General features: G+C 72.3%; 105 protein-coding genes and 6 pseudogenes (2 of these 111 only partly in view). 45 read left to right on the forward strand and 66 right to left on the reverse strand.

Translation table 11 applies throughout. The features are described 5' to 3' along the window. Together BN1555_RS11795 and BN1555_RS11800 are read right to left on the reverse strand one after the other, a co-directional pair. Positions 1–128: the 5' end (the start) of a DUF1330 domain-containing protein gene (locus BN1555_RS11795; protein WP_093799350.1), read on the reverse strand. The gene continues 214 nt to the left of window position 1, outside the view; 128 of the gene's 342 nt are visible here — the first part of the coding sequence; the start codon lies at positions 126–128; the stop codon falls past the left edge of the window. A gap of 120 nt (positions 129–248) precedes the next feature. After that, positions 249–1,310: an NAD(P)-dependent alcohol dehydrogenase gene (locus BN1555_RS11800; RefSeq protein ID WP_093803344.1), complete on the reverse strand. Its 1,062-nt coding sequence runs from the start codon at positions 1,308–1,310 to the stop codon at positions 249–251. A 119-nt stretch (positions 1,311–1,429) separates the two neighbouring features. Between BN1555_RS11800 and BN1555_RS11805 the strand changes: the two genes are divergently transcribed. Further along, on the forward strand, positions 1,430–2,278 hold the full coding sequence (locus tag BN1555_RS11805) for a helix-turn-helix transcriptional regulator (protein ID WP_093799351.1): 849 nt from the start codon (positions 1,430–1,432) through the stop codon (positions 2,276–2,278). Further along, the gene (locus tag BN1555_RS11810; RefSeq protein ID WP_093799352.1) at positions 2,275–2,739 is read left to right on the forward strand and encodes a GNAT family N-acetyltransferase; all 465 of its coding nucleotides are present in this window, start codon (positions 2,275–2,277) and stop codon (positions 2,737–2,739) included. Before BN1555_RS11805 ends, BN1555_RS11810 begins: the two co-directional genes overlap by 4 nt. 30 nt (positions 2,740–2,769) lie before the next feature. Here the strand turns inward: BN1555_RS11810 and BN1555_RS11815 are convergent, their stop codons facing one another. From BN1555_RS11815 to BN1555_RS11830, 4 genes are all read right to left on the reverse strand, one after another. Next, a complete protein-coding gene (locus BN1555_RS11815) occupies positions 2,770–3,453 on the reverse strand; it encodes an ABC transporter ATP-binding protein (protein ID WP_093799353.1) in 684 nt (227 codons plus the stop codon). Between the two features lie 59 nt (positions 3,454–3,512). Beyond that, on the reverse strand, positions 3,513–4,964 hold the full coding sequence (locus BN1555_RS11820; RefSeq protein ID WP_093799354.1) for an ABC transporter permease: 1,452 nt from the start codon (positions 4,962–4,964) through the stop codon (positions 3,513–3,515). A gap of 162 nt (positions 4,965–5,126) precedes the next feature. Beyond that, positions 5,127–6,398, reverse strand: a complete 1,272-nt coding sequence (locus tag BN1555_RS11825) for a L,D-transpeptidase (protein WP_093803345.1) — start codon at positions 6,396–6,398, stop codon at positions 5,127–5,129. A gap of 191 nt (positions 6,399–6,589) precedes the next feature. Beyond that, positions 6,590–6,925 carry a hypothetical protein gene (locus tag BN1555_RS11830; protein WP_093799355.1) on the reverse strand — a complete coding sequence of 112 codons (336 nt, stop codon included), beginning with the start codon at positions 6,923–6,925 and terminating at the stop codon, positions 6,590–6,592. A 109-nt stretch (positions 6,926–7,034) separates the two neighbouring features. Between BN1555_RS11830 and BN1555_RS11835 the strand changes: the two genes are divergently transcribed. Next, on the forward strand, positions 7,035–7,331 hold the full coding sequence (locus BN1555_RS11835; protein WP_093803347.1) for a hypothetical protein: 297 nt from the start codon (positions 7,035–7,037) through the stop codon (positions 7,329–7,331). Positions 7,332–7,366: 35 nt separating this feature from the next. Here BN1555_RS11835 and hutH read toward each other — a convergent pair whose 3' ends face one another. The 5 genes and pseudogenes from hutH to BN1555_RS11860 form a co-directional block, all read right to left on the reverse strand. Next, on the reverse strand, positions 7,367–8,914 hold the full coding sequence (hutH, locus tag BN1555_RS11840) for a histidine ammonia-lyase (RefSeq protein ID WP_093799356.1): 1,548 nt from the start codon (positions 8,912–8,914) through the stop codon (positions 7,367–7,369). 213 nt (positions 8,915–9,127) lie between these two features. Then, positions 9,128–10,275, reverse strand: a pseudogene (locus BN1555_RS41305) (diguanylate cyclase). 62 nt (positions 10,276–10,337) lie between these two features. Beyond that, positions 10,338–11,138 (reverse strand): enoyl-CoA hydratase/isomerase family protein, encoded by an 801-nt coding sequence (locus BN1555_RS11850; RefSeq protein ID WP_093799357.1) that lies wholly within the window; start codon positions 11,136–11,138, stop codon positions 10,338–10,340. A gap of 41 nt (positions 11,139–11,179) precedes the next feature. Further along, entirely contained in the window at positions 11,180–12,286 is a 1,107-nt protein-coding gene (locus BN1555_RS11855) for an adenylate/guanylate cyclase domain-containing protein (RefSeq protein ID WP_255306402.1), read from the reverse strand. A gap of 306 nt (positions 12,287–12,592) precedes the next feature. Continuing rightward, positions 12,593–13,474, reverse strand: coding sequence for a biotin--[acetyl-CoA-carboxylase] ligase (locus BN1555_RS11860; protein ID WP_093799358.1), 882 nt, complete (start codon positions 13,472–13,474; stop codon positions 12,593–12,595). A gap of 105 nt (positions 13,475–13,579) precedes the next feature. Between BN1555_RS11860 and BN1555_RS11865 the strand changes: the two are divergent. Together BN1555_RS11865 and BN1555_RS11870 are read left to right on the forward strand one after the other, a co-directional pair. Next, a pseudogene (locus tag BN1555_RS11865) lies at positions 13,580–15,159 on the forward strand (acyl-CoA carboxylase subunit beta). A gap of 24 nt (positions 15,160–15,183) precedes the next feature. Continuing rightward, on the forward strand, positions 15,184–15,390 hold the full coding sequence (locus BN1555_RS11870; protein WP_093799359.1) for an acyl-CoA carboxylase epsilon subunit: 207 nt from the start codon (positions 15,184–15,186) through the stop codon (positions 15,388–15,390). Here the strand turns inward: BN1555_RS11870 and BN1555_RS11875 are convergent. Beyond that, a complete protein-coding gene (locus BN1555_RS11875; RefSeq protein WP_093799360.1) occupies positions 15,387–16,736 on the reverse strand; it encodes a GDSL-type esterase/lipase family protein in 1,350 nt (449 codons plus the stop codon). The genes BN1555_RS11870 and BN1555_RS11875 overlap by 4 nt on opposite strands. A gap of 72 nt (positions 16,737–16,808) precedes the next feature. Here BN1555_RS11875 and BN1555_RS11880 point away from each other — a divergent pair, with 72 nt between their 5' ends. The 3 genes from BN1555_RS11880 to BN1555_RS11890 all read left to right on the forward strand — a co-directional run bounded on the left by BN1555_RS11880 (position 16,809) and on the right by BN1555_RS11890 (position 18,311). Further along, positions 16,809–17,441, forward strand: a complete 633-nt coding sequence (locus BN1555_RS11880; protein WP_093799361.1) for a TetR/AcrR family transcriptional regulator — start codon at positions 16,809–16,811, stop codon at positions 17,439–17,441. A gap of 71 nt (positions 17,442–17,512) precedes the next feature. Continuing rightward, positions 17,513–17,641 (forward strand): morphogenic membrane protein MmpB, encoded by a 129-nt coding sequence (mmpB, locus tag BN1555_RS40285; protein ID WP_093799362.1) that lies wholly within the window; start codon positions 17,513–17,515, stop codon positions 17,639–17,641. A 64-nt stretch (positions 17,642–17,705) separates the two neighbouring features. Then, positions 17,706–18,311, forward strand: coding sequence for a Maf family protein (locus tag BN1555_RS11890; RefSeq protein WP_093803349.1), 606 nt, complete (start codon positions 17,706–17,708; stop codon positions 18,309–18,311). On the opposite strand, the pseudogene BN1555_RS11895 reads toward BN1555_RS11890, so the two are convergent. Next, positions 18,292–18,807, reverse strand: a pseudogene (locus BN1555_RS11895) (aminotransferase class I/II-fold pyridoxal phosphate-dependent enzyme); the annotation flags it as partial. The gene BN1555_RS11890 and the pseudogene BN1555_RS11895 overlap by 20 nt on opposite strands. Here BN1555_RS11895 and BN1555_RS11900 point away from each other — a divergent pair. After that, positions 18,784–19,170: pseudogene (locus BN1555_RS11900) on the forward strand (LysE family translocator); the annotation flags it as partial. The pseudogenes BN1555_RS11895 and BN1555_RS11900 overlap by 24 nt on opposite strands. Before the next feature lie 46 nt (positions 19,171–19,216). Here BN1555_RS11900 and BN1555_RS11905 read toward each other — a convergent pair. After that, on the reverse strand, positions 19,217–19,684 hold the full coding sequence (locus BN1555_RS11905; protein WP_093799363.1) for a hypothetical protein: 468 nt from the start codon (positions 19,682–19,684) through the stop codon (positions 19,217–19,219). Between the two features lie 363 nt (positions 19,685–20,047). Between BN1555_RS11905 and BN1555_RS11910 the strand changes: the two genes are divergently transcribed. After that, complete coding sequence (locus tag BN1555_RS11910) at positions 20,048–21,802, forward strand: acetyl/propionyl/methylcrotonyl-CoA carboxylase subunit alpha (protein WP_093799364.1); 1,755 nt, start codon at positions 20,048–20,050, stop codon at positions 21,800–21,802. Between the two features lie 146 nt (positions 21,803–21,948). Then, the gene (locus BN1555_RS11915; protein WP_255306403.1) at positions 21,949–22,563 is read left to right on the forward strand and encodes a TetR/AcrR family transcriptional regulator; all 615 of its coding nucleotides are present in this window, start codon (positions 21,949–21,951) and stop codon (positions 22,561–22,563) included. 25 nt (positions 22,564–22,588) lie between these two features. Here the strand turns inward: BN1555_RS11915 and BN1555_RS11920 are convergent, their stop codons facing one another. Together BN1555_RS11920 and BN1555_RS11925 are read right to left on the reverse strand one after the other, a co-directional pair. Further along, positions 22,589–23,566, reverse strand: coding sequence for a DeoR/GlpR family DNA-binding transcription regulator (locus BN1555_RS11920; protein ID WP_093799366.1), 978 nt, complete (start codon positions 23,564–23,566; stop codon positions 22,589–22,591). A gap of 134 nt (positions 23,567–23,700) precedes the next feature. Next, entirely contained in the window at positions 23,701–25,140 is a 1,440-nt protein-coding gene (locus BN1555_RS11925) for an NAD(P)H-quinone dehydrogenase (RefSeq protein ID WP_093799367.1), read from the reverse strand. A gap of 193 nt (positions 25,141–25,333) precedes the next feature. Here BN1555_RS11925 and BN1555_RS11930 point away from each other — a divergent pair, with 193 nt between their 5' ends. From BN1555_RS11930 to BN1555_RS11940, 3 genes are all read left to right on the forward strand, one after another. Then, positions 25,334–25,771 carry a gamma-glutamylcyclotransferase family protein gene (locus tag BN1555_RS11930; RefSeq protein WP_093799368.1) on the forward strand — a complete coding sequence of 146 codons (438 nt, stop codon included), beginning with the start codon at positions 25,334–25,336 and terminating at the stop codon, positions 25,769–25,771. Positions 25,772–25,874: 103 nt separating this feature from the next. Next, positions 25,875–26,705, forward strand: a complete 831-nt coding sequence (locus BN1555_RS11935) for a purine-nucleoside phosphorylase (protein ID WP_093799369.1) — start codon at positions 25,875–25,877, stop codon at positions 26,703–26,705. Between the two features lie 163 nt (positions 26,706–26,868). Then, on the forward strand, positions 26,869–28,521 hold the full coding sequence (locus BN1555_RS11940) for a phospho-sugar mutase (RefSeq protein ID WP_093803351.1): 1,653 nt from the start codon (positions 26,869–26,871) through the stop codon (positions 28,519–28,521). Positions 28,522–28,917: 396 nt separating this feature from the next. Here BN1555_RS11940 and BN1555_RS11945 read toward each other — a convergent pair whose 3' ends face one another. Then, positions 28,918–29,598: a PH domain-containing protein gene (locus tag BN1555_RS11945; protein ID WP_093799370.1), complete on the reverse strand. Its 681-nt coding sequence runs from the start codon at positions 29,596–29,598 to the stop codon at positions 28,918–28,920. Positions 29,599–29,687: 89 nt separating this feature from the next. Here BN1555_RS11945 and deoC point away from each other — a divergent pair, with 89 nt between their 5' ends. The 3 genes from deoC to BN1555_RS11960 are packed head-to-tail and all read left to right on the forward strand — an operon-like array spanning position 29,688 to position 32,987. Continuing rightward, positions 29,688–30,644 carry a deoxyribose-phosphate aldolase gene (gene deoC, locus BN1555_RS11950; RefSeq protein WP_093803353.1) on the forward strand — a complete coding sequence of 319 codons (957 nt, stop codon included), beginning with the start codon at positions 29,688–29,690 and terminating at the stop codon, positions 30,642–30,644. A gap of 5 nt (positions 30,645–30,649) precedes the next feature. Then, complete coding sequence (locus BN1555_RS11955) at positions 30,650–32,086, forward strand: aldehyde dehydrogenase family protein (RefSeq protein ID WP_093799371.1); 1,437 nt, start codon at positions 30,650–30,652, stop codon at positions 32,084–32,086. Further along, on the forward strand, positions 32,079–32,987 hold the full coding sequence (locus tag BN1555_RS11960; protein ID WP_093799372.1) for an aldehyde dehydrogenase family protein: 909 nt from the start codon (positions 32,079–32,081) through the stop codon (positions 32,985–32,987). The genes BN1555_RS11955 and BN1555_RS11960 overlap by 8 nt, the downstream gene beginning before the upstream one ends. A 108-nt stretch (positions 32,988–33,095) precedes the next feature. On the opposite strand, the gene BN1555_RS11965 is transcribed toward BN1555_RS11960, so the two are convergent. Continuing rightward, entirely contained in the window at positions 33,096–33,485 is a 390-nt protein-coding gene (locus BN1555_RS11965; protein ID WP_093799373.1) for a hypothetical protein, read from the reverse strand. A gap of 119 nt (positions 33,486–33,604) precedes the next feature. Here BN1555_RS11965 and BN1555_RS11970 point away from each other — a divergent pair, with 119 nt between their 5' ends. After that, the gene (locus BN1555_RS11970; RefSeq protein WP_255306006.1) at positions 33,605–34,237 is read left to right on the forward strand and encodes a uridine kinase family protein; all 633 of its coding nucleotides are present in this window, start codon (positions 33,605–33,607) and stop codon (positions 34,235–34,237) included. On the opposite strand, the gene BN1555_RS11975 is transcribed toward BN1555_RS11970, so the two are convergent. Next, a complete protein-coding gene (locus BN1555_RS11975) occupies positions 34,234–35,187 on the reverse strand; it encodes an IS481 family transposase (RefSeq protein WP_093799375.1) in 954 nt (317 codons plus the stop codon). The two genes, BN1555_RS11970 and BN1555_RS11975, sit on opposite strands and share 4 nt — an antisense overlap. A gap of 293 nt (positions 35,188–35,480) precedes the next feature. Next, the gene (locus BN1555_RS11980; RefSeq protein ID WP_093799376.1) at positions 35,481–36,230 is read right to left on the reverse strand and encodes a SigE family RNA polymerase sigma factor; all 750 of its coding nucleotides are present in this window, start codon (positions 36,228–36,230) and stop codon (positions 35,481–35,483) included. Between the two features lie 160 nt (positions 36,231–36,390). Here BN1555_RS11980 and afsQ1 point away from each other — a divergent pair, with 160 nt between their 5' ends. The 5 genes from afsQ1 (at position 36,391) to BN1555_RS12005 (ending at position 40,207) form a co-directional block, all read left to right on the forward strand. Continuing rightward, on the forward strand, positions 36,391–37,068 hold the full coding sequence (afsQ1, locus tag BN1555_RS11985) for a two-component system response regulator AfsQ1 (protein WP_176710271.1): 678 nt from the start codon (positions 36,391–36,393) through the stop codon (positions 37,066–37,068). Continuing rightward, the gene (locus BN1555_RS11990; RefSeq protein ID WP_093799378.1) at positions 37,065–38,600 is read left to right on the forward strand and encodes a sensor histidine kinase; all 1,536 of its coding nucleotides are present in this window, start codon (positions 37,065–37,067) and stop codon (positions 38,598–38,600) included. The genes afsQ1 and BN1555_RS11990 overlap by 4 nt, the downstream gene beginning before the upstream one ends. Beyond that, complete coding sequence (locus tag BN1555_RS11995) at positions 38,585–39,202, forward strand: hypothetical protein (protein WP_093799379.1); 618 nt, start codon at positions 38,585–38,587, stop codon at positions 39,200–39,202. The genes BN1555_RS11990 and BN1555_RS11995 overlap by 16 nt, the downstream gene beginning before the upstream one ends. Before the next feature lie 163 nt (positions 39,203–39,365). After that, a complete protein-coding gene (locus BN1555_RS12000; protein ID WP_093799380.1) occupies positions 39,366–39,914 on the forward strand; it encodes a VanZ family protein in 549 nt (182 codons plus the stop codon). Between the two features lie 92 nt (positions 39,915–40,006). After that, entirely contained in the window at positions 40,007–40,207 is a 201-nt protein-coding gene (locus BN1555_RS12005) for a PspC domain-containing protein (protein WP_093799381.1), read from the forward strand. A 100-nt stretch (positions 40,208–40,307) separates the two neighbouring features. On the opposite strand, the gene BN1555_RS12010 is transcribed toward BN1555_RS12005, so the two are convergent. Beyond that, a complete protein-coding gene (locus BN1555_RS12010; protein WP_093799382.1) occupies positions 40,308–40,640 on the reverse strand; it encodes a hypothetical protein in 333 nt (110 codons plus the stop codon). 129 nt (positions 40,641–40,769) lie between these two features. Next, positions 40,770–41,924 carry an adenosine deaminase gene (locus BN1555_RS12015; RefSeq protein ID WP_093799383.1) on the reverse strand — a complete coding sequence of 385 codons (1,155 nt, stop codon included), beginning with the start codon at positions 41,922–41,924 and terminating at the stop codon, positions 40,770–40,772. Positions 41,925–42,026: 102 nt separating this feature from the next. On the opposite strand from BN1555_RS12015, the gene BN1555_RS12020 reads away from it, so the two are divergent. Beyond that, a complete protein-coding gene (locus tag BN1555_RS12020; protein WP_093799384.1) occupies positions 42,027–42,809 on the forward strand; it encodes an alpha/beta hydrolase in 783 nt (260 codons plus the stop codon). A gap of 19 nt (positions 42,810–42,828) precedes the next feature. On the opposite strand, the gene BN1555_RS12025 is transcribed toward BN1555_RS12020, so the two are convergent. After that, positions 42,829–43,104 (reverse strand): hypothetical protein, encoded by a 276-nt coding sequence (locus tag BN1555_RS12025; protein ID WP_093799385.1) that lies wholly within the window; start codon positions 43,102–43,104, stop codon positions 42,829–42,831. Positions 43,105–43,183: 79 nt separating this feature from the next. Here BN1555_RS12025 and BN1555_RS12030 point away from each other — a divergent pair, with 79 nt between their 5' ends. Continuing rightward, a complete protein-coding gene (locus tag BN1555_RS12030) occupies positions 43,184–44,284 on the forward strand; it encodes a calcium:cation antiporter (protein WP_093799386.1) in 1,101 nt (366 codons plus the stop codon). 33 nt (positions 44,285–44,317) lie between these two features. Here BN1555_RS12030 and BN1555_RS12035 read toward each other — a convergent pair whose 3' ends face one another. Next, positions 44,318–45,271 (reverse strand): LysR family transcriptional regulator, encoded by a 954-nt coding sequence (locus tag BN1555_RS12035; protein WP_093799387.1) that lies wholly within the window; start codon positions 45,269–45,271, stop codon positions 44,318–44,320. Between the two features lie 62 nt (positions 45,272–45,333). Between BN1555_RS12035 and BN1555_RS12040 the strand changes: the two genes are divergently transcribed. The 3 genes from BN1555_RS12040 to BN1555_RS40290 all read left to right on the forward strand — a co-directional run bounded on the left by BN1555_RS12040 (position 45,334) and on the right by BN1555_RS40290 (position 47,840). Next, positions 45,334–46,614 carry an MFS transporter gene (locus BN1555_RS12040; protein WP_093799388.1) on the forward strand — a complete coding sequence of 427 codons (1,281 nt, stop codon included), beginning with the start codon at positions 45,334–45,336 and terminating at the stop codon, positions 46,612–46,614. Positions 46,615–46,718: 104 nt separating this feature from the next. Further along, positions 46,719–47,705, forward strand: coding sequence for a sigma-70 family RNA polymerase sigma factor (locus BN1555_RS12045; RefSeq protein WP_093799389.1), 987 nt, complete (start codon positions 46,719–46,721; stop codon positions 47,703–47,705). 9 nt (positions 47,706–47,714) lie between these two features. After that, positions 47,715–47,840 (forward strand): hypothetical protein, encoded by a 126-nt coding sequence (locus tag BN1555_RS40290; protein ID WP_255306007.1) that lies wholly within the window; start codon positions 47,715–47,717, stop codon positions 47,838–47,840. Positions 47,841–47,976: 136 nt separating this feature from the next. On the opposite strand, the gene BN1555_RS12050 is transcribed toward BN1555_RS40290, so the two are convergent. Both BN1555_RS12050 and BN1555_RS12055 read right to left on the reverse strand, forming a co-directional pair. Then, positions 47,977–48,840, reverse strand: a complete 864-nt coding sequence (locus BN1555_RS12050; RefSeq protein ID WP_093799390.1) for a tyrosinase family protein — start codon at positions 48,838–48,840, stop codon at positions 47,977–47,979. Positions 48,841–48,859: 19 nt separating this feature from the next. Next, positions 48,860–49,396, reverse strand: coding sequence for a tyrosinase family oxidase copper chaperone (locus BN1555_RS12055; RefSeq protein ID WP_093799391.1), 537 nt, complete (start codon positions 49,394–49,396; stop codon positions 48,860–48,862). Positions 49,397–49,608: 212 nt separating this feature from the next. On the opposite strand from BN1555_RS12055, the gene BN1555_RS12060 reads away from it, so the two are divergent. Further along, positions 49,609–50,892 carry a cytochrome P450 gene (locus tag BN1555_RS12060; RefSeq protein ID WP_093799392.1) on the forward strand — a complete coding sequence of 428 codons (1,284 nt, stop codon included), beginning with the start codon at positions 49,609–49,611 and terminating at the stop codon, positions 50,890–50,892. Between the two features lie 274 nt (positions 50,893–51,166). Beyond that, positions 51,167–52,381, forward strand: coding sequence for a glycoside hydrolase family 26 protein (locus tag BN1555_RS12065; protein ID WP_093799393.1), 1,215 nt, complete (start codon positions 51,167–51,169; stop codon positions 52,379–52,381). Here the strand turns inward: BN1555_RS12065 and BN1555_RS12070 are convergent. From BN1555_RS12070 to BN1555_RS12165, 20 genes and pseudogenes are all read right to left on the reverse strand, one after another. Further along, positions 52,335–53,525, reverse strand: coding sequence for a GNAT family N-acetyltransferase (locus BN1555_RS12070; protein ID WP_093799394.1), 1,191 nt, complete (start codon positions 53,523–53,525; stop codon positions 52,335–52,337). The two genes, BN1555_RS12065 and BN1555_RS12070, sit on opposite strands and share 47 nt — an antisense overlap. Beyond that, on the reverse strand, positions 53,525–54,229 hold the full coding sequence (locus tag BN1555_RS12075) for a YveK family protein (RefSeq protein WP_093799395.1): 705 nt from the start codon (positions 54,227–54,229) through the stop codon (positions 53,525–53,527). Before BN1555_RS12075 ends, BN1555_RS12070 begins: the two co-directional genes overlap by 1 nt. Further along, positions 54,226–55,548 carry a glycosyltransferase gene (locus BN1555_RS40295; RefSeq protein ID WP_255306008.1) on the reverse strand — a complete coding sequence of 441 codons (1,323 nt, stop codon included), beginning with the start codon at positions 55,546–55,548 and terminating at the stop codon, positions 54,226–54,228. The genes BN1555_RS12075 and BN1555_RS40295 overlap by 4 nt, the downstream gene beginning before the upstream one ends. Beyond that, complete coding sequence (locus tag BN1555_RS12085; protein ID WP_093799396.1) at positions 55,545–56,327, reverse strand: polysaccharide deacetylase family protein; 783 nt, start codon at positions 56,325–56,327, stop codon at positions 55,545–55,547. The genes BN1555_RS40295 and BN1555_RS12085 overlap by 4 nt, the downstream gene beginning before the upstream one ends. Then, positions 56,317–57,900 (reverse strand): annotated as a pseudogene (gene murJ / locus BN1555_RS12090) (murein biosynthesis integral membrane protein MurJ); the annotation flags it as partial. The pseudogene murJ and the gene BN1555_RS12085, both read right to left, overlap by 11 nt. 265 nt (positions 57,901–58,165) lie before the next feature. Further along, positions 58,166–59,512, reverse strand: coding sequence for an O-antigen ligase family protein (locus BN1555_RS12095; protein ID WP_093799398.1), 1,347 nt, complete (start codon positions 59,510–59,512; stop codon positions 58,166–58,168). A gap of 2 nt (positions 59,513–59,514) precedes the next feature. Beyond that, positions 59,515–60,984 (reverse strand): exopolysaccharide biosynthesis polyprenyl glycosylphosphotransferase, encoded by a 1,470-nt coding sequence (locus BN1555_RS12100; RefSeq protein WP_093799399.1) that lies wholly within the window; start codon positions 60,982–60,984, stop codon positions 59,515–59,517. Further along, on the reverse strand, positions 60,981–62,042 hold the full coding sequence (locus BN1555_RS12105; protein ID WP_255306404.1) for a glycosyltransferase: 1,062 nt from the start codon (positions 62,040–62,042) through the stop codon (positions 60,981–60,983). Before BN1555_RS12105 ends, BN1555_RS12100 begins: the two co-directional genes overlap by 4 nt. Before the next feature lie 360 nt (positions 62,043–62,402). Further along, complete coding sequence (locus tag BN1555_RS12110; RefSeq protein WP_093799400.1) at positions 62,403–62,738, reverse strand: STAS domain-containing protein; 336 nt, start codon at positions 62,736–62,738, stop codon at positions 62,403–62,405. 224 nt (positions 62,739–62,962) lie between these two features. Next, the gene (locus tag BN1555_RS12115) at positions 62,963–64,240 is read right to left on the reverse strand and encodes a thymidine phosphorylase (RefSeq protein WP_093799401.1); all 1,278 of its coding nucleotides are present in this window, start codon (positions 64,238–64,240) and stop codon (positions 62,963–62,965) included. A gap of 5 nt (positions 64,241–64,245) precedes the next feature. Next, on the reverse strand, positions 64,246–64,671 hold the full coding sequence (locus tag BN1555_RS12120; RefSeq protein WP_093799402.1) for a cytidine deaminase: 426 nt from the start codon (positions 64,669–64,671) through the stop codon (positions 64,246–64,248). Continuing rightward, positions 64,668–65,930 carry an ABC transporter permease gene (locus BN1555_RS12125; protein ID WP_093799403.1) on the reverse strand — a complete coding sequence of 421 codons (1,263 nt, stop codon included), beginning with the start codon at positions 65,928–65,930 and terminating at the stop codon, positions 64,668–64,670. The genes BN1555_RS12120 and BN1555_RS12125 overlap by 4 nt, the downstream gene beginning before the upstream one ends. Beyond that, positions 65,930–67,042 (reverse strand): ABC transporter permease, encoded by a 1,113-nt coding sequence (locus BN1555_RS12130; RefSeq protein WP_093799404.1) that lies wholly within the window; start codon positions 67,040–67,042, stop codon positions 65,930–65,932. The genes BN1555_RS12125 and BN1555_RS12130 overlap by 1 nt, the downstream gene beginning before the upstream one ends. Further along, positions 67,042–68,568 (reverse strand): ABC transporter ATP-binding protein, encoded by a 1,527-nt coding sequence (locus BN1555_RS12135; protein ID WP_176710272.1) that lies wholly within the window; start codon positions 68,566–68,568, stop codon positions 67,042–67,044. Before BN1555_RS12135 ends, BN1555_RS12130 begins: the two co-directional genes overlap by 1 nt. A 226-nt stretch (positions 68,569–68,794) precedes the next feature. After that, positions 68,795–69,838, reverse strand: a complete 1,044-nt coding sequence (locus tag BN1555_RS12140; protein WP_093799405.1) for a BMP family lipoprotein — start codon at positions 69,836–69,838, stop codon at positions 68,795–68,797. Between the two features lie 137 nt (positions 69,839–69,975). Further along, positions 69,976–71,232 (reverse strand): amidohydrolase, encoded by a 1,257-nt coding sequence (locus BN1555_RS12145; RefSeq protein ID WP_093799406.1) that lies wholly within the window; start codon positions 71,230–71,232, stop codon positions 69,976–69,978. A gap of 255 nt (positions 71,233–71,487) precedes the next feature. Then, on the reverse strand, positions 71,488–72,585 hold the full coding sequence (locus BN1555_RS12150) for a hypothetical protein (RefSeq protein WP_093799407.1): 1,098 nt from the start codon (positions 72,583–72,585) through the stop codon (positions 71,488–71,490). Positions 72,586–72,606: 21 nt separating this feature from the next. After that, complete coding sequence (locus BN1555_RS12155) at positions 72,607–73,533, reverse strand: N-acetylneuraminate synthase family protein (RefSeq protein ID WP_093799408.1); 927 nt, start codon at positions 73,531–73,533, stop codon at positions 72,607–72,609. 26 nt (positions 73,534–73,559) lie between these two features. Continuing rightward, on the reverse strand, positions 73,560–74,816 hold the full coding sequence (locus tag BN1555_RS12160) for an acylneuraminate cytidylyltransferase (protein WP_093799409.1): 1,257 nt from the start codon (positions 74,814–74,816) through the stop codon (positions 73,560–73,562). Continuing rightward, positions 74,813–76,108 carry a DUF6716 putative glycosyltransferase gene (locus BN1555_RS12165; protein WP_093799410.1) on the reverse strand — a complete coding sequence of 432 codons (1,296 nt, stop codon included), beginning with the start codon at positions 76,106–76,108 and terminating at the stop codon, positions 74,813–74,815. The genes BN1555_RS12160 and BN1555_RS12165 overlap by 4 nt, the downstream gene beginning before the upstream one ends. Before the next feature lie 186 nt (positions 76,109–76,294). Between BN1555_RS12165 and BN1555_RS12170 the strand changes: the two genes are divergently transcribed. After that, positions 76,295–77,284, forward strand: coding sequence for a glycosyltransferase family 2 protein (locus tag BN1555_RS12170; protein WP_093799411.1), 990 nt, complete (start codon positions 76,295–76,297; stop codon positions 77,282–77,284). Continuing rightward, positions 77,284–78,618, forward strand: a complete 1,335-nt coding sequence (locus BN1555_RS12175; RefSeq protein WP_093799412.1) for an alpha-2,8-polysialyltransferase family protein — start codon at positions 77,284–77,286, stop codon at positions 78,616–78,618. Before BN1555_RS12170 ends, BN1555_RS12175 begins: the two co-directional genes overlap by 1 nt. Before the next feature lie 113 nt (positions 78,619–78,731). Here BN1555_RS12175 and BN1555_RS12180 read toward each other — a convergent pair whose 3' ends face one another. The 5 genes from BN1555_RS12180 to BN1555_RS12200 all read right to left on the reverse strand — a co-directional run bounded on the left by BN1555_RS12180 (position 78,732) and on the right by BN1555_RS12200 (position 86,246). Next, positions 78,732–81,053, reverse strand: a complete 2,322-nt coding sequence (locus BN1555_RS12180; RefSeq protein WP_093799413.1) for a glycosyltransferase — start codon at positions 81,051–81,053, stop codon at positions 78,732–78,734. Beyond that, entirely contained in the window at positions 81,050–82,600 is a 1,551-nt protein-coding gene (locus tag BN1555_RS12185; protein ID WP_176710026.1) for a hypothetical protein, read from the reverse strand. The genes BN1555_RS12180 and BN1555_RS12185 overlap by 4 nt, the downstream gene beginning before the upstream one ends. A 142-nt stretch (positions 82,601–82,742) precedes the next feature. After that, a complete protein-coding gene (locus tag BN1555_RS12190; RefSeq protein WP_093799414.1) occupies positions 82,743–83,801 on the reverse strand; it encodes a phosphotransferase family protein in 1,059 nt (352 codons plus the stop codon). 120 nt (positions 83,802–83,921) lie between these two features. Continuing rightward, complete coding sequence (leuE, locus tag BN1555_RS12195; RefSeq protein WP_093799415.1) at positions 83,922–84,578, reverse strand: leucine efflux protein LeuE; 657 nt, start codon at positions 84,576–84,578, stop codon at positions 83,922–83,924. A gap of 87 nt (positions 84,579–84,665) precedes the next feature. Next, positions 84,666–86,246 carry an acyl-CoA mutase large subunit family protein gene (locus tag BN1555_RS12200; RefSeq protein WP_093799416.1) on the reverse strand — a complete coding sequence of 527 codons (1,581 nt, stop codon included), beginning with the start codon at positions 86,244–86,246 and terminating at the stop codon, positions 84,666–84,668. Positions 86,247–86,456: 210 nt separating this feature from the next. Between BN1555_RS12200 and BN1555_RS12205 the strand changes: the two genes are divergently transcribed. Continuing rightward, positions 86,457–87,392, forward strand: a complete 936-nt coding sequence (locus BN1555_RS12205; protein ID WP_093799417.1) for a L,D-transpeptidase family protein — start codon at positions 86,457–86,459, stop codon at positions 87,390–87,392. 190 nt (positions 87,393–87,582) lie between these two features. Here the strand turns inward: BN1555_RS12205 and BN1555_RS38485 are convergent, their stop codons facing one another. The 4 genes from BN1555_RS38485 to BN1555_RS12225 all read right to left on the reverse strand — a co-directional run bounded on the left by BN1555_RS38485 (position 87,583) and on the right by BN1555_RS12225 (position 91,470). Next, positions 87,583–88,719, reverse strand: coding sequence for a hypothetical protein (locus BN1555_RS38485; RefSeq protein WP_093799418.1), 1,137 nt, complete (start codon positions 88,717–88,719; stop codon positions 87,583–87,585). Next, positions 88,719–89,456 (reverse strand): RNA polymerase sigma factor, encoded by a 738-nt coding sequence (locus BN1555_RS12215; protein WP_093799419.1) that lies wholly within the window; start codon positions 89,454–89,456, stop codon positions 88,719–88,721. The genes BN1555_RS38485 and BN1555_RS12215 overlap by 1 nt, the downstream gene beginning before the upstream one ends. A gap of 350 nt (positions 89,457–89,806) precedes the next feature. Then, complete coding sequence (locus tag BN1555_RS38940; protein ID WP_093799420.1) at positions 89,807–90,841, reverse strand: hypothetical protein; 1,035 nt, start codon at positions 90,839–90,841, stop codon at positions 89,807–89,809. Further along, a complete protein-coding gene (locus tag BN1555_RS12225) occupies positions 90,838–91,470 on the reverse strand; it encodes an RNA polymerase sigma factor (RefSeq protein WP_093799421.1) in 633 nt (210 codons plus the stop codon). The genes BN1555_RS38940 and BN1555_RS12225 overlap by 4 nt, the downstream gene beginning before the upstream one ends. Before the next feature lie 307 nt (positions 91,471–91,777). Between BN1555_RS12225 and BN1555_RS12230 the strand changes: the two genes are divergently transcribed. Continuing rightward, entirely contained in the window at positions 91,778–92,185 is a 408-nt protein-coding gene (locus BN1555_RS12230) for a YciI family protein (protein ID WP_093799422.1), read from the forward strand. An 8-nt stretch (positions 92,186–92,193) separates the two neighbouring features. Further along, positions 92,194–93,378: an RNA polymerase sigma factor gene (locus BN1555_RS12235; protein WP_093799423.1), complete on the forward strand. Its 1,185-nt coding sequence runs from the start codon at positions 92,194–92,196 to the stop codon at positions 93,376–93,378. Between the two features lie 311 nt (positions 93,379–93,689). On the opposite strand, the gene BN1555_RS12240 is transcribed toward BN1555_RS12235, so the two are convergent. Beyond that, a complete protein-coding gene (locus BN1555_RS12240) occupies positions 93,690–94,052 on the reverse strand; it encodes a cupin domain-containing protein (protein ID WP_093799424.1) in 363 nt (120 codons plus the stop codon). A 313-nt stretch (positions 94,053–94,365) separates the two neighbouring features. Between BN1555_RS12240 and BN1555_RS12245 the strand changes: the two genes are divergently transcribed. Next, positions 94,366–95,517, forward strand: coding sequence for an N-acetylmuramoyl-L-alanine amidase (locus BN1555_RS12245; protein WP_255306009.1), 1,152 nt, complete (start codon positions 94,366–94,368; stop codon positions 95,515–95,517). Positions 95,518–95,749: 232 nt separating this feature from the next. Here BN1555_RS12245 and BN1555_RS12250 read toward each other — a convergent pair whose 3' ends face one another. The 4 genes from BN1555_RS12250 to BN1555_RS12265 all read right to left on the reverse strand — a co-directional run bounded on the left by BN1555_RS12250 (position 95,750) and on the right by BN1555_RS12265 (position 98,996). Continuing rightward, positions 95,750–96,337, reverse strand: a complete 588-nt coding sequence (locus tag BN1555_RS12250; protein WP_093799425.1) for a hypothetical protein — start codon at positions 96,335–96,337, stop codon at positions 95,750–95,752. 98 nt (positions 96,338–96,435) lie between these two features. Continuing rightward, on the reverse strand, positions 96,436–96,942 hold the full coding sequence (locus BN1555_RS12255; RefSeq protein WP_093799426.1) for a hypothetical protein: 507 nt from the start codon (positions 96,940–96,942) through the stop codon (positions 96,436–96,438). A gap of 44 nt (positions 96,943–96,986) precedes the next feature. After that, positions 96,987–97,226, reverse strand: coding sequence for a hypothetical protein (locus tag BN1555_RS12260; protein ID WP_093799427.1), 240 nt, complete (start codon positions 97,224–97,226; stop codon positions 96,987–96,989). A gap of 168 nt (positions 97,227–97,394) precedes the next feature. Next, positions 97,395–98,996: a beta-N-acetylhexosaminidase gene (locus BN1555_RS12265; RefSeq protein ID WP_255306010.1), complete on the reverse strand. Its 1,602-nt coding sequence runs from the start codon at positions 98,994–98,996 to the stop codon at positions 97,395–97,397. Between the two features lie 206 nt (positions 98,997–99,202). Here BN1555_RS12265 and BN1555_RS12270 point away from each other — a divergent pair, with 206 nt between their 5' ends. From BN1555_RS12270 to BN1555_RS12300, 7 genes are all read left to right on the forward strand, one after another. Next, complete coding sequence (locus BN1555_RS12270; RefSeq protein ID WP_255306405.1) at positions 99,203–99,763, forward strand: 2-oxo-4-hydroxy-4-carboxy-5-ureidoimidazoline decarboxylase; 561 nt, start codon at positions 99,203–99,205, stop codon at positions 99,761–99,763. 166 nt (positions 99,764–99,929) lie between these two features. Beyond that, complete coding sequence (gene sdhC, locus BN1555_RS12275; protein ID WP_093799429.1) at positions 99,930–100,310, forward strand: succinate dehydrogenase, cytochrome b556 subunit; 381 nt, start codon at positions 99,930–99,932, stop codon at positions 100,308–100,310. A gap of 5 nt (positions 100,311–100,315) precedes the next feature. Continuing rightward, positions 100,316–100,792 carry a succinate dehydrogenase hydrophobic membrane anchor subunit gene (locus BN1555_RS12280; RefSeq protein ID WP_093799430.1) on the forward strand — a complete coding sequence of 159 codons (477 nt, stop codon included), beginning with the start codon at positions 100,316–100,318 and terminating at the stop codon, positions 100,790–100,792. Between the two features lie 22 nt (positions 100,793–100,814). Beyond that, complete coding sequence (gene sdhA / locus BN1555_RS12285; protein WP_093799431.1) at positions 100,815–102,569, forward strand: succinate dehydrogenase flavoprotein subunit; 1,755 nt, start codon at positions 100,815–100,817, stop codon at positions 102,567–102,569. Further along, complete coding sequence (locus BN1555_RS12290) at positions 102,569–103,336, forward strand: succinate dehydrogenase iron-sulfur subunit (protein ID WP_093799432.1); 768 nt, start codon at positions 102,569–102,571, stop codon at positions 103,334–103,336. Before sdhA ends, BN1555_RS12290 begins: the two co-directional genes overlap by 1 nt. A 118-nt stretch (positions 103,337–103,454) precedes the next feature. After that, the gene (locus BN1555_RS12295; RefSeq protein WP_093799433.1) at positions 103,455–103,973 is read left to right on the forward strand and encodes a hypothetical protein; all 519 of its coding nucleotides are present in this window, start codon (positions 103,455–103,457) and stop codon (positions 103,971–103,973) included. A 23-nt stretch (positions 103,974–103,996) separates the two neighbouring features. Next, positions 103,997–104,926: an SMP-30/gluconolactonase/LRE family protein gene (locus tag BN1555_RS12300; RefSeq protein ID WP_093799434.1), complete on the forward strand. Its 930-nt coding sequence runs from the start codon at positions 103,997–103,999 to the stop codon at positions 104,924–104,926. A gap of 4 nt (positions 104,927–104,930) precedes the next feature. Here BN1555_RS12300 and BN1555_RS12305 read toward each other — a convergent pair. Beyond that, positions 104,931–105,334 (reverse strand): annotated as a pseudogene (locus BN1555_RS12305) (pyridoxamine 5'-phosphate oxidase family protein). A 1-nt stretch (position 105,335) separates the two neighbouring features. Here BN1555_RS12305 and BN1555_RS12310 point away from each other — a divergent pair. After that, positions 105,336–106,040 carry a TetR/AcrR family transcriptional regulator gene (locus BN1555_RS12310; RefSeq protein WP_093803358.1) on the forward strand — a complete coding sequence of 235 codons (705 nt, stop codon included), beginning with the start codon at positions 105,336–105,338 and terminating at the stop codon, positions 106,038–106,040. A gap of 96 nt (positions 106,041–106,136) precedes the next feature. Here BN1555_RS12310 and BN1555_RS12315 read toward each other — a convergent pair whose 3' ends face one another. Both BN1555_RS12315 and BN1555_RS12320 read right to left on the reverse strand, forming a co-directional pair. Then, entirely contained in the window at positions 106,137–107,567 is a 1,431-nt protein-coding gene (locus BN1555_RS12315) for a metallophosphoesterase (protein WP_093799435.1), read from the reverse strand. Between the two features lie 2 nt (positions 107,568–107,569). Continuing rightward, a complete protein-coding gene (locus BN1555_RS12320; protein ID WP_093799436.1) occupies positions 107,570–107,821 on the reverse strand; it encodes an SCO4848 family membrane protein in 252 nt (83 codons plus the stop codon). Between the two features lie 160 nt (positions 107,822–107,981). On the opposite strand from BN1555_RS12320, the gene BN1555_RS12325 reads away from it, so the two are divergent. Next, positions 107,982–109,241 carry a D-alanyl-D-alanine carboxypeptidase family protein gene (locus BN1555_RS12325; RefSeq protein ID WP_369688968.1) on the forward strand — a complete coding sequence of 420 codons (1,260 nt, stop codon included), beginning with the start codon at positions 107,982–107,984 and terminating at the stop codon, positions 109,239–109,241. Here BN1555_RS12325 and BN1555_RS12330 read toward each other — a convergent pair. The 3 genes from BN1555_RS12330 to trpS all read right to left on the reverse strand — a co-directional run. Next, the gene (locus BN1555_RS12330; RefSeq protein WP_093799437.1) at positions 109,189–110,139 is read right to left on the reverse strand and encodes a YihY/virulence factor BrkB family protein; all 951 of its coding nucleotides are present in this window, start codon (positions 110,137–110,139) and stop codon (positions 109,189–109,191) included. The two genes, BN1555_RS12325 and BN1555_RS12330, sit on opposite strands and share 53 nt — an antisense overlap. A gap of 97 nt (positions 110,140–110,236) precedes the next feature. Beyond that, on the reverse strand, positions 110,237–110,830 hold the full coding sequence (locus BN1555_RS12335; protein ID WP_093799438.1) for a 2'-5' RNA ligase family protein: 594 nt from the start codon (positions 110,828–110,830) through the stop codon (positions 110,237–110,239). Between the two features lie 151 nt (positions 110,831–110,981). Beyond that, positions 110,982–111,947, reverse strand: partial view of a tryptophan--tRNA ligase gene (gene trpS, locus BN1555_RS12340; RefSeq protein WP_093799439.1) — the 3' portion only. It continues 48 nt past the right edge of the window; only the last 966 of its 1,014 coding nucleotides appear in the window; its start codon lies off the right edge, out of view — the gene reads right to left on this strand; the stop codon is at positions 110,982–110,984.

Below are 111,947 nucleotides of genomic sequence, written 5' to 3' on the forward strand. Positions count from 1 at the left end.
ACCTCGGTCCCGTGGACGAGGAAGCGGCCCCCGAAGGGGTCGAGGGTGGCCTGGATCCGCTCCATGTACACGAAGGTGTCCTCGTGCTGGGCGGCGGCGTGCAGGTGACCGACGGCGTAGGCGCTCATGGTGTTTCCTCCCCGGGGGATGCGACGAGCTGGTGCGTCACATCCTCGCGGGGGGCCCGGCGGCAGTCGATTACCTCCTGGGTAATGCGGGACAGCGCGACGCGCGCCCGGCGCCCGGCGTCAGATCGTCGCCGCGTCGATCACGAAGCGGTAGCGGACGTCGCTCGCGAGCACCCGCTCGTACGCCTCGTTGATCCGGTCCGCGCCGATCAGCTCGATCTCCGCGCCCAGCCCGTGCCGCGCGCAGAAGTCGAGCATCTCCTGCGTCTCGGGGATGCCGCCGATCATCGAGCCGGCCAGGATCTTGTTGCCGCCGATCAGCGAGAACATGTTGAGCGCGTTGGGCTCTTCGGGGGCGCCGACGTTCACGAACGCCCCGCCCACCTTGAGCAGGCCCAGGTAGGCGTCCATGTCGAGCGGCGCGGAGACCGTCGAGACGATCAGGTCGAAGGAGCCGGCCAGCTCCTCGAAGGTCTTCGGGTCGCTGGTCGCGTAGAAGTGGTCGGCGCCGAGCTTCAGCCCGTCCTCCTTCTTGCGGAGGGTCTGGCTCAGCACGGTCACCTCGGCGCCCAGCGCGTCGGCGATCTTGACGCCCATGTGGCCGAGGCCGCCCAGACCGAGGATCGCGACCTTCTTGCCGGGGCCCGCCTGCCAGTGGTTGAGCGGCGAGTAGAGGGTGATGCCGGCGCACAGCAGCGGGGCGGCGACGTCCAGCGAGAGGCCCTCGGGGATGCGGACGGCGTAGTTCTCGTCGACGACGAGGTGGGTGGAGTAGCCGCCGTAGGTCGGCTCGCCGTTCTTGTCGAGGGCGTTGTACGTACCGGTCGAGCCCTTGGCACAGTGCTGCTCCTGGCCCGCGCGGCAGGCCTCGCACTCCCGGCAGGAGTCGACGAGGCAGCCGACGCCCACCCGGTCGCCGACCGCGTACTTGCTGACGCCGGGGCCGACCTCGGTGACGATGCCGGCGATCTCGTGGCCGGGGACCATCGGGTAGATGCCCTTGCCCCAGCCGTCGCGTGCCTGGTGGATGTCGGAGTGGCAGATGCCCGCGTACTTGATCTCGATCAGTACGTCGTGCTCGCCGACCGGGCGGCGCGGTACGGAGGTCTTCTCCAGCGGGGCGCCGGCGGAGGGGGCGGCGTATGCGGCAACAGAGGTGGCGGGGGGAACAGAAGTGCTCATGGCGGCCAGCCTGCGGGAACCGCGGGCGTCCACCCAGCCCCCTGTTGAGCGTACGTCCGCTGTGCGTACCACTGGCGGGGACAGGATCACCGTCGTACGACAGGCAATACTTGACTGTTATGGACCAGCGCGCCGAACTGAGTGAGTTCCTCCGCTCCCGCCGTGCGCGGCTCAAGCCCGAGGACGTGGGCCTGCCCGACTTCGGCAGGCACCGCCGTGTGCCGGGCCTGCGCCGTGAGGAGCTGGCGCAGCTGGCGGGGGTCTCGGTGGCGTACTACACCCGTCTTGAGCAGGGGAACGGCCGCAACGTGTCCATGGGAGTGCTGGACGCGATCGCCCGCGCCCTGCGGCTGTCCGACGCCGAGCGCGACCACCTCACCCATCTCGCCAAGCCCTCGCAGAAGCGCAGGCGTCCGGCGCGGCCGCAGCGTCTGCGGCCCGGTGTCCAGCAGCTGATGGACACCATGGAAGGGGTGCCGGCGTACGTCATGGGGCGGCGCACCGACATCCTCGGCTGCAACCGCATGGCCCGCGTGCTGTTCGGCGACATCACCGCGCTCCCCGCCGAGGAGCGCAACCTCGCGCGTCTCCTCTTCCTGGGCGACGGCTTCCGGGACGTGTACGCCGACTGGGAGCTCAAGGCGTGCGAGGTCGTCAGCCACCTGCGGCTGGACGCGGGCTGTCATCCGGACGATCCGCTGCTGTCCGCGCTGGTCGGCGAGCTGTCGGTGAAGAGCGAGCTGTTCAGGAGCTTGTGGGCCGCGCACCACGTGAAGGACAGGGGCCACGGCACCAAGCGCCTGCACCACCCGCTGGTGGGTGAGCTGACCCTGGCGTACGAGACGCTGACGCTGCCCGACGACCCGGAGCAGCACCTGATCACCTTCCACGCGGAGCCGGGCTCGCCCTCGCGGGAATCCCTGCAGCTGCTGGCGAACTGGGGCACCGATGTGGAGTACGCCGCATGAGTGACACGACGGTGACCCTGCGCCGGGCGGCCGGGCCCGACGACGCCGCCGCCGTGGCCGAGGTGTGGCTGCGGTCGTACGACGCGGCGCTGCCCACGGTGAAGCGGGCGCACAGCGACGACGGGGTGCGGGACTTCTTCCGGTACGCCGTGGTGCCGGAGCAGGAGACGTGGGTGACGGAGAGCGGCGGCGCCGTGGTGGGGATGATGGCGCTGGAGCCCGGCCGGATCGAGCAGCTGTACCTGGCGCCGGACCACCGGGGGCGCGGGATCGGCGACCGTTTCGCAGAGCTCGCGAAGGAGCGCTCGCCCGGCGGTCTGGAGCTGTGGACCTTCCAGGTCAACGGGCCCGCCCACCGCTTCTACGAGCGGCACGGCTTCCGTGCGGCCGAGCGGACGGACGGCTCGCGCAACGAGGAGCGCGAGCCGGACGTCCGTTACGTGTGGGCGCCGCGGGCCTGAGGCGGCGCCGGCGGGTGCGGGGACGGGAGGTCAGGCCGTCGCGTTCTCCGTCACCGTGACGCGGCCCTTGCGGATCGTGGCCAGGCGCGGGGCGCGGCGGGCGAGGGTGCTGTCGTGGGTGACCATCACGAAGGTCAGTCCGTGTTCCTTCCACAGCCCTTCGAGCAGTTCCATGATCTCGTCGCGCATCGACTCGTCGAGGTTGCCGGTGGGTTCGTCCGCGAGCAGTACCTTGGGCCGCTTGACGAGCGCGCGGGCGATCGCGACGCGCTGCTGCTGGCCGCCGGACATCTCGCCGGGCAGGTGCGTGAGGCGTTCGCCCAGGCCCACGGAGCCCAGCGCCTCCGCTGCCCGCTCGCGCCGGTCCGCCGCCTTCAGGCCCAGCGGCACGAGCGCCGTCTCGACGTTCTCCTGGGCCGTGAGGGTGGGGATGAGGTTGAAGCTCTGGAAGACGAAGCCGATGCTCTCGGCGCGGACCCTGGTGAGCCGGGCCTCCGGCAGCGCGGCCAGGTCGACGCCGTCGAGCTCGACGCTGCCCGCCGTCGGCCGGTCCAGGCCGCCGAGCATCTGGAGGAGGGTGGACTTGCCGCCGCCGGTGGGGCCCTGGATGACGAGGCGGCCGCCGTCCTCGATGGTCAGGTCGACGCCGGCGAGCGCGTCGATGGTTTCCTTGCCGCGCCGGTAGCGCTTGGTGACGCCTCTGAGCTGGTACATGGGTGAGGTCTCAACTCCTGCTGTGCGAAGTACGAAGTACGAAGAAGGGGCGCGGGCGGTCAGGCGACGCGGCGCAGCGCGTCGGCCGGGCGCAGCCGGGAGGCGCGCCAGCCGCCGAAGCCGCCCGCGATCAGCCCGCCCGCGACGGCCAGGGCGACGGCGAGGGCGACGGTGGTGAGGGAGACGGGCGCGGTGAGCGCGATGTCGACGGCCTTGCCGGGGGCCTGCCGGAGCGGGCCTCCCATGCCGCCGCCGGGACCGGTCACCGTGGCGCCGCCACCGCCACCCAGCTGGGCCGTAAGCGTGGGGCTGGTCGCGGTGATCAGGTACGCGCCACCGACACCCACTGCGATGCCGAGCGCGCCGCCGAGCAGACCGTTGACCAGGGCCTCGCCGACGACCTGGCGGGTGACGCGGCCGCTCTTCCAGCCGAGCGCCTTGAGCGTGCCGAATTCCTGTACGCGCCGGCCGACCGCCGACGAGGTGAGCAGCCCGGCCACCAGGAACGCGGCGGCGAGCACGGCGGCGGAGAGCCACGTGCCGACGCCGGCGGCGAGGCCGGAGGCGGTGGAGAGGGAGCCGGAGACGGTGTCGGCGAGGTCGGCGGAGGTGGTGACGGTCGTACCCGGGATGTTCTTCCGGACCGCGGACTCGACGCCGTCGATGCGCTGCGAGTCGGTGACCCTGACGTAGACGGTGGTGACCTTGTCCTCGGCGTCGGCCAGGGTCTGGGCCTGCTTGAGGGGGACGTACACGTGGGCGGCCGCCTCGCCGCTGTCGACCGTCGCGATGCCGACGACCTTGTACTTCGTACCGGAGACGGTGACGGTCCCGCCGGTCTTGAGCTTCTTCTCCTGTGCGTAGGCGCTGTCGACGACGGCGACCTCGGCGTCGGTCTCGGCTTTGGTGAAGGTGCGTCCCGAGGTGATCTCGGAGGAGGTGAGCGGGCCCAGGGCGGGTTCGGTGACGTCGGTTCCGTAGACGGAGAAGGAGTCGACGCCGAACGCGGCGCCACCGCCCCGTACCGCGCCGCCGCCTCCGGTGCCGCCGCCGGGTCCGCCCGGCTGCGCGGGCTGCGCCTTCTCGACCTCGCCGCGCTTGAACTGGCCGCTGACCTTGAGGACTTGCAGGCTCAGGCCGCCGACCGCGTCGGCGACGCCGTCCTGCTCCGCGACCTTGCCGACGGTGGAGGACGCCAGGGTCTGGAAGCCCTGCACCATCACCCGGTCGCTGCTCTGCTCCTTGTCGTCGCCGCTGTCCCTGGCGTCGAACTCGAAGCGCGGCCTGCGGCTGGTGTCGTTCTCGCCGGGCGGCGTGGCGGCCTTGGTGACCGTCATGTCGGTCCCCAGTCCGTACAGCGATTCCAGGACCTTGTCCTGGGCGCGGCCCATGCCGGTGGAGACCGAACCGACCACGATGACCAGCGCGATGCCGAGGGCGAGGCCCGAGGCGACGACGAGCGCCGCCCTTCTGCGGCGGCGCAGTTCGCGCCGGAGGTAGGTGAAGAACATGGCGCGAAGGTACGGGCGGCTCGTGATCGCCGGATAAGGCCGGTCTGAGAGCCGTATGAGAAGCGGGAACGCGAACGGCGGCGGGCGCCGCCCCAGAGGTCGGGGGGCGCCCGCCGCCGCGCTTGCTGCGGAGAGCCGGGGAAGGGGCTCGGAGAGCTCGGATCAGACCGCGGAGCCGGCCTTCCACTGCTCCCAGTCCATGTTCCAGCCGTTGAGGCCGTTGTCGGGCTTGATGGTCTTGTCCGGGGAGTTCTTGACGATGACCACGTCGCCGACGAGGGAGTTGTCGAAGAACCACGCGCCGGGCTGGTTCGGGTCGTTCGCGCCCTTGGCGTCGTTCAGGCCCACGCAGCCGTGGCTGGTGTTGGCGCTGCCGAAGATCGAGTCGGCGCCCCAGTAGTTGCCGTGGATGAACGTGCCCGACGTGGACAGCCGCATGGCGTGCGGCACGTCCTTGATGTCGTACTCGCCCTTGCCGTCGTCGTCCGTGAAGCCGACCGTCGCACCGTTCATCCGGGTCTCCTTGAACTTCTCGGAGATCACCATCTGGCCGTTGTACGTCGGGTTCTCGGGCGCGCCCGCGGAGATCGGGATGGTCTTGACCGTCTTGCCGTCCTGCGTGACCGTCATGGTCTTCGTCTGGGCGTCGACGGTGCTGACCTGGTTGCGGCCGACGGTGAAGGTGACGGTCTTGTCCTGGACGCCGTAGATGCCCTCGGCGCCCTCGACGCCGTCGAGGGCCAGCTTCATGGTGACCGTCGAGTCCTCCTGCCAGTACTCCTGGGGGCGGAAGTCGAGCCGCTGCGGGCTGAACCAGTGGCCGACGACTTCCTGGCCGCTGCTCGACGTGACCGTGATGCCCTTCTGGACGGCGGCCTTGTCGGTGATCGGCTTGTCGAAGTTGATCGACACCGGCATGCCGACGCCGACCTTGGAGCCGTCGTCGGGCGTGAAGTTCCCGATGAAGCTGTTGGCGGGCGAGACGGTGGTGAAGGACCCGTTCTCGTGCGCCTCACGGCCTTCGGAGTCGGCCGCCGTCGCCGAGATTTTGTACGTCGTCGAGCGCTCCAGCTGCGCGTCCGGCTTCCAGCTGCTGCCGTCGGCGGTGATGGTGCCCGCCACCTTCTCGCCGGCCGACGAGGTCATGGTGACCTCGGTCAGCTTGCCGTCGCTGACGGTGACCTTGGTGCCGCGGTTGATGCTGACGTTGTCGGCCCCGCCCTTGGGCGTGATCGCTATTCGCGCCTTGGAGGTGTCCTTGGCCGCCGCCTCGTCGACCTCGGCCTGTGACTTCTTCGAGCTCTCGGCAGCCGTGGCGCCGCCCTTGTCACCGCCGTCGCTGCAGGCCGAAAGGACCAGAACGCCGCTGAGCAGTGCGGACGCGGCCACAAGACCCCTGCGCCGCTTGCTGTCCGTCATCACACGCTTCTCCATCATTGCCGATTCCCCACAAATCCCCGGGCAGGGCGCTGGGCAGCGTCTCCCTGCCAATGCCTTAGAACTCCTGGACCGGTACGTCCGTTCCACATCCGGGAAGAATGTGGGGAACACCACTCATCGACGCGGCCACACCGCCGCCGGTTGCGGCAGCGGCGCGTTCTTTTCCGCCGGGCCTCCCCGAGAAGTCACTCGGGCCCTTCTTCGTCGTCTTCGTCGTCCTCATCCAGGTCCCACTCCACGGCGTCCGGGTTGTAGTCGATCCGCTCGCTGCTCCACGACGCCTGCGCGAGCTCCACCCCGGGTACGTCGCCGATCAGGTCGAACGGGTCCACGAGGTGGGCGAGGGCCTCCGCGACGTCTTCCCGCACCGCGGACCGGGCATGCGTCCGTTCGGCGTCCTGGGCGTGCGTGTCTTCCGTGACGTGGGCGAGAGCGGCTCCGGTGAGCGTTTCGGGATCGGAAATTTCCAGCACCAATTCCACCTGGAGCCGGACAAAGCGTGACGTGTCAGTTGCGTTCATGCGTCGGAGCGTAGGCCCACGGGCCCTCACGACTTTCCTGCGACCCGCTGCTTTCATTAGCATCGGCGCACACGGCCAATTCCCGGTTGCCTCAAGGGGGATCGATTACGTGTCCGCACGCCGACCGCTGCTGACCGCCACCGCTGCGGGCACACTGCTGTGTGCCCTGTGGTTCGTCCCGTCCGCCAATGCGACGGCGGAGAAGGAGACACCAGCCCAGCCCCCCGCCCAGTCCCAGCCCCGGCCCCAGTTCCAGCAGGCCGGGATGAGCGCCTCGCGGGATCTCGCGCTCGCCGACACGGGCAGCGTGGACACGACCCCGTATCTGATCGGCGGGACGGCGTTCCTCGGCGTGGGCGCCGGGTTCGTGGCGTTCTCGATGCGCAGGGCCGCGCGCCCGGTCTGACGCACGGCCCTGTCGCCCTCCGACGTTCCGTCCGGTTACGCGAGGGGCCCGGTCACGGCCGTGACGGCCTGGAGGAGTCCGCCCGCCCGCACGAAGGCGTCGGCGGCGGCGAGGTCGGGCGCGAGGTAGCGGTCCGGCCCGGGGCCCTCGACCCCCGCTTCCCGTACGGCCTTGATGACGGCCTGCGAGGCGGGCGCGGGGGTGAGTCCCTCGCGCAGCTCGATGCCGCGCGTGGCGGCGTACAGCTCGACGGCGACGATCCGCGTCAGGTTGTCGATCGCGGTACGCAGCTTGCGCGCCGCCGACCAGCCCATGGAGACGTGGTCCTCCTGCATGGCGGAGGACGGGATCGAGTCGACCGAGGCGGGAGCCGCGAGCCGCTTCATCTCGCTGACCAAGGCGGCCTGCGTGTACTGGGCGATCATCAGGCCCGAGTCGACGCCGGCGTCGTCGGCGAGGAAGGGCGGCAGCCCGTGCGACCGGTTCTTGTCGAGAAGCCGGTCGGTGCGGCGCTCGCAGATGGAACCGAGGTCGGCGGCGGCGATGGCGAGGAAGTCGAGTACGTACGCGACGGGCGCCCCGTGGAAGTTGCCGTTGGACTCGACCCGGCCGTCGGGCAGGACGACGGGGTTGTCGACGGCGGAGGCGAGCTCCCGCTCGGCGACGGTCAGCGCGTACGCGAGGGTGTCGCGCCCGGCGCCGGCGACCTGGGGGGCGCAGCGCACGGAGTAGGCGTCCTGGACGCGCGGGGCGTCGCCTGTGACCTCGGCGTGCCGCCCGGTGAGGCCGGAGCCGGCGAGGACGCGGAGCATGTTGTCGGCGGACGCGCCCTGGCCCGGGTGGGGCCGGAGGGCGTGCAGCTCGGGCGCCAGGACCTTGTCGGTCCCGAGCAGCGCTTCGAGGCTGAGCGCGGCGGTGATGTCGGCGGAGGTGTAGAGCCGCTTCAGGTCGTCTATCGCCATGAGCAGCATGCCGAGCATGCCGTCGGTGCCGTTGAGGAGGGCCAGGCCCTCCTTCTCGCGCAGCTCGACGGGCACGATGCCGTGCGCGGCGAGCAGCTCCCCGGCGGGCCGGACGACCCCGTCGGGGCCTTCGGCGTCGCCCTCGCCCATCAGCGCGAGGGCGCAGTGGCTGAGGGGGGCGAGGTCGCCGGAGCAGCCGAGCGAACCGTACTCGTGGACGACGGGGGTGATCCCGGCGTTGAGCAGGTCCGCCATGGTCCGGGCGACCTGCGGGCGTACACCGGTGTGGCCGGAGGCGACGGTCTTGAGCCGCAGGAACATCAGCGCGCGTACGACCTCGCGCTCGACGTGCGGGCCCATGCCGGCGGCGTGCGACCGGACGATGTTGCGCTGCAGCTGGGCGCGCAGGTCCTGGCTGATGTGCCGGGTCGCGAGGGCGCCGAACCCGGTCGAGACGCCGTAGACGGGCTCGGGCTTGGCGGCGAGCGCGTCGACGATCTCGCGCGAGGCGGCGAGGGCGGCGAGGGCCTCCTCGGAGAGCTCGACCCTGGCGTTGTGCCGGGCGACGGCGATGACGTCCGCTGCGGTCGTTCCGGACGTCCCCAGCACGACTGTTTGCATATCCATATTCAGAACCCTACGGATTGAATCCCTTCCTGTCACTACCCGACCGGCGGTTGACTCCTTACCCGGCGCCGGACGTGCGGCCGCCCGCGGCGCTTCCCCCGCTCCGCCCCGGATCCCGGTCCCCAAGCGGCGGACGGGCCGGAAGCCGGCGGCCGCACCAAGCCCGTCCGATGACGGAGGACACGCCCGGAGGGCGCCCGGGGCCCGTCACCCCTCCGGCCACCGCCCCCGGAACGCCCGCCGCTCGTGCGGCGCGGCCGGAGGCGCGTCCGCGAGCCGGACCACCGCCCCGTCCCGCCCCGCGACCACCGGCTTCGCCGACCGTGCCGCCTTCGCCCGGTACTGCGCCGCGTCCGCCAGCCGGAAGAGGCGGCGCGCGCTGCGCACCGGCCCGATCGGATCGCCGGTCGAGGCGACGCCGCACGCGACCCCCTCCCCCAGGTCCATCTCCGCCGCCCGTACGCACAGGGCCTCGGCCACCCTCACCACCGCGTCCGACGACGGCCCCACCGCCAGCAGGCAGAACTCGTCACCCCCGAGCCGCGCCGCCAGCGCCCCGGGCAGCATCGCGCCGCACACGGACAGCACCGAGCCGAAGCGTTCCAGCAGGCGGTCGCCCACCGCGTGGCCGAGGGAGTCGTTGACCCGCTTCAGGCCGTTCAGGTCACAGACGACCAGGCTGACGACCGTCCCGGACTCCCGGTGCCGCTCCACCGCCTCGTCGAGCCCCATGTCGACGGCCCGCCGGTTCGCCAGCCCCGTCAGCGGGTCGGTGAACGCGAGCTTGCGGACCTCCTCCAGCAGCTCCGTCTGGGCGATCCCGGCCGCCACCACCGACGCGAGCACCGTCGCGAAGTCCGCGTCGGGGCGGCCGAAGACGGGCTCCCCGGCCGGCCGCGCCACATAGAGCTCCCCCCACGCCTGCCCCCGCAGCACGATCGGCGCGACCACGCACGACCCGCGCCCGCGCCGCCGCAGCGCCGCCACCCGCTGGTGGCAGTACCCGGGGGAGCCCCCGTCCCCCTCCGGGGGCCCCTCCGCCGTCTCGACCCACGCGTGCGGCCCGCCCCCGCCCGCCCACTCCTCGTGGAGGAACTCCGCGATCTCCGGGAACCGGTGCACGGGGTAGGTCTCCTCCTCGGGGAACTCCTCCTCCCCCACCGCCCGCGCCCCCGCGTTGACGAGCACCCGCAGCCGCCCCAGCTCGCGCTCCCACACCGAGATCGCCGCGAAGCTGCCCCCAGCGCCTCCTTCGCCCCCAGCGCGGCCGCCCGCCAGGACTCGCGCGGGGTGCGCGCCGCCGCCATGGCCTGTGCCAGCGTCACCACGGCCCGCAGCCGCGCATCCTCACCCATCTCCTCAGCTTAGGGATTTTGAGGAGATTTGTATCGATACGATCCTTACTCGCTTTTCCGCCCTACTCGCCCGGCCACCGGGGCGCGCGCTTCTCGTTGAACGCCGCCACGCCCTCCACCCGGTCACCCGAGAAGGCCACCGACCGCCACGCCGCGTCCTCGACCTCCAGGCCGGCCCGCAGGTCGAGCCCGTGCCCGAGCCGCATCGCCCGCTTCGCCGCCCGCAGTCCCACCGGCGAGTTCCCGGCGATCCGCGCCGCCAGCGCCAGCGCCTCCTCGCGGTCCTGGCCGGCGTCCACCAGCTGGTCCACCAGACCGAGCCCGGCCGCCTCCGCCGCTTCCACCCGCCGCGCCGTGAACACCAGCTCCGCCGCCCGCGCCGCCCCGACCCGCCGGGGCAGCAGCTGCGTACCGCCGCCGCCCGGGATGACGCCCACCGACACCTCGGGCAGCCCGACCACCGCCGTGCGGTCCGCCACGATCAGGTCGCAGGCCAGCGCCAGCTCGAAGCCCCCGCCCAGCGCGAAGCCGTGCACGGCGGCGATCGTCGGCATGGGCAGCTCCAGCACGCCGGTGTACGCGCCCCGGGAGACCGGGCGCTGACGTACCAGTTCGGCGTCCGTGAAGGAGTTGCGCTCCTTGAGGTCCGCCCCGACGCAGAAGGCCCGCTCGCTGCTGGACGTCACCACCGTCACCCGCACCCGCGGATCGGCGCCCAGCGCGTCGCACGCCGCCCCGATGGATCGGGCCATGTCCGTGGACACCGCGTTCATCGCCTTGGGCCGGTCGAGGACCAGCTCGGCGACGTACCCGTGCCTGCGTACGCCGACGAACTCTCCGAAGCGTTCCTGTTCCCCGCTCATGCCGCACACCCTCCCGGTTAACGATCGTTACCGGAAGGATCCTAGGTGGGGCGCCTGGTCAGAAGCCATGGTTCGACCGTGCCGAGTCCGCGCACCGGCCGCTGCCACATCGGCTGGAGCGCGAACCGGTACGAGGGCGGGGTGACGCCCTCCTGCTCCGCCTTCTCCGCCTCGGCCGACGCCTGCGCCTCGGAGACCGGCGCGTCACCGGTCCGCGACAGCTCCTCGGCGAGCGCCCCGTCGACGAGGAGCCCGTTCTTCGGCGCTATCGAGGTGAGCCGGCTGGCCAGGTTCACGGTCGTGCCGAAGACGTCGCCCATGCGCGTGGTGACCGTGCCGAAGGCGATGCCGACGCGCAGGGCCGGCATCGTCTGGTCGGCCTCCATCGTCTCGATGAGCCGCAGCGCGATCTCCGCCGCCGTGCCCGCGTCGTCCGCCGCGTAGAGGACTTCGTCGCCGAGCGTCTTGATGAGCCGGCCGCCGTGGGCCGCGACGAGGTCCGCGCAGGTCGTCTCGAACGCCTCGACCAGCTCGCCCAGCTGCTCCTCCTCCAGGCGCCGCGTCAGCCGCGTGAAGCCGACGAGGTCCGCGAAGCCGACCGCGAGCCGCCGGTCGACCATCTCCTCGTCGTCGGCGGCCTGGACGACCCGCCCGGTGGCGGCGGCCAGCTGGCGCCGCCAGACGTAGCGCAGGAACTCCTCCAGCTCGGGCAGGAGCAGCTCGACCAACGGATACGTGACCTCGGTACGGGTCATGCCGGGCTCGGGCGGCTCGGTCAGCCCCTCCAGGAAGGAATCGATCTGCCATTCCGCCAGCCGGGCGGTGGTCTGCCCGGTGGACCGGGCGACCTGCACCGCCATCGGCTCGCTGAGCAGCCCCGCCTCGACGAGACCGGCGAGCCGCCGCAGGGCCAGGACGTCCGCCTCGGTCAGGGCCTTGGCCTGCCCGATGTCGGCGAAGCCCATGGCCCGCCAGAACCGGGAGGCGAGGTCCATGGAGACGCCGGCGGTACGGGCGGCCTGGAAGGGGGTGTAGCGGCGCTCGGCGCCGAGGATCAGCTGCTCCAGGCGGATGGCGAGCGGATTGTCGGTCGGCTCCGCGGTGTGGTCGACGGCGTGGTGGGGCGTGGGGTACGGCGACGGCTCCACGGCGGCGGGCACCCCGCCGCCGGCCCCGTCCGCCCGGACGACACCGTGGACCGGGCCCGCGCCGGGGCCGGACGGGGCCGCCGCACCCGCGGAGGGCTCCTTGCCCGCGCCGGAGCCGGAGGGCGCGGGCGTGCCGGCCCCCGGGTCCGTGTCCCGGTCCCGCCGCTCGCCCGCAGGGGACCCCGTGTCGTCGACGGTCACGTACCGCCTCCTGCCCGTTCCCTGCGCACTGCCCTGTGTCCTGCCGATCGTCTGTCGCGCGATCCGTCGCGGATCGCCTCAACGATACGGCAGGTGTGCCCTACCTCACTCCTCCGTCCCGTGCGCACCCTCCGCGCCCGGCCCCGGCCTGAGGTGGACGACGTCACCGGCCCCCACCGGCTGCTGGACCCCCTCCTCCGTCGCCAGCACCAGCCGCCCGTGACCGTCGACGGCCACCGCTTCGCCGGTCACCGACCGGCCGCCGGGCAGTTCCGCCCGCACCGTGCGGCCGAGCGTCGCGCACCCCGCCACGTACGCCTCCTGGAGCCGGCAGGCCGCCGGATCGCCGTCTGCCGCCCGCCATTCGCCGTACCACTGTCCGAGCGAACGCAGCACGGAGCGCAGCAGCGGATCGCGGTCCGTGGAGACCGCTCCGGCGAGCGCGAGCGACCCCGCGCCGGGGACCGGCAGCTCCTCCTCCGCCAGGGTGACGTTGATGCCGATGCCGACGACGACACCGTCCGCCGCCCGCTCGGCGAGGATGCCGCCGGCCTTGCGTTCCTCGCCCCCGGCCGTCACCAGGAGGTCGTTGGGCCACTTGAGTGCCGTGTCGACGCCCGCGGACCGGGACAGCCCGGTCGCCACCGCGACGCCGGCGAGCAGCGGCAGCCAGCCCCACTTCTCCACGGGGATCCCGGTGGGCTTGAGCAGTACGGAGAAGAAGAGCCCGGAGCGCGCGGGCGCCGACCAGCGCCGGTCGAGGCGTCCGCGGCCCCCGGTCTGCTCCTCGGCGACGAGCACCGCCCCTTCGGGCAGCTCTTGGGCCCGCGCGGCCAGGTCGGTGTTGGTGGAGCCGGTGGAGGGCACGACGTCCAGGGACGTCCACAGGCCGCCCTCCCGCACCAGTGCGCGGCGCAGCGCGTCGGCGTTGAGCGGCGGCCGGCCGAGGTCGGACCAACGGCTGTCTGAAGCATCGGGAGGCGTCATGCAACCCAGCGTAGGTGTGGCAAACGACGCACTGCCGGGCGGCACACGCGCCGCTACGCTACGTGCCAGTAGCCGTCCGCTGACCAGGCAGGGAGCCGCATCCCGATGTCCGAGCCCGAGACAGACATCCACACCACCGCGGGCAAAATCGCGGATCTGCAGCGCCGCATCGACGAGGCGACGCATGCGGGCTCCGCGCGCGCGGTCGAAAAGCAGCACGCCAAGGGCAAGTTGACGGCCCGTGAACGGATCGACCTGCTCATGGACGAGGGGTCGTTCGTGGAGCTCGACGAGTTCGCCCGGCACCGCTCGACGAACTTCGGCATCGAGAAGAACCGTCCGTACGGCGACGGCGTGGTGACCGGCTACGGCACGGTCGACGGCCGCCCCGTCTGCGTCTATTCGCAGGACTTCACGATCTTCGGCGGATCGCTCGGCGAGGTCTACGGCGAGAAGATCGTCAAGGTCATGGACTTCGCGCTGAAGACCGGCTGCCCGGTCGTCGGCATCAACGACGGCGGCGGCGCGCGCATCCAGGAGGGCGTCGTCGCGCTCGGCCTGTTCGCCGAGATCTTCCGCCGCAACGTCCACGCGTCGGGGGTCGTGCCGCAGATCTCGCTGATCGTCGGCCCGTGCGCCGGCGGCGCGGTCTACTCGCCCGCGATCACCGACTTCACGGTGATGGTCGACCAGACCTCGCACATGTTCATCACCGGCCCCGACGTCATCAAGACGGTGACCGGTGAGGACGTCGGCTTCGAGGAGCTCGGCGGCGCGCGCACGCACAACACCACGTCGGGTGTCGCGCACCACATGGCGGGTGACGAGAAGGACGCGATCGAGTACGTCAAGTCGCTGCTCTCGTACCTGCCTTCGAACAACCTCAGCGAGCCGCCGGCCTTCCCGGAGGAGGCCGACCTGGAGACGTCCGACGAGGACCGCGAGCTGGACGCGCTCATCCCGGACAGCGCCAACCAGCCGTACGACATGCACACGGCCATCGAGCACGTCCTGGACGACGGCGAGTTCCTGGAGACGCAGGCGCTCTTCGCGCCCAACATCATCACCGGCTTCGGCCGGGTCGAGGGCCGGCCGGTGGGCATCGTCGCCAACCAGCCGATGCAGTTCGCCGGCTGCCTGGACATCAACGCGTCCGAGAAGGCCGCGCGCTTCGTCCGCACCTGCGACGCGTTCAACGTGCCGGTGCTCACCTTCGTGGACGTGCCGGGCTTCCTGCCGGGTGTGGACCAGGAGTACGGCGGCATCATCCGGCGCGGCGCCAAGCTGATCTACGCGTACGCGGAGGCGACCGTCCCACTGATCACGGTCATCACGCGCAAGGCGTTCGGCGGCGCGTACGACGTCATGGGCTCCAAGCACCTGGGCGCGGACCTGAACCTGGCGTGGCCGACCGCGCAGATCGCGGTGATGGGCGCGCAGGGCGCGGTCAACATCCTGCACCGGCGCACCATCGCCGCCGCCGAGGACCCGGAGGCGGTCCGGGCGGAGCTGATCTCCGACTACGAGGACACGCTGCTGAATCCCTACGTCGCCGCCGAGCGCGGTTACGTGGACGCGGTGATCATGCCGTCGGACACCCGCCGGCACATCGTGCGCGGGCTGCGTCAGCTGCGCACGAAGCGGGAATCCCTCCCCCGAAGAAGCACGGCAACATCCCCCTCTAGGAGCTCCAGAAAGGGCCGTTGACGATGATCAAGGTCGTACGGGGCAACCCGACCCCGGAGGAGCTGGCCGCCGCCCTGGCGGTGGTCCAGGCACGCGCCGCGGCGGCGGCCGGCCCGCCGTCCGGCGCGGCGCAGCCGCCGGCCGCCTGGTCGGACCCGGCCAGGGTGGCGCGGCGGCGGCTGCCGCAGCCGGGGCCGACGGCGTGGGGCCGGACGTACTGGCCCGGCTAGACGCAGTGACGTGAAGGTGTGAAGGCCGGATCCGCGCGCACGTGGCGGGTCCGGCCTTCGGCGTGTCCGCCGGCGGGCCTCTGGAGGACCTCGGCGACGGTCTTCGCCATCAGCCGGTAGCCCGCGTCGTTGGGGTGCAGCGCGTCGCCGTGGTCGTACGCCGGGGCGAGGCGGTCGGGGTCGGCCGGATCGGCGAGCGCCTTGTCGAAGTCGGCGTACGCGTCGAACTCTCCCGACGTGCGGATCCAGTGGTTCACCTCGTCGCTGACCTTCGCCGCGTGCGGCCCCCAGTGGTCGGAACCCTTGAGCGGGAGCAGCGTCGAGCCGACGACCCGCAGGCCCTCGGCGCGGGCGGCGCGGATCAGCTTCCGGTACCCGGCGACGAGTTCGGCGGAGGAGACGACGGGGGACGGCTTGTAGGTGGGCTGGTCCTTCGCCTCGCTGAAGCCGATGTCGTTGAGCCCTTCGAGGATGACGACGGTGGAGACGCCGGGCTGGTCGAGGGCGTCGCGGCCGAAGCGGGCGGTGGCGCGTTCGCCGTACCAGGCGGAGTCGTTGAGGACGAGGTTGCCGCCGATGCCCTGGTTGACGACCGGGCGGCCGGTGCGCTCGGCGAGGGCGTCGGAGTAGCGGCGGTCGGTGTGGGGGGTCGAGCCGAAGCCGTCGGTGATGGAGTCGCCGAAGAGGACGATGCCGTCCTTCTCGCGGGGCCGGGCTTCGCGGACCTCGACACCGGAGAGGTAGTACCAGGACTGGGTGGAGTCGGTGAAGGCGGCGCCGGAGGCGTCCGTCCGGTGGTCGCCTTCCGCGCGGTAGGTGTCGGTCCAGGCCTGGGAGTGGAAGGTGGCGGGTCCGGTGGTGCCCGCGAGGTAGAGGGTGACGGTGACGGACTCCAGCCGCTCCAGGGGCAGCCGGACGGCGTCGCTGCGCAGCTCGCCGCGGGCCGGTATCTCCACGGCCCGCTTTCCGGAGAAGGTGAGGTGGCGGACGCTGCCGGGCTGGACGGCGGCGCCCTTCGCCGTACGGGCGACGGTGGCGCCGGTGATCGTGAGCGGCGAGGTCCCGTAGGCGTTGGAGAGGCGGATACGGGCCTGCTCGCCGGCGGCGGTGACGCGGACGACCTGGCGGACGGTCTGGCGGGAGAAGCCCTCCTGGGACCAGTTGGGGGTGAAGCCGGTGCTGGGGAGCTGCGGGGACGCGCCCCAGGCGGCGGTCCAGCGGCCGGCGGACTGTGCGGGGGACGACGGCGGCGCGGGGGACGACGGCGGCGCGGCGCCGAGGAGGCCGAGAGCGAGGACGGAGGCGGCGACGGGGACGGCTGTACGGCGTACCGGGTTGGCGGGCATGACACAGCCCTTTCACTAATGGGAAGCAAGTTCCGTTAAGATGCGAGGACCGTACCAGACTCGGAGCATCTAATGGAACAGAATTCCCGTTTGGAGCCCGCCGCGCTCACACCGGGGTCCGTGCGCCCCGGCGGACGGACCGCCAAGGTCCGCGCCGCCGTGCTCGGAGCGACGCAGGAAGCGCTGGTGGAGGGGGGCTTCCACGGCCTGAACATGGACCGCGTCGCGGCGAGCGCGGGCGTCGGCAAGACCACGGTCTACCGCCGCTGGGGCTCGGCGGCGGGTCTCGTCGCCGACCTGCTGCGCGACATGGCCGAGCAGTCGGTGCCCGCCGCCGACACCGGCTCGCTGGAGGGCGACCTCCTGGCCAACGCCCGTCTCGTGCACCGGACCCTTACCGATCCGCGCATGGGCCCCGTCTTCCGGGCGGTCATCGCGGCGGCGGCGTGCGACGAGGAGTGCGCGCACGCGCTGAACGGCTTCTACGCGACACGCATCCGCGCGTGGGCGCCGTGCGTGGAGCGGGCGGCGGAGCGGGGGGAGGTCCCGGCCGGCACGGACGCGGGCGAGGTGGTCCGGGCGGTGTCCGCCCCGCTCTACTACCGCTTCGCGGTGAGCCGGGAACCGCTCGGCGAGGCGGACGCGGCGCGGGCGGCGGGGGCGGCGCTGGCCGCGGCGAGAGCCGGAACGTTCACCCGGAATTAGTCCATCGGTACCGGCCCGCCTGAGTACGGGTACTCAGGCGCCGAAGCCGTGCCGGCCGCAGGATCGAAGGCATGCTGTGGTCCGACCCGGAGAACGAGCCTCCGAAAGAGCTGCGTGAGATGCAGGCGATGCTCCGGCGCGCGGGCGTGCTGCTCGCCCTGGCGATGGTGGTGGCGATGTTCGTACTGGGTGTCCACTGACCCGGCCGGCCGGGGCCTGCCCCGCGGGAACGAGCGCCCGCGCCGGCGTCCTACGATGAACCGCATGACTGACCCGCGCCGTCGCCTCGTCCTCGCCTCCGCCTCCCCCGCCCGCCTCGGGCTGCTCCGCCAGGCGGGGCTCGCCCCCGAGGTGATCGTCAGCGGCGTCGACGAGGACGCGATCACCGCGCCCACGCCCGGCGAGCTGGCCCTCGTGCTGGCGGAGGCGAAGGCCGCGTCCGTCGCCGCCCGCCCCGAGGCCGCCGGCGCCCTCGTCATCGGCTGCGACTCCGTACTGGAACTGGACGGCCGGGCACTCGGCAAGCCCGCCGACGCCGAGGACGCCACCGCCCGCTGGAAGTCCATGCGCGGCCGCTCCGGCGTCCTGCGGACCGGGCACTGCGTGATCGACACCGCCACCGGCCGCCGCACCTCCGCCACCGCGTCCACCACGGTCCGCTTCGGCGAGCCGTCCGACGCCGAGATCGCCGCGTACGTCGCGACCGGCGAGCCCCTCCACGTCGCCGGCGCCTTCACCCTCGACGGCCGCTCGGCCCCGTTCGTCGACGGCATCGACGGCGACCCCGGCAACGTCATCGGCCTGTCGCTGCCGCTGCTGCGCCGGCTCCTCGCCGACCTGGGGACGCCGATCACCGCCCTCTGGGCATGACGTCGCCCAGTACCGCGATCCCCTCCGCGATCCCGCCCGGCGGCGTCGCGGCGTAACCCAGGACGAGACCGGGGCGGCCCGGGCACTGCCGGTGCCACGACAGCGGCTGCACCTTGACGCCACGTGCGAGCGCCGCGGCCGCGAGGTCGGTGTCGGCACCGGCGGATTCCGGATCGGCGAAGGTGACCACGAGGTGCAGGCCCGCCGCCGCACCGTGCACCACCGCCCCCGGCAGGTGCTCCCCGATCGCCGCGATCATCGCGTCCCTGCGGGTCCGGTGCCTCCTGCGCAGAAGGCGCAACTGCCGTTCCATCTCACCCGATTCCATCAGCCGCGCCAGCACCAGTTGCGGCAGTACCGGGTTGCCGAGGTCGGCGAACCGCTTCGCGTCCACCAGCGCGTCCCGGTACTTCGGCGGCGCCGGCATCCACCCCACCCGCAGCGCGGGCGCGAGCAGCTTGGACACGCTCCCGGCGTAGCAGACCTGCTCCTCTACATGGCGTGGAGCACGCTGAGGGACGAGAACGCCCTCACGGCGGAGAAGGGGGCCGGCCCCCGCCCGGCGGCGAAGGTGATCGCGTCCGGCGTTCTCATCAACATCCTCAATCCGAAACTCACGATCTTCTTCTTCGCGTTCCTGCCCCAGTTCGTGAGCGCGGGCGAGCCGAACGCGCTGGTGCGCATGGCCGAGTTGAGTGCCGTGTTCATGCTGCTCACCTTCCTCGTCTTCGCCGCCTACGGAAGGTTCGCCGCCGCGATGCGCCACCACGTCCTCTCGCGCCCCCGGATCCTGACCTGGCTGCGCAGGGTCTTCGCAGGCGCGTTCGCCACCCTCGGCGCCCGGCTCGCGTTCCTCTGAAACCCCGCGCGCGATCCCCGCGCCGCGCCGCGCCGCGGACGATCCGTCAGGCCGGTGCCGGAGTTCCGCTCTCCGGCCCGGCGGGCGGCGCGTCCGCGGCAACCGTGGTATCGCCCCGCCCCTCCCGCTCGCCGTACGCGACGAGCGACAGCACGACCAGGCCGAGCACGGCCATCATCGCCGCGAACGCGGTCCACCCGACCAGCCCGACCGCCAGCGCCCCGAGCACCCCGTGCACCACCGCGCACGCGATGAGCAGGGTCCGGCCGAGGCGGCCCGGCGCCCGGTCCGCCAGCGCGGCGCGCAGCAGGAAGACTCCGCACGCGACCAGGTAGAGGCCGAAGACTCCGCCCATCACCCATGTCGAGGTGGCCATGACGCCGGAGTCCAGACCGTCCAGGGACATCGACTGGCTGTCGACGACCCTGCCGAGGATCCAGTGGACGCACACGGTCCCGACGGCTTCGACGAACAGCACGGCCGCGGACACGGCAGCTATCGGCCTGCGCGCCATGGCGCCCCACCCTCTTCCGGCTGTTACCCCTAGTACGTGCGCGACGGCCCAAACGCTACTAACGGGTAAACCTCCGTACAAGGGGTCCGGCACCGTCGGCCCCCGGGCAAAGAATCATTCGGCCATTCGTAGGAACTCCACAAAGAAAGCCGCCACGTGGTTGACCGCTCGGACAGAGACCTGTGCCACACCGGACAACTACTGTGCGGTGAAGGAACCCGTCGTACCGTGGTGCGACAAGGGAATTCGCGAATCGCGCGAGCCTCGCATCACGCTCCGTGTGGGCAAGCTCACCATTGGGGACGGGTCGTAGGGCCGTGTCGGCAGTCCCTAAACTCAGCTTGTTTCAAGGAGGGAGCCATCGTGCGCAAGGTGCTCATCGCCAACCGTGGCGAAATCGCTGTCCGCGTTGCTCGGGCCTGCCGGGATGCCGGGATCGCGAGCGTGGCCGTCTACGCCGATCCGGACCGGGACGCGGTGCATGTCCGTGCGGCGGACGAGGCGTTCGCTCTGGGCGGTGACACCCCGGCCGCCAGTTATCTGGACATGGCCAAGGTGCTGGCGGCGGCGAAGGACTCGGGGGCGGACGCGGTCCATCCGGGGTACGGGTTCTTGTCGGAGAACGCGGAGTTCGCCCAGGCGGTGATCGATGCGGGGCTGACCTGGATCGGTCCGCCGCCGCAGGCGATCCGGGACCTGGGCGACAAGGTCGCCGCCCGGCACATCGCGCAGCGTGCCGGGGCGCCGCTGGTGGCGGGCACCGCGGACCCGGTCTCCGGCGCCGAGGAGGTGGTGGCCTTCGCGCGCGAGCACGGGCTGCCGATCGCGATCAAGGCGGCGTTCGGCGGCGGCGGGCGCGGTCTGAAGGTGGCCCGCACCCTGGAGGAGGTCCCCGAGCTCTACGACTCCGCGGTCCGCGAGGCGGTCGCGGCGTTCGGGCGCGGCGAGTGCTTCGTCGAGCGCTACCTCGACCGGCCCCGGCACGTGGAGACCCAGTGCCTGGCGGACGCGCACGGCAACGTGGTGGTGGTCTCCACCCGGGACTGCTCGCTGCAGCGCCGCCACCAGAAGCTGGTGGAGGAGGCCCCGGCGCCGTTCCTGACCCAGGAGCAGAACGCCGAGCTGTACGCCGCCTCCAAGGCGATCCTGCGGGAGGCCGGCTACGTGGGCGCGGGCACCGTGGAGTTCCTGGTCGCCGCGGACGGCACCATCTCCTTCCTGGAGGTCAACACCCGTCTGCAGGTCGAGCACCCGGTCTCCGAGGAGGTCACCGGCATCGACCTGGTGCGGGAGATGTTCCGCATCGCCGACGGCGAGGAGCTGGGCTACGACGACCCGGCGGTGCGCGGGCACTCCATCGAGTTCCGGATCAACGGCGAGGACCCGGGCCGCGGTTTCCTGCCCGCCCCGGGCACGGTGACCGCCTTCACCCCGCCCACCGGCCCCGGCGTGCGCCTGGACGCCGGCGTGGAGTCCGGCTCGGTGATCGGCCCGGCCTGGGACTCGCTGCTGGCCAAGCTGATCGTCACCGGCGCCACCCGCGAGCAGGCGCTGCAGCGCGCCGCCCGGGCGCTGGCGGAGTTCACCGTCGAGGGGATGGCCACCGCGATCCCCTTCCACCGCGCGGTGGTCACCGACCCGGCGTTCACCTCGGACCCGTTCACCGTGCACACCCGGTGGATCGAGACCGAGTTCGTCAACACCGTTGCGCCCTACACCGTGCCCGGCGCGGACGGCGAGGAGGACGAGTCCGGGCGCGAGACCATCGTGGTCGAGGTCGGCGGCAAGCGCCTGGAGGTCTCGCTGCCCTCCAGCCTGGGCATGTCCCTGGCCCGCACCGGCCTGGCGGCCGGCGCCAAGCCCAAGCGCCGGGCGGCGAAGAAGTCCGGCCCGGCCGCCTCCGGCGACACCCTGGCCTCCCCGATGCAGGGCACCATCGTCAAGATCGCGGTCGAGGAGGGCCAGCAGGTCAGCGAGGGGGACCTCGTCGTCGTCCTGGAGGCCATGAAGATGGAACAGCCCCTGAACGCCCACCGCTCGGGCACCGTCAAGGGCCTGGCCGTCGAGATCGGCGCCTCCCTGACCTCCGGCGCCGTCATCTGCGAGATCAAGGACTGACCCCGGCCACGGCCGCGGACCACCGGACAACCACCGGCCGCACCAGCACCCCAGGGCCCCGCCGAAACCGGCGGGGCCCTGCGCACACCCGGTGCGTCCGGCCCGCGATGGCATTCTGGAGACCCGAGCAGGAGAAGGGCGACGAGATGCCGACGAGCAGTCCACACAGGCCCGGGACGCCGACGTCCTCGCCGACGGCCGTACGGCCCATGCGCGCCGACGCCCGCCGCAACTACGAGCGCGTGCTGGCCGAGGCGCGTACCGCCTTCGCCGAGCACGGCACCGACGCCTCGCTGGAGGACGTCGCGCGCCGCGCCGGTGTGGGCATCGGGACGCTCTACCGGCACTTCCCCACCCGGCACGCACTGATGAGCGCGGTCTTCCAGGGCGCCGTGGACGAACTCCTCGCGCACGCGCGGGGTCTCGCCGACAGCGAGGCGCCCTGCTCGGCGCTCGTCACGTGGCTGCGCGAGATCATCACCCATGCGGGTGAGTACCGGGGACTCGCCCGCGAGCTCATGTCGGCCTCGCGGGACGAGAGTTCGGCCCTGGCGCGGTGCAGCACGCCGATGAACGCGGCGGGCGAGCGGTTGCTCGTACGGGCTCAGGAGAGCGGCTCCGTCAGGCCCGACGTGTCGATCGGGGACCTGATGCAGCTGACCAACGCCATCGCGCTGGCAGCCGAGCAGGCCCCGGACGATCCGGAGCTGGCCGACCGGCTGCTGACGCTGACGCTGACAGGTCTGCGGGCGGAGAGGTAGCGGCCGCCGGTACGGCGCGCCCGCCTCAGCGGCGGCGCAGATCGGCGACGCGCGCCCGTTCGGCCGGCCCCGCCTGCTGATCCGCCAGGGATCCGGCGGGGCGCAGTTGCGCACCGCCCCCCGGGGCGCCCGGGTGCGTACGCCGCTGGCCGGGCAGGGGCATGTCCCGGCGGGGCTGGCGCCCCGGCGGGACACCGTCCCCCCCGGCACCCGCCGCTCCTCCCGGCCCCGCGACGGTGATCTGCACTCCCTGGTCGGCCAGGGCCTGCAGTTCGGTGGCCGCACGGTCGTCGTGGGACGGCGGCTCGTCGGTGACCAGGCGGGTGATCACGTCGGTCGGCACCGTCTGGAACATGGTGTCGGTCCCGAGCTTGGTGTGGTCCGCGAGGACCACCACCTCGGCGGCGGCCTGCACCAGCGCCCGGTCGACGCTCGCGGAGAGCATGTTGGAGGTGGACAGACCGCGCTCGGCGGTCAGTCCGCTGCCGGAGAGGAAGGCGCGGGAGACCCGCAGCCCCTGGAGGGACTGCTCGGCCCCGCTGCCGACCAGCGCGTAGTTCGAACCGCGCAGCGTGCCGCCGGTCATGACGACTTCGACCCGGTTGGCGTGCGCCAACGCCTGGGCCACCAGCAGGGAGTTGGTGACGACGGTCAGCCCGGGAACCCGGGCGAGCCGTCTGGCCAGCTCCTGCGTGGTCGTCCCGGCGCCGACGACGACGGCTTCACCCTCTTCGACGAGTCCCGCGGCGAGGTCGGCGATGGCCGTCTTCTCCGCGGTCGCGAGATGGGATTTCTGCGGAAAGCCGGACTCCCGCGTGAAACCGCCCGGCAGTACCGCACCGCCGTGCCGGCGGTCGAGGAGTCCTTCCGCCTCCAGTGCCCGCACGTCCCGCCGTACGGTCACTTCGGAGGTCTGGACGACGCGGGCGAGCTCACGGAGCGATACAGCCCCGTTGGCTCGCACCATTTCGAGGATCAATTGGCGACGTTCTGCAGCGAACACGAAACTGACAGTAACCTGACCGGCCGACAGTTCTCAGCAGTTTGCGCCGAATAGCAGAAGTTGTACGTAAGCAGAGGGCCGGAGTGGTATACGCGGCGCACGCCGGTCGCGTGCGCCGCGCGCGGCTGCGCCGGCTACGCCTCGGCGGACGTCTTGCGGGTGTGCAGCTGCCGTGCCACCTCGGCGATGGAACCCGACAGGGACGGGTAGACCGTGAAGGCCTTCGCGACCTGTTCCACGGTCAGGTTGTTGTCGACGGCGAGCGAGATCGGGTGGATCAGCTCGCTGGCGCGCGGGGCGACGACGCAGCCGCCGACCACGATGCCCGTACCGGGACGGCAGAAGATCTTGACGAAGCCGTCGCGGATGCCCTGCATCTTGGCGCGCGGGTTGCGCAGCAGCGGCAGCTTCACGGCGCGCGCGTCGATCCGGCCCGCGTCCACGTCCGCCTGCGTGTAGCCGACCGTCGCGATCTCGGGGTCGGTGAAGACGTTCGCCGAGACGGTCTTGAGGTTCAGCGGGGTCACCGCGTCGCCGAGGAAGTGGTACATCGCGATCCGGCCCTGCATGGCCGCGACCGACGCCAGCGCGAACACCCCGGTGACGTCGCCCGCCGCGTACACGCCGGGCGCGGTGGTGCGCGAGACCTTGTCGGTCCAGATGTGGCCCGAGTCCTTCAGCCGGACCCCGGCCTCCTCCAAACCCATGTCCGCGGAGTTCGGGATGGCGCCGACGGCCATCAGGCAGTGGGAGCCGGTGATGACGCGCCCGTCGGAGAGGGTCACCTCCACCCGGTCGCCGACCCGCTTGGCGGACTCGGCCCGCGAACGTGCCATGACGTTCATGCCGCGGCGCCGGAAGACGTCCTCCAGGACGGCGGCGGCGTCCGGGTCCTCGCCGGGCAGCACGCGGTCGCGGGAGGAGACGAGGGTGACGCGCGAGCCGAGTGCCTGGTACGCGCCGGCGAACTCGGCGCCCGTGACACCGGAGCCGACCACGATGAGCTCCTCGGGGAGCTCGTCCAGGTCGTACACCTGCGTCCAGTTCAGGATCCGCTCGCCGTCCGGGAGCGCGTCGGGGATCTCGCGCGGGTGCCCGCCGGTCGCGATCAGCACGGCGTCGGCGGTGATGCGCTCCACCTCGCCGTCCGCGTCGGTGACGACGACGGTGCGCGAGCCGTCGGCGTCCTGCTGGCCCTCCAGGCGGCCGCGGCCGCGCAGCACGCGTGCGCCCGCACGGGTGACGGACGCGGTGATGTCGTGGGACTGCGCGAGCGCGAGGCGCTTCACGCGGCGGTTGACCTTGCCCAGGTCCACGCCGACCACGCGGGCCGCCTGCTCGACGTGCGGCGTGTCGTCGGCGACGATGATGCCCAACTCCTCGTACGAAGAGTCGAAGGTCGTCATCACCTCGGCCGTGGCGATCAGGGTCTTGGACGGTACGCAGTCGGTGAGCACCGACGCCCCGCCCAGGCCGTCACGGTCGACGACGGTCACCTCCGCGCCGAGCTGGGCGCCCACCAGGGCCGCCTCGTATCCGCCGGGTCCGCCACCGATGATCACGATCCGGGTCACGAAAAAGTCCGCCTCGCATTGTCAATCCCGGCCCGCCTGCCCGCTCGGCCGGGGATCCGGGGATCGCCCGGGGGGAATGCAGTACGTACTCCATTGTCCCGCACGCTTCAAAGTGCTTCGCCCCGGGGCCCTCCATCCGGGCGCGGCGCTCCAAGAGCCCCGCCGCGCCACCCCCTCCCGTACCCTCGACCACATGTCGCTCTACGCCGCGTACGCCGGCAACCTCGACGCGCGGCTGATGACGCGCCGCGCACCGCACTCACCGCTGCGCGGGACCGGCTGGCTCAACGGCTGGCGGCTGACCTTCGGCGGGGAGGCGATGGGCTGGGAGGGCGCGCTCGCCACCATCGTGGAGGCCCCGCGTTCCCAGGTCTTCGTCGCGCTCTACGACATCGCTCCCATGGACGAGGACTCCATGGACCGCTGGGAGGGTGTCGGACTCGACATCTACCGCCGGATGCGGGTGCGGGTGCACACCCTGGACGGCGAGGAGCCGACCTGGCTGTACGTCCTGAACGGGTACGAGGGCGGGCTGCCCTCGGCGCGCTACCTGGGCGAGATCGCCGACGCGGCGGAGTCGGCGGGCGCACCGCACGACTACGTCATGGAGCTGCGCAAACGCCCCTGCTGACGCGGGACGCCGGGGCGTTTGTCCGATCTGCCAAAGCAACGATCGAAACACCGTCGGCAGCAACATCTACGCGCGTAGGGATTCACCGGTTACCCTCGTCGGCGTGAACGCATCTGTTATCCCTGCCCCCGCCGACGGAACCGCCGACCCCCACGCGGCGGCCGACGCCGCCGCCACCCGCCTGCGCGAGCTGACCGGCGCCGAGACCCACGACGTCGCCCTCGTGATGGGGTCGGGCTGGGTGCCCGCCGCCGAGGCGCTGGGCGCGCCCGAGCACGAGTTCCCGGTCACCGAGCTGCCCGGCTTCCCGCCGCCGGCCGTCGCCGGACACGCGGGCACGGTCCGTTCGTACAAGATCGGTGACAAGCGCGCCCTGGTCTTCCTCGGCCGTACGCACTACTACGAGGGCCGCGGTGTCGCCGCCGTCGCGCACGGCGTCCGCACCGCCGTCGCCGCCGGCTGCGGGACCGTCGTCCTGACGAACGGCTGCGGCGGCCTGCGCCCGGGCATGCGCCCCGGCCAGCCGGTCCTGATCAGCGACCACATCAACCTGACGGCCACCTCGCCGATCATCGGGGCGAACTTCGTGGACCTGACGGACCTGTACTCGCCGCGCCTGCGCGCGCTGTGCAAGGAGGTGGACGCCACCCTGGAGGAGGGCGTGTACGTCCAGTTCCCCGGCCCGCACTACGAGACCCCCGCCGAGATCAACATGGTCCGCGTGATGGGCGGCGACCTGGTCGGCATGTCCACGGTCCTGGAGGCCATCGCCGCGCGTGAGGCCGGCGCGGAGGTGCTCGGCATCTCGCTGGTCACGAACCTGGCCGCGGGTCTGACGGGCGAACCGCTCAACCACGAGGAAGTCCTCCAGGCCGGCCGCGACTCGGCCACCCGGATGGGCGCGCTCCTGGCCCAGGTCCTCGAGCGGATCTGACCCCGGGGCGCCCACCGGGCCCGTCCTCGGACGCCGGAGGGGCCGGACGGTGCCCACTGGGCGGCTTCCGGCCCCTCCGGCGTCCGAGTGACGGGATCCGGGGCGGGGAACAAGCACGCCGCAGGCGAATCGGAACGCACACACACGAGAGGTGGACCACATCGTGCAGCAGGAGCAGGAGCTGATCGCGCGGGCGCAGGCCTGGCTGGCCGAGGACCCGGACAGCGAGACCCGCGAGGAGCTCGGCAAGCTCATCGACGCCGAGGACCTGGGCGAGCTGGCCGCCCGGTTCGCCGGCACGCTGCAGTTCGGCACGGCGGGACTGCGCGGAGAGCTCGGCGCGGGCCCCATGCGGATGAACCGCGCCGTCGTCATCAGGGCCGCCGCCGGCCTCGCCGCGTACCTGAAGGCGAAGGGGCAGACCGGCGGCCTCGTCGTCATCGGCTACGACGCCCGGCACAAGAGCGCCGACTTCGCCCGCGACACCGCCGCCGTGATGACCGGCGCGGGGCTGCGCGCCGCCCTGCTGCCCCGCCCGCTGCCCACCCCCGTCCTGGCCTTCGCCATAAGGCACCTGGGCGCCGTCGCCGGCGTCGAGGTCACCGCGAGCCACAACCCGCCCCGCGACAACGGCTACAAGGTCTACCTCGGCGACGGCTCGCAGATCGTGCCGCCCGCCGACGCCGAGATCGCGGCCGAGATCGCGGCCGTGCGCTCCCTCGCGGACGTACCGCGCCCCGAGGACGGCTGGTTCACGCTCGACGAGGAGGTCCTGGAGGCCTATCTCGCCCGTACGGACGAGGTCCTCACCGCCGGGTCCCCGCGCACCGCCCGCGCCGTCTACACGGCCATGCACGGCGTCGGCAAGGACGTCCTCCTGGCCGCCTTCGCCCGGGCCGGCTTCCCCGAGCCCGTGCTCGTGGCCGAGCAGGCCGAGCCGGATCCGGACTTCCCGACGGTCGCCTTCCCCAACCCGGAGGAGCCGGGGGCGATGGACCTGGCCTTCGCCACCGCCCGCCGCGCCCAGCCCGACCTGGTCATCGCGAACGACCCGGACGCGGACCGCTGCGCCGTCGCCGTGCCCGTGCCCGGCACCGACGAGTGGCGGATGCTGCGCGGCGACGAGGTCGGCGCGCTGCTCGCCGCGCACCTGGTGCACAAGGGCGCCCGCGGCACGTTCGCCGAGTCGATCGTGTCGTCGTCGCTGCTCGGCCGGATCGCCGACGCCGCGGGTCTGGCGTACGAGGAGACCCTGACCGGCTTCAAGTGGATCGCCCGCGTCGAGGGCCTGCGCTACGGCTACGAGGAGGCCCTCGGCTACTGCGTCGACCCCGAGGGCGTACGCGACAAGGACGGCATCACGGCGGCGCTCGCCGTCGCCGAGCTCGCCTCCGTGCTCAAGGAGCAGCACCGCACGCTCCTCGACCTGCTCGACGACCTCGCCGTCGAGCACGGCCTGCACGCCACCGACCAGCTGTCGGTCCGCGTCCAGGACCTCACCGTGATCGCCGACGCGATGGCCCGGCTGCGCGCCCGGCCGCCCGTCGCGCTCGCCGGCCTGGCCGTCACCACCGCCGAGGACCTGACGCACGGCACCGACAAGCTGCCGCCGACCGACGGCCTGCGCTACTACCTCGACGGTGAGGTGAAGGCCCGCGTGATCGTGCGGCCGAGCGGCACCGAGCCCAAGCTCAAGTGCTACCTGGAGGCCGTGGTCCCGGTGGCCGGCGCGAGCGAGCTGGCGGCGGCCAGGGAACGGGCCGAGGGCATCCTCGCCGCGGTCAAGCGCGACCTCGCGGCGGCCGCCGGCATCTGAGCGAGGCATCCGTCGTACGGGCGGCCGGCCCCCTGCCCGGGGCCGGCCGCCCGTACGACGTGACACGAGACCGGCTCACGAACTCCTGCGCCCCGCGCTCCCCCCGCACCACCCGCTGCTGGTCGGGGCCGTCGGACGGCTCCCCGGGGCACTCATGGCGGCGCTCGCGCCCGTGCGGTCCGGGACGTGCACGCAGCCGGACCCGCCCCGAGTCACCCCACCCCGTCGGACGGACCACGGTGCCGGGAGGGGACGTGACGGGGCGCGCCCCGCGGGGCGCCGAACACCACCACCCCGAAGCAGAACCCCGTACCCGAACGTTCGGCACCCGAGGAGACGCCCCGGCACGGCACCTACCCCGAAGCCCCCGCCCCCGAGCGCACCCGCCCGCACGCCTCACCCGGTGGCGAAGAGCACCGCCAACGCGATCGCGCCCGCCGCGCACGGCACGATGATCCCGTACGCCCAGCGGACGGCCGGCTCGCCCTGCGCGGTCGGCCGCGCTCCGCACCGCTCCGCCTGCTCGCGCAGGTCGTCGACGGTCTGGTCGGCGGGCGCCCTGCGCGTCCGCGCGTCGGTGACGTCGGCGGTCGCGGAGGTCCTGCCGTACGGGTCGTCGGTCGCCCGCCGGGCCTGCTGCCGGGCGACCCGCTTGCGCTGGCGCAGCGAGACGGGCACGGCCCACAGCTGGTACTTCCGGCCGCCCGCGAGGACCTCGCTGGAGTAGCCGGCCCGAACACCCTCGACCGCCCCCCAGGGCAGCGTGACCGTACGGAAGGGATTGCGGATCCGGAGCCGGTCGTCGTTGGCGTACACGGCGGGCCGCAGCGTGAACGCCACCACCAGCGGCACGGCGAACAGCAGCCCCGCCACGGCGGCCCACGGCGTACGGCCCTCCCCGCGCACCAGCGCGTCGCCACCGATCCAGGCGGCCAGCAGGAGGATCAGGACACCGCCGGCGAGGGCGGAGGGCGACCGGAAGACGCGGTCGGCGTACGGCGGCTCGTCGGACCGGCCGGGTCCGCCGGGGTTGCCGGGGCCTCCGGGACCGCTAGGACCGCTGGGGCTGCTTGTCATGCGGCCGATTCTGCCTCACGTCACACAGGCTCGGCCGGGGCCGGGGGTGTACAGGTCGCTACGCGCGTAGATATGCTGCAGTGGTGACCATGCCCACCACTGCACCCGCATCCGCGTTCGCCGACGTGACCACGTCCGACGCCGCGCTGCGCCGCTTCCTGCACGGGCTCCCCGGCGTGGACCCCGTCGGCCTGGAAGCGCGCGCCGCGTCCCTCGGCACCCGTTCGGTCAAGACCACCTCGAAGGCGTACGCCATCGACCTGGCCATCTCGATGATCGACCTCACCACGCTCGAAGGCGCGGACACCCCGGGCAAGGTCCGGGCGCTCTGCGCCAAGGGAGCCAATCCCGATCCGACCGACCGCACCACGCCGCGCGTCGCCGCGATCTGCGTCTACCCGGACATGGCGGCCACCGCCAAGGACGCCCTGGCCGGCACCGGCATCAAGGTCGCCTCGGTCGCCACGGCCTTCCCCGCGGGCCGCGCCGCGCTCCCCGTCAAGCTCGCGGACGTGCGCGACGCGGTCGCCGCCGGGGCGGACGAGATCGACATGGTGATCGACCGGGGGGCCTTCCTCTCCGGTCACTACCTGAAGGTCTACGAGGAGATCGTGGCCGTGAAGGCCGAGTGCGGCGACAAGGCCCGCCTCAAGGTCATCTTCGAGACCGGCGAGCTCTCGACGTACGACAACATCCGCCGCGCGTCCTGGCTCGGGATGCTGGCGGGCGCGGACTTCATCAAGACCTCCACCGGCAAGGTGGGCGTGAACGCCACCCCGCCCAACACCCTGCTGATGCTCGAGGCCGTACGCGACTTCAAGGCGCAGACCGGGATCCGGATCGGTGTGAAGCCGGCCGGCGGCATCCGCTCCACCAAGGACGCGATCAAGTTCCTGGTGCTGGTCAACGAGACCGTCGGCCAGGACTGGCTCAGCAACGAATGGTTCCGCTTCGGCGCGTCCTCGCTGCTGAACGACCTGCTGATGCAGCGGCAGAAGCTGAGCACCGGCCGTTACTCCGGTCCCGACTACGTGACGGTGGACTGATCACCATGGCATCTGTATTCGAGTACGCACCCGCTCCCGAGTCCCGCTCGGTCGTCGACATCGCGCCGTCCTACGGCCTGTTCATCGACGGCGAGTTCACCGACGCGGCCGACGGCAAGGTCTTCAAGACGATCTCGCCGTCCACCGAGGAGGTCCTCTCCGAGGTCGCCCGGGCGGGCGCCGAGGACGTCGACCGCGCCGTCAAGGCGGCCCGCAGGGCTTTCGAGAAGTGGTCCGCGCTGCCCGGCTCCGAGCGCGCCAAGTACCTCTTCCGCATCGCGCGGATCATCCAGGAGCGCTCGCGCGAGCTGGCCGTCCTGGAGACCCTCGACAACGGCAAGCCGATCAAGGAGACCCGCGACGCGGACCTCCCCCTGGTCGCCGCGCACTTCTTCTACTACGCGGGCTGGGCCGACAAGCTCGACCACGCCGGGTACGGCGCAAACCCGCGCCCGCTCGGCGTCGCGGGCCAGGTCATCCCCTGGAACTTCCCCCTCCTCATGCTCGCGTGGAAAATCGCCCCGGCGCTCGCCACGGGCAACACGGTCGTCCTCAAGCCGGCCGAGACGACCCCGCTCTCCGCGCTCTTCTTCGCGGACATCTGCCGCCAGGCCGGGCTCCCCAAGGGCGTCGTCAACATCCTTCCCGGTTACGGGGAGGCCGGCGCCGCGCTCGTCGGGCACCCGGACGTCGACAAGGTCGCCTTCACCGGTTCCACGGCCGTCGGCAAGGCGATCGCCCGCCAGGTCGCGGGTACGGACAAGAAGGTCACCCTCGAACTCGGCGGCAAGGGCGCGAACATCGTCTTCGACGACGCCCCGATCGACCAGGCCGTCGAGGGCGTCGTCACCGGCATCTTCTTCAACCAGGGCCAGGTCTGCTGCGCGGGCTCGCGCCTGCTGGTCCAGGAGTCGGTCCAGGACGAGCTGCTCGACGCCCTCAAGCGCAGGCTCTCCACGCTGCGCCTGGGCGACCCGCTGGACAAGAACACCGACATCGGCGCCATCAACTCCGCCGAGCAGCTGGCCCGTATCACCGCGCTCGCCGAGACCGGCGAGGCGGAGGGCGCCGAGCGCTGGTCCGCGCCGTGCGACCTCCCCTCCTCCGGCTACTGGTTCGCGCCGACGCTCTTCACGGGCGTCACGCAGGCGCACACCGTCGCGCGCGACGAGATCTTCGGCCCGGTGCTGTCGGTGCTGTCGTTCCGTACGCCCGACGAGGCCGTCGCCAAGGCCAACAACACCCAGTACGGCCTGTCGGCAGGCATCTGGACGGAGAAGGGGTCGCGGATCCTCGCGGTCGCCGGCAAGCTCCGCGCGGGTGTCGTCTGGGCCAACACGTTCAACAAGTTCGACCCGACCTCGCCCTTCGGCGGCTACAAGGAGTCGGGCTCCGGCCGCGAAGGCGGCCGCCACGGCCTGGAGGCGTACCTCGATGTCTGATCGACTCCCTGTCTTCAAGACCTACAAGCTGTACGTCGGGGGCAAGTTCCCCCGGAGCGAGAGCGGCCGGGTGTACGAGGTGACCACAGCGACATCAGCCGCCGGTGCGGCGGGCAAGGGCGACTGGCTGGCGAACGCCCCCCTCGCCTCCCGCAAGGACGCGCGCGACGCGGTCGTCGCGGCGCGCAAGGCGTTCGGCGGCTGGTCGGGCGCGACGGCGTACAACCGGGGTCAGGTCCTCTACCGCATCGCCGAGATGCTGGAGGGCCGCAAGGACCAGTTCGTGCGTGAAGTCGCGGACGCCGAGGGCCTGTCGAAGGCGAAGGCCGCCGTCGTCGTCGACGCGGCGATCGACCGCTGGGTCTGGTACGCGGGCTGGACCGACAAGATCGCCCAGGTCGTGGGCGGCGCGAACCCGGTCGCGGGCCCGTTCTTCAACCTCTCCACTCCCGAGCCCACGGGCGTCGTCGCCGTCGTCGCCCCCCAGGAGTCGTCCTTCCTGGGCCTCGTCTCGGTGATCGCCCCGGTGATCGCGACGGGCAGCACGGCCGTCGTCGTCGCCGCGGAGAAGACCCCGCTGCCCGCGCTCTCCCTCGGTGAGGTCCTGGCCACGTCCGACCTGCCGGGCGGTGTGGTCAACATCCTGACCGGGCGTACGCGGGAGATCGCGGCGCCGCTCGCCTCGCACCAGGACGTCAACGCGATCGACCTCACGGGCGCGGACGCGGACCTGGCGCGCGATCTGGAGATCGCCGCCGCGGACAACCTCAAGCGGGTTCTGCGTCCACAGCCTGTGGACTGGTCGGCCGACCCCGGCACGCACCGCCTGACGGCCTTCCTCGAGACCAAGACGGTGTGGCACCCGACGGGCTCCCTGGGCGCGTCCGGCTCCTCCTACTGACCCTCGCGCCCCATGCGGATGGGCCCCGTACCGCTCGATCCGGTACGGGGCCCATCCGTGCGCCCGCGCGTCCGGGCGCCCGTGTGCCCGCATGCCCATGTGGGCGGGTCAGCCCGGGAGCAGGTCCGTCGCCGGCCCCGCCGCGGGCAGGTCCTGGAGCGCGTCGCCCCGCGTGAGCGGGGCGGTGACCGCCGCGGTGCCGACCGGCTCGAAGTCGGCGACCCGGGTGCCCACCGAGTTGTCCAGCGGGTCCACCCCCGTCCCGGCCATCGGGTTCAGCGGGAGGGTCTTGACCGGGGCGGCCCCGCCGGCGGCCGCGTGCCCGAGTCCTTCGGCCAGGGCCCGGCCCGTGGCCGCCGCGCCGGAGCCCTCCGGCGGCGCCCCGGCCGCCTGCGCCGCGCCGCCGCCCGCGGCGAGGGCCGCGCCGGCGGCCGTGACCGCGAGGCCGACGCGCAGGAGCGCGCACCGCCGGGAGCCGGAAGAGGTGTGACGTGCCATGGAATTCCCGCCCGAGTGAGTGATCACGAGAGCACGCACCGTAGTCGAGATGTGATGCTGATACCAAGAAGTGTCCGGCGGGATCCCCCGCCAGGGTGCATGCCGCACACTTGTCCCCTGTGAGCTCATCCTCCATACCCACGCGCGTCGTTCTGCTTACGGGCCCCTCCGGTTCCGGAAAGTCGTCGCTCGCCGCCCGCTCGGGCCTGCCCGTGCTGCGCCTCGACGACTTCTACAAAGAGGGCGACGACCCCACGCTCCCGCAGGTCGTGGGGGGTACGGACATCGACTGGGACTCCCCGCTGTCCTGGGACGCGGACGCCGCCGTCGCGGCGATCGAGGAGCTGTGCCGTACGGGGCGTACGACCGTCCCCGTCTACGACATCGCCACCAGCGCGCGGGTGGACAGGGAAGCGCTCGACATCGAGCGCACGCCCCTGTTCGTGGCCGAGGGGATCTTCGCCGCGGACATCGTGGCGCGCTGCCAGGAACTGGGCGTACTGGCGGACGCGCTCTGCCTGCGCGGGCGTCCCACGACGACCTTCAGGCGGCGGCTGCTCCGGGACCTGCGGGAGGGCCGCAAGTCGGTGCCGTTCCTGCTGCGCAGGGGCTGGCGGCTGATGCGGGCCGAGCGGACGATCGTGGGGCGCCAGACGGCGCTCGGGGCACATCCCTGCGGCACGGAGGAGGCGCTGGGCCGGCTGGCCGCGGCGGCCGCGGGCCGCTGCCGCCGGACGCCCGCGGTGCGCTAGCTGTATTGCCCTGTGAGGTTGGGGACGCGGCTGGTGGGTGGTTGGCCTTTGAGCGCGGTGTGTCCGCGGTGGTGATTGTAGGTGTGCAGCCAGGCGGGGAAGGCGTCGCGTCGTTCCTGTTCTGAGCGGTAGGGCTTTGCGTAGGCCCACTCGTCGAGCAGGGTGCGGTTGAAGCGTTCGACCTTGCCGTTGGTCTGCGGCCGGTAGGGCCGGGTTCGCTTGTGGGCGATCCCGGCTGCCGCGAGAGCATCGCGCCAGTCGCGTGAGCGGTAGCAGGAGCCGTTGTCGGTCAGCACCCGCTCGACGGTGATCCCGGCCTGTGTGAAGAACGCCTGGGCACGGGTCCAGAAGCCGGTGGCGGTCTCTTTCTTCTCGTCGGTGAGGATCTCGCTGTAGGCGAGGCGGGAGTGGTCGTCGACGGCGGTGTGCAGGTAGCTGTAGCCGGCGTTCTTGCGGGTCTTGCGGCCTGCTTGGCGGCCCAGGACCTTGTGTCCGCCGCCGTCGGGGATGTTGCCGAGCTTCTTGATGTCGACGTGGACCAGTTCGCCGGGCTTCTCGCGTTCGTAGCGGCGTATGACGCGGCCGGTGGCCCGGTCCAGGTGCGTGAGGCGGGCCAGGCCGTAGCGGGTCAGCACACGGTGCACGGTCGAGGGCACCAGCCGCAGCAAGTGTGCGATGCGGGCCGGCCCCCAGCGGCGCAGGACACGGACCTTGATGATGCGCCGCTCGGTGCGGGTCGGGGTCCTGCGCGGGCTGGTGCGCGGGCGACTGGAGCGGTCACTCATGCCTGCTTCGCCGAACGTCCGGTAGCGGTCGGCCCAGCGCTGAGCGGTGGTCGGTGAGACCTGGAAGCGCTCGGCGGCCCGGCGCAGGGGCCAGCCGTCCTCGACCACGCAGCGGGCCAGGCGCAGTCGTCCGGTCTCGGTCAGGGGTGCATTACGGTGGGGCATGAGGGCCTTTCGTCGTTCGGTGCAGATGTCGCAATCCACACCGAACCCGGAAGGCCCTCACTCGTTCAAGTTCACTCTTCAGTGATCGCTGTCACCAACCTCCGTGGACAGAACAGCTAGCGCCACCGCTCTTCGGGCTTCGGCCGCGCCCCGCCCGCGACCGCCGCAACGACGTACAGCGGGGCCGGACAGGACCCCCCGGCCCGCCCGACCCCGCTGTGTCTCCCCCGTGAGCTTCCGCGGTCTCCCCCGAAACCGCGGCCCCCGTGCCCCCCGTGCCCCCCCTCGTGCCTTCAGGCCACCAGCTCGCCGAAGGACTCTTCCTCGTCACGGCCGAAGCTGAGGGCCTCGTCCTCGCGCAGCCGGCGCAGTGAACGCCAGATGCTGCTCTTGACCGTGCCGACACTGATGTCGAGGATGTCCGCGATCTCCGGGTCGGTGCGGCCCTCGTAGTACCGCAGGACCAGCATCGTGCGCTGGAGTTCGGGCAGCCGGGCGAGCGCCTGCCAGAGCACGGCGCGCAGCTCGGTGCCGCGCATCGCGTCCGTGTCGTTCGCCGTCTCCGGCAGTTCCTCGGTCGGGTATTCGTTGAGCTTGCGCCTGCGCCAGGCGCTGATGTGCAGGTTCGTCATCGTGCGGCGCAGGTAGCCGCCGACCGCCGCCTTGTCGCTGATCCTGTCCCAGGCGCGGTACGTCGAGAAGAGGGCGCTCTGCAGCAGGTCCTCGGCCTCGAACCGGTCGCCGGTCAGGTGGTAGGCGGTGGCGTACAGGGAGGCCCGGCGCTCCCGGACGTAGGCGGTGAATTCCGCCTCCGACCTCGGAGCCCCTCCCCCTGCGACCTCCCGGTACGCCGCTCCCCCGTGCCCCCCGTCGTTCTCCGCGGACACGTCGGGCACCGCGGCCACATGCATGGCCTGCGCGCGCTGACGCCCGGTGCCGCGAGCGCACCCCCGCCCGACGGCATCGGACTTCCCGGTGTTCCTCGTGACGTCGTGGAGACGCGTGACAACTGCGCTGGAGTTGGTGCTGTGCAGTGCGTTCATATCGCGCCCCCCGTCGGTGGAATCCGTCGCTGTCCGTGTGCCAATGAGCTTGCCCGGGCAGTTTCATCACGGTGTCCGCCGACTGTCACAGCCCTGTCACAGGGGGCGGGAGCGTCCCAACTGTCGAACTCCTCCTCCCCCATGGGCCAGAATGACCTCTGTGCCTTTCCTGTTGCTGATCGAGGACGACGACGCCATCCGCACGGCCCTCGAACTCTCCCTGTCACGCCAGGGCCACCGAGTGGCCACCGCGGCGACGGGAGAGGACGGCCTGAGGCTGCTGCGCGAGCAGCGGCCGGATCTGATCGTGCTGGACGTGATGCTGCCCGGCATCGACGGATTCGAGGTGTGCCGGCGCATCAGGCGCACGGACCAGCTGCCCATCATCCTGCTGACCGCGCGCAGCGACGACATCGACGTGGTGGTCGGCCTGGAGTCGGGCGCCGACGACTACGTCGTCAAGCCGGTGCAGGGACGGGTCCTCGACGCCCGTATCCGCGCGGTGCTGCGGCGGGGCGAGCGGGAGGCCAACGACGCCGCCGTCTTCGGCAGCGTCGTCATCGACCGGTCCGCCATGACGGTCACCAAGAACGGCGAGGACCTCCAGCTCACGCCGACCGAGCTGCGGCTGCTGCTGGAGCTGAGCCGCCGCCCCGGGCAGGCCCTGTCGCGCCAGCAGTTGCTGCGTCTGGTGTGGGAGCACGACTACCTCGGCGACTCGCGGCTGGTCGACGCGTGCGTGCAGCGGCTGCGGGCCAAGGTCGAGGACGTACCGTCGTCGCCGACGCTCATCCGCACGGTCCGGGGCGTCGGTTACCGGCTGGACTCGCCTTCGTGAGCGCTGCTTCCCGCAGGACGCTGCTGGCGGGGCTGCGTCTGACCAGTCTGCGGCTGCGGCTCGTCGTCGTCTTCGCCCTGGTGGCGCTGACGGCCGCCGTCTCCGCGTCGGGCATCGCGTACTGGCTCAACCGCGAGGCGGTGCTGACCCGTACCCAGGACGCGGCGCTCAAGGACTTCCGGCAGGAGATGCAGAGCCGCGCGGCCACGCTGCCGATGCACCCGACGCAGGCCGAACTCCAGGCCGCCGCCGCGCAGATGGCGGCCGGCGGCAGCCCCGGCTACAGCGTGCTCCTGGTGGACCAGCGGGCGGCGGGCAAGCCGATCGCCGGGACCTCCGACATCGACACCCTGACGCTCGACGACGTACCGCGGGAGCTTCAGGACGCGGTGAACCGGCGGCAGAAGGTCACGGACGCCAACGAGTTCCCGCACCACCTCTACTGGGTGCGCGTCAGCCCGAGGGGGAAGCCGCTCCTGGTGGCGGGCACGAAGGTGATCGGCGGCGGGCCCACCGGCTACATGGTCACCTCCCTGGAGCAGGAGCGCGACGACCTCAACTCGCTGGCCTGGTCCCTCGCGATCGCCACCGCGCTCGCGCTGCTGGGCTCCGCGCTGCTCGCCCAGGCGGCCGCGACGACCGTGCTCAAGCCCGTGCAGCGGCTCGGGGACGCGGCGCGGCGGCTCGGCGAGGGGAAGCTCGACACCCGGCTGAGGGTGTCGGGCACGGACGAACTGGCCGACCTGTCAAGGACGTTCAACAAGACCGCGGAGTCGCTGGAGAAGAAGGTCGCGGACATGAGCGCGCGGGAGGAGTCGAGCCGGCGCTTCGTCGCCGACATGTCGCACGAACTGCGCACCCCGCTGACCGCGATCACCGCGGTGGCCGAGGTCCTGGAGGACGAGGCGGACAACCTCGACCCGATGATCGCGCCCGCCGTGCACCTGGTGGTGAGCGAGACGCGGCGCCTGAACGACCTCGTCGAGAACCTGATGGAGGTGACCCGCTTCGACGCGGGTACGGCCCGTCTCGTCCTCGACGACGTCGATGTCGCGGACCAGGTGACCGCCTGCATCGACGCCCGCGCGTGGCTGGACGCGGTGGACCTCGACGCCGAGCGCGGCATCATGGCGCGCCTCGACCCGCGCCGCCTGGACGTCATCCTGGCGAACCTGATCGGCAACGCCCTCAAGCACGGCGGCTCCCCGGTGCGGGTGTCGGTGCGGACCGTCGGCCACGAACTGGTCATCGAGGTGCGGGACCACGGTCCCGGCATCCCCGAGGACGTACTGCCGCACGTCTTCGACCGCTTCTACAAGGCGAGCGCGTCACGGCCGCGCTCCGAGGGCAGCGGGCTCGGCCTCTCCATCGCCATGGAGAACGCGCACATCCACGGCGGGGACATCGCCGCGGCGAATTCGGCCGACGGCGGCGCGGTCTTCGTGCTGCGGCTGCCGCTCGACGTGTCGCGGTCCGCGGACGGCGAGGAGAACGCCGGTGTGAGGGAGGGCGAGGAGTGCGAAGAACAGTGAAGCGCGGGCCGTCCCGTCTCGTGGGCCTCGCCGCGCTCTGCGCCGTGCTCGCCGGGTGCGGGATCAGGACCACTTCGGTGCCGGTCGAGGCGGGCGCCGCACCGTCCCGGATGCCGTGCGAGCTGTCGGCGGAGGACTCCTCCTCCCCGGCGGCCCCCGGCATTCCGCTCCAGGTGTACCTGATCTGCGGCGCGCAGCTGGTCCCGGTGGACCGGGCGGTGCGTACCCCCGGGGAGAAACCGGTGTCCGGCCGGACGCGGGTCGCGCAGACGCTCCTCGACGAGCTCCAGGAGGAGCCTTCGGACGAGGAGAAGCAGGCGGGGTTCACCACGGACGTACGGGAGACACTGGCCGTTTCCGGGGCGCGCAAGGGCGACCCCCGGGGCGCGCTGCGGCTCAGCAGCCAGCCCGAGGACCTGCCCGCGCACGCGCTGGCGCAGATCGTCTGCACGTACGCGGACAGCGCGGCGTCCGGGTCCGACCGGTCCGTGGTGCTCGGCGGCCCCTCCGACGACCCGGTGCGCGCCTACCGGTGCACGGCGGCGCTGAAGTCCCGTCCCGAGTCGGTGCCCGTCCCCGGCGAGATCCTCCCTTCGCGCTGATCCGTCCCGGCTGCCGGCCGCACCGACCCGCCCCGTCCCCGCCGGTCCGCGCGGGCCGCCCCCGCCGGTCCGCACGGGCCCGTCCGGGTGATGTGCGGGTCCGGCTCGTCACACCGCCGCCCGGGGCGGAACCGATCGTGCCGGTGACCGCGTCTTGGAAGGCGTGCGTCATGGCTCGGACGGCAGCGCCGTCATCATCCGCTTCCGCGCGGCGGGAGGACTCCTCCTCCTCGCGCACCTGCTGCTCGTCGGGTGGCTGTCGCTGCGCCCCCTGGACGTCCCGTGGGTGACCTCACCGAACTTCCACCCGCTGGCCGGCATCGAGGCGTATCTGGCGCTCGGCCCCGCCCCGGCGGCGCGGCGCATCTGCGAGGGGCTTCTGCTGCTGGCTCCGCTGGGCGTACTGCTGCCGATGGCGGGGGGCCGGCTCTCCGTCTCGCCGGTGGCCTCGCTGGCCCGTACGGCCCTGGCGGGGGGACTGTTCTCGCTGGCGATCGAGCTGCTCCAGACCGGGGTGCCGGGCCAGGTCGTCGATGTGGACTCGGTCCTGCTGAACACGGCCGGGGTCGCGCTGGCGCACCTGACGGTCGTACCGGTGGGGCGGGCCCGGCTGCGCCGCAAGCAGGAGCGGGTGCCGGGCGGGGCCGTCCTGCGGGAGGAGGCCCCCCAGGGGCCCACCCCGACGATTCCCAGGGTCGGGATCGCCCCGTAGGGCGATGCTTCGGGCCGGTCTGCGCCAGCAGTATGGAGGTACCGGGAGGCACACCGGAAGTGACCCCCGGACCAGCTCGCGAGGAGCCCGCCATGACAGCCCTTGTCCGCCCCCGTAACGGCCGAGTGATCGGTGGAGTGTGCGCTGCGCTGGCACGGCGCTTCGGCACTTCCGCGACCACGATGCGAGTGATCTTCGTGCTCTCGTGCCTGCTGCCCGGACCGCAGTTCCTGCTGTACCTGGCGCTGTGGGTGTTCCTGCCCTCCGAGGGGACCGCGAAGACCGCCTGGTAGTCCGCCGCGGCTTCCGCGCACGCGGGTACGCGCAAGGGGCGCGCACCGGATACGGATCCGGTGCGCGCCCCTTGCGCGTGCGCTGTGCGGGTGCCCGGGATCAGACGGAGGGCAGCGTGCCGGCCGGCAGGCCGCCCAGCAGGCTCTGGACCGGGTTGGTGTCGCTGTCCACCAGGGGCTTGGACACGGGCGCTCCGGTGACGGCACCGGCGAGCGCGTTCTGGCCGGCGGCCAGAGCCTCGGGGGCTCCGGCGGGGAGCTTGTTGCCGGCCTCCTGCACGGGCAGTACCGAGGTCACCGTGGACAGCGCGGTGGCCGCGTCGGGAACGGCCGGGGCGGCCTGCTCGGCCGCGGAGGCGCTGCCGACGGCGGCAGCGGCGAAGGCGGCACCGAGGGCGGCGACGCCGAGAGTCTTGGCGGCAAACTGCTTCATGGGGAAGACGTCCTTGCGACGGGGTGGGGTGGGTGAGCGGCTCTGCAAGCTAGCCACGCCCCGACTCCGCCGCAAACACGGCGAGGCGGCCGGAAACCGTCGTTCCCGGCCGCCTCCGAAGCGGTGCGCTCAGCTTCGGACGGAGGAAGATCCGCTGGTCGCGGCGGTCTGCCGGAACAGCCATTCGGATTTCAGCTCGGCGTATCCGGGCTTGATCACGTCATTGATCATGGCGAGGCGTTCATCGAAAGGAATGAATGCTGATTTCATCGCATTGACTGTGAACCACTGCATGTCGTCGAGCGTGTATCCGAAGGCGTCGACCAGGTGCTCGAACTCGCGGCTCATGCTGGTGCCGCTCATCAGCCGGTTGTCGGTGTTCACCGTGGCCCTGAAGTGCAGCTTGCGCAGCAGCCCGATGGGGTGTGCGGCGTAGGAGTCGGCCGCGCCCGTCTGGAGGTTGGACGTCGGGCACATCTCCAGCGGGATGCGCTTGTCGCGCACGTACGCGGCGAGGCGGCCCAGCGTGACGCTGCCGTCGGCCGCGACCTCGATGTCGTCGATGATGCGTACGCCGTGACCGAGCCGGTCGGCGCCGCACCACTGGAGCGCCTGCCAGATGGAGGGGAGACCGAAGGCCTCACCGGCGTGGATCGTGAAGTGGTTGTTCTCGCGCTTGAGGTACTCGAAGGCGTCCAGGTGCCGGGTGGGGGGGAAGCCCGCCTCGGCGCCCGCGATGTCGAAGCCGACGACGCCGTTGCCGCGGTAGCGGTTGGCGAGTTCGGCGATCTCCAGGGCGCGGGCCGCGTGCCGCATGGCGGTCAGCAGGGCGCCGACGCGGATCCGGTGGCCGTTCGCCTTCGCGCGGCGCTCGCCCTCGCGGAAGCCGTCGGTGACGGCCTCGACGACCTCTTCGAGGGTCAGGCCCTTTTCGAGGTGCTGCTCGGGGGCGTACCGGACCTCGGCGTAGACGACGCCGTCCTCGGCGAGGTCCTCGGCGCACTCGGCGGCGACGCGGAAGAGCGCGTCACGCGTCTGCATGACGGCGCAGGTGTGCGCGAAGGTCTCCAGGTAGCGCTCCAGCGAACCGGAGTCGGCGGCCTCGCGGAACCAGATGCCGAGCTTGTCGGCGTCGGTCTCGGGAAGGGCTTCGTAACCCGCCTCGCGGGCGAGATCGATGATCGTGCCGGGGCGCAGGCCGCCGTCGAGGTGGTCGTGGAGCAGCACCTTCGGGGCGCGGCGGATCTGGCTCGCTGTGGGGGCGTTGAGGGTCTCGCTCGTCATCTGGGCACTCTAGCGCCTACGCGCGTAGATCGCGCCTGTCGATACGTAACAGTGACCCTGCGTACGGGTGGAGTACACCTGCGCTTCTGAGACTGTTCTGTCATGGCACAGCAAGCAAACCCGGTTTCCGGGGCCCGGTTGGGCCGGGCGCTCGGAGCGGTCGCGGCGGCCGGGGGCGGCGACCGCTCGGTGTGCGTCAACGGCGTCGTACTGCTGCTTCCGGCCGGCGAGCCGGTGTCGGCGCGCCGGCCGTCCCCGCTGGCGCACGCCGGTGTGCGGCCGCTGGCGCGGACCCTGGCCGGAGCGGGGCGGGGCGAAGGGCTCGTGGCCCATGTCGTGCGCTACCGGGGCCGCGGCTGGAACGGCGCGGACGCGCGGCTCGCGGCCGACGCGCGGTGGGCGGTGGACGAGGTCGTACGGCGCTACGGCGACGTACCGGTGTGCCTCGCGGGGATCGACATGGGCGGGCGCGCCGCGCTGCACGCCGCGGACCACGCGGCCGTCACCTCCGTGCTCGCGATCGCGCCCTGGCTGCCGGACGACGACGTCGCGGCGGCCGAGGAGCCGGTGAAGCAGCTGGCCGGGCGTCATGTGCTGATCGTGCACGGCACGAACGACGAACGTACCGATCCCGAGCTGTCGTACCGGCTGGCCGAGCGGGCCAAGAAGGCGAACCGCGACATCTGCCGCTTCGAGGTCCACTCGGACGGCCACGCGCTGCGCCAGCACCGCCCGGAAGTGCTGGCGCTGGCGGCCGACTTCGTCCTGGGCACGCTCTTCGGCCGCGGGTACGCCCGGCCGGTGGCCGACGCCTTCGCCGCGCCGCCGCCGCTGGGACTGCGGATGCCGCTCGCCTCCGGCTTCGGGCAGTCGCTGCGGCGGTAGGCGGCGGGCGGGGCGCCGCTCACGCTTCCGGCGGTGAGACCTCGGCGGTCCAGCCGTACGGAAGCTCGCCGCCGTCCAGCGTGATCGCCTCCACCGCGCGCGTGCGGGGATCGATGTCGGCCGCCACGCCGTCGCCCTCGTAATGGGGGTAACCCGACACGCTCGTCTCGCCCGTCGCCTCCACGACCGCCGTGCGCAGCGTGGATCCGTGGTCGGGGTGGCCGTCGGCGTCGGCCGTCCGGGGCTTGATCTCCACCGTGTAGCGGGCGGGGGGCCGAGTGGGAGGAGTAGGCATGGCTTCGACGCTAGCGCCGCTAGCGTCCCGCCCGCCGTACGACGCGCGCCCCGCAGGAGGCTCTGTCAGGGTCGAAGGCATGATGCGTATGGTCCGCGCCCGCGCGGCGCACTGGCCGACGACCGTGCCCGTGCTGGCCGTCGTGCTGCTGGTCTTCACCTGGGGGCGGTCCCTGCCGGGATTCGTGGTGGCGCTGCTGGCGTGTTTCCTGGCCGGTTCGGTGCTCGCGGCCGTCCACCACGCCGAGGTGGTGGCCCACCGGGTGGGTGAGCCGTTCGGCTCACTCGTCCTGGCCGTGGCCGTGACGGTCATCGAAGTCGCCCTGATCGTCACGCTCATGGCCGGCGGGGGCGACAAGAACAGCTCGCTGGCCAGGGACACCGTCTTCGCGGCCGTGATGATCACCTGCAACGGCATCGTCGGGGTGTCCCTCCTCGTCGGTTCGCTCAAACGCAAGGTGGCGGTGTTCAACGCGGAGGGGACGGGCGCGGCGTTCGCGACCGTCACGACGCTGGCGGGGCTGAGCCTGGCGCTGCCGACGTTCACCACCAGCGCTCCCGGTCCCGAGTTCAGCCCGGCCCAGCTCGTCTTCGCGGCGTTCGCGGCCGTACTGCTCTACGGGCTGTTCGTGATGACGCAGACCTGGCGGCACCGGGACTACTTCCTGCCCGTCACCACCCAGGGCCAGGTGATCGACGTAGAGGACCACGCCGATCCCCCGACGCGGCGGGTCGCGCTGATCAGTCTCGGGCTGCTGGCCGTGTCGCTGGTCGCGGTGGTCGGACTGGCGAAGGGGGTGTCCCCGACGATCGAGGCGGGGGTGGCGGCGGCCGGGCTGCCCGCCTCGGTGGTGGGTGTCGTGATCGCGCTGCTCGTGCTGGCGCCGGAGTCGATCGCCGCCGTGCGGGCCGCCCGGCGCGACCGGGTGCAGACCAGCCTGAACCTGGCGCTGGGGTCGGCCATGGCCAGCATCGGCCTGACCATTCCGGTGGTCGCCGCCGCGTCCGTCTGGATGGCGGGGCCGCTGCTGCTGGGGCTCGACGCCACCCACATGGTGCTGCTCGTGCTCACCGTGGCCGTCGGCACGCTGACCATCGTGCCGGGGCGCGCCACCCCCCTCACGGGCGGCGTGCACCTGTCGCTGCTGGCGGCCTACCTGGTGCTCGCCGTCAGCCCGTGACCCGTACTCCGCCGGGCCCTGCCCACTCCGGGCTCACTCCGGCAGCAGGTGGCCCCTGCGGGACAGCAGGAAGCGCTTGAAGGCCGCCACCGGGGGCGTGTCCGGGTGGCCGTCCAGCCATGCGACGCCGATCTCGCGTACGGCGCGCGGGGCCGTCACGGTCAGCTCCCTGACGCCGGGGCGGGCCACCGCGGGCGGCGGCAGCAGCGCGACGCCCAGGCCGGCCGCCACCAGGCCGCGCAGGGTCTCCGCCTCCTCGCCCTCGAACGCGACGCGCGGCTTGAAGCCCGCCTCGGCGCACAGGTCGTCGGTGATGCGGCGCAGCCCGTAGCCGGGTTCGAGGGTCACGAACGCCTCGTCGGCCGCCTCCGCGAGGCGCACCCGTTTGCGCATGGCCAGGCGGTGGTCGTCGGGGACGACCAGACGCAGCCGCTGCTCGTCGAGGCGGCGGGCGACCAGGTCGGGGGCGTCGGGGACGGGCGAGGTCAGGCAGAGGTCGAGGTCGCCGGCGCGCAGCCGCTCGATCATGGCTTCGCCGTAGTTCTGGACGAGCTGGAAGCGGACCCGCGGGTGGTCCGCCCGGAAGGCGCGGAGCAGGGCGGGGACGGTCTCGGAGCCCATGGTGTGCAGGAAGCCGAAGGCGACCTTGCCGGTCGCGGGGTCGGCGTCGGCCCGTACCGAGTCCGCGGCCCGCTCGACCTCGGCCAGCGCGCGCTCGACGGTGGTGAGGAAGGTGCGGCCGGCGGGGGTGAGGGAGACCGTGCGGCCCTTGCGGGCGAACAGGGCTACGCCGAGGTCCTCCTCCAGTCTGACCATGGCGCGCGAGAGGGTCGACTGGGGGACGGCCAACTCGTGGGCGGCGCGGGTCACGTGCTCGTGGCGGGCGACGGCCGCGAAGTGGGCGAGGCGCGGCGCGAGTACCTGCTGGATGTCTTCTTCGTAACTGTTGGGTGACAGGCGGGGCCGTGAGCTCTGGTTATGCAGCATGGGATTGATTATCTCGGGTTTGTGCATTGGACGCATGAACTTGCTGTGTCTACGTTCCCTGTATGCCTCCTGCAAGTACCAAGGCGTCCGCCACCCGTGTGGACGCCGACGCCGTTGTCGCCGACACCGACTCCCGTCTCGCTCCCTCCTCCCCCGGCTACCGCCGCATGAGCTTCGCGCTCTTCGCCGCCGGGATGGCGGCCTTCGCCCTCCTCTACTCCACCCAGGCGCTGCTGCCGCTGATCTCCGCCGACTTCGGCGTGAGCGCGAGCGCCGCCAGCTGGACGGTCTCGGCCGCCACGGGCGCGCTGGCCCTCTTCGTACTGCCGCTGAGCGCGCTCTCCGAGCGCTTCGGGCGCAGCCGGATGATGACGGTCTCGCTGGCGGTCGCCGTCGTGGTCGGGGTGCTGGTGCCGTTCGCACCCTCGCTGGAGTGGCTGGTGGCGCTGCGCGCCGTGCAGGGCGCCGCGCTCGCCGGTCTGCCCGCCTCCGCGATGGCCTGTCTCGCGGAGGAGGTACGGCCGAAGGCGCTGGTCGCCGCGATCGGGCTGTTCGTCGCCGGTAACTCGATCGGTGGCATGAGCGGCCGCATCGTCACCGGCTGGGCGGCCCAGCTGTGGGGGTGGCGTGCGGCGCTCGCCGCGGTCGGCCTGCTGGCCGTGGTGTGCGCGGTGGTGTTCCGGCTGATGCTGCCGAAGGCCCGCCACTTCACGCCCGGCTCGCTCAGGCCCGGGGCGCTGGCGAAGACCGTCCGCGGTCATCTGGCCGACCCGCTGCTGCTGCGGCTGTACGCGATCGGCGCCCTCTTCATGACGGTCTTCGGCGCCGTCTACACGGTGATCGGCTACCGGCTGGCCGAGGCTCCCTTCAGCCTCCCGCAGGGCGTCATCGGCTCGGTCTTCCTGGTCTACCTGGTCGGTACGGCCTCCTCCGCGGCGGCCGGGAAGCTGGTCGCCCGCATGGGCCGCCGGGGCGCGCTGTACCTGGCGGTCTCGACGACCGCGGCCGGTCTGCTGCTCTCGGTGGCCGACGCGCTGGGCGCCGTGCTGGCGGGCCTGGTGCTGATCACCGCCGGGTTCTTCGCGGGACACGCGGTGGCGTCGTCCTCGGTGAGCCGTACGGCCAAGACCGGGCGCGCGCAGGCGTCCGCGCTCTACCAGTCGGCGTACTACCTGGGCAGCAGCGCGGGCGGCACGCTCGGCGCGGTCGCCTTCCACGCCGGGGGCTGGGCGGGCACGGTGCTCCTCGGCCTGGTCGCGGTGGGCGGCGTCGTGTCGATCACGCTGTACGGGAGCCGGGTGGCCCGGGTCGAGCAGCGGCAGCTCGTGGCGGCGCGGGCCTGAAGTCCGTTCGGCCGTACCGGTTTTCGCGGCCCGTCCCTGATTGTCAGTGGCGTCCGGTAACTTCCGAAGTGCTGGTGCCATAGGCGGCGAGTGGGGTGGACCCGATGAGCGATGTCGTGACGACGCAGGACCTGGATTCCCGGCTGGAGAAGCACCGGACCGAGCTGACCGGTTACTGCTACCGGATGCTGGGATCCGCCTTCGAGGCGGACGACGCCGTGCAGGACACGATGGTCCGGGCGTGGCGGAGCTTCGACAAGTTCGAGGGGCGCTCGTCGCTGCGCTCGTGGCTCTACCGCATCGCGACGAACGTATGCCTCGACATGCTCAACGCGGGCAACCGCAGGGCCCGCCCGATGGACCTCACCGCCGCGACGCCGGTGGCCCAGGCCGCGCTCAACGCCCGGCCCGAGATCACCTGGCTGGAGCCGGTGCCGGACGGGCGGGTGCTGCCCTCGGTGGCCGACCCGGCGGAGACGGCCGTGTCGCGCGAGAGCGTGCGCCTCGCGTTCGTCGCCGCGCTCCAGCACCTGCCGCCGAAGCAGCGGGCGGTGCTGATCCTGCGCGAGGTGCTGGCCTGGAAGGCGAGCGAGGTCGCGGAGCTGCTGGAGACCTCGGTCGCCTCGGTCAACAGCGCGCTCCAGCGGGCCCGCGCGACGATCGCCGAGCGCGGCTCGCAGGAGACGGACACGGCCGCCCCGCTGGACGAGGAGCAGCGGAAACTGCTGGAGCGGTACGTCGCGGCCTTCGAGGGGTACGACATGGCCGCCCTGACCGCGCTGCTCCACGAGGACGCGACGCTGTCCATGCCGCCGTACGACCTGTGGCTCCAGGGCCACGACGACATCGTCGGCTGGATGCTGGGCGTCGGCGAGGTCTGCCGGGGCTCCAGGCTGGTGCCGGTCGTGGCCAACGGCACGCCGGCCTTCGCCCACTACCACCCGAGCCAGTCGGTCGACGGCAGCTTCGACCCGTGGGCGCTCATGGTCATCGAGATCGTGGACGGGAAGGTCAGCGGGATCACGTCCTTCCTGGACACGAAGCGGTGGTTCCCGCTCTTCGACCTTCCGGCGCGTCTCGAGAAGGAGTAGGAGCCGGAAGTGCGCACCTTCCTGGTGCTCGCCCGGGCGGTGCTGGTGGTGGCGGGGTACGGGCTGACGGTGCTGCTCGACGAGCCGGGGGAGGTCGGTGCCCCGACCGGCCGGGTCGCGCCGCAGGGCCCGTGACCGTCGGCGGTCCCGCCGCCCGCGGCTCCAGGCGGGGGCTGCCCGGAGCCGCGGGCGGACGACGGAGCGGAGTCCGCCACCCCCACCGCCACCTTCTGCGCGGTCAAGGTGGCGGACCAGGGCGGCCGGGTGCCCGCTAGGCGTAGCGGTAGACGCGTGAGTGGTCGAGGAGCTGCGCGGGCGTCGCGCTCCACGGCGGCATCGGTTCGTGGAGGCTGACGACCCGCCCGTGCTGCGGATCGGACGCGGGCAGTTTCTCGCGCGGCAGGTAGCCGGAGCCGGGGTGCGCCTTCTGCCAGCGGTCCCAGAGCAGGTCCAGGAAGGCGTGGTGCAGCCAGAAGACCGGATCGTTGGGCGAGGAGCCGCTCATCATCAGGCCGCCGACCCAGCGGTGGACCCGGTTGTGGTTGTGCGTCCTGGTGGCCGACCCTTTGACTCCCCACCCCTCCAGCTTGTTCCGGAAGCCGCCGGTCGCGGTGGAGTCCCACGGCGCCGCGTCGTAGAGCGGGTCGCGCAGCGCGTGGTCCACGTCCTGCCGGGTGGGCAGTGAGACCGGGGCGGAGGGGCGGCCCAGGTTGCGGGTGAGGAAGTTCCTCTCGCCGATCCCTGCCTTGATGGTCCAGTTCCCGTTGGCGTAGGCGAACGGCCCCGTCATCACCTGCCAGTCGCCGGACCGGCCGTCGCCCCCGAGGAAGTCCTCCGCCCACAGCGACGCGGCGGGGGTGTTGTCCTTCGTCCAGTCCCAGTACGGGATCGACACTCCCGGGTCGACGGCCCGCAGGGCGCGTTCGAACTCCAGGAGGAACCGGCGGTGCCACGGGAGGAAGGAGGGGCTCATATGGCTGGGACGCGGCCCGTCCTCGCCGTCGGAGACGTAGAACCGGCCGTGCAGGTCCACGAACTCGTCGTACCGACCTGAGCGCTTGAGCTCCAGGAAGGCGTTGACCAGGCGCTTCTTATCCGTACGGGTGAGATCTCGCTGGTTCTTTCGGGTGTACACCGCTGTTGGCCCTCCCGGGTCAGAGGCTGTGCGTGGGGGACACCGACAACTGGGCGTCGCCCAGCTCGTCGACCGCGGCACGGGCCGCGGCGAGCAGCGTCGGGAACGACTCGTAGTGGTTGACCACGCTCAGGTAGCTGCCGTCGGCGCGCCGCATGATGTGCAGCGGCCGGCCGTCGATGCGTACCTCGACGTCGTCCGGGAGGGCCATGACGGCCGTGGCGCCGCCGGTGTGTCCCGGGTGGGCGGCCCCGGCGGCCCGCCGCACGGGCGCCGGGCCGCCGGCCTTCCCCTGGATGTGCCGGCCCCGGTAGGTCTCGGTGAACCGCTCCGGTGCGGGGGCCGGGCCCTTCGCCCGGCCCTTCACCGGGCGGTCCGCCGGGCCCTCCGCCCGGGCCGGGAGGGTTCCGGCCCCCGGCCTCCTGGCGAGGACCGGGGCGAGCGCCCCCGCCGTGCCCGCGATCACACCCGCCGCGAAGGCGGTGCGCAGCAGGACACGGCGCGTCAGGGAACCCGCTCGCACGGTCGCCGCGGTCCTGCGCGTGATCAGTCCCATGCCGGGCACCTCTCGTCCTTCGTGTCGGTCCGCTCCCGCGGTGTGCGCGTGCTCCTTCGTTGATAACGACCCGGCGGCGAATCGGTTCTCGCTTGGCAGACACGCCGCTTCCGCACAAGAACGGGCTGGAAGCCCATATCAGGGCAAAGTTCACCTGTCCGCAGCAACCGGCCCGGGTCGGCACGACCGCCCGCGCTCCAGAAGGGTGTGAGATGAAAATCCCGACGCAGGAGTCCACGCAGCACATGCTGCGGGAGCAGAACGCCGACCTCGCCGATCCGTCGTTCTGGCAGCTGCCGCGCTCCGAGCGGCTGAAGGCCTTCGCGCTGCTGCGCGGGCTCGACGCCCCGGTGCGTTTCGGAGAGGGTGCGGGCAACCCCCGCAAGGGCGGCAGAGGCTTCTACGCGCTGGTGAAGCACGCGGACGTGACGGAGGCGAGCCGGCAGCCCCGCCAGTTCGCGAGCGCTCCGGGCGTCACCACTCCGGAGCCGGCCGCGTGGGCGAAGGCCGTGTTCGGGAACTCCATGGTCAACATGGACGGTCCCGAGCACGCCACGATGCGCAAGATCGTCTCCCGCGCCTTCACGCCGCGCCTGCTCGCCACGGCGGAGGAGGACATCCACGAGGTCGCCAGACGCGTGGTGGACGAGATGATCGCCGGGCAGCCGCGCGACTTTGTCCCCTCGGTCGCCTCCCGCATGCCGTTCGAGGTCATCTGCAACCTGATGGGGATCCCGGAGCGCTACCGCCCGGAGATCGCCGACCGCGTCAACCACGCGTCCGAGAACGTCGGCGTGAACCGCGGCGTTCGCGCCAGGCTGCGGGTGCCCGGACGGGGGCTGCGCGCCCTGGCGCACCTGCAGCTCGTCATGGCGAAACTCGCCCGTGAGCGCCGCCGCCACCCCACCGGCGATCTCATCTCGGCTCTGGTGTGCGCGGACATCGACGGGCAGGCGCTCTCCTCCCGCCAGCTCGGCGCCTTCTTCTCCCTGCTGCTCGTCGCCGGGGTGGAGACCACGCGCAACGCGATCGCCCACGGGCTGGCGCTCCTGACCGACCACCCGGACCAGCGCGCTCTGCTGATGTCCGACTTCGACCGGTACGCCGACGGGGCGGTGGACGAGATCGTCCGTCACTCGACGCCGATCATCCAGTTCCGCCGGACGGTCACGACCGAATGCGTCCTGGGGGGACGCGAGTTCCTCCCCGGAGAAAAGGTGGTGCTCTTCTACGCCTCGGCCAATCGCGACGAAGCGGTGTTCACGAATCCCGATGTCTTCGACATCACGCGGGACCCGAATCCCCATCTGGGATACGGGGGCGGTGGGCCTCATTACTGCCTGGGGGCGCATCTGGCGCGCCAGGAGATGAAAGCCCTTTTCCATGAACTGCTCACCAGGCCGCGCGATCTGAGGGCGGTGGGAATCCCGGATCTGGTCGACTCGAACTTCGACAACCGCGTCCGGGCCCTGCCTTTCGCTTTCGACGTGTCCTGATCCGGCCCGGTGCGGGGCCTCTCCGCCCGTAGAACCGCTCGCAGAACCGCCCGTGGCACCGTGCGGTCCGAGGTCCGGCCGGCCTCGGACCGCACGGTGTCGCGCAGGTGTCGCGTCGCCCTCGTGCCGGCGTCGCGCATTTCAGCCGAGTGGCTGCGTTTCGGGGCGGCCCTGTCACCAATGGCCCACTGACGGGCGTGCGGGCAGCTCATTAATAAGACTTTCTGCTTACTGTCGTTCATATCGGTATGAGCGACAGTTACCAGGAGGAGTCATGTCAAAGCGGCGCCGTCTCACTGGCACCTGCATCGGGACGGTTGCCATAAGTCTCGTCGTCGCCAGTGGTGTTTTCGGAGCGGAGGCGGCGGACAGAGCACCCGCCGATCCTCCTGTTCCCGCCCCCGCCACGCCGGAGAACCGCCCGACCGCCAGCGGCGCGTACCTCCACTACGGGCCCGACGGCGTGGAGCGCATGGCCGAGCTGTCGAAGTGGCTGGGCGGTGCGGAACTGAAGGTCGGGCACACCTATCTGCCGGGCGATCTCTGGTCGAACATCGAGGGCCGTCCCGAGTTCCTGCGCCCCTGGGCCGAGTGGCGGCGCGGTGCGGACGACCGGATGTTCGTGCTCAACGTGCCCATGCTGGAGCGGAACGAGGACCGCGTCCCCGACGACGAGGTCCGCGACCTGCTGCAGGAGGGCGCCGCCGGCAGTTACGACAAGCACTACCGGACCCTGGCCAACCGCCTGGTGGACCTGGGCGCGAAGGACACCGTGATCGTTCTCGGCTGGGAGATGAACGGCACCACGTACACGCACCGCTGTGGGCCCGACCCCGATGCCTGGAAGGCGTACTGGAAGCGCATCGTCAAGACGATGCGTTCCGTCCCCGGCCAGAAGTTCCGCTTCGACTTCGCCCCGAACCGCGGGGTGGACGCCATTCCGTGGACCGAGTGCTACCCCGGCGACGACGTCGTGGACATCATCGGCATGGACTCGTACGACCAGCCTCCCGGCGAGACGTTCGACGAGCAGGTGTCGGCGCCGTACGGGCTCCAGGCGCAGGTCGACTTCGCCGCCGCCCACAACAAGGCGATCTCGTACCCCGAGTGGGGGCTGTTCCGCAACGGCGACAACCCCGAGTACATGAGCCGCATGCTCGACTGGATCGCCCGGCACAAGCCGCTCTACCAGACGATCACCGACTACTGCCCGCACGGCGTCTGGCAGTGCGACGAGAACCCCCAGTCGTCGGAGGTGTTCCGCTCGAAGCTGTACGGGACGCCGGGGCAGGCCACGCCGGCCCCGGCGCCCACTCCGGCGGGTCCCCCGGAGACCAAGCCCGACAAACCCGCACCGGCCGAGGCGCCGCGGGAGCCGAACTCCGGCAACTGGTGCGCGCCGGTGAAGCTGGGCAACTGGATCAACCGGTGGGTGCCGGACTTCAGGTTCTGTGTGAAGCCTCCGCCGACGGACCGGCTGTTGTTCTAGCGACGCCGTCCGCCCGCCAGCTGTTCAGCCGGTCGCGCCAGTCACGCGCCGCGGGGAACCGCGTGCTCACGGTCTCGGCGGCCCGGTCCCGCATGGTCACCTGCGACTCGCGCACCCGCAGCAGGGGCTCCATGCCGGACCGGGCCAGCAGCAGCCGCTGGTTGGTGACCGTCTCGGGGTGCCACTGATTCTTGTACGGCTCCGACCCGCGCAGCAGGCTCAGCACGCCGCGGCCCGAGCCGGCGGCCAGGTGCGCCTCGTGGCGCAGCAGCATCGTCGCCACGTCCACCTTCCTGTCGCGCAGGCCGGGGTCGGCCCCGTACAGGTAGCCGCCGGACAGGAGACCGGACTGGAGGGTCGTGCTCACGGCCACCACCTCGCCGGCCAGCCGGAACTCCGTGACCGCGGCGTCGCCGTCCACCAGCATCCGGCGCGTGGCGCGCACCAGGTGCTCCGCGAAGCGCGGTCTGAGGTGCTCGACGTTCACCCCGCGGCCCCGCCACTGGAGTTCGTGCAGGCTCAGCAGGCGGCCGACGGCGCCGGGCACTTCGTGCTCCGCCACGGTGCGGGCCTCGATCCCCAGCGCGTCGATCTTGCGCAGCTTGGCCCGTACGCGCTGCGCCCGGCTGCTCTGCATCCGCTTGACCAGGCCGTCGATCGGCTCGGCGGGAAGTTCCATGCAGGTCGAGTCCGTGAGGCGGCTCCGGGCGCCGGTCCAGGACTCGTACAGCGTCTCGGCCGCCGCTCCGGGGCGCACCTCCCGCAGGTCGATCACGGCCTGGCGGGCGGCGCGGTCGAGTCCGCGCTCCAGTGCGGTGATCGCGCTCCTCGCCTCCTCGTCGTCCACGAGTACGTCGAAGAAGTCGGAGATCGCGCCGCCCATGGGCACGAGCAGCGGCATCGGGCGGTGCACGAGCATCAGCGGCGCCGCGCCGATCAACCGCCCGCCGCGGCGGGCCAGTACGACGCGGAGCAGGCCGTTCGCCCCGTACGAGAGCCACCACGAGTGGAGCCAGGCGTGGCTCTGGAACGGCGTGGCGGCGGCGCAGCGGCGGTGGAGCGCGTCCCACTCCTCCCGCAGCGCGGCGAACCGCCCGGGGTCGCGGCACAGGGTGACGGTGGTGCCCCGCCGGTCGCCGGCCATCAGACCAGCTCCCGCTCGGCGTTGGCGGGGGCGGCGGCGGGGGCGGGCACCGGGGCGGACGCGGCCCGGCGGGGAAGCCGCGGCCGTACGAGGAGGGCCAGCCCGCCGACGAGCCCGCCCGCGCACCCGCCGACGGCCGCGCTGATCCCGGCGGAGGGGGAGGCCGGCTCGGCCGGCGCGATGGCCTGCGAGAAGACGAGCAGCTTCACACCGGTGTTCTTGGACACGTGGTTGCTGCTGACGAAGACGGCGTCGGCGACGGCGTTGGCGATGTCCGCGGCCACGGCGGGCTTGGTGGCGGTGCCGGTGATCGCGATCATCGGCGAGTCGGGGGACGTCTCGGTCCGCACCTGGCTGCGGAGGGCCCGGGGCGAGACCCCCGCGGCCACGCGCGCGTACGCGAGGGTGGACTCGCTGGTGGTGATCCGGCCGTAGGCCTGGGCGTAGCCGAGGGCCGCGCCCGGCTCGGTGCCCTTGGCGGGAACGGCGACGACATAGCTGGTGGCGGTGTACTCCGGGGTCTTGAGGGCGCCGTAGGAGACTCCGCACACCGTGCCGAGGAGTGCGCAGACGGGCAGGGGCCACCAGACGGGCAGCGGAGGGATCCGGACGCTCAGGACGATGTCGACGATGTCGGTGATCCTGGCGCGGAGCCGGCTGATCCGTCCGGGGGCGGCGGGCTGCGGCTCGGGCGACTCGGTCATTGGCGTGCTCTCTTGGTCGAGGACGGGGAGGAGGGAGGGAGGGTGAGGGCGTGCGCGTACACGTCCATGAGGCGTGTGCTGCTGCGGGCGATGTCGTAGTGGCCGACGGCCGGGGGCGGCGGCAGCCGGCGCCTCGTGCCCTGCATCTGCCGCCGCAGGGCCGCCGTCAGCTCGCCGGCGTCGCCGCTGATGCGCCGGGCGCCGGGCGACTGGCCCGCGGGCAGGTCGTCGATGGCGGGACAGGTGCTGTGGAGTACGGGCAGCCCGGCGGCCAGCGCCTCGACGACGGCCAGGCCGAAGGCCTCCTCGCGGGACACCGAGACGAAGGTGTCCATGGCGCAGAGAAGCTCCGGGATGCCGGGGGCGGCGCCGCCGCGGGACACACGGGGGCGACGGGCGGCGGACGGCGTACCGGCGGGGCGGGACGCGGTGGTGCGGGACGCGGGGCGGGGCGCACCGGCGGAGTGGGGGGCGGCTTCGGCCGTGAGGACGCCGCCGGCGCAGGTCGCGGCGGCCGGGGCGGCGGGTCCGGGCGCGGGGCCGTCCGCGGTGAGGGCGTCGCACTCGCCGAGGAGGCGGATCCGGTCGGCGGCCCCCAGCCGGGAGGCGAGGGTGCGCAGCGCGTCCGCGTCAGGGCCGTCGCCGGCCAGCAGGAGCCAGGCGCCGGGCAGGGCGGCGACCGCGCGGACCAGCACGTCGAACCGCTTGCCGGGGACGAGCCTGCCCACGCCGCCCACCACGAACGCGTCGGCGGGGACGCCCAGCCGCGCGCGGGTGGCGAGGCGGCGCGCGCTGTCGAAGCGGAAGCGGGCCGCGTCGATCCCGTTGGGTACGACGTGGATCCGCGCGGCCGGTACGCCCCAGTCGCGCAGCCGCCCGGCGACGGTGGCGGACACGGCGACGGTGGCCGAGCCGAGGCGTTCGGTCCCCAGGTACAGCGCGCGGGCGCCCGGGGTGAGCGGGCGGCCCTCGATCTCCGCGTGCCCCAGCGAGTGTTCCGTGGCGACGGTGGCGGTGACCCCGGCCAGGCGCGCGGCGACCCGCCCGTAGACGCAGGCGCGGTACAGGTGCGTGTGGACGAGGTCGTACTTCCCCCGCCGGATCAGCCGGACCAGCGCGGGCACCGCCTTGAGGTCCCGGTTGCCCCTCATCCCCAGGTGCGTGACCCGGACGCCGTCCGCGCGCAGGCCGTCCGCCACCGCCCCCGGGTTGGTCAGCGTCACGACGTCGCAGCGCACGGGCAGGTGGCGCAGCAGCAGCCGCAGTTGCTGCTCGGCTCCTCCCACCCCGAGTCCGGTGATGATGTGCAGGGCCTTCACCGGGCGTCCCCGGGCGGCACGAAACGGTGGCGCAGGCGCTTCACCCACAGCCGGAGGTTCCGGTCGGCGTGGCTGATGTGCGTGCGGGGCAGGGCGTACGGACCGAGCAGTGGGCCGGGGTCGATCGCGAGGCCGTACGTGTAACCGGCGGCGCGGACCGCGTCGGCGGCCCGGCGGTCGACGATGCCGTACGGGTAGCAGAAGCTCTCGGGGGCGGTGCCGGTGATCTCGTGGAGCAGTTCCCGGCTGCGGCGCGTCTCCTGGTGGAGGGCGTCGTCGGACAGGCCGGCCAGGCGCTGGTGGTACAGGCCGTGCGAGCCGATCCGCATGCCCGCCGCCGCGACCGACCGGATGTCCTCCTCGGTCATCAGCCGCTTGCGCGGGCCGAGCGGGTCCCACTCGTTGGTGCCGCCGCACCGGCCGGGCAGGACGAACACGGTCGCCGTGCACGCGTGCCGGCGCAGCACCGGCAGCGCCTCGTGGAGGAAGTCGGTGTACCCGTCGTCGAAGGTCAGCCCGACCAGGTGCCGGGAGCGGCCGGCCGCGTGGGCGCGCAGCAGCGTGCCGACGTCGACGCCGGTGAGTCTTCGGCGCCGCAGCCAGCCCAGCTGGCGGTCGAGCCGGTCGCGGGCGACGGTGATGCCGTACGGGTCGCCCGTCGGATCGCCCACCGAGTGGTACATCAGGATCCACGGCTGGGAGGGGCCGGCCGAGTGGCGGACCGCGTGGGGTCGGGGTGTGGGGCGTTCGGCGCTACGGATCGCCGTGTCAGCGGCCATGACGGAACCTCTGTCGGGTGAGTGCCAGCAGGTGAACGACTTCCGGAGCTCTCACTGCGAGTCCGGTGAGGACGAATACGGCGGGGACGAGCACGCAGCCGGCGGCCACGCTCAGCAGGGGGCCGGCCGTCATCGGTGCGACCGTCCAGCCCGTCGCGGCGGCAGCGGCCGCCGCGACGCCCAGCCGGGCGAAGGAGGCGCTGACGGCCCGTACCCGGATGGGGACCACGCGCGAGCCGAGGCCGCCGAGCAGCAGCAGCGCCGTCGTGCTGATGCCGACGGCGTTGGCGGCGGCGATGCCGTGGACGCCGAAGCGGCCGGCCGCGACCGCGCCGACGGCGGTGGTGACCAGGAGGCCGGCCGCCATCGCGGCGGCCGGGTACCAGGTGGGGCGGCCCGCGGAGAAGAACGGCCTGCTCAGGGCGCCGACGAGGCAGTGGCCCAGGAGACCGGCCGCGTACACCCGCATGACGGTCGCCGTCGTCGCGGTGTCCCGCGCGTCGAACGCGCCGCGTTCGAAGAGGACTTCGACGATCTGCGGCGCGTAGCCGAGGACGAGCGCTGTTCCCAGGAGGACCACCAGCGCGGCCAGGGCCAGGTCGCGTTCGACCCTGAGGCGGGCTCCCTCGTGGTCTCCTTCGGCCATGGCGCGGGCCACGACCGGGTACGTCACCGTGCAGATCATGAGGGACAGCACCATTGGCATCTGCGCGACCTTCTGCGCGTAGTTCAGGTGCGAGATGGCGCCGCCGGGCAGGGAGGACGCGAGGAAGCGCTCGACGAGGACCTGGGACTGGCGGCCGACCGCGAAGAGGACCACGGGGGCCAGGACGGCGGTGCCGAGGAGGGGGGCGGCGGTGCGGGTACGGGCTCCGGTGCGGACGCGGGGACGGGTTCCGGTGCGGGAGCGGGACCCGGTCACCAGCCCGAGGAAGGTGGGCAGTTGGGTCAGGACCATCAGGAGGCTGCCCACCGCGACCCCGGCCGCGGCGGCCCGTACGCCCCACATCGAGTGCAGGGCGAGGGTGGTGACGATGATGCCGAGGTTGTACGCGACGTAGACGCCGGCCGGCAGCAGGAACTTGCGGTGCGCGCGCAGGGCGGCGCTGAAGTACCCGGTGATGCCGAAGGTGAGTACGGTCACGGCCGTCAGGCGGGTGCACTCCACGGCCAGTTCGGGGTCGCTGAAGCCCGGCGCGAGGATCCGCACGATCCAGGGCGCCCCCAGGATCAGCAGGCAGGCGACGCAGGCCAGCAGGGCCGACAACCGGGGAAGGGTGGCCAGGACCAGTGCCCGGACGGCGTCGTACGAAAGGGCCGGGTCCTGGGTGCGCCGGGCCGCACGGTGGGCGAGGGCGTGGCTGAAGGCGGGGACCAGGAGGAGCGCCATCGCGTCCTCGATCAGGAGCGTGGAGGCCATTTCCGGCACGGTCCAGGCGATCAGGAAGGCGTCGCTGTCCACGCTCGCGCCGAAGAGGTGGGCGATGGCCTGGTCCCGTACGAGCCCCAGGAGGGCCCCTGCCGCCGTCAGCCCGGCGGTGACCGCCGCGGCCCTCGCGAGGAAGCGCCCCAGCTTCGGGGGACGGGGGTGCCGGCCGCTGCGGGGCGCAGGGGCGCCGGGGGCGCCGGGGCCGGGGGCTTCGGGGCCGGTGCCGCGCCGGGGCGTCCCCTCGGGCGCCGGACGTTCGGGGTGGTGGGTCGTTCGGGCGTGTGGTGTTCGACGCCCTGCGGGGAGCGCCCCGCCCCGGCCCCTCCCGGCACCGGGGCGGCGGTGGGGGCGTCCAGTGCGGTGCGGGTGCGGGGTGCCTGGGGTGTCTCGCTCTGCTCGTCGGTGTCGGTCATGCGGCAGTCGCCTCGGCCGGCTGTGCCAGGGCCCACCACGCGGCCAGGCCCAGGACGATTCCGGTGAGCACCGTCGAGGGGCCGCCGATGTCGGCGTACAGGAAGTCGACGGTCTGCCAGGTCATCAGGCCCACCGCGGCCAGACCGCAGTCCGTGGCTCTTCTCTTCCCGCGGGTGAGAGTCAGTCTGCGTACTCCGGCCACCAGGATCGCCGCCCAGCTGCCCACGAACGCGGTGATGCCGATCAGGCCCTGCTCGCTGAGCACGAGGAGGTACATGTTGTGGGGGGAGAGCAGGGCCTGCTTGTGGAATTCCTGGCCCGCGCCCGCCGTGTCGCTGCCGGAGGACAGGCCGATCGACGCGTGCGCGTCCCGGTGGACGGCGAATCCCTTGAGGCCGACCCCGGTGGCGGGCCGGTCGTCCCACATGCTCGTCGCGGCGGCCCACATCGTGTAGCGGTCGGTGACCGACCGGTCGGGGGCCTCGGTCACCTCGGTGATGCTGGTGAGGCGCTGGGAGATCATCTCGGAGCCGATGCCGAAGCCGCCGACGAGGACGACCGAGACGGCGGTCAGGGCGGCCAGGGCGCGTACCGCCTGGCGCAGGCCGGTGAGGAGGATCATGACGAGGGCCGCCGCCAGTGTGGCGATCCAGGCGCCCCGGCTGAAGGAGAGCGCGAGGGGGACCACGAGCGCCGCGGCGGCGGCGACGGCGGTGGGGCGCAGCCAGGGAGGAGCGTTCTCAGGCGTGCGGAGTGCCAGGGCCAGGGCCGCCAGGAGGCCGTACGAGACCACCGTGGCCATGCCCATGACGTCGGTGGGGCCGAAGGTGCCCACGGCCCTGATGTCCTCGCCCATGTACGACGCGCCCGTGCCGGTGGCGTACTGGTGGACGCCCGTGGCGCCCTGGACGAGGGCGAGGACGGTGAGGGAGCCCGTGATGATCCGGAAGTTGCGGGGGGTGCGGACCAGGAGGACCACCGCGGTGGGGACGAGGACGAAGACCTGGAGGTAGCGGATGAACCCGGTGAGGGCGGCGGCCGGGTCGGTGGCGGTGAACGTCGCCACGGCGATGCCGGCCGTGGGGATGCCGAGGACCAGCGCGGCGGCCGGTGTCAGCGGCCGCCGGCGCAGGCGCAGTACGCGGCCGAGGGCGAAGGCCACCAGGACGCACGACGCGATGTCCGCCGGGGTGATGTCGGCGGACGTCCCGGCTCCCGCCGTCTGGACCGGGACGGCCAGGAGGAGCACGGTCGCGATCAGGGGCAGCACCGGCCACCAGCGTTGTTCCCGCCACTGGACGCGCGGGTGCGGCGTCGGTGCGGCGGTCCACAGGACGGTCATGCTCAGCTGCCTCCGAGCCGGAACAGGGAAGTGGCGGTGCGCGTGAGGATGCACACGTCCTGCCAGAGCGACCAGGTCTCGATGTAGTGGTTGTCGAAGCGGGCGCGGTCCTCGATCGAGGTGTCGCCGCGCAGTCCGTTCACCTGGGCCAGCCCGGTGATGCCGACGGGCATCCGGTGACGGGCCTGGTAGCCGGGGTAGGTGTGGCTGAATTTGGTCACGAAGTACGGGCGTTCGGGGCGCGGGCCGACCAGGCTCATGTCGCCGCGCAGGACGTTCCAGAGCTGGGGGAGCTCGTCCAGGGACGTGCGGCGGAGGATGTTGCCCGTGACGCTCATGCGGTGGTCCATGGCCACGCTCCAGCGGGTGGCTGACTCGTGCTCGTCGGCCGGGCGGAGCGTACGGAACTTGAGGAGCGTGAAGGGGCGGCCGTCGCGGCCGATGCGCTCCTGGCGGAAGATGACGCCCGGGCCGTCGGAGAGACGTACGGCGAGGGCGCACACCGCCATGACCGGCGCTGCGGCGACGAGGGCGACGGCGGCCACGAGGGCGTCCATGACGCGCTTGCCCGCGCGGGCCACGGACCGCCCCGGACCGGTGCGCAGCGGGCGTACGGCGAACCCCCAGAGGTGGTCGGGGGCCGGCGTGTGGTCGGGCGCCGCCGCGCCGGCGGCCGGGGCGTCGACGAGCCAGAGCCGGCAGCCGTGCTCGGCGAAGAGCTCGACGAGCGCGGCCGCGTCGGGGGCCGACCGGGGCGGGTCGGTGAAGACGGCGTGGCGCACGGAGTTCTGGATGACCGCCCGGCTGACGTCCTCCAGGGTGGCGAGGACGGGAAGCGTGTCCGCGGGTGCGGCATCCGTGGGCTGGTGCGCCGGGTCGAAGCGGCCGACCGGGTGCAGTCCGTACTCGGCCCGGGTGTGCAGGGCCGCCGTGACCTGCTGGGCGAGCGGGGCCCGGCCCACGATCAGTGCGGACTGCGGGCGCCGGACCGCCGTGCGGCGGCGGATCCGGTAGACCGTGGACCGGCCGGCGCAGCCGAGCAGGGTCTGGGTGACGGCGGCGCAGGTCAGGTCCGACCAACCGATGCCGTGCCGTGAGTCGTACGCCGTGAGGGCTTCCGCGGTGGCGTACCACTGGACCAGGGCGAGGAGGAGGAGCGGGGGCAGTTCGTCGAGTGCCGAGGGGGACAGGCGGGGGCGGTAGAGGCCGCGCCAGGTGTGCAGCGCCAGCATGAGCGCCGCGAGCGGGACGCACGCGAGCACCGGCCAGGGCATCAGTGCCAGGGTGAGGGCCATGGCGAGCACGTCGGCGGCGAGCATCCCCGCGAGGGGGCCCCGCAGACGCAGGCTCCGTGGGGCCAGGGGGGCGGGCCGGTGCCGTGCCGCGCTCCTCGGCGGATGGACCGAAGGAGCCGTGACCTGCACGGCTGCGGCCTGGGCGGTGTCGGGCGCGAATGCACTCTCCGTCGTCATCGCTCGGTGCGCTTCCTCATCATGGGTCGGGGCAGGCTGACAAGTTCCCGGTAGAGGCCGAAGACGGCTGCGGCGGTCTTGCGTACGTCGCGGGTCGACCGGGTGTGGGTCTGGGCCTCGCGGCCCAGGGCCTCCCGGAGCCCGGGGTCGGTCAGCAGGTTCGTGAGTGCCGCCGCGAGGGCCCGCGGGTCCTGCGGCGGTACGAGGCAGTGGGCTTCGTGGCCGGGCGGCAGGCTCTCCCTGGCGCCGCTGACGTCGGACAGCACGACGGGCCGGCCGCAGGCCATGGCTTCGAGCGGGGCGAGGGCCATGCCCTCCCAGCGGGAGGGCAGGACGACGACGTCCGCCGCGTGCAGCCACGGCCGGGTGTCCCGGCTGGCCCCGGCGAACAGCACGCCCGGCGGGGCCTGGGCCGTCAGGCGTTCGCGGTCGGGTCCGTCGCCGACCAGGACCAGCCGGGCGCCGGGCACCGCCGCGGCCACCGGTTGCCAGGCCCGCAGCAGGATGTCCTGGCCCTTCTGGTGGCACAGGCGGCCGACACAGACGACGAGGGGGGCCCCGGTGGGGAGGCCGGAGAGGAGGGGGAGGGCGGCGCGGGCCGGGACGCGGCCCGCGCCCTCGTCGGGGCGGAAGTGGCGGAGGTCGACGCCGTTGCGGATCACCGACCAGCGGGCGGCGATGCCGGCCTCCTCCCCCGCCCGGCGCTCGGTCTCGCTGACGCACAGGGTCCGGGTGCTCCAGCGGGCCGCGTACCGCTCCCAGGTGAGGGCGAGCGCCGCTTCACGGCCCTGCACGGCGTCGAAGGACCAGGCGTGGGGCTGGAAGACCGTCGGCACCCGGCCGCGCACCGCCAGCCGGCCCGCGAGCCCGGCCTTGGCGCTGTGGGCGTGCACGACGTGGGGGCGGCACGCGCGGATCAGCCGGGCGGCGGTCACGACCTCCTGGGCGAGCCGGGGGCCGGGGGCGCGTTCGGCGGGCCAGGTGTGTACGCGCGCTCCGGCCTCGGCGGCCTCCGACGCCAGCGCACCGCCCGGCGGGCAGGCGACGACGGCCCGCAGACCTGCGCCCGTCTGCGCCCTGACGAGGTCGGTGACGACACGCGCGACCCCCCTTCCACCGGCTGGACGAGGTGAAAAACTGTCAGTTGGCTCTGCTCAGTCCAACTTCTTTGCAGCACGTGCGGCTCTCTTCATACCTGGACCGTAGAACTGACCGAGAAAGCAACCGTGGATTTCGACTTTGAACTTTGTCAGAAAACCGGTGGGAAAATCACGATTGAACTCGCCCGTTCGGCCATTTGGAGCCGCGCACCGATACGGGTTTCTCCCGGAGACGACATGCCGGATCGGCTTTCGCCCAGTTTTATAAAAACAGCCCATCGGGTGATCGCGCCGAAAGGAATACCGCCCGGTGAATGCCTACGAACCCGCGGGGCCGGCCTGGACGACGTCACCGAGCCCGGTGAGGCGCAGCAGCGCCAGCAGGTCCTGCCGGGGGCCGCGCAGCAGCAGGCTGCAGCCGGCCCGGCGGGCGGTGAGCCGCAGGCGGGCCAGGGCGTCGGCGGCGGTGAGGTCCGGCTCGGCCAGTCCGGTGACGTCGCAGATCACCTCGGTGGCCCCGGAGACGCACAGCAGGTCGTCCAGCTCGTCGCACAGGCGGGACACGTCGCCGGGGGTCACCCGGCCGGCGACGACGAGGACGATCGGCATCATGGCATTCACACCAGGCAGACCGGGGCCGCGGACGGAACTCATCGGTGGCCGCCTTGCGGTGGCCCCCGCCATTCCGGAACCGGGGGCCCGCGCCACTGATCCCGGACCGGCACCGACTCCGGACCGGCGCTGACCCCGGGCCGGGCGAGGTCCGGGCCGGGCGAGGCACGCCGCGGCGCCGGGTCCCGGCGCGGTGACGCGCGAGTGGACGAAAAGAAAGAGCGGGGCCGGTGGAATCCACCGGCCCCGCTCGGTCGTGCCCGCCGCTACGCGATGCGGCCCAGCACGATCGGGTTCGGAGTGAACTCCGTGCCCTCGGGGGCCGTCAGGACCCCGCCGTTCAGGGCTTCGAGGGCGTACTCGAACTTCTCCGGGGTGTCCGTGTGCAGGGTCATCAGGCGCTGGCCCGCGGTGATCCTGTCGCCCGGCTTGGCGTGGAGTTCGATGCCCGCGCCGGCCTGGACCCGGTCCTCCTTGCGCGCGCGGCCGGCGCCCAGGCGCCAGGCCGCGACACCGACGGCGTACGCGTCGAGGGTGGTGAGGACACCGCTCTCGGAGGCGTGGACGACGTGCTGCTCGCGGGCGACCGGGAGGGCCGCGTCCGGGTCGCCGCCCTGGGCCGCGATCATGCGGCGCCAGACATCCATCGCGGAGCCGTCGGCGAGCGCCTTGGCCGGGTCCGCGTCCTTCAGGCCGGCCGCGTCGAGCATCTCGCGGGCGAGCGCGAGGGTGAGGTCGACGACGTCCTGCGGGCCGCCGCCCGCCAGCACCTCGACGGATTCGCGGACTTCGAGGGCGTTGCCCGCCGTGAGGCCGAGCGGGGTCGACATGTCGGTGAGGAGGGCCACCGTGCGTACGCCGTGGTCGGTGCCCAGGCCCACCATGGTGGCGGCGAGCTCGCGGGCGTCCTCGATGTTCTTCATGAAGGCGCCGGAGCCGACCTTCACGTCCAGGACGAGCGAGCCCGTGCCCTCGGCGATCTTCTTCGACATGATGGAGGAGGCGATCAGCGGGATGGCCTCGACCGTGCCGGTGACGTCGCGCAGCGCGTACAGCTTCTTGTCCGCCGGGGCCAGGCCGTCGCCCGCCGCGCAGATGACCGCGCCGGTGGACTCGAGGACGGAGAGCATCTCCTCGTTGGAGAGCAGGGCGCGCCAGCCGGGGACCGACTCCAGCTTGTCGAGCGTGCCGCCGGTGTGGCCGAGGCCCCGGCCCGAGAGCTGGGGCACGGCCGCGCCGCAGGCGGCGACGATGGGGGCCAGCGGCAGGGTGATCTTGTCGCCGACGCCGCCGGTGGAGTGCTTGTCGGCGGTGGGGCGGGAGAGCTGGGCGAAGTTCATGCGCTCGCCCGAGTTGATCATCGCCGCGGTCCAACGGGCGATCTCGACCCGGTTCATGCCGTTGAGCAGGATCGCCATCGCGAGGGCCGACATCTGCTCGTCGGCGACCTCGCCGCGCGTGTAGGCGTCGATGACCCAGTCGATCTGCTCGGGGCTCAGTTCGCCCTTGTCGCGCTTGGTCCGGATGACGGAAATGACGTCCATGGGGTTTATCGGGTTCCTTCCGGGGTGCCGGGCGCCAGGTGCTGGGGGCCGAAGGCGTCGGGGAGCATGTCGGCGAGGGTACGGATACCCGCCGCCGTGTCGAGCAGTAGCGCGGGGCCGCCGAATTCGTACAGCAGCTGCCGGCAGCGGCCGCAGGGCATCAGGATGTCGCCCCGGCCGTCGACGCAGGTGAAGTGCGTCAGACGGCCGCCGCCGGTGGCGTTGAGCTGCGAGACGAGGCCGCACTCGGCGCACAGGGAGAGGCCGTAGGAGGCGTTCTCCACGTTGCAGCCGGTGACGGTGCGGCCGTCGTCGACGAGGGCCGCGGCGCCGACCGGGAAGCCCGAGTAGGGGGCGTACGCGCGCGACATGGCCTCGCGCGCCGCCTCCCGCAGGGCGTCCCAGTCGACGGCCGCCGCTCCTCGCCTCATTTGCCCTGGCCCTTGCGGTACGGAGTGCCGTTGGCCTTGGGCATGCGGAGCCGCTGTGCGGAGAGCGCCAGGACCAGCAGGGTGGTGACGTACGGCGCGGCGTCCACGAACTGGCTCGGGACCTCGTCGGTGAGCGCGTACCAGGTGAAGAGGGCCGCGGCGGCGACGGCGGAGACCACCGCGGGCACGTACTTCTTCTTGTACAGCTGCCAGAAGAGGACGATCAGCAGCAGGATCGCCAGCAGGAGCAGCATCGCGTGGACGTTCTCGGCGCCGCCGCGCAGCTTGAGGCTGTCGGTGAAGCCGAAGAGGCCGGCGCCCAGCGCCATTCCGCCCGGCATCCAGTTGCCGAAGATCATCGCGGCGAGGCCGATGTAGCCGCGGCCGCCGGTCTGGCCCTCCTGGTAGATGCCGGTGGCGACGATGGCGAGGAAGGCGCCCGCGAGGCCGGCGAGGCCGCCGGAGACGACGACGGCGATGTACTTGTACTTGTAGACGTTGACGCCCAGGGACTCGGCGGCCACCGGGTTCTCGCCGCAGGAGCGCAGGCGCAGGCCGAAGGCCGTGTGCCAGAGGATCCAGACGGTGGCCGGGATCAGCAGCAGCGCGACGACGGTCAGCAGGGAGAGGTTGGTGAGCAGGCCGCCGAGGACGCCCGCGACGTCCGAGACGAAGAACCAGTGTTTGTCCTGGACGTCCCGCAGCCAGTCGGAGAGCCCCGGGACGGTGATCCTCGTGATCTCGTCGATGCGCGGGGACTGCTTGGAGGAACCGCCCGCGGCCTTGTCGAAGGTGAAGTTGGAGAGGTAGCGGGTGGCGCCCACGGCCAGGATGTTGATGGCCACACCGGAGACGATGTGGTTCACGCCGAAGGTGACCGTGATGACCGCGTGCAGCAGACCGCCGAGCGCGCCGCCGAGGATACCGAGGGCGACACCCGACCACGGGCCCCACTGGTAGCCGGCGTACGCGCCGAACCAGGTGCCCAGGATCATCATGCCTTCGAGGCCGATGTTGACGACGCCCGCGCGCTCGGCCCACAGGCCGCCGAGGCCGGCGAGACCGATCGGGACGGCGAGCTGGAGCGCGCCGGAGACCTGGCCGACGGAGGTCAGGTCGTCGGCGCCGCTGACGAGGCGCACCAGCGAGACCAGGGCGAGCCCACCCGCGATGATCAGCAGGATGACGGGGACGGACAGTTTGCGGCGGGCGCTCTTCTTGGGCGCCGCGCTCACGGCGGAGACAGTGCTGGTACTCATTACGCCGCCACCTCCTCACGGTTCTTGCGGGCGGCTGCGGCGAGCTCCTCGCCCACCTTCTGCTGCTGGCGGCGGAGCCCGTAGCGGCGGACGAGTTCGTAACTGACGACGACCGCGATCACGATCAGGCCCTGCATGATCGTGGCGATTTCCTTTTCGTAGCCATACTGGTCGAGTACGGCGGACGCCTTGTCGAGGAAGGCGATCAGGAGCGCGCTGAACAGGATGCCGACCGGGTTGTTGCGGCCGAGCAGGGCGATGGTGATGCCCGTGAAGCCGATGCCGGTCGGGAAGCTGAGGCTGTACGTGTGGGTGTCGCCCAGCAGCGTCGGCATTCCGGCCAGGCCGGCGACTCCGCCCGAGATCAGCATCGCGGTCAGGATCATCTTCTTGGCGTCGACGCCGGAGGCCGCGGCGGCGGTCTGGCTGGCGCCGGTGGCGCGCAGGTCGAAGCCGAAGCGGGTCCGGTTGAGGACGAACCAGTAGACGATGCCGAGGGCGAAGGCGACGAACGTGAAGCCGTAGATCTCGCCGCCGTCACCCATGCTCACGCTCGGGAACCAGCCGGACTCCGCGATCTCGCCCGTGGTGAGGTCGTTGGAACCCTCCGGCTGGACGCCGAAGTTGTCGGGGAGGATCAGCCAGGCGATGAGGCTGGTGGCGATCGCGTTGAGCATGATCGTGGAGACGACCTCGCTCACGCCCCGGATGGTCCGCAGGATGCCCGCGATACCGGCCCAGAAGGCACCGGTCAGCATCGCGACGATCACGATGAGGGCGATGTGCAGCGGTCCGGGCAGGTCGACGCTGGCGCCGACCAGGGCCGCCATCATCGCGGCGAGCCGGTACTGGCCGTCCACACCGATGTTGAACAGGTTCATCCGGAAGCCGACGGCCACGGCGAGCGCCGCCAGGTAGTACGTGCCGGCCTGGTTGAGGATCAGCACCTGGATGTCGGCGTACGCGGCGTTCTCGATCATCAGCGTGTACGGCTCGATCGGGTCGCGGCCCGAGGCGAGCAGCACCACCGAGGTGAGCGCGATGGCGACGACCAGCGCGAGCACTGGGCCGGCGAGGCCCAGGATCAGCCGGTCCTTGTCGAATTTCTTCATCAGGCCTCGTCCTCCGGGGCGTGCTCCAGGTGACCGGTGGCGGCGCCGGTCATGGCCGAGCCCAGTTCCTCCGGGGTGATGGTGGCCGGGTCGGCGTCCGCGACCAGGCGGCCGCGGTACATGACCCGCAGGGTGTCGGAGAGCCCGATCAGCTCGTCCAGGTCGGCGGAGACCAGCAGTACGGCCAGTCCCTCGTGGCGTGCCTCGCGGATCTGGTCCCAGATCTGCGCCTGCGCGCCGACGTCCACGCCGCGCGTGGGGTGCGCGGCGATCAGCAGCTTGGGGGCGTGGCTCATCTCGCGGCCGACGATCAGCTTCTGCTGGTTGCCGCCGGACAGCGAGGCCGCGGTGACCTCGATGCCGGGGGTGCGGACGTCGTACTCGCGCACGATCCGCTCGGTGTCGGCGCGGGCCGCCTTCAGGTCGAGCAGTCCGCGCTTGGAGTTGGGCTCCTCGGTGACGTGGCCGAGGATGCGGTTCTCCCACAGCGGCGCTTCGAGGAGCAGGCCGTGCCGGTGGCGGTCCTCGGGGATGTAACCGATGCCGCGCTCACGGCGCTTGCGGGTGGGCGCGTGCGAGATGTCGGCGTCGTCGAGCGTGATGACGCCGCTGTCCGGGTCGCGCATGCCCATGATCGCCTCGACGAGTTCCGCCTGGCCGTTGCCCTCGACGCCCGCGATGCCGAGGACCTCGCCCTTGTGGATGGTGAGGGAGATCCCGGCGAGCACCTCGCGCACGGCGCCGTCGGGGTCGACGGCGTTGAGCTGGAGGTCGGCGATGCGGAGCATCGGTACGTCGGTGACCGTCGACTCACGGGTCTCGGGCGAGGGGAGCTCGCTGCCGACCATCAGCTCGGCGAGCTGCTTGGGGGTGGTGTTCGCCGGGTCGGCGGTGCCCACGGTCGTGCCGCGCCGGATGACGGTGATGTCGTCGGCGACCGACAGGACCTCGCCCAGCTTGTGCGAGATGAAGATGACCGTCAGGCCCTCGGCCTTGAGCTCGCGGAGGTTGGCGAAGAGCGCGTCGACCTCCTGCGGCACGAGCACGGCGGTCGGCTCGTCGAGGATGAGGATGCGGGCGCCGCGATAGAGGACCTTGAGGATCTCCACGCGCTGGCGGTCGGCCACACCGAGGTTCTCGACCAGGGCGTCGGGGCGCACGTTCAGTCCGTACGCGTCCGAGATCTCCTTGATCTTGTCGCGGGCCTTGTTGCCGATGCCGTACAGCTTCTCGCCGCCGAGGACGACGTTCTCCAGGACGGTGAGGTTGTCGGCGAGCATGAAGTGCTGGTGCACCATGCCGATGCCGCGTGCGATGGCGTCGGCGGGGCTGTGGAAAGCGGCCTGCTCCCCGTCGATGGTGATGGTGCCCTCGTCCGGCTTCTGCATGCCGTAGAGGATCTTCATCAGGGTCGACTTTCCGGCACCGTTCTCACCGACGAGGGCGTGCACGGTGCCCTTGCGGACGGTGATGTCGATGTCGTGGTTGGCGACGACGCCGGGGAAACGCTTGGTGATGCCGTGCAGTTCTACGGCGGGGGGCGTGCTGGACGCGTTGATGACGCACTCTCCTTGGCGGAAAGGAGCGGGAGGCAGGATGCGGGGCGCGGCGAAACTATCGTGCCGAAAAGCTTCTACGCGCGTAGTTCTGCCGAATATCAAAAAGAGCTGGGCGGTATGCGGCCCGGGGGGCCGGAGAGGCGGCAGAAACCGCCTCCCCGGTCCCCCGGGTCTCACGTCGTGACCGGTGGCCCTACGGCGCGGTCCTGACCTCGACCTTGCCGGCGACGACGTCGGCCTTCGCCTTGTCGACGGCGGCGATGAGGTCCGTCATCTTCTGGTACGCCGGGTTGGAGTCGGACAGGCCGACACCGTCCTCCGCGAGGCCGTAACGGACCTCGCCGGACTGCGGCTTGCCGTCCTTGACCGACTTGATCAGGTTGTAGACCGAGTCGGAGACGTCCTTGGTCACCGAAGTGAGGATCTTGTCCTTGTACTTCGCCAGACCGGGCTGCTCGTACTGGTCCGAGTCGACGCCGATGGCCCACTTGCCCTTGCCGGCAGCGGCCTCGATCGTGCCGGAGCCCGCGAGACCGGCGGCGTGGTAGATCACGTCGGCGCCCTTGTCGAGCTGGCCCTCGGCGGCGGCCTTGCCGAGGTCGGGCTTGGAGAAGCCGTCGGTGTTCGGCGGCTGGGTCAGGTACTGCTTGAGCACCTCGACCTGGGGGTTGGTGTCCTTGACGCCCTGGGCGAAGCCCGCCTCGAACTTCTTGATCAGCGGGACCTCGACGCCACCGATGAAGCCGACCTTGTTGGTCTTGGTGGCCTTGGCGGCGGCGACGCCGGCGAGGTAGGAGCCCTGCTCCTCGTTGAAGACCAGGTTCGCGATGTTCTTACCGGTCACCGAGGTGTCGTCGATGATGCCGAAGGTGGTCTTCGGGAACTTCGGCGCGACCTTCTTGATGGCCGGCGCGTAGGCGAAGCCGACGCCGATCACCGGGTTGTTGCCGGAACGGGCCAGCTCGGTGAGGCGCTGGACCTTGTCGGCGTCCGACTCGCCCTCGGAGGGCTCCTGGTCGTTGCCCTTGATGTCGAGGTCCTTCTCGGCCTTCTCCAGGCCGGCGTACGCGGCGTCGTTGAAGGACTGGTCGCCGCGGCCGCCGATGTCGTACGCGATGGCGGCGCTGGGCTCCTTCGAGCCGGAAGCGGAGTCCGACGTCTTGCCACACGCGGTGGCGGAAAACGTGAGGGCTGTGGACGCAATGGCCACAGTGGCAATCCTGGTTACCCGGCGCACGGGAGGGCTCCTTCAACCTGACCGAAGCGCCTCTGCCGGCGCTGGTTTCGCGGCGATCGTAACGCGCGTAGATGCCGGATAAGCGACCGTACGACAGCTGTTATCGGATCGTCGTGAACAGAAAGCGCCGTGGCTGGTTACGAACGGTGTCCGTCGAGCAACGCGGCGGCGGTGAAGAGCTCGACGCCGGCCTCGATCGCGGCCTCGTCCACGTCGAAGTCACCGCGGTGCAGGTCGCGTCGGGCGGTGTCGCCCGGAGTGCGCACGCCCAGGCGGGCCATCGCGCCCGGGACCTGCTCCAGGTACCAGGAGAAGTCCTCGCCCCCGAGGCTCTGCTCGGTGTCCTCGATCGCGTGCAGCCCGCGCCGGGCGGCCATCGCGTCGGTGAGCAGCTCGGTGACGGCGTGCTCGTTCACGACCGGCGGGACGCCGCGGACGTAGTTGATCTCCGACTTGGCGCCGTGCAGGGTCGCGATCTCGTCGATCGCGGCGTGGATCAGGTCCGGGGCCTCGTGCCAGGCGCCGAGGTCCAGGCAGCGGACGGTGCCGGCGAGCACGGCGCGCTGCGGGATGACGTTGCAGGCGTGGCCGGACTCGATGCGGCCCCAGGTCACCGCGAGTCCCGCGCGCGCGTCGACGCGGCGGGCGACCAGCGCCGGGACGTCGGTGGCGACCCTGGCGACGGCCGTGACCAGGTCGGTGGTGAGGTGCGGGCGGGCGGTGTGGCCGCCGGGGCCGTCCAGCGAGATCTCGATCCGGTCACAGGCCGAGGTGATCGGGCCGGTGCGCAGACCGACGCGGCCCGCGTCGACCTTGGGGTCGCAGTGCACCGCGATGATCCTGCCCACGCCGTCGAGACCGCCGGCCTCGATCACGCCGAGCGCGCCGCCGGGCATCATCTCCTCGGCGGGCTGGAAGATCAGCCGTACCGGCTGCGTCAGCAGGCCCTGGCGGGCCAGGCCGGCGAGGACCAGGCCGGCGCCGAGCACCACCGTGGTGTGGACGTCGTGGCCGCAGGCGTGCGCGCGGTCGGGGACGGTGGAGCGGTACGGGACGTCCGTCTTGGTGTCCGGGATGGGCAGCGCGTCGATGTCGGCGCGCATGGCCAGGATCGGACGTACGCCGTCGCGGCCGGCGGCGTCGGCCCGGTCCGTGCCGATGTCGCAGATGAGCCCGGTGCCCGAGGGGAGCACACGTGGCGCCAGACCTGCCTGCTCCAGGCGGGCCTTGATCGCCGCGGTGGTGCGGAACTCCTGATTGCCGAGCTCGGGGTGCATGTGCAGGTCGCGACGGAAGGCGATCAGCTCAAGACGCAGGCTCTCGGGCAGCGTGCCGGGGAGCGGGACCATCCCGGGCAGTGCTGCTTCTTCGGACTCGCAGATCAGGTGGCTCATCCCTGAAAGGGTAGGCGCCTCAGGGGGGTGACTGACCAGTGATCTACAAAACTTCAGTCGCATAGGGGAAAGAAAAGCGGCCCCGCGGTGCATGGGGCCCGGCCGGGGTGGGTAAGCTGCGCCGCTCTCATCGCGCCGTCGAGCTGGCGCTTTGCCCCCGTACCGGGTCTGCCCCGCGGCCCGTCTCCCGTGCGCCGGCCCCGCTCCCTCGTGTGCGATGTCACATATGTGCCGAACTAGACATTCGGCGGACATTCAGCCCGGGGCCGGGAGGCGCTGGACGTCGCGGGCCGTGGTGGTGACGCCCGACAGGAAGCCCTGGGCGCGGGGCGAGGCCGTGTCCCGCAGCCACTGCGGGTTCACGTCGCAGACCGCGACCTGTACGCCCGTGCCCGCCAGCGCGAGCGGGAGGGTGTGCACGACGGTCGAGGGGAAGCTGAGGATCGTACGGCCGATCGGGCCGCGCCGGGCTATGAGCTCCAGCGGCAGGTCGGGGCGGACGATCTCCAGGCCCGTCTCGACGGCGAGGCGGTGCAGCTTGTCGGTGCTCTCGCGGCGGTGGGCGAAGTAGCGGGTGGCGCCGTGGGTCCGGGCCAGGGCGGAGACCGCCTCGACGTACCGGTCGGGGTCGACGACCCCCGTCTCGACCAGCGAGGTGCCGACCAGGTCGGCGCCGCGCGAGACGCGGGGCGGCCCGAAGCGGGCCCGGGTCCAGCCGAAGCCGTTGGCCGTGACGGTGATCCCCGGGGCCCGCTCCACGGGCATCGAGGTGAAGACCTCGACGCTGCGGGTGGGCGACGGGGTGAGGCGGCGGCGCGCCGCCGCCGAAACCGGCCCGAAGACGAAGTCGCGCGCCGCCCGGCGGCCGCCGCGCCGGTGCCAGCGCTCCAGGCGCTCGCCGCCGGTGAGCTGGGCGATGAACTCCATGGTGGCCGTGCCGTCGTCGACGACGACCAGGTCCCGGGCGCGCGTGATCATCAGCAGCAGTTGCACGTACCGCGAGAACGGGTCTCCGATGACGACGCGGCGCGCCCGGCGCAGGGCGGACGCCAGCCCGCCGATGGTCTGGAACGGCGCCCCCGCCCCGCCACGGGCCTCCTCCCACCGCACCCGCATGCCTTCGTGGCGGGCGAGCTCCGCCATGCGCCGCAGCTGGCCGCGGGTCATGGGGTCGGTGGGCGACAGGACGACGACCGTGAGGCCGTGCCTCTGGGGATCCGCCTGCGCGTGGGCCCACTCCAGGACGTTCAGGAGCTGGACGGGGCTCTCGACGAAGGCGAGGGTCTCGGAGGCTTCGGAGGCGCGGGACGCCTCGAGGGCCTCGGTGGCGGAGGGGCCGGGGGTGCCGTTCACGGCGACTTCGACCTCGGTCCGTCAGACCGCGACGGGCTCGCGGTCGGCGCCCTCGGCGACGACACCCGCGACCCGGCGCAGCTTCTTCATCGGACCGAGCTCGGACTCGTACACCTTCTTGACGCCGTCACCGAGGGAGGCCTCGATGGTGCGGATGTCGCGGACCAGGCGGGTCAGGCCGCCGGGCTCGACGGAGGCGGCCTGGTCGGAGCCCCACATGGCGCGGTCGAGGGTGATGTGGCGCTCGACGAACGCGGCGCCGAGGGCGACGGCGGCCAGCGTCGTCTGGAGGCCGGTCTCGTGGCCGCTGTAGCCGATCGGGACGTTGGGGTACTCGGCCTGGAGCGTGTTGATCACGCGCAGGTTGAGCTCCTCGGCCTTCGCCGGGTACGTCGACGTGGCGTGGCAGAGCAGGATGTTGTCGCTGCCCAGCACCTCCACGGCGTGGCGGATCTGGCGCGGCGTCGACATGCCGGTGGAGAGGATGACCGTGCGGCCGGTGGCACGCAGCGAGCGCAGCAGCTCGTCGTCCGTGAGGGACGCGGAGGCGACCTTGTGGGCGGGTACGTCGAACTTCTCCAGGAAGGCGACGGCCTCGGTGTCCCACGGGGAGGCGAACCAGTCGATGCCGCGCTTCTTGCAGTGCTCGTCGATGGCGCGGTACTCGTCCTCGCCGAACTCGACGCGGTGACGGTAGTCGATGTACGTCATCCGGCCCCACGGGGTGTCCCGCTCGATGTCCCACTGGTCGCGCGGGGTGCAGATCTCCGGGGTGCGCTTCTGGAACTTGACCGCGTCGCAGCCGGCGTCGGCGGCGGCGTCGATGAGCGCGAAGGCGTTCTCGATGTCGCCGTTGTGGTTGATGCCGATCTCGCCGGTGACGTAGACGGGGTGGCCCGGGCCCGCGGTCTTGGAACCGAGGGTGCGGAGGCGGGAGTTGGTGCTCATGTGGATCTTTTCCTTACGGGGGGGAGTTACGGGGTGAGGGTGGGGGTGCCGGTGGTGAGTGACGGGCCGAGGACCCAGGCGGCGATCTCGCGGATCGCGCCCTCGCCGCCCGGGACCGCCGTCACGGCGCGCGCCGCCGCGCGCACCGTGTCGTGGGCGTTGGCGACCGCCACCGGCCAGCCGACGAGGGCCAGGCAGGACAGGTCGTTGACGTCGTTGCCGGCGTAGAGCACCCGTTCGGGTGCCACGCCCTGCTCCTCGCACCACTGCTTGAGGGCGAGGTCCTTGCGGTCGATGCCGTGGAGCACGGGGATGCGCAGCTTGCGGGCCCGTGCGGCGACGACCGCGTTCTGTTCCGTGGACAGGATCAGCAGCTTGAGCCCCGCCTTGCGCAGGGCCGCGATGCCGAGCCCGTCGCCGCGGTGCACGGCGACGAGTTCGCGTCCTTCGGAGTCGATCAGCACCCGGTCGTCGGTCTGGGTGCCGTCGAAGTCGATGACGACGGCGTCGATGTCGTCGCGGGTGGGGAGGGCGCCCGGTGTCTCCTGCGGGTCGAGGAGCGGCGCGAGGGCGCGGGCGCGGGCCAGGTCGTGCGGGTCGTCGATCTCCAGGACACGGGCCGGGTCCGTGACGACGAGCGCGGTCCGCCCGAAGAAGCGGTGCCCGGCCTTGCGGAATCCGGCGGCGTCCATGGCGTACGCCGCGCCGGTCTCCAGGAAGTCCTGCGGACGGTCCTGGCGGCGGGGGCGGAAGCTCTTGTCGTGGTTGACGCCCTCCGCGGCGGACGCGGCGTCCCCGGCGGACCCGGCGGACTCGCGCCAGACGAAGCCGTGGAAGGGGGCCACCGTGTGGGCCGTGTCCGCGCCGTCCTCGACGACCGCGGCGCAGACGCCGTCGACGTCCTCGCTCGTCAGGAACGGGCTCGTGCACTGCACCAGCAGCACCACGTCCACCACCGCGCCGTGCAGCGCCTCGTGGGTGTCCAGGGCGTGCAGTACGGCCGCCTCACTGGTCGCCGTGTCCCCCGCGATGCCGGCCGGGCGCGGCACCACCTCGGCGCCCGCGCCGCGCGCCGCCGCCGCGATGGCGGGGTCGTCCGTGGAGACCACGACGTGCGTGACCCGGCCGGCGCCCCGGCACGCCCGGACGGCGCGCGCCACGAGCGGCACTCCGCCGACGGGGGCGAGGTTCTTCGCCGGTACGCCCTTGGATCCGCCGCGGGCGGGGATCACGGCGAGGACGCGGCGTCCGGGCCCTGCGTCGGTCTGCGGCTGGCTGTTCACAGTTCTCCCATGCGGCGGATGACGGGCGCCACGCGCTGCACCCCGTGGCGGTACGCCCCGCGCGCCGCCTCGCGCACGGCGTCGCGCAGGACGCGGCGTACGCCGGTGACGTCGGCGGTGGTGGTGTGCGTGCCGTCGAGGCGGTGGCGGGCGAGGATGCCGGGGAGGTAGCCCGGCGCGGTGGCGGGGGTGTAGTAGGGGGCGACCGGCGGGAGGCCGGGGCGCTCCAGGAGTGCGGTGACCCGCTTGCGCACGGCGTCGAAGGCCGTCTCGTACGAGCCGTCCGCGGCCACGCCCTGCGCCGCCAGCCACTCCTCGTCGGCCCGCGGCCGGTGGCCGGCGTCGAGCTGGTCCCAGGAGGCGAGGCAGCCGGAGCCGAGGAAGTGGTGGTTGCCCAGGACCTCGCGCACGCCCAGGTCGGTGAGGACGGCGGTCGGGATGCGGCGGTGCAGGGACTCCAGGGCGGCGGTCGAGCTGACCGTGACGAGGAGGTCGGCGCGGTCCAGGACCTCGCCCATGTGCCCGTACACGAGGCGGAAGTTGGGCGGCGTGCCGCCTTCGATGCGGGCCGCGAGCTTCTGGTAGGGCAGTTCCTCGATGTGCGTGGTGTGCTCGCCCGGCTTGCTGCGGAGCTTGAGGAGGACCTCGCGGCCGGGGTGCAGCCGGGCGTGCTGGACGAGGCGGCGCAGCAGGTAGGCGCGGTCGGCGCGGGACTGCGGGACGGAGGGCTGGGCCGCGAAGACGACGGTGCGGGTGTCCGTACCGGTGTAGCTGTCGCCGCCGAGGAAGGGCAGCGCGGCCTCCGTCACGGCCGAGGCGTCGGCGCCCACGCCCTCGTACACCGCGCGGAAACGCTCCGCGTCGTGGCGCGAGTTGGCGAGGACGATGTCGGCGCCGTGGCGCAGCAGCAGCCCGTCCGCGAGCTTCTCGTAGACGACGCCGACGTATCCCGTGCCGATGACGGGCCGGCGCCCGGTGTCCGGCCACAGCGGCGCGAGGCCGTGCAGCATCGCCTGTACGGCGCCGCCGACGAGGGCGAGCAGGACGACGTCGTACGCCTCGTGCTCGACCTCACCGATGAACTCGGCGGCGGTCACCTCCCGCACGCCCTCGACCGGCACGCCGACCTCGGCGAGCTGACGGGGGGTGGGGGTGGCCCGGCCGCGCAGCAGGAATCCGCTGACTTCCGCTTCCGGTGCGATGCGGCGAGCGGTGAGCGCTCCCCATTTCCATCGCGTGTCGGAATCGGCGATCACGGCGATCCGCAGGGCTTTGCTGGTACTTGCTGGCACATCGAAGAAACTAGGGAGGCATTCCGATTGACGGCCCAACTCAGCCGCAACAAACGGTTAACAGCACATCGACGATCGGCGTCGGCGCCCGGGAAACAGGCAGGTTAACCATTCCGCCATTCTTCGTTCACCCGCCATCCCCGTGGGGGTCGCGGCGAATGCCGCAGTGCGCCCTAGCGTTGCGGGGTGGTCAAGCTCTCTGTCGTCGTGCCGTTCTTCAACGTGCAGACATACGCCCCAGACACTCTTCGAAGCCTCCGCGCGAATGCCCGCGAGGACTTCGAATTCATCCTCGTCGACGACTGTTCGACCGACGGGACGCCGGAGATCCTCCAGCGCGCCGAGCGTGAGCTCCCGGGGGCGGTCCTGGTCAGACACGAGCGCAACGGCGGCCTGGCCACCGCCCGCAACACCGGACTCGACGCGGCGCGCGGCGAGTACCTGGCCTTCCTCGACGGCGACGACTGGCTGGCCCCCGGCCACTACGCGCGTCTGCTCGCCGCCATGGAGGAGCTGGGCTGCGACTTCGTCCGCACCGACCACGTGCAGTGCACCGGGCGCACGCGTACGGTCCACCGCGTCCCGCACGGCCGGCGCGGCGTCGTCATGTCGCCGCGCGAGGCGATCCTGCCCGCCAGCCGGTCCACCTCCGTCGACTACGCGTACGCCTGGGCCGGCATGTACCACCGCAGGCTCGCCGACCGGGGGCTGCTGCACTTCACCGACGGCCTGCGCACGGCCGAGGACCGGCCGTGGATCTGGCGGCTGCACCGGGAGGCCGGGAGCTTCGCCGTACTCGGCATGCTGGGCGTCTTCTACCGGCGGGGCGTCGCTTCGTCGCTCACGCAGATCGGCGACGTACGGCAGCTCGACTTCATCCGGGCCTTCGACCAGGTCGTCGGGGAAACGGCGGAGGACCGCGACGCGGACCGGCTGCTGCCTAAGGCGGTACGTACGTACTGCGCCATCATCTCCCACCATCTGGGAAGCATCGAAAGGTTCGAACCGGCCGTGGCACGGAAATTGCGGACGATGAGCGCGGCGGCCCTCAAGCGGATGCCGCAGGACGTCCTGAAGGACGCGCTGGACTCGATGGACACCGAGCGTTCCGTGCGGCTGCGCCGTCTCCACCGCCGTCCCGCGGGCGCGCAGGCGTCGCCGGAGGCGGCTGCCTGATGGCCACGACGCAGATCTTCTTCGCCTCCACGCTGTACGGCGCCGCGACGCTCGCCGCCGCCATCGACAGCGACTGCTTCGCTCCGGCCGGCCGGCGGCTGCTCCTCGTCAGCAACAACGCCACCACCCCCGAGACGACACCCTCCCTCGACGAGATGCCGGGCTTCGAGCGGCTGCGCGACCGCTTCGACCGGGTGCTGTCCTGGAACGAGGCCCTCGCGCCCTTCCATCCCGGCGCCTGGTCGCCGCGCACGGACGACATCCCGCTGTGGGAACGCCACTTGAGGCTGCTGTGGGGCCTCGGGGACGACACGGTGGAGCTGGTCGTCGAGTCCATCCAGGTCAACCCGGCGCTGGCGCTCACCCAGCTGTTCACGGACGCGCCGGTCGACGTGTACGCCGACGGGCTGATGAGCTACGGCCCGACCCGCAACAAGATCGACCCGCTGGTCGGCACGCGCGTACGCCGCCTGCTCCACCTGGACCTGGTGCCGGGCCTGACCCCGCTGCTGCTCGGGGAGTTCGGCGTACCGCCGGAGGTCGTACCGACGGAGTCCTTCCTGAAGGTGCTCGGCGAACTGTCCGACGGGGAAGAGGAGCTGTCGCTCCCCGCCGGTTCGGCGCTCCTCCTCGGCCAGTACCTGTCCGCGCTCTCGATCCTCACCGCGGAGGAGGAGGAAGACCTCCACGTGGCGATGTTGCGCGGGGCCGTCGACCGGGGCCACCGGCAGGTCGTCTTCAAGCCGCACCCCACGGCGCCGGCCCGCTGGTCGCGCCTGCTGGAGCGCGAGGCGCAGACGCTGGGCGTCGAACTGACCGTCCTGGACAGCCCGGTGCTGGCCGAGGTGGTGTACCAGCGGCTGCGTCCCGCGCTGGTGGTCGGGTGCTTCTCGACGGCGCTGCTGACGGCGAGCACGTTCTACTCGGTCCCGGTGGCCCGCACCGGCACGGACCTGCTCCTGGAACGCCTCTCGCCGTACCAGAACAGCAACCGCGTGCCGGTCACGATCGTCGACGCGCTGGTCCCCGGCCTGGAAGAGGACGGCGCGCACGCCGGCCCGCCGGACCTGGCGGGCCTGCTCAAGGCGGTCGGCTTCGCGATGCAGCCGCAGATCCGCGCGGACCTGCGGCCGGCGGCCGAGCGCTTCCTCGCCCAGCACCTCAGGGGCAGCACCTGGCGCTACTTCAAGCGCCGCCGGCTGACCACGCTCGCGCTGCCGGGCGCGATCCCGAAGCAGTTCGGCTTCATCCCGCGCAGCACGGCGCTGCGGCGCGTGGTGCGCAGGGCGCGGTCGCTGAAGCGGTCCGCGCTCCGGAAGGCCGCGACGGGCTGACGGGCTGACGGGCTGACGGGCTGACGGGCTGACGGCGAAGGGGGCGGACCACCGGTCGGTGGCCCGCCCCCTTTCGTTCGTACCTGTTCGTAGCCGTTCGTACGCGTTCGTTCTCAGAGAACCGGGTGGCGTCCCAGGATCACCCGCAGGTCCGCGGCGTTCGCCTCGGTCACCTTCCACAGCTCCTGCTGCCGTCCGTGCACGTCCGCCACCGACGCGGCGTGGTCGTCGAGCAGGCCCAGCGCCCGCTCGGTGAGCACCGCCCCGAGGTTCTTGTCGTGCACGGAGATGCCCCACTCGGGCCGTTCGATGTCGGACAGGAAGTACGCCATCTTCGGGTGGGAGATCAGACTGATGATCGGCGTACCGCAGCCGAACGGGATCATCCCCGCGTGGCCGCGCATCCCGATCACCAGCTTGGTGCGGGCGTACGTGTCCCTGATCGCGTCGTTGCCGAAGTCGTACATCGGGATGACCGGCAGCGAGATGCCGTGCTCGCGCCGCAGGTCGAAGGCGATCTTCTCGTCGTCGAGCGAATGCGCCACGCACTTGACCTCGGCGTGCGCGCCGAGCGCCCGCACGGCCTTCGCCATCTCGGCGAGGAAGTGGCCGTAGTCGTGCCCGAAGCGCAGGCCCGCCCGGTCGTACGCCGCGTTGACCAGCACGGTGTCCTCGCGGTGCGACGGGTCGGTCCAGCCGGCCACCAGCTGGCGGGTGACGGTCGTCGGGCAGGGCTGGAAGCGCACCTTGTCGTGCAGCCCGGCGGGGAGCAGCAACCGCACCTTCTCGATCGAGCCGTGGTTGCGGAGCCCGAAGAAGGAGGCGCGCTCGACGAGGGTGCGCAGGGCGGTGTTGAAGCGCCCGGCCCGGTAGGACTGGCCGTCGAAGGCGTTGAAGCCGACGGCGTACACCATGACGGGTACGTCGATGCGGTTCAGCAGCGCGTCGGGGACGTTCCACTGCCAGGCGCTGTTGCCGTTGGGCGCGGTGTCCGGGATGAACAGCCCGCCGCCACCGATGACCAGTCCGCGCCGGGCGTTGACGCGCTCCAGGGCGGCCTCGTCGAAGAGCCGGTGGGCGTGGACGGAGTGCCAGCGGCGGGGGCCGGGGTCGGCGTCGAAGGCCAGCCGTACGCTCTCGGGCAGCAGCTTGTCGCCCGCGTTGCCCTGACGCTCCATGTAGAAGGCGACGTGCGCGAGCTGCTCGGCGGCGACGCCCTCCTGCGGAGCCTGCGCGGTCTGGGTGCGCCGCTGCATCAGCCGGTTCGCCCGGTGGGTCGGGTCGACCCGCAGCCCGTCCAGCGCGTACCGCTGCGCCGCGTCGTCGTCGCCGTGGATCCAGGCGATCTGGGCGAGCCGCCCGAAGGCCGTGGCGGCCCGGTTCGGGGCGGCCGTGGCCAGCAGCAGCTGCGCCCGGGCCTCGTCGTAACGCGACACACTCATCAGGGCGTGGCCCAGCACCTCGTGCGGCCAGGCCGAGTCCAGCGGGATGCGTACGCGCCCGAGCAGGTCCACCGCTTCCTGGTACTCGCCCGCCGCGATGTGGGCGGCGGCGACCCTGCGGGCGCTCTCCACGTCGCCGGTGCGCTCGACGTGCGGGGTGCCGAAGTGCACGACCAGGTCGTGGTGCAGGCCCTTGCCCAGCGCCAGGTACGCGGCGTGGAACTGCGCGTCGGACAGCTCGAACTCGCGCCAGCGCTCCTCCGCCTTCCCGTACCCCGCCTCGCCGCCCTGCCAGGGCTTGTGCCGCCCGGTGAAGTGCAGGATCGCGGTGTCGTCCGGCACGGGCAGGTCGCCGGACAGCCGCCGCTTGACGAAGTTGTAGCGGGCGTCGAGCTGGACGAAGTCCCCGTCGAGCACGGCGTTGAGGATGCCCTGGTCGTGCTTGTCGAGTTCGTACGCGCCGCTGCGTCCGGTGGCGTCGATCCGCGCGCAGAACTCGTCGCTGAGGTACTCGCGCTGGATGACGAGGAGACCGCTGTTGAGCTTGTGCTGCCCGTAGAAGAACTGCGGTACGGCCGCCAGCCCCTCGCGCAGCTTGAGCAGCTCGCCCAGGTCGCCGAGGACCACCATGTCGGTGTCCAGGGTGATCACGGTGTCGTAGTCGCGGATGCGGAAGACGTCGAGGATGAAGTACGCCTTGCGGACCAGGTAGTTGTCCTGGTCGCCCTTGGCGTACGTGTCGTAGCGGGCGGCGTCGACGCGCCGCAGCTCGATGCGCGGGTGCAGGGCTCGGATGCGGGCGACGGAGGAGGGCTTCAGGTCGTCGTGGAGGACGACGAAGTCCTCGCACAGGCCGGGGTTGGACAGCGCGAGACTGCGCAGCAGTACGAGGAAACCGGGCAGGTAGTTCTCGTCGACGAAGCTGGCGAAGGCGATGCGGCGCTTGCCGGTGAGAGCGTGGGCGGGGGCGGGGGCCTGGGTGGGGGATGTCATCGCAGGGAGATCCTCATGTCACTGACGCTCTGGGCGCGTTCCATGACCCACGCCTTTTCGCTGGTGTATTCGTGCACGGAGGTGATGGGCATCCGCATCGCTTCCTGGAGGCGGTAGGCGCCGCTCTCGTAGAAGTCGAAACCGATGAGGTCGAGCGTCGGGCTGACGTCGAGGAAGTCCAGCAGCCACAGCATGTTGAAGCCGCTGGTGGGGATGGACGACCACACGTCCGTACCGACCCTGCCGATGTTGCGCAGCGGCCAGCGCAGCGACTCGTCGCCGAGGTACTTCTGGGCGCCCGGCACCAGCCGGTTGCGCAGCGAGTGCTTCCAGTCGCCGGAGACCCCGCCGAAGACGAGGCGGGTCATGACCGGCCGGTCCCAGTTGAAGCCGTGCTTGTGGATGGTGGCGTGGATGTCGGTGCGGCTGCCGGTCGCGGCCGGGTCGATCTTGTACGAGTTGAAGCGCACCACGAGGTCGTACGCGTCGATCTCCGCTCCCAGCGTGCCGCGCCCGACCCGCTGGGAGTTGGCTATGAGGCAGATGGACTTGCCCGCTATCTGGTTGCGGAACTCGCCCAGGGTGATCCAGTCGACGCCGCCGAAGGTGGGGTCGGCGACCGGTCCGCGCATCCGGTTCCTGCGCTGGCCGGCGTAGAGCGTGATCAGCTCGCTCAGCTCCGCGGCCTCGCCGCCGTTCGCCGCGATCCGCAGGTCGAGGTACTGGCTCACGGCCGCCTGGACGTCCTGGACCGGGCTGCCGTCGTTCTCCATCGCGAGCAGCGCGCCGACCAGGCGCGGTGCGGCCTCCTCCCGGCTGCCGCGCGCGTGCAGCGCGAGGCCCTCGGCCCAGGTGTCGGTGGCCGGCCCGGCGGAGTACGCCGCGGCCCCGGGGCACTGGCGCTCCAGCAGCCGCAGCAGCTCGTCCTGCCGCCGCCCGCCCTCCCGCATTCCGGCGACTTTGGGGGCCACCCCGAAGCCGTCGTCGTCCGTCAGGGCGAGGTAGCGCTCGTACGCCTCGATGGTGGCCGCCTCGTCCCCGAGGGCCTCCAGCGTGCGGGCGCGCAGCCGCCAGCCGGCCCGGGAGTTCCTGCGCAGGGTCAGGACGGTGTCGCTGACGAGCAGGGCCAGCCTCAACTCGTCGTCGTAACCGCACTCCAGCGCCTTGCTGCCGACGGCGAGCAGCGCGTCGAGCAGCTCACCGCTCAGGTCGTCGGCGTGGTCGGCCGGGGCCTTGGCGGCACGCCGGAGCAGGGCGGTGGCGCCGGTGGCGGCCGCTGCCGGCGCGGGGGCCTGCGCCATGGCCCGGGTGGCGAGCAACTGCCGCAGTTTCTCGGCGAGTTCCGTGCGTCTGCGGTCGAGACCTGCGACGAGCTTGCCGCTGTGCACGGCGCAGGCGCGCAGGCACTCGTCGAGCCCGGTCGGGGTGATCCCCTTGCTTCCCCCGATCCCGGCAGGCGGCACGTTCGACGGCGCCTGGCCGTCCGGCGCGCCGGTGGGGTTCTCGCCGTCGCGCGGTCTCGACCATCGGTTGCGGGCCTTCGTCATGATGCTCCAAGGTCATTCAGCCCCGCTGACAGATCGCGGGTCCGCGTCACCCTAGGAACCGCGACCGACCGGGGGGTGAACTCCCCTCGTCGCGCAGGGAAATAGTCGTACGCCGGGCCGGCGGCCGGATCCCCGCGGCCCGTCAGAGCGAGGGCCGCTCACGGTGCGCGGGCAGCGGGCGCAGGGCGTGCCAGCGTTCCAGCAGCCGTGCGGCGAGGGCGTCGCTCAGGCGGCCGAGGGCGTGCAGGCGGTCGTGGTCGCGGGCCAGTCCGGCGACCACGGTGAGGCGGTGCAGGAGCCGTTCCCGGGCGGAGGCGGGGCCCCGGCGGAAGTCCTCGGCGGGCACCCGGGCGAGGTGGTCGACGGATCCGCGGCGCGCGCGTTCGACGAGGGCGTCGCCGGTGATGAGCCAGCCGGCGCAGGCGTCGGCGAGGTCGCCGGGCACGTCGGCGCCGGTGAGGCCGCGCCAGGCGGCACGGTAGACGTCCTCGGCCTCCGACAGCGGAGCGCCGGTGACCGACATGGCGCACCAGCAGGTCGGGAAGCCGATGCGGAGGTAGGCCAGCTCGACGAGGCCGTTGCCGAGCGAGGCGTGCTCGAAGTCGACGAACCGGACGCCGGTGGCGGTGCGCAGGTCGTTCCCCGGGCAGGGGTCGCCGTGCAGCAGGGCGTGATGGGGGGCGGGGTCGAGCCGGCCGAGGAGACCGGCGAGTTCGCCGTCGACGCCCTGCGGGAGGGGCACTCCCAGCGTGCGCGCGAACGCCAGGAAGGAGCCGGCGTCGGCACCGGTCGGCCCCGGCCAGGCGGGCAGCGCGCCGGCGTCGGCCGGTCCGGTGACCGCGTGCAGCCGGGCGAGCGAGTCGGCGTACGCGGGCAGCCAGTCGTCGGCGGGCCCCAGGTCGTCCAGATGCTCCATGACCAGCACGCGGGCCGCCAGGTCCGCCCCGAGCAGCGCGGGCGCGACGCCCGGGGCCGCCGCCCGGGCGGCGAGCCGCAGGGCGGCCGCCTCGCGCGCGTACCGCGCGTCGGCGGCGACTCCGCCGCCGTTCCCCTCGACGGTCTGCTTGACGATCACGCGCCCGCCGCCGCGCACGTCCACCCGCCACACCCGTGAGCGCGGACTGCTGTCCAGCAGGGCGGCGCGTTCCGGCGTGCCGGCCAGGGAGCGCAAGGTGTCACTGAGCGGCACGGTGTCGGTCATGGCGGCCAGCGTAGGGACGCCGGCCGGTCGCCGCCATCGGGTGTCCGGTCCGCGCGGCGGCACGGGACGCGGGCGACGGCGTGCCGCCGGTCCGGCCGGCGCATGACGCGTGACGTCTGCTCAGACGCTGCTGACCGACAGCTTCGCCGCGAAGCCCAGGAACAGAACGCCCGCTGCCGAGGTCGCGCCCGCCGACAGACGCCTGCGGCGGCGGAAGGCGGCGGCCAGGTGGGTGCCGCCGAAGATCAGGGCGGACAGGTAGAGCACGCTCGCGAGCTGGGCCAGGGCGCCGAGCAGGACGAAGGAGAGCGCGGGGTGGGCGTACGCCGGGTCGACGAACTGCACGAAGAAGGAGATGAAGAAGAGGATCGCCTTCGGGTTGAGCAGACTGATCACGAGCGCGCGCCGGTACGGACGCTCGGCGGGCGGCGCCGCCTCGACGACGGCCGTGTCCTCGTCCGTACGCGTGTTCCGCGTGCGCCACATCGACCAGGCCGCGCGCATCATCCCGATCGCCAGCCAGGTCAGATAGCCGGCGCCCGCGTACTTCACGATGCCGAACAGCAGCGCGTTCGCCTGGAGCAGCGACGCCACACCGGCCGCGGACAGCACCATGAGCACGGCGTCGCCGCACCAGACGCCCGCGGCGGCCTTGTAGCCCGTGCGTACGCCGCGGCGCGCGGCGACGGACAGGACGTAGAGGGAGTTCGGTCCCGGCAGAAGAATGATCAGTACGAGCCCGACGAGGTAGGTCGGCAGATCGGTTACACCCAGCATGGGCGGAGTGTCGCACGCGCCTGCGGCACTCCGCCTCCGCGTTTCACATGCCAGGCACGCCGGTCACGCGTGAGGGACGCACCCGCCTCAGAACGCGTCGGTGGGAACGTACGCCCCCCACACCTCCCGCAGCGCGTTGCAGACCTCCCCCACCGTCGCCCGTGCCCGCAGCGCGTCCTTCATCGGGTACAGGACGTTGTCCGTGCCCTCCGCCGCCTTCCTCAGCTCCACCAGCGCCGCGTCCACCGCCGCCTGGTCGCGCTCCGCGCGCAGCTTCGCCAGCCGCTCCGCCTGCTGGGCCTCGATCGCGGGGTCGACGCGCAACGGCTCGTACGGCTCTTCCTCCTCCAGCTGGAAACGGTTCACGCCGACCACGACGCGCTCGCCGCTGTCCGTCTCCAGCGCGATGCGGTACGCGCTGCGCTCGATCTCGTTCTTCTGGAAGCCGCGCTCGATCGCGCTGACCGCGCCGCCCATGTCCTCGACCTTCGCCATCAGTTCGAGGGCGGCGGCCTCGACGTCGTCCGTCATCTTCTCGATGACGTACGAGCCGGCGAAGGGGTCGACGGTGGCCGTGACGTCCGTCTCGTACGCGAGGACCTGCTGCGTGCGCAGGGCCAGGCGGGCGGACTTGTCGGTGGGGAGGGCGATCGCCTCGTCGAAGGAGTTGGTGTGCAGGGACTGGGTTCCGCCGAGGACGGCGGCCAGACCCTGGACGGCGACGCGCACCAGGTTGACCTCGGGCTGCTGCGCGGTGAGCTGCACACCCGCCGTCTGCGTGTGGAAGCGCAGCATCAGCGACTTCGGGTTCTTCGCGCCGAACTCGTCGCGCATCACCTTCGCCCAGATCCGGCGCGCGGCGCGGAACTTGGCGACCTCTTCGAGGATGGTGGTGCGCGAGACGAAGAAGAAGGAGAGGCGGGGCGCGAAGTCGTCGACGTCCATGCCGGCCGCGACGGCGGTGCGGACGTACTCGATGCCGTCGGCGAGCGTGAACGCGATCTCCTGCGCGGGCGAGGCGCCGGCCTCGGCCATGTGGTAGCCGGAGATCGAGATCGTGTTCCACTTCGGGATCTCGGCCTTGCAGTACTTGAAGATGTCCGCGATCAGGCGCAGGGACGGCTTGGGCGGGAAGATGTACGTCCCGCGCGCGATGTACTCCTTGAGGACGTCGTTCTGGATCGTGCCGGTCAGCTTGTCGGCCGGTACGCCCTGCTCCTCGCCCACCAGCTGGTACATCAGCAGGAGGAGTGCCGCGGGCGCGTTGATCGTCATCGACGTCGAGACCTTGTCCAGCGGGATGCCGCCGAACAGGACGCGCATGTCGTCGACCGAGTCGATCGCGACGCCCACCTTGCCGACCTCGCCGCTCGCGATCGCCGCGTCGGAGTCGTGACCCATCTGGGTCGGCAGGTCGAAGGCGACCGACAGGCCCATCGTGCCGTTGGCGATCAGCTGCTTGTAGCGGGCGTTGGACTCGGTGGCGGTGCCGAAGCCCGCGTACTGGCGCATCGTCCAGGGCCGGCCGGTGTACATCGACGGGTACACACCGCGCGTGAAGGGGTACGAACCGGGCTCGCCCAGCTTCTCCCGGGCGTCCCAGCCTTCCAGGGCGTCCGGTCCGTACACCGGCTCAATAGGCAGTCCCGACTCCGACTCGCGCGCCATCTGCTGTGCCTTCCACTGAACGTACTGGTTGGTAATGGACCGACCCTCGCGACGGACTGTAGCGGTGGGCGTGCGGCGGGTGGAGGGCCGCAGGCTAGGACCTTGCTCACAACACCGCTCCGCTTCGCTCTTCCATGATGCGGGGGCTTTCGCAACCGGGCAGAGCGGGAAACACTCCCTGGGGACATACGAGATGCCCGGGGGGCGGGGATGGACGAGAAGCAGCGGAACAGCAGGGCCGTGCGCAGAGCGGTGGCACTGGCGGCGACCGCGGTCGTGGCCGTGACGACGGGGTGCACGGCGCAGGCGAGCGGGGCGGGGGCGGGTCCGGCGGTGACGGCCGGCGGGGTGACGAAGCCGGCGGCTCCCGCGTTCGAGGCCGCCGACGCGCCTTCGGCGGAGCCTTCGCCCGACGCGACGCCGACGAAGGCTCCGCCGAAGGAACCGGCCGCCGCGCCCGCGCCGTCCAGGACCGAGGTGCCCGAGCCCCGGCCGGAAACGGAGCCGCCGGCCCCCAGGACCCTCATGGCGAGCGGGTCCGGAGGTGACCAGGTGCGCGAACTCCAGGCCAGGCTCCGCCAGATCGCCCACTTCAACCGCACCCCCACCGGCCACTACGGCCCGGTCACCGCCGCCGCCGTCTCGTCCTTCCAGGACAAGCGCGGCCTGCCCCGCACGGGCACGACCGACACCGTCACCTGGGACAGGCTCCTCGGGATGACCAGGGAGCCGACGCGCGCCGAGCTGCGCCCGCCGGCCGCCGATCCGGTCGCGAAGCCCGACCCGCGCTGCATGAAGGGCCGGGTGCTGTGCATCAGCAAGACCAGTCGGACGCTGTCCTGGATGGTCGAGGGGCGGGTCGTCTCCGTGATGGACGTGCGGTTCGGCTCGCAGTACACGCCCACCCGCGAGGGGACGTTCGAGGTGTACTGGAAGTCCCGGCACCACGTCTCGACGCTGTACGACAGCCCCATGCCGTACGCCCTGTTCTTCAGCGGCGGTCAGGCCGTCCACTACTCGTCGGACTTCGCGGCCCGCGGCTACAGCGGCGCCTCGCACGGCTGTGTCAACGTCCGGGACGAGGCGAAGATCGCGAGCCTGTTCGCTCAGGTGCGGGACGGCGACAAGGTCGTCGTCCACTGGTAGCGGCAGGGGAGGAAGAAGTGGCGCGGGCGGGACCGGGGGAACGTGTCCCGCCCGCGCCTGTTGCGCGGAGCCGTAGGTACGGGGGGAACCCCGGCTCGTCGCGCTGCCGATGACCAGTCGGCTCACTCTTTACTGCGTCACGTGGTGGAAAAACGTCACACCTCTGCGAGCACGGCGGGAAAACCGCAGGTCAGCCCAGTTGTGGCGAGAGGGCCACGGTGATGGACGGGGCGAGCGCCGGGGGCTCCTGGGGCGCCGGCCGGGTGAAGGAGACCTGCGGCACGGAGCCGCGGATTCCGTCACGGACTCCTTGGCCGCCGTCGGCACCGTGGCCGCCGGAACCGCCGTTCCTGTCGCCGTCGGAACCGCCGCCGGCGTCGCCGCCGGAACCGCCGTCTCCGTGGCCCTCGCCCGCACCGTCGCCGTTTCCGCCGGCGCCTCCGGCTCCGGCCGTCCCGCTCACTCCGTCGGCGCCCTTCAGCAGGCGGTCGCAGAACCGCTCCACCCGGTCGGCGCCCTTGGCCGCGGTCTCCAGGCGCCGCTCGCGGTCGGGGGCGAGGTCGCCGGTGCGGTAGTCCTGGCAGTCCTCGGCCGTCTTGCGGTACCAGTCGCCGGAGCCGGAGTCCGGGCCGGTTCCGGAGCCGGAGCCGGAGCCGCCGTCTGTTCCCGGTGCGGCGTCGGCCGAGCCCGGGCCAGTGGTGGGTGCGCCGGTGTCCGGTCCGGGAGAGGGCGCGTGCGTACCGCCGCTTTCGCCGCCGCTCCTGCCGTCGCCGTCGCGCTCCGCGCCGCCGGTCCCGCTGCCGGGCGTCCCGCCCGCGCCGCCGGGGATGCCGGGAATGCCCGGCGCGGGTCCGCCGGGGACGCCCGGTCCGCCGTCGGCGGCCCCGGGGTCGGCCGGGTGCGGTGTCGCGACCGCTGATACGGAGGACGCGGGCGCCGGGTCCGCGTCATGCCCGAAGGGGCCCGGCAGTACGCCGGTGCCCGCCGCCACCGCGACGCCGCCGAGCGCGACACCGGCGAGCGCCCCGGCCAGCCCGATGCGTACGGGACGCCCCCAGCGCACGGGGGCGGGCGCCTTGCGTCCGCCGCCCACCGTGGAGAAGACCTCGGGGGATGCCGCCCTGGCCTTGCGGAACGCCGCCAACGCAGCCGCCTCGCCCGGGATTTCGCCGCCCTCGGGACCGCCGGCCCGGGCCACCGCGTCCAGGGCGGAGGAGAGGCGCTCGGCCTGGGCGCGTGCGCGGTCGCCGACAGGCCCGACGGGTTCTCCGCGCAGCAGTCGCTCCGCCGCGCCCTTGTCGAGCCACTCGTACCGCTCGTCGGCCATCACATGCCCTTCTGCGTCCGCACGCACGTATGCGTCACACCGGCGGATGTCACCCGGTCTGGTCGCGGGCGTCGCTGGGACGGTACGGCGTCGAGTTCCGGCCGTCCGTCGACCGGGCCCGCAACCGTACCGTCACCGCCTTCACGGCCCTTGCCGCTGTCGCCGCCCTCCTCGCCGCCGTCGGCGTCCGTGGCGTTCAGCAGCTCGGCCAGCCGCTTCAGCCCGCGGTGTGCGGCGGTCCGTACCGCGCCGGGGCGCTTGCCCAGGGTCTGGGCCGCGCTCTTCGCGTCGAGCCCGACGACCACGCGCAGGACGACGGCCTCGGCCTGGTCCTGGGGGAGCTGGGCGATGAGGGCGAGAGCGTCGCCGGTGGCAAGGGCTTCCATCGCCTCGCCGGCGGTGTCGCAGGCGCCGGGCTTCGTGACGAGCTCGGTCTCGTCGCCGCCGATGGCGGGGCGCCTGCCGCGCATCCGGATGTGGTCGAGGGCGCGGTTGCGCGCTATACGCGCCGCCCAGCCCCGGAACCGGTCGGCGTCCCCGCTGAACCTGTCGAGGTCGCGGGCTATCTGGAGCCACGACTCGGAGGCGACGTCCTCGGCCTCCGGGTCGCCCACCAGCGTCCGTATGTAGCCCAACAGCCGTGGGTGCACGGCGCGGTACACAGTCCGGAAAGCGTCCTCGTCCCCGTCCTGTGCCGCGAGCACCGCGGCGGTCAGCTCCGCGTCGTCCCCCAGCACTCCCTCAACCTGTCCCGAGTCGCGGCTGGTCACCGCTGCCGCGCAGCCCCGCGCGAGTCAGCACGCTACGACGTCGCGAGGGGTCGCGTCCACGACCTGCACACCGTGCGACGGGACGCTGACAGAGAGCGGTGTGACAGAAAACGCATGCATGGCGCTGAGAGAAGTACGGGCCGCCGCACGGTCCGCGGACGGCGGCCGGGGCCTCTCCTGTGGGGGGTGGCGGCCCCGGTCGTCCTTCCAGGACCGGCGGCGGCTCCACTTCGCCTTCCCGGGGCCCGGGCCCCGGGCGGCGGCGGCCGCACACCGGCGCCGCTCACCGGCCCCCGTCGGACCGTCCACCGGACCGCTCACTGCTTGCGGGGTCCGCTCTCGCCGTTGCGCTGGGCGCCGTTTCCGCTCTGACGGCCACCGCCGCCCTTGCCTTCGCTGCCGCCCTCGCCCTCGCCCTTGCCTGCGGGTTCTACGGACTTCGTGGGCTTCGCGGGCTTCGCGGGTTTTACGGGATGCCCGGGCTTCGCGGCACCGCCGGCCGGCCGCGCCGGGGGTTCGGGCGTCCTCGGCGCCCCGGCCGCCTTCGAGGGCTTCGACGACTTCGGCGGTTTCGGCGCCTTCGAGGGCCTCGGCGCCTTCGGGGAGCCCTCGCCCTCCGCTTCCTGCCCCGGCCGCTTCCCGGCCTCCAGCACGTCTTCGCAGTACGCCTCCACCGACTGCCCGGCGGCTGCGGCGTCTGCTGTCGGACGCCCGGGAGCCGCACCGCCGCGGGAGGCGGCCCCACGCCCGTCGGACGCCAGGTACACGGCGCAGTACTCCACGTCGTCCCGGGTCCGGGACGGGAGCGCGGTCACCGGGCGGGTGGCGCCGGCCGAAGGGCGGCGCTCCGCGCCTCCCGTCACCGTGTCCCCCGCGCTCCCCCGCTCCGCACCGGGCGTCGCCGGCGCGCTGCTGCGGGTCCCCGCCGTTCCGGCGCCGGTGCCGCCGTCCGTACCACTGCCCCCGCCGCCGCCGTGCCCGAACGGCGCCGGGATCGCCCCCGTGCCGGCCGCCAGCGCCATTCCGCCCAGCGTCACCGTCGCCGCGGCCGAGGCGAACGCCGCCCTGACCGGCAGCGCGCCGCGCCGCCGCCGGGACGGCCGCCAGTCGTCACGCCCTCGTGCCCGCCACCAGCGTCCCGGAAGGGCGTGCGCGCCGGAGTCACGCGCCTCCCGGTACGCGGCGAGCGCCGCCTGCGCGCTCTCCTCACCACGGCGAGGCGATGGACGGCGTACGGCGGCCAGCAACGCCTCGACCTCCGGCGTGACAGGCTCCTCGTCCGCCGCTTCCCGTTCCCCGGCCCCGGTCTCGGCAGGCCGCCGGCCCCTCGCCTGTTCCCATACCCGTCTCATGTCTCATCCTTCAGCGTGCGCGGCGCCGCAGACGTCACAGCGCCCGTCCGGCCGCCGTCCGGGGCCAGTTGCTCGGCCAGCCGCTTGAGCCCGCGGTACGCGGACGTCCGCACGGATCCGCTGCGCTTGCCCAGCACCCGGGCCGCCGCCGGCCCGTCGAGTCCGACGACCACCCGCAGCAGCACCGCCTCCGCCTGCTCGCGCGGCAGTGTGGCGATCATTTCCAGCGCCTGCCCGGTCGACAGCGCTTCGAGCGCGTCGTCGGCGGTGTCCCGGCCGGCGGGCAGTTCCAGTACGTCCTGTTCCAGCATCGACGTACGCGGCCTTCGCTTCAGCTTGCGCAAGTGGTCGAGTGCGCGGTGGCGGGCGATCGTCGCCGTCCAGCCGCGGAATCCCGCCCCGTCGCCGCGGAACCGCCCCAGGTCGCGCGCGATCTCCAGCCATGCCTCGGACGTCACGTCCTCGGCGTCCTCCCCGACGAGCCCCCGTACGTATCCGAGCAGCCCCGGGTGCACGAGGCGGTAGGCCGCAGCGAACCCGTCCTCGTCCCCCTGCTGGGCCCGCTCGACGGCAGCGCCCAACTCCGCGTCGCACTCCTGTGTGCGACGCCGCTCCCCGCCCCTGACCACACGTCCCTCTTCGTGGTACCGACTCGGCACTGGTCACCGTGCCCATGCCCCCCCTTGCTCTGCGCCCGGAGCCGCGGAAACGTCACAGTTCCTCCGTCCGGCCCGGTTCGGGGACCTCGGCCCGGCCTCGCGCCACGCCGTGGACCCGGGCACCACGAGACGGCTCCCCCGGGCTCACCCAGGCTCGTCCGGGCTCGTTTACAAGTGCCGAAAAAGTTCGGACGGCGATGTCGAGAACCCGTGACCGGCTCCGTCCCCGTGGTGAGAGCGACCACAATGGGTCGCACCAGCACCGAGGAGCGAAACGATGGCCAAGTACCTGCTGCTCAAGCACTACCGCGGCGCCCCGGCCCCGGCCAACGACGTGCCCATGGACCAGTGGACGCCCCAGGAGATCTCCGCCCACGTGCAGTACATGCAGGACTTCGCGGCCCGGCTGGAGGGGACCGGCGAGTTCGTGGACGGCCAGGCGCTCGCCCCCGAGGGGGCGTGGGTGCGCTACGACGGCGAGGGGCGCCCGCCGGTCACCGACGGCCCGTTCGCCGAGACCAAGGACCTCATCGCCGGCTGGATGGTGATCGACGTCGACAGCTACGAGCGCGCCGTCGAGCTGGCCGGTGAGCTGTCGGCCGCCCCCGGGGCGGGTGGGAAGCCGATCCACGAGTGGCTCGAGGTGCGCCCGTTCCTGACCGCGCCGCCCACCGTCACGGAGTGACTTCCCAGATGGACGAGGCCCTGATCCGGAGCCTCACACCGAGCGTGCTCGGGATCCTCGTCCGCCGCGGAGCCGACTTCGCGGCGGCCGAGGACGCCGTGCAGGACGCGCTGGTCGAGGCGGTCCGCGTCTGGCCGGCCGACCAGCCACGGGACCCGAAGGGCTGGCTCGTCACCGTGGCCTGGCGCCGGTTCCTCGACGCGACCCGGGCGGACACCGCCCGCCGCCGGCGCGAGGACCTCGTCGAAGAGGAGCCGGCGCCCGGGCCCGCGCCCGCGGTGGACGACACGCTCCAGCTCTGCTTCCTGTGCGCCCACCCGTCGCTGACGCCGTCGTCCGCCGTCGCCCTCACCCTGCGCGCCGTCGGCGGGCTCACCACCCGCCAGATCGCCCAGGCCTACCTGGTGCCCGAAGCGACGATGGCGCAGCGCATCAGCCGGGCCAAGCGCACCGTCTCCGAAGTGCGGTTCGACCAGCCCGGCGACGTCGCCACCGTGCTGCGCGTCCTCTACCTGGTCTTCAACGAGGGCTACTCCGGCGACGTCGACCTGGCCGCCGAGGCCATCCGGCTCACCCGGCGGCTCGCGGCCGCGATCGACCACCCGGAAGTGGCGGGGCTGCTTGCCCTCATGCTGCTCCACCACGCCCGGCGGGCCGCCCGGACCGCGCCCGACGGCAGCCTGGTGCCGCTCGCCGAGCAGGACCGCGGCCGGTGGGACACCGAGTCGATCGCCGAGGGCGTCCGGATCCTTCAGGCGGCTCTCGCCCGCGATCGGCTGGGCGAGTTCCAGGCCCAGGCCGCCATCGCGGCACTCCACGCCGACGCGCCCACCGCCGAGGAGACCGACTGGGTGCAGATCGTCGAGTGGTACGACGAGCTCGCGCGCCTGACCGACAGCCCCGTCGTCCGGCTCAACCGCGCGGTGGCCGTCGGCGAGGCCGACGGACCGCGCGCCGGCCTGGCGGCGCTCGCGGCGCTGGACGGCTCTTCCCCGAGCTCTCGACTTCGCCCGGGCAGGGAGTCCCCCGTCCCCCGCCACGCCGCGGTGGCGGCGTACCTCCACGAGCGCGACGGCGACCCGGTGACGGCGGCGCGGCTGTACGCCGAGGCGGCCCGGAAGGCACCCAACCTCGCCGAGCGCGACCACCTGACGCGCCAGGCCGCCCGGCTCAACGCCCGCCTGCGCCGCTGACGGGTCCCGCTCGGACTTCCCACGTCTCCCACGGCACTCGGCGCGGCCCCATGGCCGGAGCGGTCGCCTCGAAGCGAGGAGGCGGGTCGGGGCCGGCTGCACGGCACATCGCCGGCGGGCGGGCTCAGCGGCAGCGACCTGCGCGCCGGAGACGTGGTGTCTCGGCAGACACGTCGGCTGAAGCATCCGGTGGAGGGACCCGTCCGTGACGGTTCGGCTGCCTGAAAAGCGGCTCGCCCGGGCTCATCCGCAAAGAGCCGCGAAACACCCTGCGCCCGTACTCACGGACGTGACCCATCCGGTTCACGGACTCACATCTGCGACTTGAGGTGGTCGACCACCTCGTTGAACTCCTCCGTCGGCGAGAAGTCCAGATACTCGCAGTCCTCGAGCGCTTCGGGAACGTGACCGGGCGCCCAGTAGAAAGCCTGCCCCGCCTCGTAAATCTCTTCACCGTCCTTGGTCCGCATTCTCAGCCGACCCTTGGACAGGTAACCCCAGTGCGGGCACTGGCACAGATCATCGGGCAGGCCCTTGGCGAGCGGCCCCATGTCCGTGCCCTTGGGAAACCGCGCGAAAGCGACCGTCATGCCGCCTCCGATTTCCCGCATGCGCAGCTCCACCCCGCCGCCTTCGATCGCGACAGGAGCGTCATTCCGCGTGGTCGACTCCATGGCTCCTCCGCGGCGGATCCGACACGGAAGTTCCGGGAAACTCCGCCTCCTTCCAGTCTGGTCCCGCCCGCTGCGGGGCGCGACATCTGAGAGCGGAGACCGAAGACGGCGTTCCCTCCAACTCGAATAACCCTATTTCTTCCGCATGCTCGCACGCACCGTTCGCCCGGTGTATAACCGCCCGGTTCCGAGTTGCCTGCCGAGCGAGAGATGGAGCCCCGTGCCACCACCGATGAATTCCATGCGAACAACTGGCATTTCCACAATTCAAAAGCTTTCGGCAGGCAGGCCAAAGGCATTCGGCCGCGCCGCCGTGCTGCTCGCCGCGTCGTCCCTGGCCGCCGGTCCGCTCGCCCTCACCGGCCCTACGGCCCTCGCGACCCCGCCCGCTCCCGCCACGGCCGCCGGGACGTCCGGCACCCTGCACACCTTCGACGTCCCGGCCGGCGGCGACCCGGCCGTGCGCGCGCTCCCGCAGCACACCACCCTGCCGTTCAGCCTGGTCGGCGTCACCTGGGACGACCCGTACACCCAGCTCGGCGGTACGGCCGAGGTCCGCACCCGGGACAGCCGCACGGGAGCCTGGTCCGGCTGGCGCGCGCTCGACACGGATGTGCGTACGCCGGAGAGCGGGCCCGAGCACTCCGGGCCCGGCCTGCGTGCCGGTACCCAGCCGCTGTGGACCGGCCCCTCCGACGGCGTACAGCTGCGCGTGTCCGCGGAGCGGCGCCTGCCGGACGGCCTGCGCGTCGATCTGGTCGACCCCGGGAGCGCCGACACACCCTCCCCCCGTACCGCGACCGTGGCACCCACCGCGCCGGGGCAGCCGTCCGTCACCTCACGGGCCGGCTGGGGCGCCGACGAGACGCTGGTGGCGGGCCCCCCGGCGTACACGGCCGACACCAAGGCCGTCTTCGTCCACCACACGGCCGGGTCGAACGACTACACCTGCGCCGAATCCGCTTCGGTCGTCCGGGGTCTGTTCATCTACCACGTGCGGAGCCAGGGCTGGAACGACATCGGCTACCACTTCCTCGCCGACAAGTGCGGCACCCTCTTCGAGGGCCGCGCGGGCGGCATCGACAAGCCCGTCCAGGGCGCGCACACCTACGGCTTCAACACCGGCACGAGCAGCGTCTCCGTCCTCGGCGACTACAACACCGCGACCACCACACCCGTCGTCCGTGAGTCCGTCGCCAGGATCGCCGCCTGGAAGCTCGGTCTGTACGGGCACGACCCGAGCGGCACCGCGACACTGACCGCAGGCGCCGACAACGGCAAGTACAAGCTGGGCCAGCAGGTCGTCATGGGCCGGATCTCCGGGCACCGCGACGGCTACCCGACCGAGTGCCCCGGCAGCAACCTCTACGCCGACCTGCCCGCCATCCGCACCGCGGCGAGCGCCCCCTCCGCACCTCCCACGCTCTCCGCCCCCTCCGACACCGGCCGGACGCCGGCCCCGTAGCGGAGCCGGTCGCGCTCCCCGCCCCGCCGCCCCCGGAAAAGGGCGCGGAGCGTGCCCCGCACACCGCCGGGGTCCCTCCCCAGGAGGGGCCCCGGCCCCCCGGTCCGCCGGGGGCAGTCGTCAGGACGGCCGCAGGGACGGTGGGCCCGCTGCCGGGCCGCGAGCCGGCGGAGCACGCCGGCCAGGGCACGGCGAACCGGCGAGCCGGTCAGCCGGTCAGCCGGTCAGCCGGTCAGCCGCTGCTGCGGGCCCGGCGTGAGGCCGCGGCGCGCAGGACGCGCTTGCCCTCGTTCGAGAGTTGGAGGGCGTGGTTCAGCCCGCCTCCCGAGTCCCCGGAGAGCATCTCCAGGAGCTGGGCCTGGCGGCGCAGCTCGCCGGCCGTGAGCGGGCCGATGCCGTCGGTCCCGCCGCTGCGGTACGCCTTCACACGCGCCCCGTGGTCGCCCGGCGCCACCCCGTCCAGCCGCAGGTGGACCTCCAGCACGGCGGCCGAGCAGTCCTCGGCCCACTCGCGCAGCGCGAGCGCGTCGTAAGCGATGGGGACGGCGGCGGCCATGCGGCTTGCGAAGCCGGCCAGCTCACCGGGGGCCGTCCCCGCGACGCGCTCCACCACGACCGCGACCCGGCGCAGCCGGCCGAGCCAGGCGTCGCCGCCCTCGACCGCGGCCCACAGCGGCCTGAGCGCCTCGTCCGTGTCGAGGCCGATGCGCTCGACGCCTTCGACGTACTCCAGCAGGGGCAGACAGCGGTCCAGGCAGGCCACCGCGCTCGCCGCCAGACTCCGTTCGTCGGCGCGGCCGATCAGTTCCACCAGGGTCACGGTGCCTCCCTCGGCACTGCAGGGCCCGCTCGGTGCGGACCTTCTCCTTCCGACTGCGTACCGCACCGCGATTACGTCACAGACGGCTCACCGCCCGCTCACAGCCCCAGCCGGTCCAGGAAGCGCGCGAAGAGCTCCTCGGCCAGGGGGTCCGCCTCCTGCCGCAGTACGTCGGCCAGTGCGCCCGGGGCCACGGTCCGTCCGGCCGCGGCCGACCACTCCACCGCTTTCACCGCGGCTCCCTCCGGCGTGAGGAACAGGTCCTCCAGTACCAGCCCGTCGGCGCCCAGGTGGCCCGCCATCGCCTCGCGCCCCAGGCAGCCGAACCAGGAACCGGCCGCCTCCGCGGAGGTCGCCCCCTCCACGACCACGCAGTCGCTGTCCATGACGAACGCGAACAGCGCGGGCGTCCCCGTCTCCCCGCACACCCCCCGGGCGAGCGCCCCCATGTCGCCGGCCTGCGGCTCACTGGACCGCACCCACACCTGCCACCCGTCGCCCCGCGTCTCGTGGAGCACCAGACCTTCCCGTACGTCCGCGAGCGCCGCCAGCTCCGCGAGCGGCCGCCCGCTCCGGCCGACCACGAAGTAACCCCAGAAACCCATGCCCCGCTCCCCCCACGCGTCTGCCACATTCTGCCCGCGTCGCGTCATGGTGTGGCCATGTCAGCCGAAACGGGAGAGGGCACGGTCGTCCTGAGGCGCTGCGTGCGCGTCAGCGCGCGTACGAGGAGGATCGCGAGCCCGGCGGCCGCGACGACGGCGCCCGGCAGCGCCGTCACGACGTACGACAGCCCGACCGGCGGGCGGAGTGCCGCGACGGGCCCGGAGACGGGCGGGGCGGGCGCGGACGGCGGCGGCGAGCGGGCGGGCGGCGCGGAGCCCTTCACCGGTCGTGGCCTTTTCCGTACCGCAGCGCGCACGGCATGGCCGGGCACCCCGGGAGCGCCGGGGCGCCCCTCCCCGGAGCGTGCCGGACCGTGCGGACGCCGGCCGGCGGCTGCATGCGGAACATACGCCGCCGGCCGGCGTCCCCCACGAGTGCGCGGTTCGGGCCGTCAGCCCGTACGCCCGGCCAGCGCCTTGAAGCCCTCCCAGTCCAGCGCGGGCTTGTCCGCGTCCCAGGTCTTCTGGGCGAGGGCGCGCAGCGGGAGGTGGATGCCGCGCGCGACCTCCGCCTCCGTCTGGGCGTTCGGGAGGTCGCCCCAGATCGCGAGGCGACCGCCCAGGATCTGGTCCGCGTAACGCGCCGGCACCGGGTCGGTGCCGCGCAGGACCAGGGGCGTCCAGGACTCGTAGATGCGGCGGCCGGTCGGGTAGGTGAAGGTGTTGGGCTCGCCGAGCACGTAGTAGAGGTACTCGTCGTTGGCGTTGACCAGCTTGCGGCCCTCACTCAGGTACTCGGCCGGCTGCCGCGCGCCGATCTCCTTGCCGGTCCAGTACTCGACCTCGCGGTCCTGGTCGGCCTTGACGACGCCACCGGCGTGGAGGCCGTCGTTCCACGACTTGAGCCGCTTGCCGTGCGGACGGAGAGCCGCCGCGCGGTCGTTCAGCCAACCGGTGGCCAGGTCCTGGATCCTGGCGCCGGAGCCGTACTTGCTGACGGCCGCGCGGGCGAGCTGCGGGTACGACGCCTCCGGGTCCCGCTTCATCAGCGCCTGGTACTCGTCACCGCCGAGGTGCCAGTGGCGGCCGGGGAAGAGACCGGCGTACTCGTTCAGCAGGTCGTCCACGATCCGCGCGGACGCGGGGTTGGAGATGTCCACGGCGCCGGGCGTCGCCGCGCCGTTGACGTCGCGCAGCTGGAGGTCCGGGTGCGCGCGCATCACCGCGCCGAGGTGGCCCGGCGAGTCGATCTCCGGGATCACCTCGATGTGGCGGCTCTGGGCCAGCTTCACGATCCGCCGGACCTCGGCCTTGGTGAGGTGCTGCTCGGAGACGATCTCGGGGTGGCTCTCGGACGCGATCCGGAAGCCCTGGTCGTCGGAGAAGTGCAGGACGAGCTGGTTGAGCTTGAGGTCGCCCATCTCGCGGACGGTGTCCTCGATCCACCCGGCGGTGTAGTGCTTGCGCGCGGTGTCGAGCATCAGTCCGCGCTGCGGCTTGGCGGGCTTGTCGCGTACGACGCCCTCGGACAGGCGGCCGTCGGCGCGCAGGGCCTGCTTGACGGTGCGGGTCCCGTAGAAGACACCGGCCTCGTCGGCTCCGGTGACCCGGACCCGTCCGTCACGGACGGTGAGGGTGTACGACTCGGGGGCGCCGCCTGGTGCCAGCGCCAGCTCGATGTCACCGGCGCGGCCGGACCCGGTGGACGAGAAGCCGCGCTTCATCTCCTGGGCGAGGAGCTTGCCCTCGTCGGCGAGCTCGCTGTCGCCCGGCGCCACGACGACACGCGTGGAGCGCTGGGGCTGCCAGCCCGGGCCGGTCGCGGCGTCATACTCCTGTACGGACGGGACGGCGCTGGGCGGCTCGGTCGGCCCCGCCTTGGGGGACGGTGCCGCCGGCGTGGACGGTGCCGCCTTGGCGGGCGGTGCTGCCTTGGTGGACGGCGCTGCTGGTTCTGCTGGTGCCGACGACGCCGAGGGGACGGCGGTGGCGATGAGCGGGACGAGCAAGGAGGCGGCGGCCACGGCCAGCGGCCCCCTGAATTGCGACATCATTCAGCAAACGATGCCCAATCGGCCCCCTAATCGTCCACTAATGGGCCAGTATGTGTGTTCAAACTCTCCCGTTCGGGTGAGATTCACGCATCCGTCGACAGCATTTGAAGATCATCGATAGCGTGGTGCCTCACCCGCCCCACCCTTCTCGCCGTCCCCCTTCCGAGGAGCTCACGCTGTCCAGCGCACCGCCGGGACGTACGGCCATACCCGAGCAGAACCGCGGGCCCGCGACCCCCGCCGGCCTCGGCCGCTTCAACGCCGCGCCCGCCGGCGCCGCCGAGACCGCCCTGCTCGCCTGCTGCGCCAGCCCGCGCTGGGCGCGGCGCGTCGCCGCACACCGCCCCTACCCCGATGTCGGCTCGCTGCTCGCCGCGGCCGACGAGGCGGCATACGACCTGTCCTTCGACGAGATCTCCGAGGCGCTGAGCCGCGAGTCCTCGGCGGGCCCGCACGAGGGCGCCCCCGCCGCCGCGCACACCGCGCTGCGTGCCGCCCACGCGGCGTACGAGAGCAGCTTCGGCCACGCCTTCGTGATCTGCCTGGACGGCTTCCGCCCCGAGGAGCACCTCGACCAGGTGCTGGCCGGGATCCGCTCCCGGCTGGGCAACGAACCGGACGAGGAGCGGGCGGTCGCCGCCGACGAGCTGCGCGGGCTGGCGCGGGGACGGCTCGCCCGTATCGTCTCCGATCTGCGGAAATCCGTTGTTTTACCGGCAAACACCGACCTTTCTTGCCAGACCGGCCGCCAGGTACCCGCCCGATAGCCCGTCCGTGGCCGTTTGACTGCCACTTTGATCACACCAGTGGACCCCGCGCGAACGAACCGACAAGTCGTCGCTACGATGACCGGGGCCGGTGGACCGTACCCGGCCGGGTCAGACCGACATCGAAGCCGGCCGACCCTGATCCCCGCTCCCGGAGGGTTTTTCCGTGCCGGCTGGAACGCTGTACCGCGGCCGGGAAGGTATGTGGTCCTGGGTGGCTCATCGAGTCACCGGCGTCCTCATTTTCTTCTTCCTGTTCGTGCATGTCCTCGACACCGCTCTCGTCCGCGTCTCCCCCGAGGCGTACGACGACGTCGTGGCCACCTACAAGACCCCTCTCGTGGCATTGCTGGAGTACGGCCTCGTCGCCGCCATCCTCTTCCACGCGCTCAACGGTCTCCGTGTCATCGCCGTGGACTTCTGGTCCAAGGGCACGCGCTACCAGAAGCAGATGTTCTGGACCGTGATGGGCATCTGGATCGTGCTGATGGCGGGCGCTCTCTACCCCGTGCTCGGCCACGCCGTACGCGAAGTCTTCGGGAGCTGAGGCACATGTCCATCGAGACCACTGGCGCAGTCGGCCCCGTCGAGGGCGTAAGCCGCTACGACGTGGACAACCCCGCTCCCGTCATCGAGCCGCCCCGCGCTCGTACCAAGAAGACGCCCAAGTCGACCCGTACGAACTTCGAGCTGTACGGCTGGCTGTTCATGCGGCTGTCCGGCATCGTGCTGGTCGTCCTGGTCCTCTTCCACCTGCTGATCCAGCTGGTGCTGGACGGCGGCGTGTCCAAGATCGGCTTCGCCTTCGTGGCCGGCCGCTGGGCCTCGCCGTTCTGGCAGACCTGGGACCTGCTCATGCTGTGGCTGGCCATGCTGCACGGCGCCAACGGCCTGCGTACCGTCATCAACGACTACGCGGAGCGGCCGAACACCCGCTTCTGGCTGAAGAACCTGCTGTACACCGCCACGGTGTTCACCGTCCTTCTGGGCACGCTGGTGATCTTCACCTTCGACCCGAACATCCGCTAGGCCCGGGGCTGAGGCAACCACCATGAAGATTCACAAGTACGACACCGTCATCGTCGGCGCCGGTGGCGCGGGCATGCGCGCGGCCATCGAGTCGACGAAGCGCAGCCGCACCGCCGTGCTGACGAAGCTCTACCCCACCCGGTCCCACACGGGCGCCGCGCAGGGCGGCATGGCCGCCGCGCTGGCGAACGTGGAGGAGGACAACTGGGAGTGGCACACCTTCGACACGATCAAGGGCGGCGACTACCTGGTCGACCAGGACGCCGCCGAGATCCTGGCGAAGGAGGCCATCGACTCCGTTCTCGACCTGGAGAAGATGGGCCTGCCGTTCAACCGCACCCCGGACGGCACCATCGACCAGCGCCGCTTCGGCGGCCACTCCCGCAACCACGGTGAGGCCCCGGTCCGCCGGTCCTGCTACGCCTCGGACCGCACCGGCCACATGATCCTCCAGACGCTGTACCAGAACTGCGTCAAGGAGGGTGTGGAGTTCTTCAACGAGTTCTACGTCCTCGACCTGCTGATGCAGGAGGTCGACGGGGTCCGCAGGTCCGCGGGCGTCGTCGCCTACGAGCTGGCGACCGGCGAGATCCACATCTTCCAGGCGAAGGCGATCATCTTCGCCTCCGGCGGCACCGGCAAGTTCTTCAAGGTGACGTCGAACGCGCACACCCTGACCGGTGACGGCCAGGCCGCGGCGTACCGCCGCGGGCTGCCGCTGGAGGACATGGAGTTCTTCCAGTTCCACCCGACGGGCATCTGGCGCATGGGCATCCTGCTGACGGAGGGCGCCCGCGGTGAGGGCGGCATCCTCCGCAACAAGGACGGCGAGCGCTTCATGGAGAAGTACGCGCCGGTCATGAAGGACCTCGCGTCCCGTGACGTCGTCTCGCGCTCGATCTACACGGAGATCCGTGAGGGCCGCGGCTGCGGTCCCGAGGGCGACCACGTCTTCCTCGACCTCACGCACCTGCCGCCGGAGCAGCTCGACGCGAAGCTCCCGGACATCACCGAGTTCGCGCGTACGTACCTGGGCATCGAGCCCTACACGGACCCGATCCCGATCCAGCCGACCGCGCACTACGCCATGGGCGGCATCCCGACGAACGTCAGGGGCGAGGTCCTCGCGGACAACACCACGGTCGTTCCGGGCCTGTACGCCGCCGGCGAGGTCGCCTGCGTCTCGGTGCACGGCGCGAACCGCCTGGGCACCAACTCGCTGCTCGACATCAACGTCTTCGGCAAGCGCGCCGGCATCGCCGCGGCCGAGTACTCGGCCGCGCACGACTACGTCGAGCTCCCCGAGGACCCGGCGTCGCTCGTCGTCGCGCAGGTCGAGCGCCTGCGCAACTCCACCGGCACCGAGCGGGTCCACGACCTGCGCCGGGAGCTCCAGGAGACGATGGACGCCAACGTGATGGTGTTCCGCACCGAGCAGACGATCAAGACGGCGGTCGCGAAGATCGGCGAGCTGCGCGAGCGGTACCTGAACGTGTCGATCCAGGACAAGGGCAAGCGGTTCAACACCGACCTGCTGGAGGCCATCGAGCTGGGCAACCTGCTCGACCTGGCCGAGGTCATGGCCGTGTCCGCCCTGGCGCGCAAGGAGTCCCGCGGCGGTCACTACCGCGAGGACTTCCCGAACCGCGACGACGTCAACTTCATGCGCCACACCATGGCGTACCGCGAGGTCGGCGACGACGGCACCGAGTCGATCCGTCTCGACTACAAGCCGGTCGTCCAGACCCGCTACCAGCCGATGGAGCGTAAGTACTGATGGCTACTCCGACCCTGGACAAGGTCGACGACGCGAAGCCCGCGCCCGTCGCCTCCCCGTACATCACGGTCACCTTCCGGATCCGCCGCTTCAACCCGGAGATCTCGGCCGAGGCCGAGTGGCAGGACTTCCAGATCGAGATCGACCCGAAGGAGCGCGTGCTCGACGGTCTCCACAAGATCAAGTGGGAGACCGACGGCACGCTCACCTTCCGCCGCTCGTGCGCGCACGGCATCTGCGGCTCCGACGCGATGCGGATCAACGGCAAGAACAGGCTCGCCTGCAAGACGCTGATCAAGGACATCAACCCGGAGAAGCCGATCACGATCGAGGCCATAAAGGGCCTCACGGTCCTCAAGGACCTCGTGGTCGACATGGACCCGTTCTTCCAGGCGTACCGCGACGTCATGCCCTTCCTCATCACCAAGGGCAACGAGCCGACGCGTGAGCGTCTGCAGACCGCCGAGGAGCGCGAGCGCTTCGACGACACCACCAAGTGCATCCTGTGCGCCGCGTGCACGTCCTCGTGCCCGGTGTTCTGGAACGACGGCCAGTACTTCGGCCCGGCGGCGATCGTCAACGCGCACCGCTTCATCTTCGACTCGCGCGACGAGGCCGGCGAGCAGCGGCTGGAGATCCTGAACGACAAGGACGGCGTGTGGCGCTGCCGCACGACGTTCAACTGCACGGACGCCTGCCCGCGCGGCATCGAGATCACCAAGGCGATCCAGGAAGTGAAGCGCGCGCTGATCACGCGTCGCTTCTGACCCCTTCCCGGTCGTACGGCACAAGGCGGCCCCGCCCTCCGGTTCACCCGGTCGGCGGGGCCGCCTTGTGCCAGGATTCAGGGGCACAGGACACCGGCCGAGGGGAGCACGGGGAACCATGAGCGAGCAGAATCCGAATCCGTACGCGGCGGACGGCGATCCGGACGGCAAGTACCAGTGGGGGCCGACCCCCGGCTACGGTTATCCCCACGAGGCGCAGGGCTACGGCTATCCGCAGCAGCCGACGCTGCCGGGGACCCCGGTGCCGTACACCGGTCCGCCGGCGGGCGGGGGCGCGCCGCTGATGTCGATCGGCGACATCACCGTCATGAACGACTCGATCGTCACCCCGTCCGGCACGATGCCGCTCAAGGGCGCGGTGTGGACGGCCACCGACATGTCCCGCACCGAGGAGAAGATGCCGACGGTCGCGATCGTGCTGGCCGTCATCTTCTTCATCTTCTGCCTGCTCGGTCTGCTCTTCCTCCTGATGAAGGAGAAGACGACGACCGGCTTCATCCAGGTCACGGTGACCAGCGGTGGCCGCCACCACTCCACGATGGTCCCGGCCGTCGGCCCCGACACCTTCCACATGGTCATGGGCCAGATCAACTACGCCCGCTCGCTCAGCGTCTGACAGCCGACCGGAGAGGCCCGCCCATGTCCGCCACCGCCCGCAGTTCGGTCTACGAGGTCCTGGACGACCGCTTCCGCACCGGACGGTGCGCGAGCGGGGACGAGCGGCTGGAGACGCTGTACGACGACTGCCGCTGGGCGGAGGGACCGCTCTACGTGCCCGCCTGGCGGCAGACCGTCTGGAGCGACATCCCCAACGACCGCATGCTGCGCTGGGACGAGACGACCGGCACCGTCGGTGTCTTCCGTTCCCCCGCCGGGCACAGCAACGGCAACACCCTCGACCGCGAGGGCCGGCTGATCAGCTGCGAGCAGGGCAACCGCCGCGTCAGCCGCACCGAGCACGACGGCACGGTCACCGTCGTCGCCGACCGCTTCGAGGGCAAGCGGCTCAACAGCCCGAACGACGCGACCGTGCACTCCGACGGTTCCGTCTGGTTCTCCGACCCCGACTTCGGGATCACCAGCGACTACGAGGGCTTCCGCGCGGAGAGCGAGATCGGTTCCTGCAACGTCTACCGGGCGGATCCCGCCACCGGCGAGGTCCGGCTGGTCACCGACAGCACCGAGGCGCCGAACGGCCTCGTCTTCTCCCCCGACGAACGGCAGTTGTACGTCTCCGACACGCGGGCCGGGTGCATCCGCGTCTTCGACGTGCGGGAGGGCGGCGCCCTCTCCGACGGCAAGGTCTTCGCCGAGGCCGGGGACGGAGCGCGCTTCGACAACATCCGCTTCGACGACGAGGGCCGGCTGTGGGTGGCCGCGATGGACGACGGGGTGCACTGCTACGACCCGGACGGCACGCTCATCGGCCGCGTCCGCGTCCCCGAGGCGGTCTCGAACATCTCCTTCGGCGGCCCGAAGAACAACCGCGCGTTCATCACGGCCACGACGACGCTGTACTCGCTGGTGATGTCCGTGACGGGCGCGCCGCGGATCCGGCGTGCGCACTGAGTCCTCAGTCCTGGGCGGGGATGTCGAGGGCGGTCCCGTACAGGCGGGAGACCCGGATCCGGATCGTCACGCGCCGGTCGGGCGCCGGCCGGCCGGCGGGGGCCGCCCCGTCCGCCGGGTCCACTATCTCCGCCTCGCCCTCGGCCACGGCGGAGGACCGGACGTCCGGGCCGCTGACGTGCAGTGAGGTGTGCGGGTCGCGGCGGAGCTGACGGGCCTTCAGGCGTCGGCCGTGGAGGAGACGCCCAGGACGCGCTCCTCGGGGTCCCGGTCGTAGAGCACGGTCGACCGGTGCGGGTGACCGGTGCTCCTGACGCTCGCGAGTAAGCCGAACCGCTGCCGCTCCAGGAGCCGGGGGCACCCCGCCCTGCGGCGACCGGTGCTCCGTCCCCGGCTAGGCTCGGTCACCGTGAAAGAAGACAAGGCCCCCAAGAGCGAGCAGACCCGCACGCTCATCCTCGAAACCGCCCTCAAGCTCTTCCAGGAGCGCGGTTACGACAGGACGACCATGCGGGCCATCGCCAAGGAGGCGGGCGTCTCCGTAGGGAACGCGTACTACTACTTCGGCTCCAAGGAACACCTCGTCCAGGGCTTCTACGACCGGATCGCCGCCGAACACCAGGCGGCGGTCCGGCCCGTGCTGGACCGGGAGACCGACCTGGAGGCGCGGATGGCCGGGGTGCTGAAGGCCTGGCTGGACATCGCCGCGCCGTACCACGAGTTCGCGGCCCAGTTCTTCAAGAACGCCGCGGACCCCGAGAGCCCGCTGAGCCCCTTCTCCCCCGAGTCGGAGCACGCCCGCGAGGCGGCCATCGCCGTCCACCGGGAGGTCCTGGCCGGGGCGAGGGCCAAGGTCCCCGAGGAACTGCGCGACATCCTCCCCGAGTTGATGTGGCTCTCCCAGATGGGACTCGTCCTGTACTGGGTGTTCGACCGCTCCGAGGACCGGGAGCGCAGCCGCCGCCTCGCCGAACGCGGCGCCCGCCTCACCAGCCGCGGGGTCGCCCTCTCCCGCTTCCGGGTGCTGCGTCCGCTCGTACGCGAAGTGCACGAGCTGTTCACGGACTTCCTGCCGGGGATGGCCCAGGCGGCGGCCTCCCGCAAGGCGCACTGACCGGCGGCGGGGCACCGGCGGCCGGCCGGTGCGCGGCCGGCCCCCGCCTCCCCCGCCCGCGGCCCTGCGGCTCCGTGGCCGGGGAGCGGCAGGCTGTCACGCCTGGCGGGAAGCCAGTTCCACGACGGTGATGTCGGACTGCGCGCCGACCCGGACGGGCGGGCCCCACGCGCCCGCACCCCGCGAGACGTACAGCTGGGTGTCCCCGTACCGCTCAAGACCGGCGACGGTCGGATTGGCCAGGGCGGCGATGTGGTTGCCGGGCCAGAGCTGGCCGCCGTGGGTGTGCCCGGACAGCTGCAGGTCCACTCCGTGCTCCACCGCGTCGTGGATGACGACGGGCTGGTGCGCGAGCAGGACGCTGGCGCGGGTGCGGTCCCGGTCCCCCAGCGCCCGTACGAAGTCGGGACCCTGGCCCTCGCTCTCGCCCGCGACGTCATTGACCCCGGCGAGGTCGAAGCCGGCGATCTCGACGCGGTCGTTCTCCAGCGGCCGCAGACCGAGTTCGCGCACGTGCTCGACCCACTGCCCGGCGCCGGAGAAGTACTCGTGGTTGCCCGTCACGAAGAAGGACCCGTGGCGGGCCCGGAGCTGCGCCAACGGTTCGGCGGCGGGCCCCAGGTCGGCCACGCTCCCGTCGACGAGGTCACCGACGACCGCCACCAGGTCGGGCTGGACGGAGTTGATGGTGTCGACGATCCGCCGGGTGTGCGCGCGTCCGAGGATCGGCCCCAGGTGTACGTCGCTGACGACGGCGATCCGGAACCCGTGCGCGCTCCGCGGCAGTCTGGCCAGCGGCACCCGGACCCGCTTCACCTGCGGACCGCGCAGCACCCCGTAGGTCCCGTACCCGACGGTTCCGAGCGCGGCCACCGCGGCACCGGCGCCCACCACCCGTGAGACGAACAGCCGCCGCGAGAGGTCCCCCGAGGGGCCGGCGCCGGTGGTCCTGCCGGTTCCACCGTTCCCGTCGGCGGGAGCGGGAGCGGGAGCGGGAGGCGCCACGGAGGCCGCGGGCGCGGTCACCGTGTCCGTGCCGGTGTGCGTGCCCGTGTGCGTCGTGCCCGTCCCCGTGCCGTCCGGCGCCGCCACGGCCGGCATCCGGCCGCTGCCGGGGGCCCGGGCGGCCCGCCCCCCGGCCGCGGGGAGGGGCGGGGTGGCGGAAGTCTCCCCTGACACCCCGTCCGGCGACGCGCCGACCCTGCGCCCCAGCCACCACCGCAGCAGGGGCCGCACCGCCTCGCCCGCCACCAGCGCCAGCAGCAGGTACATCAGCACCGCCAGCCACAGGAACCCCGGCCACGCCAGCACCTGCTGCGCCCAGAACGGTGCGCCGGAGCGCCCCGAGACGAGCGCGCCCACCGCCAGCAGCGGCAGCACCACCGCCGCCACCGTGCCCGCCCGCCGGGCGGCACCACCCGGCACGGTCGTGTCGCGGACCAGCCGCCGCCACACGTACCAGTGCGCCCCACCGATCAGACCGACGGCCACCAGCACGCCCACGACGACACCCAGTACGGCACCCATGGTTATCCCCGGCTCCGCTCACGACGCAGGGCACGCACCCCACGCAACCCGATCACCCCGACGGCCGTCCCCAGAAGAAAGGACGTGACGGCGAGCAGCAGGTGCACCCAGAAGTACGTGGTCGGGTCACCCGCGTCGTCGAAGGCGAGCCCGCTGCCGTCCTTCCACAGGTTTTTGACGAAAGTGATCCAGATGAACCAGCTCCACACCCCGAAGGCGAGCAGGAACCAGGAGACGGGGCGGCTGAGCTTCATGAGCCCAGTATCGCCACCGTTCTCCGGCCTCCGCCGCCGGGGTGGGGACGCGGGCCCGGGCGCGTACACGGACACCGTCGCGGGCTCCCCCCGGCGGAGCCCGCGACGGGTGGTCCCCGCCATGTCCACATCCACACCGGCGCCCTGTACGTTCTCGATCGTGCCTGTCGTTAAAAGGACCGCTCTGACGGTTCTCTCCGCCGCGCTGCTGCCCGCACTCACCGCCCTGCCCGCGCACGCGGCGACCGCGGACGACAAGCCCGGCGCCAAGCAGCCGAAGCCTCCCGCCCTCATGTCGACGGTCGGCGGAGCGCGGCTCGGGCAGCCCGGTACGCAGGTGGAGCTCGGCCCGGACGCACCCGTCCTGCCGAAGGAGCTGAGCAGCCGGTCGTGGATCGTCGCCGACGCCGAATCGGGCGACGTGCTCGCCTCGCACAACGCCCACTGGCGGCTGCCCCCCGCGTCCACCCTGAAGATGCTCTTCGCGGACACGGTCCTGCCCCGGCTGCCCAAGACGCGGGTGCACAGGGTGACGGACGAGGAGCTGGCGGACGTCGGCGAGGGCAGCAGCCTCGTCGGCATCAAGGAGGACCACACGTACTCCGTCCACGACCTGTGGCTCGGTGTGTTCCTGCGCTCCGGCAACGACGCCGTGCACGTCCTGTCGGAGATGAACGGGGGGTGGGACAAGACCGTCGTGGACATGCAGAAGCACGCGGACGAGCTCCAGGCGCTGGACACCACCGTCGTCTCACCCGACGGTTACGACGCGAAGAACCAGGTCAGCAGCGCGTACGACCTGACGCTCATCGCCCGCAGCGGCATGCAGAAGAAGGACTTCCGCGAGTACTGCTCGACGGTGAGCGCCACGTTCCCCGGCGAGAAGAAGAAGGGGAAGGAGCGCGAGAGCTTCGAGATCCAGAACACCAACCGCCTGCTGACCGGCGACCTGGGGGTCACCCCGTACAAGGGCATCGCGGGCGTCAAGAACGGCAACACCACGCACGCGGGAGCGACGTTCACCGGTGTCGCGCAACGCGGTGACAAGGTGCTGCTCGTCACCGTCATGAACCCGTCCGCGAGCGAGGGCCACGCCGTCTACAAGGAGGCCGCCCGTCTCCTCGACTGGGGCTTCGCGGCGTCGGGGAAGGCCGCCCCGGTGGGCGAACTGGTGCCGCCGAAGTCCGCCAGGACCGGCCGGGGGGCGCCGCCGGCCAAGGGCAAGGGCGGCGACGGGGAGACCGCCGGCGCCGCGCGGGACACGACGACCCGGCTCGCGGCGACCGACGGCGGCGCCAGTGGCGTCGGCGCCGCGCTCGCGATCACGGGCGGTGCGCTGGTGGCGCTGGCCGCCGGGGTGTTCCTGGTCAACCGGCGCTGGCCACTGCCTGCCCTGTCGCGTCGCCGCCCGCGCCGCTAGCCGGCGCACCGGCGCCGGAGCCGGTCCCCTCTTCCTCCGCCCGTTCGCTGTCGTGCCGCGTCGCCGTCCAGGCGGCGCAGCACAGCAGCAGCTTCGCCGTGAGGTTGATCCACAGCAGCAGCGCGACGGGGACGCCGAACGCCCCGTACATGCTCTTCGCGGCGACGCCCTTCATGTAGCTGCCCAGCAGCAGCTTGAGCAGCTCGAAGCCGACCGCGCCGATGAGGGACGCCGTGATCAGCCGGTGCCTGACCGGGTGCACCCCCGGCAACAGGGTCAGGACGTACAGCAGGATCAGGAAGTCCGCACCGGCCGCGAGGGCGAGGGCGAGGATCTGCAGCAGCACGCCGCCCGCGCCGCTCTCGGAGAGGCCGGACCGCTCGGCGGTCCAGTCGACCGCCGTCGAACCGGCCGAGGAGGCCGCCCAGGACGCGAGCCCGATCGCGCCGAGGCCGCACAGCACCACGCCGTCCATGAGCTTGCGCACGACGGGGTTGCCCTCGTCCGTGCCGTCCAGGTCCCACACGGCCCGGAGGCACTCCCTCAGCGAGCCGACCCATCCGATGCCGGTGAAGAGCAGCAGGGCGCCGGCGACGAGGCCGATGGTGCCCGCGTTCTGCACGAGGGAGGCGAGGTCGAGCTGTTCGGAGATGCCGGGCACCTGCTCGGCGAGCTTGCTCTCCATGCGGTGCAGCTGCTCGTCGGAGAGCAGGGCCGCGCCGATCGAGGCGGTGACGGTGATCAGCGGGAAGAGCGCGAGGAAACTGATGAAGGTGATCGCGGCGGCCAGCCGGGTCCAGTGGACCCGGTCGAGCGTCTCGTACGTACGCCATGCGTGGGTGACCGCCAGCCGCGTCATGAACGGGCCGACGACGGGCAGGTTCTTCAGCCAGTCCATGACGTGCGTCTACCCTCCGCGGCGGGAAACAGCGCGCTTTCACCCGCTGGTGTCCCGCGTCGCGGCCGTACGGTCCGGCCGTGGGCCCCTCCCGGGGTCAGGACCTCAGCGAAGGCGCCGCGGGCTGGTCCACGGGCGAGTTCTGGGCCGGCACCACGCTCGCGGCACGGCCCCCGAACGTGTACTCGCGGAGCTTGCGCCACACGCCGTCCGCGCCCTGCTCGTACAGCGCGAAACCGGCGCAGGCCCACTGCGCCTCGTACGCGGAAAGCTCCTCGTACGCCCGGTCCATGCCCTCTTCGGAGATGCCGTGGGCGACCGTGACGTGCGGGTGGTACGGGAACTGGAGCTCGCGCACGAGCGGGCCCGACGCGTCCCGGACCCGCTTCTGGAGCCAGGAGCAGGCCGCCGCGCCCTCGACGACCTGCACGAAGACGACCGGGGAGAGCGGGCGGAACGTGCCCGTGCCCGACAGGCGCATCGGGAAGGCGCGCCCGGACGACGCGACCTGCGCGAGGTGGGCGTCGACGGCGGGCAGCAGTTCCGCGTCGACCTCGGTGGGCGGGAGGAGGGTGACGTGTGTGGGGATGCCGTGTGCGGCAGGGTCCCCGAAGCTCGCGCGCCGCTCCTGGAGCAGGCTGCCGTACGGCTCCGGGACCGCGATCGAAACGCCGAGCGTTACGGTCCCCACGTCGTTCTCCTCCGTCGTCGTCCGGTACGTCCTGTGGCGGTGGTGCGGTGTGCCTGTGTGCAGTGTGGCGGGAGCGCAGCCCTTGTGGCCAGAGTCCTTGGTCGGGGCACTGGTCCGGACCTTGGTCCCGGTCCGGACCGGCCGCTCGGGCTCAGTGCTTGGCGGGCAGCAGACCGATCTTCTCGTAGGTCTGGGCGAGGGTCTCCGCGGCGACCGTACGGGCCTTCTCGGCGCCCTTGGCCAGGATCGAGTCCAGCGTCTCCGGGTCCCCCAGATATTCCTGGGTGCGGGTCCGGAACGGCGTGACGAACTCCACCATCACCTCGGCGAGGTCCGTCTTGAGGGCGCCGTACATCTTGCCCTCGTACTTCTTCTCCAGGTCGGCGACGGTCTCGCCGGTGAGCGTGGAGTAGATCGAGAGAAGGTTGCTCACGCCCGGCTTCTCCACGGCGTCGTACCGGATCACGGTGTCCGTGTCCGTGACCGCGCTCTTGATCTTCTTGGCGGTCACCTTGGGCTCGTCGAGCAGGTTGATCAGCCCCTTCGGCGTCGACGCCGACTTGCTCATCTTGATCGCCGGGTCCTGGAGATCGAAGATCTTCGCCGTCTCCTTGAGGATGTACGGCGCCGGGACGGTGAACGTGTCGCCGAAGCGGCCGTTGAAGCGCTCGGCGAGGTCGCGGGTCAGCTCGACGTGCTGGCGCTGGTCCTCGCCGACGGGGACCTCGTTGGCCTGGTAGAGCAGGATGTCCGCGACCTGGAGGACCGGGTACGTGAAGAGGCCGACGGTGGCGCGGTCGGCGCCCTGCTTGGCGGACTTGTCCTTGAACTGCGTCATGCGGGAGGCCTCGCCGAACCCGGTGAGGCAGTTCATGACCCAGCCGAGCTGGGCGTGCTCGGGCACGTGGCTCTGGACGAAGAGCGTGCAGCGGTCCGGATCGAGGCCGGCGGCCAGCAGCTGGGCGGCGGCGAGACGGGTGTTGGCGCGCAGTTCGACGGGGTCCTGCGGAACGGTGATCGCATGCAGGTCGACGACCATGTAGAAGGCGTCGTGCGATTCCTGCAGGGCGACCCACTGGCGCACGGCGCCAAGGTAGTTGCCGAGGTGGAACGAGCC

It is taken from the genome of Streptomyces sp. Wb2n-11 (genome assembly GCF_001049855.1).
GTDB lineage: Bacteria > Actinomycetota > Actinomycetes > Streptomycetales > Streptomycetaceae > Streptomyces > Streptomyces altiplanensis.

Bases quoted from the DNA above. Each gene is read 5' to 3' on its own strand.
- BN1555_RS11800 (WP_093803344.1), bottom strand. From the start codon at position 1,310: ATGAGCACTTCTGTTCCCCCCGCCACCTCTGTTGCCGCATACGCCGCC.
- BN1555_RS11805 (WP_093799351.1), top strand. From the start codon at position 1,430: ATGGACCAGCGCGCCGAACTGAGTGAGTTCCTCCGCTCCCGCCGTGCG.
- BN1555_RS11810 (WP_093799352.1), top strand. From the start codon at position 2,275: ATGAGTGACACGACGGTGACCCTGCGCCGGGCGGCCGGGCCCGACGAC.
- BN1555_RS11815 (WP_093799353.1), bottom strand. From the start codon at position 3,453: ATGTACCAGCTCAGAGGCGTCACCAAGCGCTACCGGCGCGGCAAGGAA.
- BN1555_RS11820 (WP_093799354.1), bottom strand. From the start codon at position 4,964: ATGTTCTTCACCTACCTCCGGCGCGAACTGCGCCGCCGCAGAAGGGCG.
- BN1555_RS11825 (WP_093803345.1), bottom strand. From the start codon at position 6,398: ATGGAGAAGCGTGTGATGACGGACAGCAAGCGGCGCAGGGGTCTTGTG.
- BN1555_RS11830 (WP_093799355.1), bottom strand. From the start codon at position 6,925: ATGAACGCAACTGACACGTCACGCTTTGTCCGGCTCCAGGTGGAATTG.
- hutH (WP_093799356.1), bottom strand. From the start codon at position 8,914: ATGCAAACAGTCGTGCTGGGGACGTCCGGAACGACCGCAGCGGACGTC.
- BN1555_RS11850 (WP_093799357.1), bottom strand. From the start codon at position 11,138: ATGAGCGGGGAACAGGAACGCTTCGGAGAGTTCGTCGGCGTACGCAGG.
- BN1555_RS11860 (WP_093799358.1), bottom strand. From the start codon at position 13,474: ATGACGCCTCCCGATGCTTCAGACAGCCGTTGGTCCGACCTCGGCCGG.
- BN1555_RS11870 (WP_093799359.1), top strand. From the start codon at position 15,184: ATGATCAAGGTCGTACGGGGCAACCCGACCCCGGAGGAGCTGGCCGCC.
- BN1555_RS11875 (WP_093799360.1), bottom strand. From the start codon at position 16,736: ATGCCCGCCAACCCGGTACGCCGTACAGCCGTCCCCGTCGCCGCCTCC.
- BN1555_RS11880 (WP_093799361.1), top strand. From the start codon at position 16,809: ATGGAACAGAATTCCCGTTTGGAGCCCGCCGCGCTCACACCGGGGTCC.
- mmpB (WP_093799362.1), top strand. From the start codon at position 17,513: ATGCTGTGGTCCGACCCGGAGAACGAGCCTCCGAAAGAGCTGCGTGAG.
- BN1555_RS11890 (WP_093803349.1), top strand. From the start codon at position 17,706: ATGACTGACCCGCGCCGTCGCCTCGTCCTCGCCTCCGCCTCCCCCGCC.
- BN1555_RS11905 (WP_093799363.1), bottom strand. From the start codon at position 19,684: ATGGCGCGCAGGCCGATAGCTGCCGTGTCCGCGGCCGTGCTGTTCGTC.
- BN1555_RS11915 (WP_255306403.1), top strand. From the start codon at position 21,949: ATGCCGACGAGCAGTCCACACAGGCCCGGGACGCCGACGTCCTCGCCG.
- BN1555_RS11930 (WP_093799368.1), top strand. From the start codon at position 25,334: ATGTCGCTCTACGCCGCGTACGCCGGCAACCTCGACGCGCGGCTGATG.
- BN1555_RS11945 (WP_093799370.1), bottom strand. From the start codon at position 29,598: ATGACAAGCAGCCCCAGCGGTCCTAGCGGTCCCGGAGGCCCCGGCAAC.
- deoC (WP_093803353.1), top strand. From the start codon at position 29,688: ATGCCCACCACTGCACCCGCATCCGCGTTCGCCGACGTGACCACGTCC.
- BN1555_RS11955 (WP_093799371.1), top strand. From the start codon at position 30,650: ATGGCATCTGTATTCGAGTACGCACCCGCTCCCGAGTCCCGCTCGGTC.
- BN1555_RS11960 (WP_093799372.1), top strand. From the start codon at position 32,079: ATGTCTGATCGACTCCCTGTCTTCAAGACCTACAAGCTGTACGTCGGG.
- BN1555_RS11965 (WP_093799373.1), bottom strand. From the start codon at position 33,485: ATGGCACGTCACACCTCTTCCGGCTCCCGGCGGTGCGCGCTCCTGCGC.
- BN1555_RS11975 (WP_093799375.1), bottom strand. From the start codon at position 35,187: ATGCCCCACCGTAATGCACCCCTGACCGAGACCGGACGACTGCGCCTG.
- BN1555_RS11980 (WP_093799376.1), bottom strand. From the start codon at position 36,230: ATGAACGCACTGCACAGCACCAACTCCAGCGCAGTTGTCACGCGTCTC.
- BN1555_RS12005 (WP_093799381.1), top strand. From the start codon at position 40,007: ATGACAGCCCTTGTCCGCCCCCGTAACGGCCGAGTGATCGGTGGAGTG.
- BN1555_RS12010 (WP_093799382.1), bottom strand. From the start codon at position 40,640: ATGAAGCAGTTTGCCGCCAAGACTCTCGGCGTCGCCGCCCTCGGTGCC.
- BN1555_RS12015 (WP_093799383.1), bottom strand. From the start codon at position 41,924: ATGACGAGCGAGACCCTCAACGCCCCCACAGCGAGCCAGATCCGCCGC.
- BN1555_RS12020 (WP_093799384.1), top strand. From the start codon at position 42,027: ATGGCACAGCAAGCAAACCCGGTTTCCGGGGCCCGGTTGGGCCGGGCG.
- BN1555_RS12025 (WP_093799385.1), bottom strand. From the start codon at position 43,104: ATGCCTACTCCTCCCACTCGGCCCCCCGCCCGCTACACGGTGGAGATC.
- BN1555_RS12030 (WP_093799386.1), top strand. From the start codon at position 43,184: ATGATGCGTATGGTCCGCGCCCGCGCGGCGCACTGGCCGACGACCGTG.
- BN1555_RS12035 (WP_093799387.1), bottom strand. From the start codon at position 45,271: ATGCTGCATAACCAGAGCTCACGGCCCCGCCTGTCACCCAACAGTTAC.
- BN1555_RS12040 (WP_093799388.1), top strand. From the start codon at position 45,334: ATGCCTCCTGCAAGTACCAAGGCGTCCGCCACCCGTGTGGACGCCGAC.
- BN1555_RS12045 (WP_093799389.1), top strand. From the start codon at position 46,719: ATGAGCGATGTCGTGACGACGCAGGACCTGGATTCCCGGCTGGAGAAG.
- BN1555_RS12055 (WP_093799391.1), bottom strand. From the start codon at position 49,396: ATGGGACTGATCACGCGCAGGACCGCGGCGACCGTGCGAGCGGGTTCC.
- BN1555_RS12060 (WP_093799392.1), top strand. From the start codon at position 49,609: ATGAAAATCCCGACGCAGGAGTCCACGCAGCACATGCTGCGGGAGCAG.
- BN1555_RS12065 (WP_093799393.1), top strand. From the start codon at position 51,167: ATGTCAAAGCGGCGCCGTCTCACTGGCACCTGCATCGGGACGGTTGCC.
- BN1555_RS12070 (WP_093799394.1), bottom strand. From the start codon at position 53,525: ATGGCCGGCGACCGGCGGGGCACCACCGTCACCCTGTGCCGCGACCCC.
- BN1555_RS12075 (WP_093799395.1), bottom strand. From the start codon at position 54,229: ATGACCGAGTCGCCCGAGCCGCAGCCCGCCGCCCCCGGACGGATCAGC.
- BN1555_RS12085 (WP_093799396.1), bottom strand. From the start codon at position 56,327: ATGGCCGCTGACACGGCGATCCGTAGCGCCGAACGCCCCACACCCCGA.
- BN1555_RS12095 (WP_093799398.1), bottom strand. From the start codon at position 59,512: ATGACCGTCCTGTGGACCGCCGCACCGACGCCGCACCCGCGCGTCCAG.
- BN1555_RS12100 (WP_093799399.1), bottom strand. From the start codon at position 60,984: ATGACGACGGAGAGTGCATTCGCGCCCGACACCGCCCAGGCCGCAGCC.
- BN1555_RS12110 (WP_093799400.1), bottom strand. From the start codon at position 62,738: ATGAGTTCCGTCCGCGGCCCCGGTCTGCCTGGTGTGAATGCCATGATG.
- BN1555_RS12115 (WP_093799401.1), bottom strand. From the start codon at position 64,240: ATGGACGTCATTTCCGTCATCCGGACCAAGCGCGACAAGGGCGAACTG.
- BN1555_RS12120 (WP_093799402.1), bottom strand. From the start codon at position 64,671: ATGAGGCGAGGAGCGGCGGCCGTCGACTGGGACGCCCTGCGGGAGGCG.
- BN1555_RS12125 (WP_093799403.1), bottom strand. From the start codon at position 65,930: ATGAGTACCAGCACTGTCTCCGCCGTGAGCGCGGCGCCCAAGAAGAGC.
- BN1555_RS12130 (WP_093799404.1), bottom strand. From the start codon at position 67,042: ATGAAGAAATTCGACAAGGACCGGCTGATCCTGGGCCTCGCCGGCCCA.
- BN1555_RS12145 (WP_093799406.1), bottom strand. From the start codon at position 71,232: ATGAGCCACCTGATCTGCGAGTCCGAAGAAGCAGCACTGCCCGGGATG.
- BN1555_RS12155 (WP_093799408.1), bottom strand. From the start codon at position 73,533: ATGAGCACCAACTCCCGCCTCCGCACCCTCGGTTCCAAGACCGCGGGC.
- BN1555_RS12175 (WP_093799412.1), top strand. From the start codon at position 77,284: ATGGCCACGACGCAGATCTTCTTCGCCTCCACGCTGTACGGCGCCGCG.
- BN1555_RS12180 (WP_093799413.1), bottom strand. From the start codon at position 81,053: ATGACATCCCCCACCCAGGCCCCCGCCCCCGCCCACGCTCTCACCGGC.
- BN1555_RS12185 (WP_176710026.1), bottom strand. From the start codon at position 82,600: ATGACGAAGGCCCGCAACCGATGGTCGAGACCGCGCGACGGCGAGAAC.
- BN1555_RS12190 (WP_093799414.1), bottom strand. From the start codon at position 83,801: ATGACCGACACCGTGCCGCTCAGTGACACCTTGCGCTCCCTGGCCGGC.
- leuE (WP_093799415.1), bottom strand. From the start codon at position 84,578: ATGCTGGGTGTAACCGATCTGCCGACCTACCTCGTCGGGCTCGTACTG.
- BN1555_RS12200 (WP_093799416.1), bottom strand. From the start codon at position 86,246: ATGGCGCGCGAGTCGGAGTCGGGACTGCCTATTGAGCCGGTGTACGGA.
- BN1555_RS12205 (WP_093799417.1), top strand. From the start codon at position 86,457: ATGGACGAGAAGCAGCGGAACAGCAGGGCCGTGCGCAGAGCGGTGGCA.
- BN1555_RS38485 (WP_093799418.1), bottom strand. From the start codon at position 88,719: ATGGCCGACGAGCGGTACGAGTGGCTCGACAAGGGCGCGGCGGAGCGA.
- BN1555_RS38940 (WP_093799420.1), bottom strand. From the start codon at position 90,841: ATGAGACGGGTATGGGAACAGGCGAGGGGCCGGCGGCCTGCCGAGACC.
- BN1555_RS12230 (WP_093799422.1), top strand. From the start codon at position 91,778: ATGGCCAAGTACCTGCTGCTCAAGCACTACCGCGGCGCCCCGGCCCCG.
- BN1555_RS12235 (WP_093799423.1), top strand. From the start codon at position 92,194: ATGGACGAGGCCCTGATCCGGAGCCTCACACCGAGCGTGCTCGGGATC.
- BN1555_RS12240 (WP_093799424.1), bottom strand. From the start codon at position 94,052: ATGGAGTCGACCACGCGGAATGACGCTCCTGTCGCGATCGAAGGCGGC.
- BN1555_RS12255 (WP_093799426.1), bottom strand. From the start codon at position 96,942: ATGGGTTTCTGGGGTTACTTCGTGGTCGGCCGGAGCGGGCGGCCGCTC.
- BN1555_RS12265 (WP_255306010.1), bottom strand. From the start codon at position 98,996: ATGATGTCGCAATTCAGGGGGCCGCTGGCCGTGGCCGCCGCCTCCTTG.
- BN1555_RS12280 (WP_093799430.1), top strand. From the start codon at position 100,316: ATGTCCATCGAGACCACTGGCGCAGTCGGCCCCGTCGAGGGCGTAAGC.
- sdhA (WP_093799431.1), top strand. From the start codon at position 100,815: ATGAAGATTCACAAGTACGACACCGTCATCGTCGGCGCCGGTGGCGCG.
- BN1555_RS12290 (WP_093799432.1), top strand. From the start codon at position 102,569: ATGGCTACTCCGACCCTGGACAAGGTCGACGACGCGAAGCCCGCGCCC.
- BN1555_RS12295 (WP_093799433.1), top strand. From the start codon at position 103,455: ATGAGCGAGCAGAATCCGAATCCGTACGCGGCGGACGGCGATCCGGAC.
- BN1555_RS12300 (WP_093799434.1), top strand. From the start codon at position 103,997: ATGTCCGCCACCGCCCGCAGTTCGGTCTACGAGGTCCTGGACGACCGC.
- BN1555_RS12315 (WP_093799435.1), bottom strand. From the start codon at position 107,567: ATGGGTGCCGTACTGGGTGTCGTCGTGGGCGTGCTGGTGGCCGTCGGT.
- BN1555_RS12320 (WP_093799436.1), bottom strand. From the start codon at position 107,821: ATGAAGCTCAGCCGCCCCGTCTCCTGGTTCCTGCTCGCCTTCGGGGTG.
- BN1555_RS12330 (WP_093799437.1), bottom strand. From the start codon at position 110,139: ATGGACTGGCTGAAGAACCTGCCCGTCGTCGGCCCGTTCATGACGCGG.